General features: G+C 60.4%; 89 protein-coding genes and 1 tRNA gene (2 of these 90 cut by a window edge). 41 read left to right on the top strand and 49 right to left on the bottom strand.

The window, feature by feature from the left end:
• The 3 genes in view from IPM54_09585 to IPM54_09595 are tightly spaced (at most 56 nt apart) and all read right to left on the bottom strand, a layout consistent with a single transcriptional unit that may run on beyond the window.
• On the bottom strand, positions 1 to 81 hold the 5' end (the start) of the coding sequence (locus tag IPM54_09585; GenBank protein ID MBK9260073.1) for a hypothetical protein. It extends 171 nt beyond the left edge of the window; only the first 81 of its 252 coding nucleotides appear in the window; it begins with the start codon at positions 79 to 81; the stop codon falls past the left edge of the window.
• A 56-nt stretch (positions 82 to 137) separates the two neighbouring features.
• Entirely contained in the window at positions 138 to 1187 is a 1050-nt protein-coding gene (locus tag IPM54_09590; protein MBK9260074.1) for a carbon-nitrogen hydrolase family protein, read from the bottom strand.
• 43 nt (positions 1188 to 1230) lie between these two features.
• Positions 1231 to 2187: a hypothetical protein gene (locus IPM54_09595; protein ID MBK9260075.1), complete on the bottom strand. Its 957-nt coding sequence runs from the start codon at positions 2185 to 2187 to the stop codon at positions 1231 to 1233.
• Between the two features lie 128 nt (positions 2188 to 2315).
• On the opposite strand from IPM54_09595, the gene IPM54_09600 reads away from it, so the two are divergent.
• From IPM54_09600 to IPM54_09610, 3 genes are read left to right on the top strand one after another with little or no spacing between them, the layout of a single operon-like run.
• Positions 2316 to 3428 (top strand): zinc ABC transporter substrate-binding protein, encoded by a 1113-nt coding sequence (locus IPM54_09600; protein ID MBK9260076.1) that lies wholly within the window; start codon positions 2316 to 2318, stop codon positions 3426 to 3428.
• Positions 3425 to 4240: an ATP-binding cassette domain-containing protein gene (locus tag IPM54_09605; protein MBK9260077.1), complete on the top strand. Its 816-nt coding sequence runs from the start codon at positions 3425 to 3427 to the stop codon at positions 4238 to 4240. Before IPM54_09600 ends, IPM54_09605 begins: the two co-directional genes overlap by 4 nt.
• A 15-nt stretch (positions 4241 to 4255) precedes the next feature.
• Positions 4256 to 5068, top strand: coding sequence for a metal ABC transporter permease (locus tag IPM54_09610; GenBank protein MBK9260078.1), 813 nt, complete (start codon positions 4256 to 4258; stop codon positions 5066 to 5068).
• A 7-nt stretch (positions 5069 to 5075) separates the two neighbouring features.
• On the opposite strand, the gene IPM54_09615 is transcribed toward IPM54_09610, so the two are convergent.
• Entirely contained in the window at positions 5076 to 5993 is a 918-nt protein-coding gene (locus IPM54_09615) for a hypothetical protein (GenBank protein MBK9260079.1), read from the bottom strand.
• 106 nt (positions 5994 to 6099) lie between these two features.
• On the opposite strand from IPM54_09615, the gene IPM54_09620 reads away from it, so the two are divergent.
• On the top strand, positions 6100 to 10026 hold the full coding sequence (locus tag IPM54_09620) for a hypothetical protein (GenBank protein MBK9260080.1): 3927 nt from the start codon (positions 6100 to 6102) through the stop codon (positions 10024 to 10026).
• Positions 10023 to 11498: an outer membrane protein transport protein gene (locus IPM54_09625; protein ID MBK9260081.1), complete on the top strand. Its 1476-nt coding sequence runs from the start codon at positions 10023 to 10025 to the stop codon at positions 11496 to 11498. Before IPM54_09620 ends, IPM54_09625 begins: the two co-directional genes overlap by 4 nt.
• Before the next feature lie 288 nt (positions 11499 to 11786).
• Here the strand turns inward: IPM54_09625 and IPM54_09630 are convergent, their stop codons facing one another.
• From IPM54_09630 to IPM54_09670, 9 genes are all read right to left on the bottom strand, one after another.
• Entirely contained in the window at positions 11787 to 12284 is a 498-nt protein-coding gene (locus IPM54_09630) for a hypothetical protein (protein ID MBK9260082.1), read from the bottom strand.
• Positions 12281 to 14416, bottom strand: coding sequence for a hypothetical protein (locus tag IPM54_09635; protein MBK9260083.1), 2136 nt, complete (start codon positions 14414 to 14416; stop codon positions 12281 to 12283). The genes IPM54_09630 and IPM54_09635 overlap by 4 nt, the downstream gene beginning before the upstream one ends.
• A 121-nt stretch (positions 14417 to 14537) precedes the next feature.
• Positions 14538 to 16166: a serine/threonine protein kinase gene (locus IPM54_09640; protein MBK9260084.1), complete on the bottom strand. Its 1629-nt coding sequence runs from the start codon at positions 16164 to 16166 to the stop codon at positions 14538 to 14540.
• 303 nt (positions 16167 to 16469) lie between these two features.
• Positions 16470 to 17399, bottom strand: a complete 930-nt coding sequence (locus IPM54_09645; protein ID MBK9260085.1) for a fibro-slime domain-containing protein — start codon at positions 17397 to 17399, stop codon at positions 16470 to 16472.
• Between the two features lie 86 nt (positions 17400 to 17485).
• A complete protein-coding gene (locus tag IPM54_09650; GenBank protein ID MBK9260086.1) occupies positions 17486 to 18775 on the bottom strand; it encodes a histidine phosphatase family protein in 1290 nt (429 codons plus the stop codon).
• Positions 18772 to 19128, bottom strand: coding sequence for a hypothetical protein (locus IPM54_09655; GenBank protein MBK9260087.1), 357 nt, complete (start codon positions 19126 to 19128; stop codon positions 18772 to 18774). Before IPM54_09655 ends, IPM54_09650 begins: the two co-directional genes overlap by 4 nt.
• The gene (locus IPM54_09660; GenBank protein MBK9260088.1) at positions 19107 to 19406 is read right to left on the bottom strand and encodes a hypothetical protein; all 300 of its coding nucleotides are present in this window, start codon (positions 19404 to 19406) and stop codon (positions 19107 to 19109) included. Before IPM54_09660 ends, IPM54_09655 begins: the two co-directional genes overlap by 22 nt.
• Positions 19407 to 19424: 18 nt before the next feature.
• Positions 19425 to 20108, bottom strand: coding sequence for a hypothetical protein (locus tag IPM54_09665; GenBank protein ID MBK9260089.1), 684 nt, complete (start codon positions 20106 to 20108; stop codon positions 19425 to 19427).
• Positions 20093 to 20626 carry a radical SAM protein gene (locus IPM54_09670; protein MBK9260090.1) on the bottom strand — a complete coding sequence of 178 codons (534 nt, stop codon included), beginning with the start codon at positions 20624 to 20626 and terminating at the stop codon, positions 20093 to 20095. Before IPM54_09670 ends, IPM54_09665 begins: the two co-directional genes overlap by 16 nt.
• 245 nt (positions 20627 to 20871) lie before the next feature.
• Between IPM54_09670 and IPM54_09675 the strand changes: the two genes are divergently transcribed.
• From IPM54_09675 to IPM54_09690, 4 genes are read left to right on the top strand one after another with little or no spacing between them, the layout of a single operon-like run.
• Positions 20872 to 21963, top strand: a complete 1092-nt coding sequence (locus IPM54_09675) for an NAD(P)-binding protein (protein ID MBK9260091.1) — start codon at positions 20872 to 20874, stop codon at positions 21961 to 21963.
• Positions 21944 to 22489 (top strand): hypothetical protein, encoded by a 546-nt coding sequence (locus IPM54_09680; protein MBK9260092.1) that lies wholly within the window; start codon positions 21944 to 21946, stop codon positions 22487 to 22489. Before IPM54_09675 ends, IPM54_09680 begins: the two co-directional genes overlap by 20 nt.
• 28 nt (positions 22490 to 22517) lie before the next feature.
• Positions 22518 to 23009: an FAD-dependent oxidoreductase gene (locus IPM54_09685; GenBank protein MBK9260093.1), complete on the top strand. Its 492-nt coding sequence runs from the start codon at positions 22518 to 22520 to the stop codon at positions 23007 to 23009.
• A 50-nt stretch (positions 23010 to 23059) separates the two neighbouring features.
• Positions 23060 to 23791, top strand: a complete 732-nt coding sequence (locus IPM54_09690; protein ID MBK9260094.1) for a hypothetical protein — start codon at positions 23060 to 23062, stop codon at positions 23789 to 23791.
• 1 nt (position 23792) lies between these two features.
• Here IPM54_09690 and IPM54_09695 read toward each other — a convergent pair whose 3' ends face one another.
• Entirely contained in the window at positions 23793 to 24254 is a 462-nt protein-coding gene (locus tag IPM54_09695; GenBank protein ID MBK9260095.1) for a hypothetical protein, read from the bottom strand.
• A gap of 143 nt (positions 24255 to 24397) precedes the next feature.
• Here IPM54_09695 and IPM54_09700 point away from each other — a divergent pair, with 143 nt between their 5' ends.
• Positions 24398 to 24847: a hypothetical protein gene (locus IPM54_09700; GenBank protein ID MBK9260096.1), complete on the top strand. Its 450-nt coding sequence runs from the start codon at positions 24398 to 24400 to the stop codon at positions 24845 to 24847.
• 13 nt (positions 24848 to 24860) lie between these two features.
• Here IPM54_09700 and IPM54_09705 read toward each other — a convergent pair whose 3' ends face one another.
• Positions 24861 to 27677 (bottom strand): response regulator, encoded by a 2817-nt coding sequence (locus tag IPM54_09705; protein MBK9260097.1) that lies wholly within the window; start codon positions 27675 to 27677, stop codon positions 24861 to 24863.
• Between the two features lie 529 nt (positions 27678 to 28206).
• Complete coding sequence (locus IPM54_09710; GenBank protein MBK9260098.1) at positions 28207 to 28668, bottom strand: hypothetical protein; 462 nt, start codon at positions 28666 to 28668, stop codon at positions 28207 to 28209.
• A gap of 404 nt (positions 28669 to 29072) precedes the next feature.
• Between IPM54_09710 and IPM54_09715 the strand changes: the two genes are divergently transcribed.
• Positions 29073 to 31121, top strand: coding sequence for a hypothetical protein (locus IPM54_09715; protein MBK9260099.1), 2049 nt, complete (start codon positions 29073 to 29075; stop codon positions 31119 to 31121).
• Between the two features lie 47 nt (positions 31122 to 31168).
• On the top strand, positions 31169 to 31957 hold the full coding sequence (locus IPM54_09720; GenBank protein MBK9260100.1) for a hypothetical protein: 789 nt from the start codon (positions 31169 to 31171) through the stop codon (positions 31955 to 31957).
• Between the two features lie 345 nt (positions 31958 to 32302).
• On the opposite strand, the gene IPM54_09725 is transcribed toward IPM54_09720, so the two are convergent.
• The 7 genes from IPM54_09725 to IPM54_09755 are packed head-to-tail and all read right to left on the bottom strand — an operon-like array spanning position 32303 to position 38225.
• Positions 32303 to 32926 (bottom strand): Na+/H+ antiporter subunit G, encoded by a 624-nt coding sequence (locus IPM54_09725; protein ID MBK9260101.1) that lies wholly within the window; start codon positions 32924 to 32926, stop codon positions 32303 to 32305.
• Positions 32923 to 33189 (bottom strand): cation:proton antiporter, encoded by a 267-nt coding sequence (locus tag IPM54_09730; GenBank protein MBK9260102.1) that lies wholly within the window; start codon positions 33187 to 33189, stop codon positions 32923 to 32925. The genes IPM54_09725 and IPM54_09730 overlap by 4 nt, the downstream gene beginning before the upstream one ends.
• Positions 33186 to 33659 (bottom strand): Na+/H+ antiporter subunit E, encoded by a 474-nt coding sequence (locus IPM54_09735; GenBank protein ID MBK9260103.1) that lies wholly within the window; start codon positions 33657 to 33659, stop codon positions 33186 to 33188. The genes IPM54_09730 and IPM54_09735 overlap by 4 nt, the downstream gene beginning before the upstream one ends.
• Positions 33656 to 35170, bottom strand: coding sequence for a Na+/H+ antiporter subunit D (locus IPM54_09740; protein ID MBK9260104.1), 1515 nt, complete (start codon positions 35168 to 35170; stop codon positions 33656 to 33658). The genes IPM54_09735 and IPM54_09740 overlap by 4 nt, the downstream gene beginning before the upstream one ends.
• Positions 35167 to 35520 carry a Na+/H+ antiporter subunit C gene (locus tag IPM54_09745; GenBank protein ID MBK9260105.1) on the bottom strand — a complete coding sequence of 118 codons (354 nt, stop codon included), beginning with the start codon at positions 35518 to 35520 and terminating at the stop codon, positions 35167 to 35169. The genes IPM54_09740 and IPM54_09745 overlap by 4 nt, the downstream gene beginning before the upstream one ends.
• Positions 35517 to 35936, bottom strand: coding sequence for a Na(+)/H(+) antiporter subunit B (locus IPM54_09750; protein MBK9260106.1), 420 nt, complete (start codon positions 35934 to 35936; stop codon positions 35517 to 35519). The genes IPM54_09745 and IPM54_09750 overlap by 4 nt, the downstream gene beginning before the upstream one ends.
• Positions 35937 to 35939: 3 nt before the next feature.
• Entirely contained in the window at positions 35940 to 38225 is a 2286-nt protein-coding gene (locus IPM54_09755; GenBank protein MBK9260107.1) for a putative monovalent cation/H+ antiporter subunit A, read from the bottom strand.
• 480 nt (positions 38226 to 38705) lie between these two features.
• On the opposite strand from IPM54_09755, the gene IPM54_09760 reads away from it, so the two are divergent.
• On the top strand, positions 38706 to 39863 hold the full coding sequence (locus IPM54_09760) for a hypothetical protein (GenBank protein ID MBK9260108.1): 1158 nt from the start codon (positions 38706 to 38708) through the stop codon (positions 39861 to 39863).
• Between the two features lies 1 nt (position 39864).
• Entirely contained in the window at positions 39865 to 40650 is a 786-nt protein-coding gene (locus IPM54_09765) for a hypothetical protein (protein MBK9260109.1), read from the top strand.
• Positions 40651 to 40747: 97 nt separating this feature from the next.
• Here the strand turns inward: IPM54_09765 and IPM54_09770 are convergent, their stop codons facing one another.
• A complete protein-coding gene (locus IPM54_09770) occupies positions 40748 to 43513 on the bottom strand; it encodes a VCBS repeat-containing protein (GenBank protein MBK9260110.1) in 2766 nt (921 codons plus the stop codon).
• Between the two features lie 370 nt (positions 43514 to 43883).
• Positions 43884 to 44636, bottom strand: coding sequence for a hypothetical protein (locus tag IPM54_09775; GenBank protein MBK9260111.1), 753 nt, complete (start codon positions 44634 to 44636; stop codon positions 43884 to 43886).
• Between the two features lie 390 nt (positions 44637 to 45026).
• On the opposite strand from IPM54_09775, the gene IPM54_09780 reads away from it, so the two are divergent.
• Complete coding sequence (locus tag IPM54_09780) at positions 45027 to 45545, top strand: hypothetical protein (GenBank protein MBK9260112.1); 519 nt, start codon at positions 45027 to 45029, stop codon at positions 45543 to 45545.
• 59 nt (positions 45546 to 45604) lie between these two features.
• Here the strand turns inward: IPM54_09780 and IPM54_09785 are convergent, their stop codons facing one another.
• Both IPM54_09785 and IPM54_09790 read right to left on the bottom strand, forming a co-directional pair.
• On the bottom strand, positions 45605 to 46450 hold the full coding sequence (locus tag IPM54_09785) for a class I SAM-dependent methyltransferase (protein ID MBK9260113.1): 846 nt from the start codon (positions 46448 to 46450) through the stop codon (positions 45605 to 45607).
• A gap of 171 nt (positions 46451 to 46621) precedes the next feature.
• Positions 46622 to 48310, bottom strand: a complete 1689-nt coding sequence (locus tag IPM54_09790; protein ID MBK9260114.1) for an AIPR family protein — start codon at positions 48308 to 48310, stop codon at positions 46622 to 46624.
• A gap of 419 nt (positions 48311 to 48729) precedes the next feature.
• Between IPM54_09790 and IPM54_09795 the strand changes: the two genes are divergently transcribed.
• From IPM54_09795 to IPM54_09810, 4 genes are read left to right on the top strand one after another with little or no spacing between them, the layout of a single operon-like run.
• Positions 48730 to 51738 (top strand): radical SAM protein, encoded by a 3009-nt coding sequence (locus tag IPM54_09795; GenBank protein MBK9260115.1) that lies wholly within the window; start codon positions 48730 to 48732, stop codon positions 51736 to 51738.
• Between the two features lie 59 nt (positions 51739 to 51797).
• Positions 51798 to 55712, top strand: coding sequence for a protein kinase (locus tag IPM54_09800; protein ID MBK9260116.1), 3915 nt, complete (start codon positions 51798 to 51800; stop codon positions 55710 to 55712).
• Positions 55709 to 56437: a glutathione S-transferase family protein gene (locus tag IPM54_09805; protein MBK9260117.1), complete on the top strand. Its 729-nt coding sequence runs from the start codon at positions 55709 to 55711 to the stop codon at positions 56435 to 56437. The genes IPM54_09800 and IPM54_09805 overlap by 4 nt, the downstream gene beginning before the upstream one ends.
• Positions 56438 to 56481: 44 nt before the next feature.
• On the top strand, positions 56482 to 57552 hold the full coding sequence (locus IPM54_09810; GenBank protein MBK9260118.1) for a c-type cytochrome: 1071 nt from the start codon (positions 56482 to 56484) through the stop codon (positions 57550 to 57552).
• Positions 57553 to 57715: 163 nt separating this feature from the next.
• Here IPM54_09810 and IPM54_09815 read toward each other — a convergent pair whose 3' ends face one another.
• Complete coding sequence (locus IPM54_09815; protein ID MBK9260119.1) at positions 57716 to 58858, bottom strand: hypothetical protein; 1143 nt, start codon at positions 58856 to 58858, stop codon at positions 57716 to 57718.
• A 47-nt stretch (positions 58859 to 58905) separates the two neighbouring features.
• On the opposite strand from IPM54_09815, the gene IPM54_09820 reads away from it, so the two are divergent.
• The 4 genes from IPM54_09820 to IPM54_09835 all read left to right on the top strand — a co-directional run bounded on the left by IPM54_09820 (position 58906) and on the right by IPM54_09835 (position 64098).
• The gene (locus tag IPM54_09820) at positions 58906 to 60570 is read left to right on the top strand and encodes a 1-acyl-sn-glycerol-3-phosphate acyltransferase (GenBank protein ID MBK9260120.1); all 1665 of its coding nucleotides are present in this window, start codon (positions 58906 to 58908) and stop codon (positions 60568 to 60570) included.
• Positions 60567 to 61490, top strand: coding sequence for an NAD(P)-binding domain-containing protein (locus tag IPM54_09825; GenBank protein ID MBK9260121.1), 924 nt, complete (start codon positions 60567 to 60569; stop codon positions 61488 to 61490). Before IPM54_09820 ends, IPM54_09825 begins: the two co-directional genes overlap by 4 nt.
• A 189-nt stretch (positions 61491 to 61679) precedes the next feature.
• Complete coding sequence (locus IPM54_09830; GenBank protein ID MBK9260122.1) at positions 61680 to 63422, top strand: serine/threonine protein kinase; 1743 nt, start codon at positions 61680 to 61682, stop codon at positions 63420 to 63422.
• 28 nt (positions 63423 to 63450) lie between these two features.
• Positions 63451 to 64098: an HAD family phosphatase gene (locus IPM54_09835; protein MBK9260123.1), complete on the top strand. Its 648-nt coding sequence runs from the start codon at positions 63451 to 63453 to the stop codon at positions 64096 to 64098.
• A 10-nt stretch (positions 64099 to 64108) separates the two neighbouring features.
• Here IPM54_09835 and IPM54_09840 read toward each other — a convergent pair whose 3' ends face one another.
• From IPM54_09840 to IPM54_09875, 8 genes are all read right to left on the bottom strand, one after another.
• Positions 64109 to 66478, bottom strand: coding sequence for a hypothetical protein (locus IPM54_09840; GenBank protein MBK9260124.1), 2370 nt, complete (start codon positions 66476 to 66478; stop codon positions 64109 to 64111).
• A gap of 210 nt (positions 66479 to 66688) precedes the next feature.
• A tRNA-Leu gene (locus IPM54_09845) sits at positions 66689 to 66773 on the bottom strand.
• 158 nt (positions 66774 to 66931) lie between these two features.
• Positions 66932 to 68083: a response regulator gene (locus IPM54_09850; protein ID MBK9260125.1), complete on the bottom strand. Its 1152-nt coding sequence runs from the start codon at positions 68081 to 68083 to the stop codon at positions 66932 to 66934.
• A 97-nt stretch (positions 68084 to 68180) separates the two neighbouring features.
• The gene (locus IPM54_09855) at positions 68181 to 69944 is read right to left on the bottom strand and encodes a carboxypeptidase regulatory-like domain-containing protein (protein ID MBK9260126.1); all 1764 of its coding nucleotides are present in this window, start codon (positions 69942 to 69944) and stop codon (positions 68181 to 68183) included.
• 47 nt (positions 69945 to 69991) lie between these two features.
• Positions 69992 to 70501 (bottom strand): hypothetical protein, encoded by a 510-nt coding sequence (locus IPM54_09860; GenBank protein MBK9260127.1) that lies wholly within the window; start codon positions 70499 to 70501, stop codon positions 69992 to 69994.
• A gap of 308 nt (positions 70502 to 70809) precedes the next feature.
• Entirely contained in the window at positions 70810 to 77823 is a 7014-nt protein-coding gene (locus IPM54_09865) for a hypothetical protein (GenBank protein MBK9260128.1), read from the bottom strand.
• 92 nt (positions 77824 to 77915) lie between these two features.
• Positions 77916 to 79766, bottom strand: coding sequence for a signal peptide peptidase SppA (gene sppA, locus IPM54_09870; GenBank protein MBK9260129.1), 1851 nt, complete (start codon positions 79764 to 79766; stop codon positions 77916 to 77918).
• Positions 79767 to 79808: 42 nt separating this feature from the next.
• The gene (locus tag IPM54_09875; GenBank protein ID MBK9260130.1) at positions 79809 to 82235 is read right to left on the bottom strand and encodes a zinc-ribbon domain-containing protein; all 2427 of its coding nucleotides are present in this window, start codon (positions 82233 to 82235) and stop codon (positions 79809 to 79811) included.
• 368 nt (positions 82236 to 82603) lie between these two features.
• Between IPM54_09875 and IPM54_09880 the strand changes: the two genes are divergently transcribed.
• The 3 genes from IPM54_09880 (at position 82604) to IPM54_09890 (ending at position 85009) form a co-directional block, all read left to right on the top strand.
• Positions 82604 to 83743: a hypothetical protein gene (locus tag IPM54_09880; GenBank protein MBK9260131.1), complete on the top strand. Its 1140-nt coding sequence runs from the start codon at positions 82604 to 82606 to the stop codon at positions 83741 to 83743.
• A gap of 328 nt (positions 83744 to 84071) precedes the next feature.
• Positions 84072 to 84377: a YtxH domain-containing protein gene (locus IPM54_09885; protein MBK9260132.1), complete on the top strand. Its 306-nt coding sequence runs from the start codon at positions 84072 to 84074 to the stop codon at positions 84375 to 84377.
• 128 nt (positions 84378 to 84505) lie between these two features.
• A complete protein-coding gene (locus IPM54_09890; GenBank protein ID MBK9260133.1) occupies positions 84506 to 85009 on the top strand; it encodes a hypothetical protein in 504 nt (167 codons plus the stop codon).
• A 23-nt stretch (positions 85010 to 85032) separates the two neighbouring features.
• Here the strand turns inward: IPM54_09890 and IPM54_09895 are convergent, their stop codons facing one another.
• From IPM54_09895 to IPM54_09905, 3 genes are all read right to left on the bottom strand, one after another.
• A complete protein-coding gene (locus IPM54_09895; GenBank protein ID MBK9260134.1) occupies positions 85033 to 85329 on the bottom strand; it encodes a hypothetical protein in 297 nt (98 codons plus the stop codon).
• A 17-nt stretch (positions 85330 to 85346) separates the two neighbouring features.
• Positions 85347 to 85541, bottom strand: coding sequence for a hypothetical protein (locus tag IPM54_09900; protein MBK9260135.1), 195 nt, complete (start codon positions 85539 to 85541; stop codon positions 85347 to 85349).
• A 167-nt stretch (positions 85542 to 85708) separates the two neighbouring features.
• The gene (locus tag IPM54_09905) at positions 85709 to 86701 is read right to left on the bottom strand and encodes a hypothetical protein (protein MBK9260136.1); all 993 of its coding nucleotides are present in this window, start codon (positions 86699 to 86701) and stop codon (positions 85709 to 85711) included.
• A gap of 180 nt (positions 86702 to 86881) precedes the next feature.
• Between IPM54_09905 and IPM54_09910 the strand changes: the two genes are divergently transcribed.
• Positions 86882 to 87019, top strand: a complete 138-nt coding sequence (locus IPM54_09910; GenBank protein MBK9260137.1) for a hypothetical protein — start codon at positions 86882 to 86884, stop codon at positions 87017 to 87019.
• 66 nt (positions 87020 to 87085) lie between these two features.
• Here IPM54_09910 and IPM54_09915 read toward each other — a convergent pair whose 3' ends face one another.
• Positions 87086 to 87739, bottom strand: coding sequence for a hypothetical protein (locus tag IPM54_09915; GenBank protein MBK9260138.1), 654 nt, complete (start codon positions 87737 to 87739; stop codon positions 87086 to 87088).
• 456 nt (positions 87740 to 88195) lie between these two features.
• Positions 88196 to 89602 (bottom strand): hypothetical protein, encoded by a 1407-nt coding sequence (locus tag IPM54_09920; GenBank protein ID MBK9260139.1) that lies wholly within the window; start codon positions 89600 to 89602, stop codon positions 88196 to 88198.
• Positions 89603 to 89726: 124 nt separating this feature from the next.
• On the opposite strand from IPM54_09920, the gene IPM54_09925 reads away from it, so the two are divergent.
• Positions 89727 to 89867: a hypothetical protein gene (locus tag IPM54_09925; protein ID MBK9260140.1), complete on the top strand. Its 141-nt coding sequence runs from the start codon at positions 89727 to 89729 to the stop codon at positions 89865 to 89867.
• Between the two features lie 145 nt (positions 89868 to 90012).
• Here the strand turns inward: IPM54_09925 and IPM54_09930 are convergent, their stop codons facing one another.
• From IPM54_09930 to IPM54_09940, 3 genes are all read right to left on the bottom strand, one after another.
• A complete protein-coding gene (locus IPM54_09930) occupies positions 90013 to 90579 on the bottom strand; it encodes a hypothetical protein (protein MBK9260141.1) in 567 nt (188 codons plus the stop codon).
• Positions 90576 to 91505: a hypothetical protein gene (locus IPM54_09935; GenBank protein ID MBK9260142.1), complete on the bottom strand. Its 930-nt coding sequence runs from the start codon at positions 91503 to 91505 to the stop codon at positions 90576 to 90578. The genes IPM54_09930 and IPM54_09935 overlap by 4 nt, the downstream gene beginning before the upstream one ends.
• 782 nt (positions 91506 to 92287) lie before the next feature.
• Positions 92288 to 93373: a PAS domain-containing protein gene (locus tag IPM54_09940; GenBank protein ID MBK9260143.1), complete on the bottom strand. Its 1086-nt coding sequence runs from the start codon at positions 93371 to 93373 to the stop codon at positions 92288 to 92290.
• A 104-nt stretch (positions 93374 to 93477) separates the two neighbouring features.
• Between IPM54_09940 and IPM54_09945 the strand changes: the two genes are divergently transcribed.
• Complete coding sequence (locus tag IPM54_09945; GenBank protein ID MBK9260144.1) at positions 93478 to 93915, top strand: response regulator; 438 nt, start codon at positions 93478 to 93480, stop codon at positions 93913 to 93915.
• A 5-nt stretch (positions 93916 to 93920) separates the two neighbouring features.
• On the opposite strand, the gene IPM54_09950 is transcribed toward IPM54_09945, so the two are convergent.
• Together IPM54_09950 and IPM54_09955 are read right to left on the bottom strand one after the other, a co-directional pair.
• Entirely contained in the window at positions 93921 to 95084 is a 1164-nt protein-coding gene (locus IPM54_09950) for a hypothetical protein (GenBank protein MBK9260145.1), read from the bottom strand.
• A gap of 57 nt (positions 95085 to 95141) precedes the next feature.
• Complete coding sequence (locus IPM54_09955) at positions 95142 to 97079, bottom strand: serine/threonine protein kinase (GenBank protein MBK9260146.1); 1938 nt, start codon at positions 97077 to 97079, stop codon at positions 95142 to 95144.
• A gap of 105 nt (positions 97080 to 97184) precedes the next feature.
• Here IPM54_09955 and IPM54_09960 point away from each other — a divergent pair, with 105 nt between their 5' ends.
• Positions 97185 to 97400 carry a hypothetical protein gene (locus IPM54_09960; GenBank protein ID MBK9260147.1) on the top strand — a complete coding sequence of 72 codons (216 nt, stop codon included), beginning with the start codon at positions 97185 to 97187 and terminating at the stop codon, positions 97398 to 97400.
• Between the two features lie 172 nt (positions 97401 to 97572).
• Here IPM54_09960 and yhbY read toward each other — a convergent pair whose 3' ends face one another.
• Positions 97573 to 97872 carry a ribosome assembly RNA-binding protein YhbY gene (gene yhbY / locus IPM54_09965; protein ID MBK9260148.1) on the bottom strand — a complete coding sequence of 100 codons (300 nt, stop codon included), beginning with the start codon at positions 97870 to 97872 and terminating at the stop codon, positions 97573 to 97575.
• A 378-nt stretch (positions 97873 to 98250) separates the two neighbouring features.
• On the opposite strand from yhbY, the gene IPM54_09970 reads away from it, so the two are divergent.
• From IPM54_09970 to IPM54_10005, 8 genes are all read left to right on the top strand, one after another.
• Entirely contained in the window at positions 98251 to 98715 is a 465-nt protein-coding gene (locus tag IPM54_09970) for a host attachment protein (protein ID MBK9260149.1), read from the top strand.
• 75 nt (positions 98716 to 98790) lie between these two features.
• Positions 98791 to 99777 carry a hypothetical protein gene (locus IPM54_09975; GenBank protein MBK9260150.1) on the top strand — a complete coding sequence of 329 codons (987 nt, stop codon included), beginning with the start codon at positions 98791 to 98793 and terminating at the stop codon, positions 99775 to 99777.
• Positions 99764 to 100201 carry a hypothetical protein gene (locus IPM54_09980; GenBank protein MBK9260151.1) on the top strand — a complete coding sequence of 146 codons (438 nt, stop codon included), beginning with the start codon at positions 99764 to 99766 and terminating at the stop codon, positions 100199 to 100201. The genes IPM54_09975 and IPM54_09980 overlap by 14 nt, the downstream gene beginning before the upstream one ends.
• A 45-nt stretch (positions 100202 to 100246) precedes the next feature.
• Positions 100247 to 101272: an ankyrin repeat domain-containing protein gene (locus tag IPM54_09985; GenBank protein ID MBK9260152.1), complete on the top strand. Its 1026-nt coding sequence runs from the start codon at positions 100247 to 100249 to the stop codon at positions 101270 to 101272.
• 48 nt (positions 101273 to 101320) lie between these two features.
• On the top strand, positions 101321 to 102532 hold the full coding sequence (locus IPM54_09990; protein ID MBK9260153.1) for a hydroxyacid dehydrogenase: 1212 nt from the start codon (positions 101321 to 101323) through the stop codon (positions 102530 to 102532).
• Between the two features lie 74 nt (positions 102533 to 102606).
• On the top strand, positions 102607 to 103359 hold the full coding sequence (locus IPM54_09995; GenBank protein ID MBK9260154.1) for a hypothetical protein: 753 nt from the start codon (positions 102607 to 102609) through the stop codon (positions 103357 to 103359).
• Entirely contained in the window at positions 103356 to 103832 is a 477-nt protein-coding gene (locus IPM54_10000; protein MBK9260155.1) for a hypothetical protein, read from the top strand. The genes IPM54_09995 and IPM54_10000 overlap by 4 nt, the downstream gene beginning before the upstream one ends.
• A 123-nt stretch (positions 103833 to 103955) precedes the next feature.
• Complete coding sequence (locus IPM54_10005) at positions 103956 to 105911, top strand: DUF4215 domain-containing protein (protein MBK9260156.1); 1956 nt, start codon at positions 103956 to 103958, stop codon at positions 105909 to 105911.
• Between the two features lie 164 nt (positions 105912 to 106075).
• Here the strand turns inward: IPM54_10005 and IPM54_10010 are convergent, their stop codons facing one another.
• Together IPM54_10010 and IPM54_10015 are read right to left on the bottom strand one after the other, a co-directional pair.
• Positions 106076 to 106951 carry a hypothetical protein gene (locus IPM54_10010; protein ID MBK9260157.1) on the bottom strand — a complete coding sequence of 292 codons (876 nt, stop codon included), beginning with the start codon at positions 106949 to 106951 and terminating at the stop codon, positions 106076 to 106078.
• 18 nt (positions 106952 to 106969) lie between these two features.
• Positions 106970 to 108091: a hypothetical protein gene (locus IPM54_10015; GenBank protein MBK9260158.1), complete on the bottom strand. Its 1122-nt coding sequence runs from the start codon at positions 108089 to 108091 to the stop codon at positions 106970 to 106972.
• Positions 108092 to 108186: 95 nt separating this feature from the next.
• Here IPM54_10015 and IPM54_10020 point away from each other — a divergent pair, with 95 nt between their 5' ends.
• From IPM54_10020 to IPM54_10030, 3 genes are all read left to right on the top strand, one after another.
• Positions 108187 to 111237 (top strand): radical SAM protein, encoded by a 3051-nt coding sequence (locus IPM54_10020; GenBank protein ID MBK9260159.1) that lies wholly within the window; start codon positions 108187 to 108189, stop codon positions 111235 to 111237.
• A 122-nt stretch (positions 111238 to 111359) separates the two neighbouring features.
• Complete coding sequence (locus IPM54_10025) at positions 111360 to 113567, top strand: OmpA family protein (protein ID MBK9260160.1); 2208 nt, start codon at positions 111360 to 111362, stop codon at positions 113565 to 113567.
• A 183-nt stretch (positions 113568 to 113750) separates the two neighbouring features.
• Positions 113751 to 115343: the 5' portion of a hypothetical protein gene (locus IPM54_10030; GenBank protein MBK9260161.1), read on the top strand. 2247 nt of this gene lie beyond the right edge of the window; only the first 1593 of its 3840 coding nucleotides appear in the window; its start codon is at positions 113751 to 113753; the stop codon falls past the right edge of the window.

The following is a 115343-nucleotide window of genomic DNA, read 5'->3' on the forward strand; positions in this document are numbered from 1 at the left end:
TTTGATTCCGTACACCATAGCCGCGACCTGAAAAAGCATCAGGCCGCCCATGAACAAAATCCACGGATTGGGTTGTTGCATGAAGGCGTCGTCCTACAAGTTTGGGGGCCGGAATCTAATACCACAACCGGCTTCGTCTAGACCTCGACCACCCGAAACACGACAGTTTCTGCCTCCGGTGACACATCCCCGCGCGGCGCTTCCGCAAGAATGCGTGCTCCTTCGGACGTTCTCTCCAGAATGTGCGATCGGCCATCGAAGCGATTGTCGAATACTTCCCCGAGCAATTGCGCCGTCACCGCATACTTCAAAGATTGCAGCGGTACCTGATCCATCTGCGACAAAAGCCCTTCGTTCAGCCATTGTTCGTGACGTTTCATCGAACCTTGGACGCCTTGAAACGTCCACGTGTCGTCCCACGGCCAAAAATTCGCAGATGGTTGCGCCACGATGCGGCAACCATGATCGTCGTAATGCGTCAAGAGCGGGCAAAAGCGCGGTTCGTTCGGCGTGTGCGCAACGCGAAATCCATCGTAACAAATGAGCGTTCCAATCTGACCAAAAGGCGTCGTCACGGGCCATAAATCACCCTTGTGCCCCGGCGACAAACCCACGCTGTCTTCGACCGTCGGCACGAGATTCACTTTGCGAACAACACCGACGTGACGGCCCTTGGGATTGAAAATGTACGAAGTATTGTATATTCGGCCATCGGTGGGCGAAAAGTCGTCGGCGAGATCCCCATATGCGTTCCGCGGCAAAAATGCACTGCCCGCCACCGTCCACACGTTGTACCGCTGAGCAAACCGTGAAAACGCATTTCGATAAATGCGGCGTACCTCGGGGGCAACCGAAAGCAAAAATGCCACCGTCGGATGCAGGGTTTTTCCGCGAACCATGGCACGCGCAATACCCAAAGCCGATTTTCGTGCAATGCGCCCAAGCGCATCGTCCGTGGTTTTGGCATCACGCACGCCATCCAATCGATCCACGAGCGGCAAGAATGTTCCAATCGTTTCCGGAAAAACCGCAAGACACGGATATGCGTATTCGTGGCCGCGCGCCGTTCGCGCTTCTTCGAGCTTGCCGCCGATTCGATTGAGCATCGCATCGAAGCTCGTCTCCGATGCATACGTTTCCGGCGTGACGTGAACCTGGCACGCCGCAAGCTCCACCTTCGTAGACATGGCGCCGAGGGTATCGCGAGCGCTTTCGACGCGCAATCACACGTCAAGCTTTCACGATGCGTATCGCAGGCACGTTCTGCGGCACCAAGATCACGCTCGCTCCACGATAACCAGCCGCGACGTTGGGATCCGCCTCGCGATCGAAGTCGCCAAAGAGACGCACGCGATCACCAGGCTTCACGACGACCTCGTCCGCGACGTCGTACGGAAATGGATCGAGCCCTTCGTCTTCGGGATCGTCGAGCGGTGCGAGCGTCTGGACAAACTGCTCGAGATTCGTCGCATCACCGCGATCCACGCGCTTGTGTGGTCCTTCGAGACGAATGCGACCCGCGGGGATCCGCGCTGTGGTCCCGTCGTCGAGCTTCACGTCGAAGCCACACGTCTCTGCGTCTCGAAGCATCAAGTCTGTCCCGAGAAACCTCGAGCTGCGCAAGTCGAGCGCCCACGCGACGCATGACGAACCCGTTGCTGGTGCAAGCGTTTTCGCTTTGCCAACGATGACGCCGTAAGGACCCGGCTTGCGCCCGATGGATGCTGGACGCACGACGCCTCCATTCGGCTTCGGCCGATTGCGATACGCACGCACCCATTCGATGATCTTCATCATGAGCCACACGAGCAGCACGCCCGCGACTGCAACGAAGAGGATCACGCCAATGACGGCGAGCGCTTCTGCATCGAGAGCAACGCTTCCGCATCCGTCGCAGCCGCCGCTTCCGCATCCTTCGAAAAGCGATCCGATTCCAGCGCCTCCACCGCCTGCTTTCGCCAGTTGTTTGGCGCGGCGTCGGACCGACGGAGGTCCCCACACCTCGTTCAAGAGTTTGCTTCGACCGGCAGAATTGCCGAGCGCCGCGACGCGATGCTTGGGCCCTCCGTCGCACGCTTCTTTGGGGCCGAGCAGCGTGCGGCAGTCGATGCACACGTTCTCGCGTGGGAATGCAGCATGCGACGCGAGGTTCGAGTCGCTCGAGGAGACTTTTTGGATAGACGACACATGCGCATGATACGTGCGCAAACGTGCTCGGGAAACGCTTCGGCACATCCTGTGCGCCGCGCCGCTTGACAGCGCTGCGCCTTGTCTCTGAGATGCTGCGGACAAGCTCAGCTCAGAAAGAATTCCCGATGCATCAAAGGCGCGCTCATCTCCAATACCTCGCCGCGATCTTCGCCTCCACGATGATGTTTGGCTGCGATCGCAAGGGATCCGGAACGACTGCATCCGCGGACAAACCTCGCGTCGCCGTGTCGATCTTCCCGCTCTGGGACATCGCTCGTCGCGTCGCGGGCGATCGCCTCGACGTGGTGCTCGTGCTTCCGCCTGGGCGTTCCGAGCACAGCTACGATCCGACGCCGAAGGAAATGGCGCAGGTTGCGAAGAGCAAGCTGGGTTTGTCCGTGGGTTTGTCCATGGACGGGTGGCTCGAGAAAATCGTTCGCGGCGCTGCTGGAAACGACGTGCCCATCGTGCAGCTCGGTCCCAAGGCAAACCCGCGCAAGATGACCGCGGAAGAGGTCGGCGAAGCGGCGGTCGAGGAGGCCGAGGAGCACGAGGACAAACCCGCCAAGGATGACGATCACGATCACGACCACGGGAAAAAGGGCGACCATCACGACGAGAAGGCGCACGATGGTCGTGAGCACGACGATGGAGATCACGCGCCGAAGCCGGAACCGAAGGGCGCGGCGAAGGGCGGGCACGATCATCACGGGCATCATCACCATCACGGCGCCGAAGATCCGCATTTCTGGCTCGATCCGGTGCGCATGAAGGCGGTTGTCCCGACAATCGTGGAGGCCTTCGAAAAACTCGATGCAGCGGGTGCCGAAGGGTACAAGGCGCGAGGGAAAACCGTCGAGGGTGAGCTCGACAAACTGCACGCGGCCATTGAAGCGAAGTCGAAAGCGTGGACGAAAAAGACGATCGTCACGTTCCACGGATCGATGGGGTATTATGCCGAGCGATATGGTTTGCGCATTTCGGCCGTCATCGAGCCATTCCCGGGCAAGGAACCCACGGCCAGATACGTAAAGGACGTGCTCACGGCCATTGAAAAGAGCAAAGCGGCAGCGCTCTTCTCCGAACCGCAGCTCGATCGTCGTCCGGCGCAAGTGATCGCCGATCAAGCGAAATTGCCGCTCTTCGAATTGGATCCGATTGGCGGTAGCACCGGCGTCGAAACGTACGAAAAGCTTCTCGAGAAAAACACCGAAGTGCTCGACAAGGCGTTGAAATGACCGCAGCACCGCAAGAATTGCCCCATGGGCATTTTTCGCTTCCGGATCCGTCGCTTCCCAAGGTGCTCGAAATCGACAAGCTCGTGGTCGAAGTGCCCGGGCGGCGGCTCCTCGACGAAATCTCCTTTTGGGTGCCCAAAGGTGAATTCGTTTGTCTTTGCGGACCGAATGGCGCGGGAAAGAGCACCTTTTTGAAGGCAGTGCTGGGCCTCATGCCGCTCACGAGCGGCACCATTCGTATCATGGGCAAACCAGCGCAAAAGGCATTGCGCGAAGTGGGATACGTTCCGCAGCGAAAAACGAGCGACATGACGTTTCCGGCGCGATCGATCGATTTGATCGTGGCGGCGATGCGAGGAAGTTGGCCTTTGCGCATCACGGAAGCCGAAAGGGCGCGGGCCGTGGAAGTGTTGAAACACGTCGGCGGGGAAAAACTGCTCGAGAAACAATTGGCGCGTCTTTCGGGTGGAGAAACGCAGCGCGTATTTTTGGCGCGAGCGCTCGTGAACAAGCCGTCGCTCGTCATTTTGGACGAACCCACGGCGGGCGTCGACGTCAAGGGGCGCGCTGAGTTTTTGGATCTTTTGGCGGAAATATCGGCCAGCGACGAGCTTGCGGCCATTTTGGTGACGCACAACCTCGCGGCAATGGCGCGTTGTGCGGAGCGCGTGGTGTACATCGACGCGGGGAAGGTGGCGGCGTGGGGGCTGCCGAGCGAGCTGCTCGGGCAATCGTCATTTTCTGCAATATCGTCGGTTGCCGCGGGAGATCATCCTGCGCATTCGCATAAACACTTGCCGGACGAGGAGTAAATCGCTGTGGACGCGCTGCTCGAACCTTTGATGGTGCCATTCATGCAGCGGGCGATGATCGCCGGCGCGGTGGTGGGTGGTTTGTGTGCGATGATTGGCGTATTCGTGGTGCAGCGAGGCCTTTCGTTCATTGGTGACGGATTGGCTCACGCAGCATTCGGCGGCATTGCATTGGGCCTGCTCCTCGGCGTGACGCTCGAACGAATGACCTGGGTCGCTTTGCCATTCACGGTCATCGTGGCGGTGGGCATCGGGTACGTGCTTCGTCGAGGGAGTTTACGCGGCGATGTGGCGACGGGCGTGTTTTCGGCGGTATCGTTTGCGCTCGGTGTCCTGTTTTTGGGGCTGAGAACGGCCGAGGGACCGCAGGTGAACGTCGAAACGGTCTTGTTCGGGAGCATTTTGGCGATATCCGTCGAGGACCTCATTACGGTGGGCGTCGTTGCAGCGATTACGATCGTGCTCATGGCGTTTACATGGACGAAGCTCGCGTATGCCACGTTCGATGCGGAGCTTGCGGCGCTATCGGGCGTGCCCGTCGCGGCGCTCGATTACATGCTATTGGCACTCACCGCGGTGGTCATCGTCGTGGCGGTGAAGACGGTGGGCATTGCGCTCGTGAGCTCGTTCGTGGTGATTCCGGCGGCGACGGCGAAAATGCTGGGAAAAACCATTGGCCGCGTCGCGTGGATTTCCATTGCAATGGGCATGTTGGGGTCGGTCGTGGGGCTGCTTTTGTCGTATCACGCGAACGTGGCGAGCGGCGCGACGATCATATTGACGCTGGGGGCGATCTTCGGCGTGGTGCTTTTGACGAAGAGGAAGTGAGCGAGACTCACTCCCCCACGAACCACACCCGCGCAAAACAACGCGGCCGCGCAGCTTCTATCGCCCCAGCAGCGTCCTTGTCCGATACCAGCAAAAGCGACGCGCCCACGCGCTCGGCGCACGTGAATGCACGCAGCGCAACGTGCACTCGCTCGCCCGCAAAACTCGGCTTTCGGTACGCAATCTCCAATGCATTCGCGCGTAGTGGCGCGCGTTTGCCGAGGTCCCATAATCTTCGTAGCGCCGCATCGATGAAGAGCCGCAGATACACCAATGAGTTGACGTGATAGTTCGAATCCGTTCGATCGCTGCCGAAGACGATCGGTGCCGCATCGAATGCAAACGAATCATCCAGCCAAGACGCCCCTTCGGGCAATTGCATGAGCGTCTCGGGCGGCTGCCAATCGTGACGATCCGGCGGAATGCGCGGAAGACCTGGCATGTCGAGCTCGACGACTCGGCGCGACTCCGGCGGATCGAATGGTCGCGTCATCACATGCTCGGCAAAAACGCGCCCTGCCAATAGCAATGTGCCCGCGTTCGGCGGCCGAGGCCCGTGCGTTCGTCCAGCTTCGCCGACGATATTGCACCACATGTTCAGCACGAGCCTTTCGACCTGACCGTCCGGCCCGAGCGTATGCGCAAGCTGAATGGCTGATTCACTTTCGATGCGGGACGATACCGATAACGGTGCCGAACCTGCTTCGATGACGAAGCGACTCAAAATGGGCAAAATACGCGTTCGTCGAAACGTGTCGTCGGAGATGTACTTCGAGACGATCTTCCAGCCGCTGTCACTGAGCGCGACGGGGATCGCCGTCACGAGCATGTGGCCGGTTTGAGCGATGTCGTCATAACGCAGGGGAAACGGTGCGCGGGCTCGCTGTTGGTCGGGAACGACAGGTTCGGGCGGCAGGAGCGACATGGGGCGAGGGTGTAGCAATTTTTAACGAACCTGTCCGTCAAAATGAAAAACTCGGTGGTTCCAAAGCTCGCAAGATCGGTGTAAGATGCATGCAAGAGGGCTCTCCATGCGTGCACGCACTCGTCGTTCCTCCGTTTTGGGTCGCGTCGTTCGAGGTCTCGGTTTGGCTGCGGTCGTTATCACTGCGGCGTCTTGCCACGAAGGAATCGATACGACACGCATCGCGCCGCCAAAAGCAACGCTCGGTGACGACATGTTCGGCGTGCTTTGCGATCGCATCGGAGCCGGAGCGCTCACGGAAGACATCACCGGCGCGTCGTACCATTCGGTTTGCCACTACTCGAACACGGGCGTGTACGCGGACGAGGTGGACATAAGTTATCTGCCTCCGGTAAGTGGTGAAGAGCAGACGAAAGCGCGGGAGCTCGGGATTGCGAAGATCGAGGCGATGGCGCGGCGTCGCGGAGACTTGGTGCGTGCATTCAATGCCATTTTTCCCGACGCTGAAATCGAGGACGTGACGACCGAAGCATCGGGCGACACGGTGCGAATGCACGATGCATTATTGACGTTCAGTCAGCAGTTGTCCAAATTATACGAAACAAACCCTTACGAACCCCAAGGTGCTCCTGCGGCGCCCGCATCCACGCGTGCAATGGGTGGTATTTTTGCGTCGCTTTTGGAAAGTGAAAAGGCGCGGAATGCCATGTCGTCGATATGGGGACGCCAGGGGTATCGGCCGGTTCCCGTGGGGCTGGGCGTCACGCGTCCACTTTTGAGTTATCCTCGGCTCCGCCCGCTTTTGACATCGCTGCTCGATGTGCTCGCGCCCGATGGCCAAATTGCCCCGGAGCTCGTGCAGATTCTCCGTGTCGTCAGTCGTGATTTGGCGACGTTCAAATCGACGATTTCCCAGCTTTCGCCCATTGTCGTGGACGCGGCGAAGGCGCAACCGAGCCGCCCCATGGAGACGGGCGAATTCTTGGTGCGTGTTTTGCTCGATCAGCATCCGAGTTTTGCAAAAGATTCTGCGGCCGCGCCGACGTGGATTGGCAAACGAGACCGGCGCGGATTCGTGACGCCCTTCGGAAACGTTCCCGGACAAACAGGGACGGTGTCGGATCCATTTACGGATAGCAATGGCGACGGGTATGCCGATGTCGATGAATTCGGGCAATTCATTACGACGAACAACGTGCCCGTCCCGGTGCTCGCTCCGTTCGCCGTACAGGGAACGCCGGGCACCGATGGTTGGGGGCGCCCGGAGCCATTCGCGTATGAATACATCGACACGTCACGGACGCTGATTGGAGCGGTGGCGCAAGACTTGGGCAACCTCGTGGATGCCACGCAATATGCGCCCAATGCAGGGGATGACGCGTGGAAAGCAGAGCGCGAAACGTTGATGTATGCAGTGGCGGGCGCGAATCTTTTGCTCGGCGATCGCGAAGATGCCGTGTACGACCTCGAAACGGAAAAGGTTAGGCCCGCGGGTGATACGTGCGCGTCGTGTTTGCCGTACAAGCGGTTCCGAGGTGAAGATTCGCCGCTGCCGGACTTGGCGCATGCGCTCGGGCAGATTCTTGCGGACGAGGATTCGGATGCGCTCGTGCAGGGGCTCATCGATTTGGTGGAGAATCACGAAGACAAAGTGGCGCGGCTCTTGGGAGCGACGCTACGCATTCGCGAAATTGCGCTCGAACACGATAAGCTCGCTGCCGCGGGTAAAGAGAGGGTTGCACAAATCCCGTACAAGACGCCCATCTGGGACGAGGTTGCGCAAATCATGGCGCGCATTACGGCGCGGCCGGGTCTCACGGCAAAATTGATCGAATCGTTTGCGGATCCGGCGATGACGACACCTACAGGCGGCGTTGCGCACGTGGGCGAAGCGTTCGCGAAGCTCATGACGCATACGGATGAAATGACGTATTACGTCGAGGATATCAATGCACCCGCATGGAACGTCACGACGAACAATCCGCTCGATCCGTCGACACCCGTCGATCGAACGAAGCCGGTGACCGGTAACAATCGCTCGTGCTGGGAGCGGGCGATCGATATCATTCATTTGGCGAACAAAGTCAAAGCGTGCAACAAGCAGGGGGCCAAAGTCAAAGCATCGGTCGGAGGCCTCGACCTGACCTGGCCGATTTTCGGCAGCGGGTACGACGAATGCGAGCTATTGTCATTCGAGAACTTGGCTGTATTTTATCTCGATTCGGTTCTGCCGCTGAATCATCAAAAGCGCGCCGAATTCAAGATCAAGGCGGGTGAGCTCGAAGCGCTTCTGAACTTCCTCGGCATTTTCACGAGCAAGGATAAACTGTTCGAGGATTCGTCGGGCATCAATGGTTTGACGCTGAAGCCCGAACCGGCGGCGCTCAACCGTTTGGTATTTTTCGGAGCATCGTCCACGCAATTCCCGGTCATGCCGGACCTCGATCCCTATGTGAATGGGAAAAACCAGAAGACCAACGACTTCGTTTCGGCCTTGATCGAGCCGGTCGGAACTGCCGTGTGTACGATCACGCCCGTCGGCACGCGCAAATGCGACGTGAAAGAAGACGTGCTTCGCTTGCGCGGAAAGAACACACTGTTCTTGCTCGAACGATTCGGCTTCTACGATTACCTCCGTCCGCTCGTCGTGGCATTTGCGAATGCGACGTGCACGCCGAATTGCGAGGAGTACGCGCCGGGCAATTTCAAAGCCGATGGCGAAGAGATGTTGCTCGACTTGATCGACGTCTTGAAAAAGCATTGGCCAGGACCCGATCATGGGCCAGAATGCTCCGAAACGGGGGATGCGACGACGAATCCAGCGTATTGTTCGGGCGCGGGCCTGAATACGTACGAGCCGATCCTTGGGGAAGCATTCGTGACGGACGTCGTGCCGGCGCTCGCGGAGTTCGCCAAAGCGGCGCGCGACGTATCAAAAGTGACGATCGTTCGAGGTCCCAAGGCGGGGCAAGTTCTCACCGGTTCGCAGGTGCTCGAAAAGGCAGCGCGTATTCTTTTCGATCCAGCGTATGCATCGAGCGTTGGAATGGTCGATCGCAATGGCAATTCGTCGACCACGTGGACCGATGGAACGCCGCAAGCCCAGGTGACGGGATTTACGCTTTTCGCCGATGGTTTCCACGCGATGGACCTGCGGTTCGACAATGCGTGCGGATGCGATGGCAAGACGGGTCAAGAATTGGCTGATTGCCAAACGGCGTACGATGCTTGTCGCTTGGATGCGGAGCGGCGCAAAGGACAATGGAAACGAGCGCGTTCGCAGCTCGTGGATCAATTCTTGGGCATCGAAGGAACGGGGACGAGTGCAAAATTCTCCAATCCGGGGATTCCTCGAACGCTTTCGACGACGCTTCGTGCATTCCGCGAGCAAGTGAATGCGCATTGTCCGAATCGCGAGAATGGCGTCAAGTGCGAGTGGGCAAGGTCCGAAATGGGCCAAAACATGGCCGATGGTCTCAGCGGCCCGATGGTCGCTGCCACCATGGATTTGCTCGAAAAGATTCGCCAGCACGAACCAGCGCGGCGCGAACTCGAACGACTGCTCGAATACATGCTTTCGTCGAGCTCCCCAGGCCAAGCGCTCGAAGCGACGTTGTCGTCGATTGCGGATTCGCTGCAAGTGCTGCTTGCTGACAAGGAAATCGAATCCATTCTGAATGCGGTGAGCGCAGCGGCGGAGCCTGAAAACGCGGATGGCACGAAAGGGACGTTGCCGGCAACCTTGCAGCTATTGAAAGCGCTCACGACCGACGAATACGACAAGTATCACGTGATGGATCACGTGCTGCCGAATTTGGTGGAGCCCATGAATGGGGGCAAGGGACCGGCGCCACTCGAAGTCATCATGGACACCGTGGCGGAGGTGAGCCGCATTGACGCGACGGTGCCGACGGCGCCGCTGCTCCCGGCCGATTACGAAACGATTTTCCGCGCGACGCGGGACTTTTTGACGAGCGATACGCGCGGGCTCGAACAAATCTACACCATCGTACAGAAACGACCTCGCGAATGATTTGCTCTCGAACCGTTTTGGCACGCGCCACCGTGGGCGCGATGGCAGCATTCACCATTGCGTCGTTCGGCGCCCGAGCCGACGCCGCGGGGCTTTATCTATCCGAACGTGGCGTGCGGCCGCTCGGACGTGGAGGCGCATTCGTCGCCGGCGCAGATGACCTCGGCGCCATCGTCTACAATCCCGCGGGATTGGCAGATGTGGGCAAGTCGCTCTTGCTCGACGCGACGTACGTGCACTTTTCGAGCGATTACACGCGCAGAACGCTGGTGCGACAAACCGATCCGAATACGGGTGAAACGATATCCGAGCAAATCCAAACGCTCGACCCAGTGCAAGGAAGCGCGCCGTTCATTCCCATTCCGACGCTTGCTTTTTCCTTCGTTCCTGCGGACAAATGGACGGTGGCCTTCGGTTTGTGGGCGCCTTATGCGGGCATTGCGACGTACCCCGACACCGTAAACGGAAGGCCAGCGCCGCAACGATATTCGCTCCTGTCGCTCGAAGGCTCGATCCTTGGCGTGGGCGGGGCATATGCGTCGTACGAAGTGTCGCCGACGTTGCGTATTGGTGCGGGGCTTGAAATATTGGCCGGATCGTTCAACACCACGGTCGTCTTTTCCGGGTGCGTTCCGGACAAGTTTTTCTGTGCGCCGGAGCAACCGGAATGGGACGTTTTGGCAGAAATGTCGGTCGGCCCGATTGTCGCTCCATCGGGCAATGCGGGGGTGATTTGGCTCCCTCATCCGAAAGTGCGGGTGGGTTTGTCCGGGCATTTGCCATTTTGGGTTCGTTCGGGTGGAACGATTCGCACGAGGCTTCCATCGGCGGCGCCCTTTGCGACGGCGAAACAGGAAGGGGAAGATGCGAGCGTTGCATTCGAATTGCCGTGGAACTTGCGGGCGGGCGTGGAGGCTCGGCCCGTGGACAAACTGCGCCTGGAAGCAGCGCTTGCATACGATGGCTGGGGCGTGCACGACAGCATTCGCGTTGATCCCGAGGGGGTTGCGCTGAAAAACGTCGTGGGTTTCCCTGAAACCTATTACATCCCGCCGGTGAATCTCCAGCGGCAATTTCAAGGTGCGTTTTCAGTGCGCCTCGGTGGAGAATATCGGATTCCCGTGGGCAAAGCGCAAATTGACGTGCGAGCGGGTTTTGGCTTCGAAACGAGCGCGGTGCCGAACGAATACGTGTCGGTCTTGACGATCGATTCCAATAAAATCACGCCGTCGATAGGAGCGGGCTTGACGCTTGGAGCTCTTCGGCTCGACATGGTCGTTGCGCACGCGGTGATTTTTTCGCAGGACGTCGACCCTCGGCAAGCGAAGATTTCGCAGGTGAGCCCCGTCATTGCGAATCCTGCGCCGAATCCGAACATCATCAATGGCGGCACGTATTCGGCAAGTGCCACGATGATTGGGCTTGGAGCAATGTACAAGTTTGGCCAGCCAGAACCGAAGCCTGCGAAATGAAACCCCGGTAGAAGTCCTCATTTTCTGGCGTTCGTGGTTCCCCCAAACTCGCGCGCTTCGCGCGCTCGAACAGTGGGACCCACCACGAACGCCAGAAAATGAGGACTTCCACCTATGACAAGAATGGTCGACGTTCGTGCGGGCGTATTGGACGTAGCCGTTGGTTCGTGTTTTTTCCGGCGCTTGCGGGGGGGCCCTCTGTTCGAGCCCGCGAAGCGGGCGAGTTAGGGGGGAACCGCAAGTGCCGGAAAAAACACGAGCCGACGGCGGGCTCGCCATTACGATTGATCAAGCCGGTCGCTTTTCGAGCTGCCCCAAAATCGCCTCGAGTTTCGCCAAGATTGCCTTTTGAAGCTCGATCGATTCCGCTTGGGCCCGTGCCGCCGCTTCCGCTTCCGCCTTTTGCTCCGCGAGCGGTGGGTCGAATGCGCGTTCTGCTGCGCCCGGTCCAAATGTCATGATGAACGCTGCGAGCGATTTACCGGCGTTCGTTACGGCGAACTTTTCGTCGTATCCGAGGGATAAGCTCGATGCAACGAAGAGGATGGCGTCCACGAGCGTGCGGCATTGTGGATTGGCGTCTTTTTCCGCGAGCCAAAATAGATATCCGCCGCCAAGGACCGTCGCGAGCAGCGTGTCGATTGGATCACGCTGCACCAGCTCGCGAAAACCCGATCTCCAAGTATCATATCCGAGATCCCCGCCGCGCGCGCTCAAGAGACCCTCGGCAATCTGCGCCAGGGCCGTGAGCGCCGCGCGATCGGGATCGGTACGGGGCGTCGTCATCGAGCCTGCGCGCCCGGCGGAAGGGTCACCGGCTCGGCGTCACGCACCTCGATACCCTTTGCTCCGTCGCCGTTTGTCGTGTGCACACCGAGATCCTCGAGCTTTTTCGCGAATGTCGGGTCCTTTTCGAGCGTTTGGCGCAACTCTGCCGGCAATGTTCCAAGGAACGCGCGCGCCTTGTCCGCGAGAGCTTGCCCATCCACCTGCGAAAATGCCATCATTTCACGCAGCAACGGATATGCTGCACCCGCTTCGAGGATTGTTTTTAGAATCGGCGACGCGACATTGCCGAGCGGCGTTGCGCCATTTTCGCCATTCCCGCCTGCAGAACCGGGCCCGCCCTGGAGTTGCAGCACCTTGATTTCGCTGATCGCTCGCGCGGGCGTCATGAGCTCGCGCGTGACCGCAGGCAATACATCGAGCGCCTTGACGGCGACATCTCGCAAAAGGAATTTCGTCGAAACTGCATTTTCTGCCTCGATGAGCTTCCGTTTCGCTTCGGCTTCGGCATCACCACGCTTTTTCGTGGCTTCGGCGAGCGAAATCAATGCCTGCGCTTCTTGCGCTGCTGCCGTTGCTTTCGCTTCGGCGCCGAGTCTCAATACGTTCGCATTTGCCTGCGCATCGAGCTCACGGGCTTGCGCCAAACCTTGCGCCTTGGCAATTTCACCTTCCGCCGCTGCTCGTTTCGCCGCCGCTTCACCTTCCGCTTGCGCTTTCAATGTCGCCGCCCGCGCTTCCGCCTCGAGCTTCAACTTGAATGCTTCACGCTCGGCCGCAATTCGTGATTGCTGCGCTTCCTCTTCGGACTTGATGACCGCAATGGCCTTTTCGCGGTTTGCCTTTGCCGTTTCTTCGACCGTGATGATCGCTTGCATGGCCTGCTGCTGCTCGGCCTCGGCTTGCGCTTTCAATGCTGCTGCGCGAGCGGCCTGTTCTTCGCTTTGCGTCACCGCGATTTGTTTTGCAATACGCGCCGTTTCGACCGCTTGCTGCTTGACGATCTCGGCACTCTCGACGGCCTTCTGCTTGTCGATGGATGCCGTTTCGAGCGCCTTTTGGCGATCGACCTCGGCCGCTTGCACGGCTTTGTCTTTTTCGATCATTGCCGCTTCGATTTCGCGCTGCTTTGCGATTTCTGCGGCCTGCTGCGCCTTCTCCGCGGCAATCTGCGCTTCGCGTTGCCCTCGTTGCCGAGCTGCTTCGGCCACCGCAATGGCCTGCTCTTGCTGAATGCGCCCCGTCTCCGTTGCCTTGCGCTTTTCGAGTGCCGCGAGCTCTTGCGCTTGCTCCTGAATATAGACGGCCTTCGCCGTTTCCGCTTTTTGCGTTGCAGCGTATTCGGACACTTTACGCGCCTGATCCGCCTCCGCTTGCTTCTGATCCTGCTCGATCATCAATGCGCGCTTACGTGCATCTGCGTTCGTGAGCTGAATGGCCAGCTCCTTTTCGCGCTGGATCTTGTTCGTCTGATCCGCATTCGACTGCACGCTCTCGGTAATCGCCCGCAAACCCTCGGCATCGAATACGTCGTGCGGATCGAGCTCCTTCACTGGGACCATCGCCAGCGCCGTAATCGACACGTTTTCCAGCGTGAGCCCGTTCTTCTTCAGCTCGTCGGAAAGCACGCTTTGAATATGCTCGGCGAATTGTTTTCGCTGCCCGTGCAGCTCCATGAACGTCTGATTAGCCGACACGCTGCGCAACGCGTCCGTCAATTTACCTTCGATGAGGTCACCGATCGCTTGTTCGTCGAAGTTTCTTTCGCCAAACGACCGCGCGGCGGCGAGCACGTCATCGGAAATCGGCTCGACCTTGATGTAAAGCTCGGTCGTGACGTTGGCCTTGATCTTGTCCTTCGTCACGAGCGCGTTTTTGCCGCTGCGTTCGACGGAGAGTTTCATCGAGTGCAGCGAGACGCGCAGGAGTTGATGCAGGATCGGATAGACGAAGATGCCGCCCCCAATGACGACCTTGTTGCCGCCCGATCCTGTACGTACGAGCGCCTCATCGGCCCCACAGCGGCGATAGAATTTCGCCAGCGTGACGAAGAACGCAATGAGCAAGACGAGTGCGCCCACCGTAGCGAGCGCGAACAACTGAAACTCTGGTTTCTGCAGCAGTGTAGGCATGGCTGGATGCTCCGATCGGCGCGTCGTTGCACCGCGAGGGCAAGTCGAATGAGACATCCAGATCGACGTTAAAGCAAGAGAGAACAGACGAGCAGGCGCTGGATCTTTGCTGCGCTGCTCCTCACTTGGCTTCGGATTCGGCTGCGTTCACATTGCGCGCTCCGCTTCGCGGCACCATCCAAAGCGTCGTTCCGATTCCCAAGAGAAGGAAGAGCACTCCGGCAGCAAGAACCCATCGGTTTCGCAACGCGCGCTTGAGGCTGGATTTTTCTGTTTTGAAAGGCAATACTGGACGCGCAATGCGTTGAAATGCGATCGGCAACGTCGACACGCCCATTTCATTTCGTGCAGCCGTCTTTGGCGGAGCTGCTGCCTCTGCCGCCGCGCTGGCCGAAGATCCGCCGGCAAGCGATAACGGTGCAGCGGCGACCACTTGCACATTGTGAACCGGCGCCATCAGTGTCGTTCCTCGAGGTCCAGCGGGCCGCTTCAATGTCGGTGGGAACGATGGCGCGGGCATTCTCTCAGCGGACACCGAATGCACGACACTCGATTGGGCTTCGGTATCCGCATGGCGGTCCATTTCGCCTTCGCCATCCAATATTCGTGCAATGAGCGCCGATTGCGGGGCGTGTGCTAGATCCAAAATGGGTACGATGTTCGTCTTGTCATTCGCTGTATCGAAATGTTGCGCTGTCCGCTGGCCGGCTTGCGGCATCGTTGGCGTCGTGGACATTGCTGTCGTTTCAGTATGGGGCACTTTTTCGTGCGTACCACTCTTGCTCAATGCCGATCGGCGCAATTCCTCGAGCCTTCCGAGGTCTTCACGCGCCGTTTCACGCACGTAACGACTCACCTCTGCGACCGGCGCAATCATGTTTGCTGGTGCCGCAATCGCTTCGAGCGCTGCGCCGAGCGCCTGAGCTGTGCAAAAACGCGTCTCCGGTGCTTTCGAAAGCGCCATTTCCAGCACCGCATCGAGCTCGTCTCCGAGCTCCGGAACCATATGCCCAATGCGCGGAACCTCCACGCTCGTCACCCGCGAAAGCGTCTCGCCGTCGTTGCTTCCTCGAAATAGCCTTCGCCCTGCGAGTGCTTCCCATAACACGACGCCCAGCGCAAAGACATCCAAGCGCCGATCAGGCCGCTTTCCATTGATGTATTCCGGGGACATGTAGGCGAATTTGCCCTTGAGTAGCCCTGTGCTCGTGCGCAAACGATTGCTGCTTTCGTCACGAGCAACGCCGAAATCGGTAATGCGGGCAATACCGTCGACTCCGACGAGCACGTTCTGCGGCGATATGTCTCGGTGCACGAGCCCCAGCGGTTTTCCTGCGGCATCCTTCAGCTCGTGCGCCGCGTGCAGCCCCGCGCAAGCATCGAGCATGATCCGGATCACCACACTCGGCGGTATCTTGCTCTTGCGCTGCGTCGCCGTGACAATGAGGCTACCGAGCGACGCGCCCTCGATGTACGGCATGATGAGCTGCACGGTTTCGTCAATGATTTCAATGTCGCGCACGTCCACGACGTTGGCATGACGAATGCGCGCCGCCATACGCGCCTCCATCAGAAACGATTCTCGTGACGAAGGTTCGTCGAGCAAGTGCGGATGAAGCCGCTTGATTGCGACGAGTTGCTCGAAACCGTACGGCCCCTTCAGGACACCCAGATACACCGTCGCCATCCCCCCAGATGCGATTTTGGCGACGATTTCATATCGAGATTGCGTGAGTGGCTTGGGCAACATGGCGGCTACTTTCGTCTTACCCTCGAGGTGATGGCTGTGCGCGTCTAAAACCTGCCGTTCGCCGATTCATCCATTCAACCATGCAAACACCGGACAACCCCTTCGCCTACGAATCGAGTCTTCGTCGGTGACAAAGAGTCCACGTAAAACCATTGTAGACACATGGATCGCGCGACTTCAATACTGAAATGATGAAAAATCGTGCGCCTTGGTCCGCACGATATCGACGCGGCCGGGAAAAAGCGCCAAGCCTTTTCGTGAACGCAACGCACATCACCGGAAACGGTGCCAGCCGTGCGTGTCCTACTTCGGCGGGTCGACTGGCAACAAGCAAAAATTGCTCGTCTCGAATCGGTAATTCGAGCCCGAAAAATTACGCTCTGCGTGAAACACTTGCAGGTCGTAAACCTGACCAATGACCAAGCCTAGTTCGGCGGCACGCTGGTCGAGATCGACGCTGCCTTGCTCGGGCCCGTGAAGCCCGCCGAGGTCGATTGCGAGTTTGTGATTGATGAAGATCCAGATGTCGTCGTCCCCCCGGAACGTGAATACCTCGCCGCCCTGGTAGCGGAACGAGGCAATGGCTTCCGAGGTGAAGTGCCAATTGTTCGGCATGCCATTCAGCTCGAATCCTTCATTGCCAAAGCCGAACGTCGCGTCGATCGGGTGAAAATTCGCATCGTCGTACACGAGCGAAGTGCCGTCCGTGATGAGCGGCAGCTCGACGTTGGTGGCGAAATTGACGCCTGGCGTGTCGCGATACCACGTATCGAAATTGGCAGCTCCCGTAAATGGTGCATACGTCGGGCCATTGGGGCCGACTTCACCGCCGGCGACGTACACGGGCTTGTACGTGCCGTCCGGTTGCTGTGCCAAATCCTTGGCCACGATACCCGGCCGAACTCCCACGATTTGACCGAAATTGGGATGTCCACTCCACTGAAAGTCCGGATGCGCTTCGGAAAAATCCCGCACGCGCATCGTGAGTTTGTCCGAGCACGTCACCGCGCCGCCGCCCGCGCCGCCCGTGCCGCTCGACGACGTGAAGCTGACTCCTCCTTCGCCGCCATTGCCCCCAGCACCATTGGATGCCCCACCGGATCCGCCACCTCCGGATCCAGAGCTCGAACCAGAGGACGAGCCCGACGAGCTGGCCAAGCCAGTATTGTCATTGCTGGAGGAACAACCAAGGACGGCGATCAAGCTGAGGAGAGGTACGAGTCGAGTGCGCATTGGCGCATCATAACGCGCAACGCTCGAGCATGGAAGATGGTAAAGCGAGTGAATCTCACCCCGACGCGCAGCTCCTCGATGCCCTCTCAGCCGCCTGCTCCTTGGTCTTCCACGTGCGGTGCCAAGACAAACCGTTTTTCCTCGCAACCATACGCATTGGGCGTGAGTTGAATCACCGTGTGCAGCGGCATGCTGATGTTGGGGCATTTGCTCGGGGCAAGGTCCATCAAGTACGCGTAAATGGCCCGCAGGACCGCTTGATGCGCAATCACGAGCACGGGAGAGCGCTGCCGTTCGAGCTGGATGATGATCGGATCGAGCCTTTGGATGACGTCTTCATAAGATTCGCCGCGTGGATATCGATACCGAAATTTATCCGTCCCGCGCGCGGCCCAGACGTCGGGCAATTCGAGGCGAATTTGATCGTACGTCATGCCGTCGCAAACCCCGGCGTCGATTTCGTCGAGCCCGCGCCAAGACCTTGGCGTCCGCGTGATTGCCTGGGCCGTTTGAATCGTGCGCCGGAGCGTGCTCGTCCAAATGCTGACTTCCTGGTCGCGCGGAGCATGTTGTTTTACGAATTCTGCCAAGTGTTTCGCATATTCTTCGCCGGCCGGAGAAAGCTCCGGATCGCCGCCAATCTTTCCGAGCACGTTGTACATGCTCTGCCCGTGCCTCGTCAGCCAAATGGGACGCGGCGAAACGTGCATGTCGATGAGCAAAGGGGCGAGGCGCGCCGGCAAATACCCGTGAATGCGATTGAGGATGACTTGACGGCCGACATCGATGATTTTGATGTAGCTCTGCGAAGGGTCGTCGAGCGTTTCGTACATGCCTTCGTAATGGGCAATGCGCCGAAGGAAATCGTGCGCCGCGGCTTCGGGATCCATGCCCGCGTAATCGAGCGATTTCAGTTTCGTGTCGCGCACGTTCGCTTCGATGACGGCGGGATCATTGCAAAATGATTCGATGAAGACGAGCGGCACGCCGGCTTTGCGACATCGCGCTTCGACGATGCGCCGCCTGTCATTGGTGCTGTTCGTGGCATCGAATATGCCCACTTCTCCGCCCTCTTGCAGCCAATCGAGCATGTCTTCGAGCGCTTGCATGGCCAGATCGTTCAAGACCTTCCTGCCCGCTGCATTGGCGGGAGCAAAAAAGTCCGCCGGTTGACTCGCTCCCAAAATCTTGCGTCGATAATTGCCAACGTTGAAGACTCGCGTCGGATGCCCGAGCCAATTCAAATATCGGGCGACTCGCCGGGCAATGTAGGTTTTCCCTCGGGCGGGCAAACCCACCATGGATAACACCGTCGTGGTATCGTCTGGTTCGCCAAAAATTCGAGGGGTCCACGCGGAGGTTGCTTGCTCGTTCATACGGATTCGGTCAGTTTCCTGTGTTCTTCGGGTTCGGCGGAAAAAACGATGGGCGTCGGTTCGCTCGTACCATGCAATTCAGCATAACTTCGACGCAACCCAAAACAACGCGTCGATAGATCACATCGTCCGCATGCCTCGGTTCGGACGAATTCGCCACCATCGTGGCCATCGGGGATTTCGGCGAGCTCCAATTGAGCTCGCTTGTCCACGGGCGCCAAACACAGCGGCATTCCACACATGGATTCGAAGCCGATCACGGGCACGTTCGCTTCCCGCGCGATCTTCAATCCTTCTTCCAAGAGCGGCAAAACATCCACGTATCTTGGAATCAAGTCGGGCGTGCGAGGCACCAATCCGTAAATGCGGAAGCAATGGATACATTGATCTCCGCGCGCGGCCAGCGTGAAGCCACGAGACGCACGAAGTCCGGAAATTCTCGGCGGTTTGGCTCGCAAAACACGAAATTCAAGCGCACGTGCACCTTCGTCCGCGATAAAGCATCGATGCCGCGCAGCGTCTTGTCGAACGTGCCCGGCGCGCGGGTAATCCCATCGGAAACGGCCGCCCGTGCTCCGTGAAGCGACACGAACGCTACGTCGAGCCCCGCTTCTTCGAGCGACCTCGTCAATCGTTCGTCCGCGAGCCCTCACGGCATTCGTTTGCAATTCGACCGCCGCGGCTCCTCCGCTTTGCCCAGCTTCACGTATTCACTCACGCGCGGATTGAGTGTCGGTTCGCCCCCGGAGAGTTGCAACACGCCCCCTTGGCGCGAAATTTCCAAAATGGCGTTTCGCACGTCGGCATCGTCGGGGGCGGGAAGGTGCGTCGACACAAAACAAAAGTCGCACGCTTGATTGCAATGAAAATGAATGCGGACGATGTGCGACGGAATGCGCTCGCCCGTCGGGGACCGGTAGACGTCCCGCGTCACGAGCTCGCGCCGAATTTGTTCTTTCGTCGACGAAATCACCGTGAGCTTGCGCCGAATGCGATCTTCGGTAATCGGTTTTGCATCGAGGTTTGGCGAATGCAACCAAAGCGCCGAAGGCACGCCAGGACAACGATCCGCCGCCAAACATTCTTGGCATACAGCGACTCGGGAAAACCCAGCTCGAGCTCCCCCGCCCGGCGTCAGCGCATACAGATGCGCGACGCGATGAGGTTTGTCGAAAACGCACGGCGGCAATAGGCCGCCGGGGTCGAATTGTAGCGGAATGCCGTTTGTCCGGGCTGCTTCGTCGAGCCGCTCGATGGCGCGTGCGGCATCCGCCACGTTCGCGATGCCGCTTCGATCCGGTCCATCGACCACCGCCGTCACGACGATGCGCAAGACGTCGATGTTTGCAGCTCGAAGTCCGGGCGGGATGTTTGCGACGAGATGCAGGTTCGTCGAAACAATCGGCGTGGCGATTTCAGGGGCACGCCTGCATTGGCGAGCGCGCGTATGCCCGCGAGCGTGGCGACAAACCCTCCTTCGTCTCGCGTGATCGCATCCGCTTCGGGACCGAACGCGGGCAAGTGCACCCGCGCCATGTCGAGGCCCTCGCGAGCAAGTGCGCGTGCGGAATCGCCCGTCACGAGCGCCGCGTTGGTTTCGAGCACCACGCGCGCTGCGCCGCGCGATCGAGCGTATCGCACCAGATCCGCGAGGTCTCGACGCATCGTCGGTTCGCCGCCCGTCAAGATGATTTCGCGAGCGCCCGCGGAAAGGGCCGCGTCGATGCGTCGCACGACCGCCGGCGCAACGACGAAATCGCGGCGTTCCGCGGGCCTTCGTGCCGAGCAGAAGCCGCAAGCCTGGTTGCACGTCTCGTTGGTGAGCACTCGCGCCACGCGCATCGCAGGCATCTTATCGCAAAGCGGATGGCAAAGCGCCAGAGCATACGTTCATTCTTCTGAACGCGTGAACTTTCGCACGAGTACGATGGGATACGGGTCCGCTCCTTTGGCTCGATAGCCATTTCGAGTGGTTCGTGCGGGATGCGGGACGAAAAGAAGCCCAGCTTGCGCATTCACTCGAAAGGCATCGAATTCCGACAACTTTTTGCATGGTGTCCATACTTTACAAGCTCTTGGTATGATATGCTCGGTGCATGTCGACTTCACCGAAGGTTCGAGTTGCAGTGCTCGGTGGCGGAATGGGCGCGCTGACCGCTGCGTATGCGTTGACTTCGCCCGAAAATCCGCATGCCCAGGCGTATGAATTGACCGTTTATCAGCTTGGTTTCCGTCTGGGGGGCAAGGGTGCCAGCGGACGCAGTCTCGATCCGCATTGTTTTGGCCGTATTGAAGAGCACGGATTGCATAACCTGTTCGGTTTTTATGAAAACACGTTTCAGATGATGCGCAGCGTATACCGCGAGCTGCGCGATCGTCATGGGATTGAACGCGGGGATTTCATGGATGCGGTGAGTCCGGAGAATGCCGCCGTCTTCGTGGAAGAAGTCAATGGCAAACCGAGGCCTTGGCACATTTACAATCCGAGCAACGACCGAATGCCTGGTGATGGGGCCGAAGGGCTTTCCCTGGCGGAAACGGTTGAATTGATGATCGAATTTCTGGAGCTGAACGTTCGTTATCACGACCGCAGTGTGGCTCCGCCCATGGTCGGCACGAAACGCACCATGTCTGTGGGACGAAAGGCGGCGGTGCACATCGTCGTCAAAGCCATCGAAGGCTTGTTATCGTTCGCCCCTCGAGATTTGAAAGACAAACCATTTTGGGTGCGCTTGTCGGCCGTCGTTGGCCGCTTGCCGAGCGACGTCGTCGTCAACGCCTTGAAGGCGGCCCGTCGAGCTGCATTCGTTGCGCTCGGCCCCACGTTGCACGACGATGGGACGCGACGGCTGTGGATCGCAATTCATTTCGCCACTTCGATCGTGATTGGGCTCGCGACGGAAAACATCTTCGTCAAAGGGCTCGACGCGTTGAATTACATCGATTTTTCGGCACTGGCTACGGCGCTACGCCATGGACGATGGTGGAATTTTGGAGCGATCCGTGCTTTTGCGGGTGATGTACGACTCGTCGTTTGCTTATCGTGGTGGCAATACGTCACGCGAAGAGCAAAGTGGGTTTGCCGCGGGAGCCGATTACGAAGCGGGCACTTTGCTTGCCGGTCTCTTTCGCGCAGCGTTCACGTACAAAGGTGCGTTCGGCTGGAAGATGCGAGGAGGCACCGGTGACGTGCTCATTGCGCCGCTGTACGAGCTCTTGCGCGCACGTGGCGTGCATTTTCGATTTTTCCATCGCGTCGATGAAATCATTCCCGCTCAGGGTGATTTGCTCATCGGGCGCATTTCGATGACGGAGCAAGCGCGTACGAAGACGGGCGCGCCTTACGAACCTTTGTATCCATTCGACGACAAACCGTGCTGGCCGAACCGCCCGCTCTGGGAGCAACTCGAACATGGCGCCGAAATGGAACGGCTTGGATTGGATCTCGAGGATCCGCATGTAGATCCACCTCATGCCCGACGAATCTCGCTGGAGCATGGGCGCGATTTCGACAAGGTGATTTTGGGTATTTCGTTTGGCGCTTTGCCGGCGATTTGCCAGCAATTGGTCGCGCAATATGCAATGGCAGCGTGCCACCGAACATGTTGCGACGACCCGCACGCAATCGCTCCAGGTTTGGCTACGGTCGGGGGCACCGATTCCAGGTCACGGTCGAGATGCCGGGCAGCCCATTACAGGGTTTTGGTACGATGACGAAAGTCCGCTCAATGTGTGGGCCGACATGAGCCATCTTCTGCGGTACGAGGGTTGGTCCGGGACCCAGGCGCCGGGCCACGTTTCTTATTATGTCAGCCCCATGTCCGACGCTCCGGCAAGGCACACCGACGCTCGAGCCTCCGTGCGACGCCATGCCGAACGGGTGCTCGTGGGAGAAGGCGCAAAGCATCTGCGTGCGGCTCATGCAGGGCCCTTCGATTGGTCACACCTGGTCGATCATCGACCGGACGCGCCTCAGGGTATGGAGCGCCTCGATGCACAATACTGGCGCGCGAATACGTATCCATCCGAGCGTTACGTCTTGTCCGTCGCGGGAAGTACCGAGCATCGGCTATTGCCTCACGATCGCAATGGATATCGAAACTTGTACCTGGCAGGCGATTGGACGCGCAATGGAATGAATTGCGGTGCAATGGAATCCGCGGTCATGGGCGGGTTGCTTTGCGCGCGAGCGTTCGACGGGTTCCCCCGGAAAATCGTGGGGGCGAGCGAGTGACGCCCGCAGAGCGGCAATTGTTCGCGCGACTGGAACCTCACCCTCGTAGCGTGGAGCATCTGCGAGAACAGTTCATGCTCATTCACACGTGGGCAGGGCGCACGCACGACCTTCGAGGCACATTTGCCGCGGCTTACGTGATCGTCACACGCGCCATTGAATGGGGGATTCGAGCGAAAGCATTTGCAGAGCCCACATGGGTCACACAGGTGATGCTCGACTTTGGAAAGCGTTATCTCGAGGCATTGCAGAATCATCTCGGTGGTGCGAACGTGATAGCCGCATGGAATCACGCTTTCGAGCTACGCCGTGGGGGATCGGTCCAAGCCCTGGGTGCTCTGCTTTCCTCGATGGTGGCGCATATCCATTATGATCTGCCGCAGTCTTTGCACGCGGCTCGCCCGCTTTTGCCGCAGCGCATCGTTGATTATGGCCGAATTGGTGAGCTCATCGAAGGCTCGACCGGAGAAATTCAGGAGCTCGTCATTGACGCGTATGCCTGGGATCTCGCGCCGCTTCACCGACGAATGAATGGGCTGGACTTGCGACTGACGAATTCGGTCCTTCGAGCTTGGCGCAGGCGGGCGCTCACGGTGGCCAGCGAAATGGCGCGGCACCCCTCGGATGCCATTCGGTGGACCACACGTTTGGACGCCGAAAGTGCAGCGCTCGCGCGATGCTGCAGCCGCGCAGCACATTGGCTGCAAGAGATCCAGAAGCAGAACGACGGCACGGATGCTATCGAGGAGCCACGAGCTGACGAGTTGCTGTACGATACCTAGTTCAACGTGGCGACGAACCCGTCCCTCCCGCCTTCAGTTCATCCATCAGCTCTTCGATCGCCGAAAGCTCGGCGCTGCCCGGCGCGATGATCCAATCGCGGGACGCATCGCCGCATCTTATCGAAATCACGCCCGAAAGCATCGTCCGGTTCTGGATATGCGTTGCCTTCGCATCGATGGCAGCATTCATCGCATTCGCAATCTTGGCGTACGTCGGCGCGTCGATGGCGCGTTTGAACGGCTCCCCGCCGCTATACCTCCCACTCGAGCTTTCCTCCCGCTTCACGGGCCGATATTCCACGTTGCCCACGCTGAAGACATAGCCGTTGGCGCTCCCGTCAAAGAACGAGACGGTCATGTTGGGATTGTTCAATTCGTCGGGCCAGCGAGTCATATCGCACTTCGTGGCACAACCGTAGACGAAAGGAGCGGCAGCGAGCAACCATGAAGCGAAGCGACGCATCGCCGCAGGATACCATCGAAGCGCGCGGCGGTGCAATCTCGCCGAGGCGCCTGCGCAAATCCTGCTCCCGGGGACGTTGATCGCACGAATTCTTGACGTTTGCCGCCCTGGTCGTCCATACTCCAACAATGCGACTCCTATTCATGTCCTCCATCGTTGCTGTGCTTCCACTCCTCGTCGGCTGCGCCGGTCAGGAAAGCGCAGGCTCCTCATCGACGACGCCCGCGGCCGCAGGTGCCGACAACGCGTTCGCATTCGGCTCCGGTTCGCCTCTTTATCGGCGACAAGGCAAAGCCACCGGAACCGTCCAAGCTGGCGCCTGCAAGCTTTGGATCGCAGACAAGCCCGACTACATCATGACCTTGAACGATCAGCCCATGGGAGGTTTGCGTATCCGCGTCACCTCCGAAGGCGGCGCAAAGCCCATGGTGCGTTATCCGCGCGGAACCTTCTGTGCAAAGGAAATTGGCGGCGCGCCGCCCACCGTCACGCGTGGCGCCTGGTCCAAAGACAGCTACGAGCTCTACATCGGCGTACCCGAACAAGGCCAAACCATCGAATACACGCTCGAAGTCTTCGAAGAACCGTCCTGAAAACATCGCCCCGTCATTTCACCGCGCTTGCACCAAGCGAAAGCGATTCGAGCAATGCCATGAGCGCCTCCGGCTCGACGGGCTTCGTGAGATGATAAGCAAACCCCGCCTCTTTCGAACGCCGCCGGTCCTCCTCCTGCCCGTAACCGCTCAGCGCAATCAGCGGCGTTTGCTCGAATCCCGGCTGCGCATGCAACTTCGCTGCGACCTCGAAGCCGTTCATGACCGGCAAACCGATGTCGCACACCACCACCTGCGGCTTGAACGCATCGGCCACTGCGAGCCCCGACGCGCCATCATGTGCAATCCGAACTTCGTGCCCACCGAGCTCCAGCATGAACGACAGCGTCTCTGCCGCATCCACGTTGTCCTCGATGATCAGCACGCGCAAAGCGCCAGCTTCGATCCGCGCACGTTCCCATCGCGATTTCCCCACGTCCGACGCCTCTTTGGGCCCGACCTCTGGCAGCCGCACGATGAATTCGCTACCGAGGCCCGGCCCTTCACTCCTCGCTTCCACTTTCCCACCGTGCATTTCGACGAGCCTCCGGACCAGCGTCAATCCAATGCCCAAACCGCCCTGTGAGCGGTCGAGCGACCGATTCGATTGAGCAAAAAGATCGAATACATGCGGCAACATGTCCGCGCTCAATCCGATCCCGTCGTCTCGCACCCGAATGACCGCTTCGCCATTTTCATCGGCAGCCTCGAGCCATAAATGGCCCCCCTCGTCCGTGTATTTGGCGGCATTGTTGAGCAAGTTGCCAATGATTTGGACGAGACGAGTCAAATCACCGTCGACTCTCACCGAATGAGGCGGCCATGTGACGGTCAATTGGTGCCTGCGTGCATCGATCAGCGGCCGACTCGATTCCACCGCGCGGCTCACGATCGTCGCAAGCTCGAGCGTCTCGCGCTGCAGAGCAATCTTGCCGCGCGTAATGCGTGAAACGTCGAGCAAGTCGTCCACGAGTCGCGCCATGTACTGTATTTGCCGCTCGATCACCTCCAGCATGCGCTGCTGTTTGGCGTCGGAGCGCCCGATGAGCTTCAGTGCCTGCGTGGCATTGCGGATCGGCGCGAGCGGATTGCGAAGCTCGTGCGCGAGCATCGCCAAGAATTCGTCTTTCCGTCGGTCCGCTTCTCTGAGCGTCTCCTCGGCTCGTTTGATTTCGGTGATGTCCACGAGCGACACGAGCACGTGTTCGAGCGTTTCCTCATGGCCGGGAAGAGCAACGAAGTCGAATATGACATGGCACGTTTCTCCCGTGAAGCCTTTGAGGACCGATTCCCCGCGAAAATGGGTTTGCCCGGTGGCGATGGCCACTAGCAAATCGGCAATGACATGCCACGATTCTGGTGCGATTTGGCGATCGAGCTGCTTCAAAACGGCGTCCTTGTCGGGCGCATGAAGGAGCTCGACGCCTGCCTGATTGGTTTTCAAAAGACGCACGCGGCTCAGGCAAGTGCCGATGGCTCGCGGGTCCTCTTGTAGGTAATGGCGCAAGTCCGTGATCCCCGAGCGAGACCATTCGGCAAGCTGCGCTTTGACTTCGCTCCAGTCGTCCTCCCACAAGGGCAACGTCGAATTCTCGAAGAATGCTCGAAACCGCCCCTCGCTCTCGCGCAATTCTTCATCGGCGCGTTTGCGCGCAATGGCGAAAGCCAATTGACGGGCAATGGTCAAACTGAGCTCGATTTCCTCGTCGGTGAAAACATGAGGCGCATTGAAGTACGCCATGAACTTACCAATGAGCTTCCCATCGGAGATGACGGGGACGAACACGAGCGCGCCGATCCCTTCGCCCTTGATCGTCGATTTGAGCGAATCGCTCAAATCGGCGCGAGCCACGTCGTCGATGTGAATCGGTACCGCATTTTTCTCCGTGACCGACCATGGTGAATGGCCTTCGACGGCACGACGGTAGGCATCGGACAACCCACGCCAACCGACGAAACGCATCACGACGGCGTCGTCGATGAGCAAAATAGAAGCGCGATTGCATTGCAACGCATCGAGAATCGCATCGAGCGCTGCATTGTAGATGTCTGCAAAGGATCGAGCGCGATGCAATTGATCCGCCAATCGATAAAGCGCTTGCTGCTGACGCGCGCTTTCGGCCAAAGATTGTTCGATCAGCTTGCGTTTCGTGACGTCATTAAAAAGCACGGCGACCTGCCCGTCTCGAGGGTCTCCGTGCCTCCAGGCATACACGTCATACCAGCGACCCAATTGCGCAGCACGATGTTCGAAGCGGGTCGCTTGGCCCGTCCGCGCGACGCGGCCGTAGATCTCGAACCAATACGTTTCATGCGCCGGCAGCATTTCTCGAATGGTTTTTTCTCGAAAATCGCTCAAGCCGGTTTGCCGCTCGAATGCAGGGTTCACCTCGAGCCACCGGTAATCGACAGGATTGTCCTTTTCGTCGAAAATCACTTCGATGATGCAGAACCCTTCATCGATCGACTCGAGAAGAGAACGGTACTTCTGCTCGCTCGCGCGCAGCGCCGCTTCGTTTTGGTTGCGTTCGATGGCTGCGGCAATGAGGTTTCCGACGGACTGCAAAAACTGAGCGTCCGTCTGGCTGAATTCGCGTAGTCGCGTCGAGTGGCAGCCCAGCACGCCGAACGGATTGTGAGGATTGCCGATGATGACACTCATGCCGCTCACGACCCCATGCTCGCGCAAAAGCGGCGCCACCCCAAAACGCTTCTCGCTGTGCAGATCCGTAATGATGAGCGGCTCCTTGGCCCCATGCGGAGCGTGTAACCGGCTTGCGAATCGAGATCGGTGCTGATCGTGGCAACACCCACGACGCCCTCGCGCCAACCGACGCCAGCTCGCAGCAGCAATGCACGTCCGTCAGGCAGCAGTTCCAGGACTTTGGCATACTCCACGTCGAGCGTCCCGGCGACTCGGGTGACGGCTTCCCGCAGCACGGCATCGACATCGTGTTCGAGCAGCGCGAATTGACCGAGCTCGGCGATGGCCGCTTGTTGCCGCGCGCGGAGTTGGTCTCGCTCATGACGCCAGGATCTCACGAAGCGTCGAAAATGGCAGGCCGCACGAGCAGGGAGGTTGTGCATGGGCCCGGCCGTGCTCGTCTTTCAATGGGACGAGAAAGCTCATGGCCCCGGGCTGAGTTTGGCGTGTAGGCTCAATGAGCGCTTGGCCGTTCGGGGCTCGTGAGCGACCCTAACAAAGCGACGAGATCGTTCGTTCGGACATTGCTACCTACACGCTCGAGCAATGAGTCGGGCTTTCCCAATCGAGGCTCATGCGCCAGCGTGCGATAATGGTCGACGACGTCCTTTAGCGTTGCGAGCTGGCCAGCGTGCGGTTCATGAAAGGTGTCCGGCTACTTTGCGCTCTTCTTGCGCGTGTTCGACAAGAACTCTGCAAAGGGACGCACGGCAGCCTGCACTTCGGGGATACGGCTGCCCATGCTCTGCGCAATGCCATAAAACACATACGCGCCCTCGTTGGCTTCGCTGCTCGCTCGAGCAGAGGTGTCGTCGACGAGCTCGTTTGCCAACGTAAGTCGGTGCCGAATGGGATCCAATCGCTGCGTCAGCCGCAAATCGTTCAATACCTGATCGGGCGTCAAATCAGGCGCCTTCCAATCATATTTTTTCGCCGTTTCGGCGACCTGCGCAAGATACGGCTCCGCCCCGCGCCGACCGCGCGTCAAGCTCGCCCGCTCCTCGGGGGTCAAGTGTATGCAAAACTTCCTCAACCACTCCAATATGTCGTCGAGCTGCGCGACGCGCGCCGCAAACTCGTCATCATTCGGCAGATTGTCTCCGACCTTGTTGTCCATGATGGGACCCTCCTGTCGGCTCGCACGCTACCATGGCTCATCACGGCATCGCAACAAATTCCGTCGTCGATGCGGCACGACGCCAGCCTACCCTTGGCCCGAGCGATGCCGACGCTTGGCTTGCACGTCGACGGCTTTTGGCCTGGCGCACGGCGAACCTTGGCCAACCGCGAGCCCATGGTCGGCGTGCCCCATGGCCTACGGTTGGCATTGCGCAGGCCGAGCATCGGCATGGGGCCGTGCCAAGGTCTTGCTTGAACGAGGCCAAGGGTTGGCATGGGCGAGGCCAAGGGTTGGCCGAACGTGAGGCCAAGGGTTGGCATGCGCGAGGCCAAGGGTTGGCATGGGCGAGGCCGCCGAAGGTGCCGCTTGACACTCCGTTTCGGGCCTGATGGGCTCGATGGGTGAGCGCTTTCCTTTCGTTTGTCACGCGACATCTTCGCATCGTCGTGACTGTCCTGACGACCTTGGGGCTGGCAGGGACGATTCTTGGCTGTGGTCCCGGTGAAGTCCGCGTGGTGGCATCGAATGCGACTGCATTTCAGGCCATGTTGAGCGCGGAAATGGCGGCCGACGCGCGGCGTCCTGCGCATTGGATGCGCGACTATGTGAGCGGCGAGGCACCGGGGAAACCGCGCGTTTTGGAGCCGGAGCACCTTCCGGAAGCGTACACGCCAAACGGCGAGCCTGGGATCCGCCCATCCGAGTTCCATCTCGCTTACGCGGCTTTGAGATTGATTTGCGCACATTACGCAGCGACTCATCCGGGGTATCGCGGGCTCGAACGTGACGTCCTTGTGGAGGTGGTCGACGAAGCGGGTGGCAACACGCACATGGTCAATGAATTCGATCGTGAAAGGCGCCTCGATCTCGTGGACGTGGAGGATCGGTTTCTTTTCGAGGTCGTTCCGCCCGGACAAATGCATCAGGAAGCGGGCAAGAAAAAGGTTGATTGGCAGCTATTGCTCCTGAACAAAGCAATGCTCGGTGTGCCGGAGTTCAAGCTCGGGACGGGCTACGAGGGCGAGATTGGCGTGCGTTTCGCCGAGGGAGCTCCGGGGTGGAAATTGACGTTTGCGACGACGACGCCGGGGATCGTCCAGTACGAATGGCACGTGTTGAGCGTGGACGAGGCAACGGAGGAGGCGTATCGCGAAGCGTATTTGGACAATCGCTGGCACGCGCCGACGCCGGACGAAACGATGCGTTTTGCGCGTGCATTGCACGAAGTGGTGGAGAGGTTGGTGCAGGCGCGGGAGGCGCTGGGACGAACGCGTGCTGTGGCGGAAATGCCGATCTTGCCTGGCAACACGGTGGCCGACGACGAGCGGTCGGTGGCCTTGTGGAGCGCCCATGACGATCGGATTGCGCGCCTGTTGCCGATTGTTCGTCCCGGCGCACGTGGAGGCATGCGTGTCCCCGAGCCCGTGGCGAAGCGGCTCGGGAGCTGCCCGCGTCGTAGCGCCGCTCGGCTGAAGCCTGCGCGCTACAGCATGAGCATCAACGTGTACGTGACGGACGAAGGCCGGGCGGTTTCGGCGTTCGTGAAGCGGTCGACGCTGGGCGATGGTGCCACCGAGGCGTGTATGCTGGGCGTGCTTCGAGAGACGCAGTGGCCCGTGGAGGTGGGCCCCGAGGCCGCTGCGCCCACTTCGAGGGCGTTTGTCGCGCAGGCCGCTGAGCGGATCACGCCTTTGCCGGATCGGCCGTCGGGCATCTATCCGAAGCAGCCATCTCCGGGCACGCCGCCACAAGGGTTTCCCAATCCGTACTACGTCACCATTCCGCTCGGCCCCGTCATCGTGGGTGTCGGTGTGGGCGTCACGATATTCCTTCTGCCGCGCGCAACGGCGCCGGCCTGGGCGTCCGAGCTGAACCCCATCACGCGGCTCCCTTATACGAGCGCACAAGAATACGAAGAAGTGCGGCGCTTGTCTCCCGACGAGATCAAGCGACGACGGGCGCGAATCACGGGCTCGAAGCCGAACGGGCCGCCTGCGTCAACGCCGACGCCGAGCACACAAGCGGCGCGGGAGCAAGAGAAAAAGACTCAGCGATGCGCGAAGATCGCAAAGGACATCCATGACATCATCTACGCTGAGCGGAAGGCGACGCCCAAGGGCGGCTTCCCTCAAGGCAGGAAGGGCCTCGCAACGCGCTGGCGTGAGATTGCAGAGAACGAGGGGAACTGGGGAAGGAAGCCGGACGGTACGCTGATCAAGAAAGCGGAGAACCACTTGAAAGAATATGAAAAAGGTCAAAGGGAGGTCAAGCAAGAGCTGGAAAAGTGGAAGGGGTGTGATGACAAGGATCTGCCGCGCCTGGCTCGCGAATACGCCGAACAGAAGCCGGAGTTCGGCCCGGGAAAACCCCTAGAGCCCAAACCGCAGCCACTCTCGCCAAAGCCGGGAGTTTCCGTCGTCGTTCCCAAAGACAAGAAGCGCTCCGATTGACAGGTTGGCTTCAGCTTGGCTCACTTGATGCGACGGAGAGACAACCCATGATCGATTTCCCGCTGAATCTACGCGACGACAAAGAAAACTGGACATGGTTCAAAGGTAGTCTGTGGCTAAGCCTCGACCGGTTCGAGCGCTTCTGGCCAGATGTTGGGCTCACTCTTTCGAACGGCGAAGCGGTCAAATCCGCGGTACGCGGTGTACTCCGCGTCCAATACGCCATTGACGCTGCGAACCGTGCAAGATGGGCCGCCGACCCCGACGCGCCCGACGAACTCGATGAGACGGTCTCCATCGAAGAGCTCGCCAAGACCTGTTTTCGCACGCTCGCCGAGACGGCCGGGACGCAAGACACGGAATGCGTGGCGAGATGGCTTACGGGGCCTGTGCTCACGGCCTACAAGGAGGCCCCGTGGCACAATACATGGCGCAGCCTGCTTTATTGCATGGCGGAGGAAGATCCGAGCACACTCACGTCGGTCTATGGAATCCCCGGCGACACCGCTCGAAAGCTCGTCGAGATCGCCATGCGTTTCAAGAGCGAAGTCGATGGGAGCGAAGAGCGGGTTGAAGCGGCAGAGCAAGAGCCCTTGTCGGGTTGGGATGCGGTCGCCTACGCAGACTACCGGAACGATGATCCCGGGGTGAACCCCCTCACCGATCTCTGGTCGCTTCTCCAGTACCTCTGTTTTGATCGGGCCTTGGCGGAGGTCGTGCACTGCACGCGTCCGGCCGACATCAATGCTCTGATCCAGTGGGGCAACGCGTTTCTCAGAGCGCGCAATCGGCCTTATGATGCCATCATCCCCGACGACGTGCGCCGCGCATGGTGATGCGCCGCAGCGCGAAGCGGGACCGGATGGGGGCCGGGGGGGGGCGGACTGGTTTAGGACCCCAGCAAAACTCTGATGCTGTGCCGCTCACGGTTTGGTCTCGGGCTCGGCAACTCCACGAAGCAAGTGAGCGTCAGAACGGCTCGGTCCCGGGCACCCCACTACGAGCAGCCTCGGCACCGCAAGGTTTCCCCAATCCGTACTACGTCACCATTCCGCTCGGACCCCTCGATGTTGCTCCTGAACAAAGGCCAGGACTTCATTCTCGCGTGGGATTCGGACCCGCCCCCCGAAGCGCAGCCGAACGCGTGGACGTCCAAGCCCGCGTGACGGGCCACCCCTTCATTACACCGGACCCTCCTCATCCGAATCCTCCGCATCCGCCTTTTCAACCTGCGCCTCGAATATCTCGCGCACGTGGACGAACTCCGACGGCTCGGCGAGCACTTCCAGCCTATCGCCCGCTTCGAGAATGGTTTGCCCTCGAGGTACGATCGCCCCACCGTGACGGTGAATGACGCGGATGAGCACCCCCGGCGGCAAACCAAGCTCGACGATACGCTTGCCAAGGACGACTGCCCGCGGCGATAGCTCGAACGTGCGCGTCCGCGGCTCGGGCCCCGCGAGCGTATGCGTCGTCGGATCGTAATGCCCCGCGAGCTCGTTTACCACGGTCTCCGGCGAGAGGGGCACGTTGGTCGTGTATCCGGCGCGCGCCAGCAAATGCGTCGCGACAGGTATCGTCAGCACCACGAATGCAATGATGATGACGGCTCGCGCGGTGACGGCCGGCGCATCGAAATGAAGCGCCGCCGCGGAAAGAATGCACGTCATGCCGAAGACCGATGCCTTCGATGTGACTTGAAGACGCGTAAAAAGATCCGGCATGCGCAAAATGCCCACCGCCGCGAGCAAAATGAAAATGCTGCCAATGACCAGAAGCGCGCCCTCGATGATATCGCTGATCATGGCGTCTCCCCAAGCCTCTCGAGATAAAAAGCAAATGCAATCGTGCCGAGGAAAAAAATGAGCGACAGGACCATCACCGCATCCAAAAGAACGCTATGATCGGTCACCATCGCGTACAGAGCAATGCCCCCGCTGCCGACCGTCGCCATGAGGTCCATGGCAACCACGCGGTCGGGCAGACTCGGTCCAATCAACAAGCGAATGAGCGCAACGACGAATGCGAGCGTCACGGTGGCAATCGCAACCAACAAAAGCGGGGTCATCGGTATAGCTCCCTCACGCGGCGTTCGAATTCGTTCTTGATGGTCGCTCGAAGCGCGTCGGCGCTCTCCACGAACATCGCATGAATGAAGAGAATTCGACGGTCGCTCGAAATGTCGAGGCCAAAAGTACCAGGCGTCAGCGCAAGGAGAATCACGAGCGTCGTGATTTCTAGATCGGTCGCCAAATCCAAGGGGACCGCGATGATGCCCGGACGGCTCTGTCGCCTCTTCGACAATACATCCCGGGCAACCCTGAGGTTTGCCCGAAGCATTTCTTTTGCATAAAAGACCACGAACGACAGGACCGTGGGCACCTTCTCGAAATACGTCGTCGGGCCAATCAGGCGCCGGAGCCAGAGGAGCAGGAAATACCCGAGAACAAAGCCGACGGCAGCGGCACTCGCGGTCGCTCGACCCGTCAGCGTGACCCAGACGAACGCGAGGAATAGATTGAGGACGAAAGCTCTCATCGAGGGGTACCTTCCCCCAGCACGGTGTGCACGTATTCGGTCGGATCGGCAAGCTGCGCGGCAGCCCGCTGGACGACGCTGAGGAGCGGCTCGGGCACCATTCCAATCGCAAACCCGAGCGCTGTCATGAGGACGACCGGCACGTACAAAAGCGCGCGAGGTCGTTCGGGATTCGCATTCGGAGCCGTATTTTCAGCGGTAGGCGCGGGCTTCCAGAATGCCTCGTTCCAGATTTTGGTCATGGAAATGAGCGTGATCAGACCGACCGCAAGGCTCGTGGCGACGACGATTGCGGCGCCCGTCGAGCCGACTTCGAGGCCGGCGCGGACCAAACCGAGTTTGGCCCAGAATCCCGATAAGGGGGGCAAGCCGGCGAGGGACAAAGCGGTGAGAATGAAGCATACGGCGAGGGCAGGTTTGCGCGCGAGCAGGCCGCCTTGAAGGTCGAGCCGAACGTCTTTGCCATGGGGGGTCATGAGGCCGCTGATGAGAAAGAGGTTCGATTTGATGATGGCGTGGTGCAATACGAAGAAAATGGCGCCCGCAAGGGAGGACATCGTGAAGAGGCCGAGGCCCATGACCATGTAGCCGACCTGGCTGACGCTGTGAAACGCGAGGATCCGGCGGACTTCGCGATGGGAGACGGCGCCGAGGACGCCGACCATCATGGTGAATGCCGCAATGCCGAGGATGAGTGCGTAGGTCGATGTGCCGTCGCCTCGGAAAATGAGGGTGAAAACGCGGATGAGGGCGTAGACGCCGACCTTGGTCAAGAGGCCCGCGAAGAGCGCCGTGACCGTGACGGGAGGCGTGTGATACGAATCCGGGAGCCAGAAAAAGAGGGGGAAAACGGCAGCTTTGATGCCGAACGCGACGAGGAAGATCATCGCGAGGGTCATGCGTATGGGCGCATCGAGGCTCGGGAGCTTCAACGAAATGTCGGCCATGTTGAGGGCGTGGACGGAGCCATAAAGAATGCCAATGCCGGTGAGGAAAAAGGCACTCGAAATGAGATTCATCGCGACGTATTTGATGGCGCCCTGCATTTGCGGCCGTTCATTGCCGAGCACCAAGAGCACGAAGGACGCAATGAGCGTGACTTCGAACCAGACGTACATATTGAAAATGTCGCCGGTGATGAATACGCCGTTGGTCCCCATGAGGAGGACGTGCATGAGCGGGTAAAACCCGTGCGCTTGCCGGTCGCGGTCGATGTTCCCGAATGAATAAATGGATGTGACGAACGCAATGGTCCCCGATAACAAGACCATGAGGGCCGAGAAAAGGTCGACGACGAAGGTGATTCCGTACGGCGCGGGCCAAGCGCCGAGCTGGGTCGATTGAATGCCGAATCGGTGCACGGCTCGGAGCAAGAAGACGCCAACGACGAGCTGCACGATGCTGCCGACGAGGCCGAGCGCGCGCTGCGTCCGCTCGCGCCGGTAGGCAAGGAGCGAGAGGGCCGCGGTGGCCATGGGGACGAGGACGGGCAGGACGAGGAGCACCCTCATGCGTCGGCCGATTCCGATTCGAGAGAGTCGATATCGTCGCTGCCCATGGTGCGATGCACGCGATGAAGGAGGACGATGGTGAATGCGATGACCGCAAAGCTGATGACGATCGCCGTGAGGATCAGCGCTTGAGCGACCGGATCGGCTGGCGGTGCATCGAGGGCCGCTCCGCCTTTGGGAATGAGCGGCGGACGGCCGCGGACGACGCCGGCGACCGTGAGAAGGAGTAGGTTGGTCCCGTGACCGAGAAGCACCAAGCCAAACGCGAGCTTCACGATGCTGCGGCGAAGCATCATAAAGAGCCCCGAGGCATAAAGGCTGCCTACGATGATGGCGAGAAGCAGCGTCATGGATTCATCTCCGCGGTCAAAAAAATGATCATGAGCACCATGCCCATGACGCCGATATACACGCCGAGGTCGAAGAGCACGGGAGTGCCCAGTTCGACGGTGCCGAGCCCCGGAATGGGGACGGTCGTCCACATACCCTCCAAAAAGGCGCCGTCTGCACAGAGGCCAATGATGCCCGAAAAGAGAATGGTCGAAAGGCCGATTCCCAGGAGGGTATGGGGCGCAATGCGGAGCAGTCGCCGTGTCGAGGGGACATCGTGGGCGAGGACGTGCAGCGAAAACGCGGAGGCAATGAGGAGCCCGCCGACGAAGCCACCTCCAGGCTCGTTGTGCCCGCGAAAAAGCGCGTAAATCGAGACGATGATCAAAAGCAGAATCAGGACCGGCGTGGTCGCACGCAGAATGACCGAGGGCATGATTCAGGTTCCCTTCCGGGTGCGGGACTGGAGGAGGGCGTATACGCCGATTCCGGCGACGCACAGGACGGTCGTTTCGCCGAGCGTATCGATTGCACGAAAATCGACGAGGATGACGTTGACGATGTTGCGCCCGTGGGCTTCGGGGTAACCTTTGGCGACGAAGTATTCGCTGAGGGTAGGCTCCGGGGAGAGCGTCGACGTCATGATGATCAAAAGGGCGACCGTCGCGCCAAAGATCAGGGAGATAATGGCATCGGGCATCCAGACGCGCGCCGAGGACCGCCTGACGAAGCGCGGTAAGTGGTGCAGGACGAGGACGAAGATGACGACCGTGAGCGCCTCGACCATGATCTGCGTGAGCGCGAGATCGAGGGCGCTGAAAATGACGTAAATGAGCATGACCGAAATGCCAATGGCGCCGAGCGCGGCGACGACGGCGAGGCGTGAGAGCGTGCGCATCGTCATGGCCACGGTTGCCAGAATGACGCCGGCGAGGACGAGATCGGGAAACTCGATGCCGTCGGTGGAAATCGAAAAAGGAAGGCTCTGGCGCAATGGGACGCCGACGAGGACGACGGTCGTGAGAACGGTGACGAGCAGGTAATGGCGCAAGTGGCCGGTCTGGAGGCGTTTGGTTTGCCATTCGGCGAAGCGCATGAGGCCCGCGAAGGCGGCGTCGTACAAACGCGCAGGGCCCCAGGCTGCGAGACGCGTGGCCGTGTCAGAAAGGCGGTCTACGCGGCCGGAGAGGAATCGGAAGAGGGCGAGGCCGGCGAGGAGGGTGGCGGCGCTGAGGGCGAGCACGGGGGTGAAGCCGTGCCAAAGGTGGAGCTCGAGCGGGGCGGGGCGGCCGAGGATGGCGGTTGCCGCGGCGCTGGGGAGGCTACCGAGCAGGTGCGGTGCGAGGCCGAAGAGGAGGCTCGCGGCGGCGAGGAGGGCGGGGCCGAGCCACAAGGATGGGGGTGCCTCGTGGGGGAGCTGCGGCGCGGTCGGGGAACCACCGAAGAAGGGGCGATAGGCGACGACGACGCTGACGACGACGAGGAGGGCGCTGGCGGAGACGGCGGCGACGACGAGGGGGCCGGTCATCCAGGGTGATGCGAGGAGAGCGCCGTAGAAGAGCTCTTTCGACAGGAAGCCGAGCAGCGGGGGTGCGCCGGCGTTGGAGATGGCGGCGATGACGGCGGCGGTGGCGGTGATGGGCATGAGGCGCGCAAGGCCGCGCAGGCGGGTGACGTCGCGGGTGCCGGTTTCATGGTCCAAGGTGCCCGCGGTCATGAAGAGCGCGCCCTTGTAGAGTGAATGTGCGATCAGGTACACGACAGCGGCAGAAATGGCGGCCTGGGTGCCGATGCCGAGGAGCATGGTGAGGAGGCCGAGGACGCAGACGGTCGACTGGGCGAGGATTCGTTTGAGGTCTTTTTGCGTGACGGCGAGGACGGCGCCGGCGACCATGGTTATCGCGCCGATGGTGGTGACGACGGTGGTCCATTCGCGGGTTTCGCCCAGCGTGGGATGCAGGCGTGCGAGGAGATAAACGCCGGCTTTGACCATGGTGGCCGAATGCAGGTACGCGCTGACGGGCGTGGGGGCTTCCATCGCGCGAGGTAGCCAAAAGGAAAAGGGCAACTGCGCGGACTTGGTGAACGCGCCGGCGAGGACACAGAATAGAATGGGCAGGTAAAGGGGGCTTCCGCGGACGACGTCGCCCGAAAAGCGGGAGATGAGCGTTTCGCCGGTGGCGAGCGTGAGGAGGACGAAGCCTGCGAGCATGGCGAGGCCGCCGCCGCCGGTGACGAGCAGCGCGGTCAGCGCAGCTTTGCGCGCGTCGAGTCGTTCGTGGTCCCAAGCAATGAGGAGAAACGAGCTGATGCTGGTGAGCTCCCAGCATACGAAGAGGAACAAGATGTCATCGGCGAGGACGAGGCCGACCATGGAGCCGGTGAACAGGAGCAGGTACGCGTAAAACCGTCCGAGTCGCGGATCCGATTCGAGATACTTGCTTGCATAAATGAAAATGAGCGCGCCAATGCCGCAGATGAGCGCGAGGAACACGAGCGAAAGCGCATCCAAGCGGACGGCGAGCTCGACACCGAGCGAGGGGATCCACGGTAGCGACGCCTGATGGGCTTGCCCGGCGAGCAGCCTCGGGACGTGCGGCATTGCAGAAGCGAGCACGCCGAGGGGCAGGGCTGCGAAGAGCCAGACAGCCGGGCGGCCGAGCAACCGGTGGACGGGCGGCGCCAGCAGCGCCCCAATGAAAATGCTCAGGACAGCCCACAGCATCGCGGTTCCTCTTCGATGCCGGGAGGGGCCCGACGCTTTCGACGATGATCGCTGCCGGCGTCTTTCTTGGCTCTACAGATTACCTCCAAAGAGCGGTGCGCGCCTAGTCTCGGTTGTACAAGCCACATCACCCAAGGGCGTACCACTTTTTCTTGGTACTACCAAATTTCTGACAAATAGCGCTAAAGTTGTCCGGGCAACCTCCACGAACGAGGTTGGCAGCTTTCGAGTTGTTCAAATTACGCCGTGGCCCCGTCGCCCAGGATGCTCGCGCGCATTTTCATGTAGTATTCGCGTCCAATGCGCTTGCGATTTTCCTTGTGAATGACCCTTCGTGAATGATCGCTTGTAAGCGACGAGCGAACGGTGCGCGACACGCGCATTTCATGATGAAAAATATGTACATGCTGCGTGCTCCTCTGCTATAGCGTTTCGTTTATGAGTCATGTGCGGCGAAAGCCAATGAGGCTGCGCTTTTCGGTGTTTCGATGGGCTGCGACCGCGTTCTGTGCGACGGTCATGGTGGCCGCATCGGCAGAACAAAGCTTGGCTGGACCAGTGCCGACGCTTTCGGAGTCCTCGAAAACACCCTCGGAATCCTCGAAGTCGCCCGTCACGCCTACGCCGGCGCCCGCGGTGGAATCGCCAGCGCCCGTCACGCCTCCGCCGGAGCCCGCCACCGAGTCGCCGGCGCCCGCCACGCCTCCACCGGCGACTCCCGAGCCGATTGCGCCGAAGCCTCCCGTGATGGCGTCCGCCCCGCGAGAGAAGCTCTCGCCATTCAAGCTGCAATCGACCGCCTACGTGGGCCTGCGCTGGCCGAATTATACGCTTGGCGCCATCGTTCGAGGTGGCGGCGGACTTTACGGATCCTCGCTTGGCCAAGGCAATCCCATGGCCACGGGGTATCGGCTCACCGAGCGTGGTGGATTCGTTTCGGGCCTCGTCATCGGCGGCCTCGTGGGCCTAATCGGCGCTGCTGCCGTCGCATTACCGGATTCCACCAGCGTTACCCGGTCGTCGCATACGCGCACCAACGCGAGCGGGCAAAGGGAAGTCGTCACCACGGAAACGCGCACCGCCACCTATCGCGATGGCGCTGGACGGCAGCGCGCTGCCGAAGCCACCGAAAAGGCTGTCGCGGGCATCGCCGCGTATCGCCAGCAATCATTCGAGCTCGACATTTATACACGTGATTGGTTCGGTTCGGGGTATGGCGACGCGCGCGGATATCGATTGAATTTTTTGCTCACGGCCTACAGCGGCAAACACTTCGTCTTCGAGGCTGGTTTTGGTTTCGGGGATGTCAATGCAATCGTTCCTGGCAAAGATATCCTCGTCGAGGAAGCATACATTGGCGTTCCGCTCAGAATCCTCGTCCCCTGGGGTCCGTTCGTTGCACAGGCTGCAATCGATCTCAATGGCCGCGTCTTCGAGATGATTGGCGAGGACGACGATAGTTACGACACGCGCAACGTCGATGGCCGCATCCTGCGCATCGATCGCGTCCGCCCGACGCCGCTCACCATTTCCGTCACCGCCACGATATGGCGCCTCGCCGCCACGGTCGGCGTGGAGACCGTGCGCCCCTGGGACGGTCAATTCGGTTATGTCGCGTCGCTCGGCGGGAGGTTCTAACATGCGCCCCATTCTCACGATCTGCACCACGCTCGGCGCGCTCGCCGCCTTGTCGCTTGCTCCCACCGAGGCTTACGCGGAGGACATTTACGCCGAGTCCGTCAAGGCAACGTTCGACGCGGACGATTATGTCGAATACATCAAAGGGCTTGGCACGAATCACATCGTCGGCATGGGAATCGTGTATTTGCCTGGCTCCGTCATCGATTTCGAAGAGGATGCGCAAAACCCCCCGATTTCGGGGAGCGGCCTCTTTCAAGTGAGCGCTTCGCTTTTGCCGCTGCCCACATTATTCGGCTCCGTCGGTGGCCTGGAGCTCGACTTCACGTTCGGGTTCCCCGTCTTCAAGTCGTACTTTGGCGGCATTGGGGGAAGCGCGGGTATCGTCATGCAGCCGATTTCGTTCCGCCATTTTCGAGCCAGCTTGGCGCTCGGCGCGGGTTTCAACGCGCACGGTTTTGGTTACGCAAAGCCGCGCATTGCCTTTACGCTCATCCCCGATCGAGCCGACATGGAAGTGACGTATCGTTGGATCCCTCGATATGGCAGCAACGTTTTCGGCGGCCGCGGGGATGACCTGGAAGATCCGGGATTCGGCGAGCACCGCATACGCGGTATGCTCTTCATTCGTGTGGGGCAGCAGCCGAGCGGGAGGCGCAAAATCACCGGCGCGACCAATGTGTACGTTTCATTCGATTACACGCGCATCGATGGCAACAAGGACCTCGAGCGAGTACGCATGCGGCCAGGCGATTACATGGGCTTTGGGCTGGGAATGGCGCTCTGACGAGCTTCTTTTCCCCCCGCGGGGGGGAGGGGGGGGGAGAGGGGGTTAGGGGGTGAGGCGTGCCGGGATTTCGATCGTATTGGAGGGCAATGCGTGGTCAGGGAATGCAGGCGTTCAGCATCACCCGCACGGTGTTGTCTTTCTCGTTCACGACGGCAAGGTCCGGCTTGCCATCGCCATTCAAGTCCGCCGCAGCGACCGACCTCGGCTGCCCGCCCGTGGCATAGTCGACCCTCGGCGCAAATGTCCCATTGCCGTTGATGTTGCGCAGCACGCTCAACGTGTTGCGGTCCCGATTCGTCGCCACGATGTCACGATTGCCATCGCCGTCCATATCCGCCAATGCGACTGAGTAGTACGCAGTCCCGTTTTCATAAGCGACCTTGGGGGCGAATGTCCCATTGCCATTGTTGAGGAACACGACCACGCCGCCATCTCGGTGCGCTACGACAAGGTCTGGCTTGTTGTTGCCGTCCACATTGGCCGCCACGATCGATATGGGAAAACGATTATAACCATCCGTGGCATAATCGACTTTCGTGGCGAAGGTGCCATTGCCGTTGTTGATGAAGACGCTTATCGTGTGGCTGCCCTCGTTCGTCACGGCGAGATCCGGTTTGCCGTCACCATTGAAGTCTGCCGCCGCAACCGATGCGGGATTGATCCCGGCGCCATAAGTGACCGCTGTTGCAAAGGTCCCATCGCCGTTGTTGAGCAAGACAGCCACCGTACCCACTGGGAAGCCTTGGTTGTTGGCAGCGGCGAGATCAATGGCGCCGTCGCCATTGAAATCCGCGGCCGCCACCGAATTGGTGCCCAATGGATTGGGGTAAGGACCCGTGCGATAAGCAACCTTCGGCGCAAACGTGCCGTCGCCATTGTTGATGTGCACGGTCACGTCGTTGCTGGTGTAGTTCGCAACGGCAAGGTCGCTGTGACCATCGCCATTCACGTCCGCTGAAACGATTGAACGAGGGGCCGAGCCTGCGGAATAATCCACCTTGGGGGCGAACGTGTCGTTGCCATTGTTGAAGAGTACGCTCACGCTGGCGCCGCTTCCATTCGCGACCGCGAGGTCTTGCGTGCCATCGCCGTTGAAGTCCGCCGTAGCCACCGAATAGGGAACAGCGCCCGTGGCGTAATCGAGATTCTCCGCGAATGCACCATTGCCGTTGTTGAAGAGCATGCTCATGCCTCCACCCGTGGAGACGGCGAGGTCGAGCGCACCATTGCCGTTCAGATCCGCCATTGCGATCGAACCTGGACTCGTCGGTGTGGTGTACGTGGTTCTGCTGAAGGCAGTCCCATTGCCGTTGTTGAGATATACCCACACGCTGGTGTAGCTGGGTTGTATGACGGCGAAATCGGTTTTGCCATCGCCGTTCATATCACCCGCTACGACCCAATCCGTGAGCGAAAGCGTAGGGGTCGACAGGTATGCGGCAAAGGTGCCGTCGCCATTGTTGAACAATACGCCACCTCCGATGACGATGTCGGGCTTGCCGTCGCCATTCATATCCGCCATCACGACCGATCTGCGGTTACTCCCCCCGATGTAATCGACTTTGGGGGCGACAGTGCCATTGCCGTTGTTGATGAACACGCTCACGGTGTTGGTGCCGGAGTTCGGAACGACGAGGTCCATATGGCCATCGGCGTTCAAATCCGCCGCCGCAATTGCCTTGGGACTCGTGCCCGTAGCATACGAGAGATGGGCATAGAAGGTGCCAGCGCCCGTATTGAGCAGGATGCTCACGGTGTTGTTTGCCATGGGGAGCGCAAGATCGACCTTGCCGTCGCCATTCATGTCGGCCGCAGTGACCGCCTGAGGAGCTATGGAGCCAAAGGAGTGATCAAGCTCGAGGCCAAACGTACCGTCGCCGTTGTTGAGCACCACGCTCACGCCATTGCTGCTACCGCTTGCATCCATGACGACGAGGTCGAGTTTTCCGTCGCCATTCATGTCTGCTGTAATGACCGATTTGGGGGCGGGAGCCACAGGATAATCGACCGCGGCGCCATAGGTACCGTTGCCATTGCCCAGCAGCACGCTCACGCTATTCGCCGCCTTCGCGACGGCAAAATCAATGATTCCATCGCCGTTCAGATCGGCCGCCGCGACGGAGCCGCCCGTGGGAATCAAGGGCGGTCCGGATAGCGAAATCGTCCCGGTGCACGGCCCACTGCTGCTACAACTGCCGCCTCCGTCGCATGTGCCGCTCACGCATTCGCCATCCGGATTGGTTCCTGCCGCAATGAAGCCGCAAACTCCATCCGCCCCGCTGCCTTTCTTGGCCGCCGAACACGCCAGGCACGTCCCGGTGCATGCCAAATCGCAGCAGAACCCATCCGCGCAATGGCCCGACGCGCATTCTGCACCCGCGCTGCACGCGCTCCCGTTCGGCAGCAGCGCCGGCGTCGAGCACGTGCCGGACCCATTGCATTCACTCGCCGCGCATTCGTCGTCCGGATCGGTGTTCGCAGCAATCGGCCCGCATTGTCCATTGAACCCGCCGCCCCGCTTGGCCGCCGAGCACGCAAAGCAGGTCCCCGTGCACGCATTGCCACAGCAGAACCCATCCACGCAATAGCTCGATATGCATTCGGCTGACTCCGTGCACGCCGCGCCATTGTACTTGATGCACCCGCCCGTACCATTACACACGCCAGCCGCGCATTCATTGTCCGGGTCCGTGCTGCTCGCAATCAGCCCGCATACGCCATTGTCGCCGCTGCCCTTTTTCGCCGCTGAACACGCTTCACACGTGCCCGTGCAGGCGCTGTCGCAACAGAATCCGTCGATGCATTGGCCCGACACGCATTCTGCCCCTGCGCTGCATGCGCTCCCGTTGGGTAGTAGCATCGAAGCCGTGCATGCGCCCGATCCATTGCATTCACCGGCCGCACATTCGTCGTCCGGGTCCGTGTTCGCTGCAATGAGCCCGCATTGCCCATTGAATCCGCCGCCCTTCTTCGCCGCCGAACACGAAGAGCAGGTCCCCGTACATGCATTTCCACAGCAGAATCCATCGACGCAATACGTCGACATGCACTCGGCTCCCGTCGTGCACGCCGCGCCGTTGTACCTGATGCATCCGCCCGAGCCGTTGCAATTCCCGTCGGCGCATTCATTGTCCGGGTCGACGTTTGCTGCAATGGGTCCGCATGTGCCATCGGCGCCGCTGCCCTTTTTCGCCGCCGAACACGCTTCACATGTCCCCGTACATGCCGTGTCACAGCAGAATCCATCGACGCAAAAGCCCGTAGCGCATTCCGGAGCTCAGGCTGCACGTCGTCCCGCTGCCGGCCATTTCACATGCCGACGCGCCATTGCACGAGCCGCCGCTACATTCGTTGTCGGGGTCGCCTCCTGCCGCAATCGGCCCGCATTGCCCATTGTATCCACCGCCCCGTTTTTCGATCGAACACGCTCGACACGTCCCGTCGCACGCATTCCCACAGCAGAACCCATCCACGCAATGCCCCGACAAGCATTCGCCCGCCGCTCCGCACGCATTGCCATTGTAAAGCTTGCACGCGCCTGCGCCGTCACACGAGCCCGCTGCGCATTCATTGTCCGGATCGCCATAGAGCGCAATCGTTCCACACGTCCCGTCGTCGCCGCTTCCCTTTTTCGCCGCCGTGCACGCTTGACACGTCCCCGTGCACGCGCTGTCACAACATACCCCGTCGACGCAAAATCCACTCGCGCATTCCCCGCCCGTCGAACACGCCTGCGCATTGGCCGGCGACGGCTGCAATGCATATGCCGCCCCTTCTTCCAATGACCCCCAATTCCGAGGGTCATCGCCTTCGTCGACGTGAACCGCGCCGCTATGACCGCCGATCCCGCCGGCTCCACCAGCCCCCATTTCACCGATCCCATCGGAACCACAGCCCCCCAGCATCGTCAACAGCACGAGCCCCATTGCGAACCGCCATTCACGACCGGCTCCCAATGGTTCGCCCAATAGGATAGACTTCATGTTCATGCCTCCTGCTTCATTGCATCATGGCTCATCTGGCCACACAGAATATTTACTTTAGGTTGAATTTGTTGCCATGACCAGCATTTTCTGATGCCCACGACCCCCTTCAATCGGAGCTTATCACCCCCCATTTCACCCCGATGGACCGCTCCTCAGATGCCTCCTCACCCCTCCACGAGTGCCCTCCGGGGTGCTTCCAGTGCCTGCCGACCCCTTCACGAGTGCCATTGGACCCCCCCATCCCAGGGGGTCACGAATGACCTCGAAAAAACTGAGTATTTTTCAATGGTTATAAAATCGACCTGGTGCGCTTTCAAAAAATTTGAACGATTTTTCGTGCCGCACAACGAAAGTCACCACGCGACGGATGCGTCGCTGGAGGTGACCATGGCCAAGACCAAACAAAAGGCTCCAAAGCAAACGCAAAAGGCATCCGCGAAGTCGTCCAAGGCTTCGAAAACCTCATCGTCGCGCAGCGCGGCGAAAAAAACTCCCTCCAAATTGCTCTCCGCCGACGAAAAACTACGCCTCATCAAACCGATCGACGGCTTCACCGAGATTGCGGAACGTTTCGCTGCCACATGGAAGGGTCGCCCGACGTTCAAGGTGGCCGGTATGTCGCCCCCCAAGCTGCTCCGGGCCATTGAATCTGCCAAAAAAGCTGCCGCTCGCGAAAACGCCTTGCGCGCAAAGCTCGAAGAAAAACTCCGACCGCTCACCGACGCTCGATTGCTCGCCGAACACGCCGCATGGAAAATGGTCTTGGATGCCTACGCCGTCGCGAAAGCATTGGCGCGTATCAATCCCGAAGTCGGACATGCATTCACGTTCGTCGGCGAGGCGATGACGAACAAGCCCAAGAAAAAGGCCAAGCAAGCGCAAGAAGCAGCACCGAGCTCGATGTAATCACTGGCAGCTCTGCTTTTCGTGCAGGTCAATTGTCCCTCGTACTCGAAGACCGCCCGTCAATCGGAGGGCTTCTCCCAAACGAAAACGCCGTAACGCATCGCGCCTGTTCGTAGCGCAACGATCAAACGCGGCAGGCTGTAGATGAAGCTGCGATTGCGGGTGGCAGAGCTCGAGGCCAACCTGCGGATCGCCTTGTCCGTCAGAAGCTTTCCCGCGAACCGATACATGCAAATGGACCAGGTTCGGCGAACTTTGCTGCTGATATCCAAATAGCTGCAAGCCTCGAGTCCAGCCGCGGCAGCGAGCGCTTCGTAATCGGCCCGGCTCCCCATGCTGGGCAGTTGCCCTTCGCTGCAGATTTTTTCGAGTAGGTGCTGCACTTGCCATTGGCGAAGATTTTCGCCTTCCAACCACGCGCAGACGACGAGACGTCCTCCAGGCCGCAGCACCCGCGATACCTCGGCAAAAAAGCCCCCCTTGTCGGCCATGTGCTCGGAGCTCTCGATTGCATAGGCATGGTCGAAGCTGGCATCGGCCATGCCATTGTCGAAAAAATCGCGCTCGAGACACGTGAAATCGGCCAAGCCCCGAGCCTGAGCAAGCTTCGCTTGTGCCGATGAAAGGGTAAATCCGGTGACCTGCACGCCGTGATGCTTTACGAAATGAGCGGCGGTCGCTCCATAGCCACAACCAATATCGCAGAGATTTTGTCCAGGTTTGGGGCTCAGTCGCTCGGCGACCAGGTGCACGAGCGCGTCCGTCGCTTCGGACGGACTTTCGCGGCCAGTTTCCCAATAGCCATGGTGGACATGCTCTCCCCAAATGCGCCGATACGCGATGTCGAGCTCATCATAATGGAATGCCACGGCCGCTGGAGACGGTGAACAGTCGGGAATGATCATGGATGGAACATGCGTAGCTGTGTGACCAACCACAACTGATCTGCACGAGAACTCGGCATGGGCGCTGCCTTGTGCGGCTTTCGTGCCAGGGCGTTCGAGGACAAATTTTGCATGCCGAGCATTGGGAGACGCCTTGCACCGGGCATGTGCGCACCGCTCATCGTGCGGGTATCAATTGCCTTTGGGAAGGTATTGCATGAGATCGCCGCGGCGGAAGGTTGCTGCTAGCCGTTGCAGGCTTACGGGTTGGTTACCGTAGAGCTGTTTGATGGCATCTTCGAGCTGTTGAATGGCTTTGACATAATACTCTTCCCCCTTCTTCTCCACAAGCGACCTTGCTTTGTCGAAGACCCGGTGATCGAGCTTGTCCAGCGTGATGCCCAGATCTGCTAGCAACGCTTGCCCCATGAGCATTGCTGCGAAGCAGGAGGCATATCGAACGAGCTCCGGCGCCCCTTGCACCGGACGTTTGCGCCGGTTCTCCGCGATGCGGAACAGTAGCACCGCGATGACCGTCTGCGCCCCATTCAAGTCTTTGCTGAAGATTTCATCATAAAGCTTGCCGAAGTGTTCGCTCGACGAATACTTGGCTTGCTGCGGACGTTTTCGCCAAACCGAAAGCACAGCCTCTGCGGCGCTTCCGCTCGTAATTTCCGTGGGCCGAGGAGCTGCGTCGCCACGCTGTCGACGGTAATCATAACCCAACTGCTGAATGGCCAGCTCGAGGTTTTTCTGAATGGGATCATTTGAACGTAGATCACGCAGATCAACAGGGTTTTGGCTATTCGTAGCATAGGTAATCGTGCGGACGAGGTTCGTGGCGTCTTCCCCGCCCACCTGGTACAGTCGCACGAGCACGAATGCGGAGTCCAAATTCGTCTGGTCCATTGAGTTGCTCAGCGCGGCGTGGATCGTTTTACATGTTTGACCGCCATTGATGATCTGTAGGCCTTCGACGCGAACGTTATAATTTTCCTTCTGCAAGGCATTGTAATCGAACTTCTGGCAAATGAGCGTGATGCCATTGTTGTAAAAGAAAAAATTCGGGCGCTCCTGTGGATTGATCAACGTTTGGTGGATACCGATGTTCACACGGTTCCCCATGAGTCCCAAATATCGCCGAATATTACGCTCTAGAAGTCGATCGCCATGAGATTCCATGAGGCGATAGATTTCAGTTACGGCTACCTTGCCGAGAAATACGCGGCTGAAGTTGAAGTCCTCCACGACGGACCGACCCGCAAACTGAATCGTATCTTTGACCGGTTGTGTCGCTTGAAGTATTCGGACGAGTGTGTCGTGATTCGCATGCTCGAATTGAACCCGCTCCGGTGGAAAGTTCTCCCTGTCGATGATTGCTTGTGCTTCGGGCCGCTTCCAAGACAGCCCGTTGTTGCACAGAATGAAGCGCACGCGCGGAATCAGCCCATCGACGATCAGCGAGCGGATCTCCTCGATCCGAGCCTTCAGCCTGGGATTTACATGTAGATCAGCGCTGGGATCGAACAAATAGCGAACAGCTTGCACTGCCTTGATGATGCCAGTCTCCTCGAAATGGGAATTGCCCTCGAGGTTCTGATGCTTGTATTTGCCTTGAAATAAGGTGACTGTAAATTCGCCTTCAACAATATCGGATAGATCCATGGCATCTATCCCGAAATCATTGCCCCCCTCCATCAAACACTCGAGCGCCTCATCATCGTTCAGCTCGAGCAGCGTCTTGACGCACAAGACGACGAATGCGACAGACCGAGCCTTTGTCTCGTCCAGGTTGGACTCGAGCACTTCCTCAATACGAGGCTGCAAGCGCTGTACGAGCCCGCGAACGTGCTGATCGATGATGCTTACGTTGATGTTCATGGTCGATCTATCCATTCAACTGGGCGATGTGTCTCAGACGGGTGCACGTACGCAATGGATCTTGCCGCTGGCAACCTTACCGACGCGGACCGTCGTGTCAACCCCCAAGCCATGCCGCCGTTCTCGCCAATTCAAACGATTCTATCTCTCTCCTACGCGTCACTCGGCCAAACATACGAACGCCCTCTTGCCTCGAGCATATCCACGCCAATGGTCAATTTCCGCGAATGCTTCGTGAAACCTGTGCGGCGCATTCGATTGTGATGCAAACGAATTGGTACGACGTAACTCCATCGTTTTATCGGTCCACGCGCGGCCGCCGCCTTAGCCGATCATCGTCGTGCGCCATACGACACAGCCTACCCCCAGCACAGCAAGCCTTGCATCCGCTGCCCGGGCGCGTGAACAATGGCCCTCGCATGACCTCTCGCGCCGGCACGACCGATACGAGTCTGCTCCTCGCCGCCGGCTGCAACCTCGCGTGCCCCGTCTGCGATTGCCGCGCAAAAGTCCCCGCGCCGGCTGCCATTCAGCGCGAGCTTCATCGCGGCGGCGGCGTGCTCGAACTGCGCGGGGAAGCCGCCTCGCACGTAGCACTCGCCGAAACCGTACGCACCGCGCGCGACGCCGGTTGGCATCACGTGCTCGTCCGGACAAACGGCGTCGGTTTTTCCTCCGCAGCTCGGGCCGAACAGCTTCGAGCCACCGGCATCGATGGCGTCGTCTTCTTCCTCGCGAGCGAACGCGCAGCCGTGCACGACGCGATCGCGCGCGTTCGAGGCGCCCACGCAGCAGCACTCGCGGGCCTGCGTAACCTCGCAGGGGCCGGCCTGGACATTCGTTTCGAGCTGCCCGTGCTCGACCCTTCGCTGCAAAACCTCGCGGCGATGATCCAGCTTCTGCACGGCATCGTCCCTGCGGCGCGTCGAGCGCGTCTTTATGCGCCGGATGCGATGCGATCCGTGGATGGGCGCGTTCCGCGCGAGCTTGCGCCGCCGCGCTGGGATGTCGTGCGCAGAGCGCTGCTCGAAGCGATTCGCGTTGCCCGTGAACGGCAAATCGACATTACGTTGACCGAACGCGACGGCATCCCGCTCTGCGCCGTCGCGTCCGTGGGCGACGACGGATCCGTCACCGTTCCTGAGCGACTCTTCGCCGACCGCGGAGGCCGCCCCATGCCCCGCCGATCGACATCGTCGCTCGCGCCCATCTGCTCCTCGTGCGCCGCGGAACGCGTTTGTCCTGGCACGACGAGCCTCGTTCTGTCCACGCACGGCAGCCAAGGTTTGTCCCCGCTTTCTCGCGCGCCGATGTCGCCGCGTCGCGACCGTTGGGACGAGCAGCGCAAAAATGCCGCGAAATCGGCTTTTTTCGTCGTGCTGCGACCGACCGTGCACTGCAACCAGGATTGTTGGTTCTGCAGCGCCAACGAGACTTCGCACAACGTCGAAGACAACCCCGGTCGTATGATGCGCCGCATCGCGCGGCTCGCTCGTACGGGCGTCGAACAGATCTCGTTCAGCGGCGGCGAACCCACGCTTTCCCGGCACCTCGTCGATTACGTCTCCGTCGCCAAACGCATGGGCGTGAACGCGATCGAGCTCGTTACGAACGCTGTTTTGCTCGACAAACGCGAGAAGGTCGATGCGCTCGTTTCAGCGGGTCTCACGAACGTGTTCGTGTCGCTTCATGGCCACGAGGAATCGCTTGCGCGGCTCGAAACGCGAAAGATGGGCGATCACGCGCGCACCGTCGCGGCCTTGCGGCACTTCGTTCGTCACGATCACCTGCGCATCGACGTGAACCATGTCGTTTCCGGGCACAATTTTCGGCACCTCGTGCGCTTCGTCGAATGGCTGCACGGCGAGTTCGGTACGAAGATCGGCATTTCGTTTGCGTACGTAACACCTCAGTACAAGGCCCTCGAACGCCTGGGAGACCTCGTCCCGCGTTATCGCGACGTGATGCCGTACCTGAAGCGCGCGATCGCCCGTGCAAGCGAGCTCGGCATCGAAGTCGTCGTTGGATCGCGGCAAGGCGTTCCGCCCTGTCAGCTCGAGGAATTCATGTACTGGAGCGACGTGCTCGTGTCGCTCAGCGGAGCGCTCACCGAAGACGCTCCGCAAAAGCAAAAAGGCCCGGTGTGCGCGGAATGTCGCTTTGATCTCGTGTGCACCGGCGTGTGGAAGCCGTACGCAGCGCTTCATGGAACGGGCGAGCTACGTGCGGTGCCGGGCGACAAGATCACGCCCGAGCGAGCTTTCGCCGATGCACGGATCGCGCGCTTTCGCCCCGGAACCGATCGCATCGACGAGCTTCGTTTCAGCGACGGCCGAGTGCCTCGAAGTAACGAAATCGCGCTTCCCGCTTTGCCTCCCGCGCGCGTGCAATTGCCCGTCGTGACGGCACCATCCGAAGCTCCTCCCTTGCGCGTGGCGCTCGTGGGTACGGGTCCGCGCGCGCTCGCGTTTGTCTCGACCCTACGGCGTTTGGAAGGGTTTGTCCTGGCAGCGGTCGTGTCGCCTCACGCACCGGACAAGGACTTGCCCGAGATCCCGGCTGATGTCGCGCGCGCTCGAACGCTCGACGAGGTCCTTTCACGAGGCGCCGTCGACGCGGTGATCGTCGCGTGTGGTACGCGGCATCATGCGGAGATCGCGCGTAGCGCAATGGAAAAGGGATTGCCCTGCCTCGTGGAAAAACCGCTGGCGTTGTCGATTGCCGAAGCAGAATCGCTTGGTACACAAGCGAACGGCTTGATCACCGTTGCGCAGCAGCTTCGCGCGGCGGGCGGTGTAGAGGAGCTGCTTTCGCTTCTGGGCGAACGCACGGGAGCGGACAAGCCGGTCGAGGTCGAGGTTTTTCATCGAGCGACGCCGCATTCGCCCGCGAGCCTTCACGCGTGGTCGCGCACGGCATTTTACGAGCTTTTCATTCATCTTGGGGATCTTGCGCGCGTGATTGCAGGCGAGCCGCTCGTCATTCGTCGAGCGTCGGCGCGAGGTGGAGGGCGACCGGAGCGCGTCACCGTGCGAGCGCGCGGAGCGGGATCGATGGCGCCGAGCGTGTCGATCGAGCTGTTGCTTACCGAGCCTTCGGATGCGCTCGAAGTGCGTATACGTCTCGCAGACGGTCGCGTACTCTCGTGGGTGCGAGGCGCAGGCGTGGACGCGGTGGAAGTTGCGGACGCAGGCGGCAAGCGAACGCGTACGCCGCCGCGAGGTGGGGATTTGGAGCGGCTCTTGCGGGCGTTTGGAAAGACAATCCGCGAAGGAGCGGCGCCCGTTGCATCGGCGGCCGATGGCGTTTCTGCGATGCGTTTTGCGGCAGATGCGGTGACGGCGCTCGAGGCTTCGGGGGCGCCATTCGAGCGATCCGCCGAACCCAAGCGCGTGGCATCCGTGCTACTCCGCGAGCGGATTGGGTGATTGATTTGGCATACGCATGAACGTGCATCACACTGCGCGCCGCGATGCTCGAGGGAGGCGTGGTCGACAATCGGTTCGAGGTGCAAGCGTGTGCCGGCATTGGCGGCATGAGCACCGTATATCGAGCGCGTGATCGTCATACGGATCGACTTGTTGCGCTGAAGGTTTTACGCGACGGCAGCGACAATACGATTGCGCGTTTTGGCCATGAAGCTCGCGTACTTGCAGGGCTCGATCATCCTCACATCGTGCGTTATGTCGCGCACGGGTTGGCTTCGTCCGGCGAGCCGTATCTGGTGATGGAATGGCTCGAAGGTGAGGAGCTTGGTGAAAGCCTGCGCCGTGAGCGAATGAAGCTCTCGGAAGCGATTGCATTGGGGCTGCGAATATCGCATGCGCTGGGAGCCGCGCACCTTCGGGGGGTGGTACATCGCGATATCAAGCCGAGCAATATTTTCCTTGTGGATCGAGCCGTCGATCAGGTGAAAGTCCTCGATTTTGGCATTGCGCGGGTGCATGGCCATTCGATGATGACGCAAACGGGCAGCGTATTGGGCACGCCTGGATACATGGCGCCCGAGCAAGCTCGAGGAGAACGTGGGCGAGTGGATGCGCGGGCCGACGTATTTTCTCTTGGATGCGTCCTTTACGAATGTATCACGGGACAAGCGGCATTCACGGGTGGGCACCTGATGGCCGTGCTGGCGAAGGTGCTTTTCGAGGAAGTGCGCAGGCCGCGGGAGATTTGTCCAGAATTGCCCGAGGATCTCGATGCGTTGCTCGTGAAGATGTTGTCGAAAGGTCCCGAAGAGCGCCCTGCTGATGCATCCGAGGTGATGCGAGCGCTCGAGCAGATTGCATTACACGAGCAAAGTGATGCGCTTCTCGTTTCCACGGCTACGTCATTGATGACGACGGACGAGAGCCGGCTCGTGTCGCTGGTGGCCATTTTGCCTGCAATCAATTCGCTCGAGAAGGATGGTGCGACGAAACAAATGCCGCCGCTGGATGTTTTGGAGATCGTGCGGCGCACGGTAAAACCATTCAAAGCGACGGTGGAACCTCTCGCAGGTGTGGGCGTGATGGCGATGTTCGAAGGGCTCGGCAATGCGGGTGATCAGGTGACGATTGCGGCGCGTTGTGCATTGCGTATCAAAGAGCTCGTGCCGTCCGAAATCGTGGCACTTTATACTGGGCGCAGCAGCCGGCGTGATCGTTTGCACGTCGGTGAGCTCATCGATCGCACGTCGGAATTGGTGCATACGACGTCCGAGATAGGTTCGATGGGGCGGTTTGGGTCGGGCATTTTGATTGACGACACGACACGGTCATTGCTGGGTGATCGGTTCGTCATCGTGGAAGAAGGAATGCAGCCGCTTCTTCGGCAGGAGCGGGTGCAGGAAGACGTGGGGCGGATGGTGCTGGGCAAGCCCATTCCGTGTGTAGGTCGTGAGCGGGATTTGCGATCGCTGCTCGATTTTGCCGAAGAAGGGTTCGAGGAGTCGTCGGCGCGTGCCATTTTGGTTTCGGCGTCGGCGGGCATGGGGAAGTCGCGTTTGCGTCTCGAGCTCATGGATCGATTGCAGGAAAATGGTCGTGATTTGTTCGTCATTTCCGGCCGAGGGGATTGGCTGGGGGTGAGCTCCGCGTTTGGTCTCGTGGGTGGGGCATTACGTGCGGCGCTGAACATCGAATCGTCGTTGCCGCACGAAGAACAACGGCAGCAATTGTTGAAGGCGGCGGAGGCGTGTGGCGCTGGAGCGCGTGTGCGCGTGGCGGCGTTTTTGGGTGAAATGCTGGGCGTCCCATTTCCAGACGATGACCATCCGCGGCTGCATGCAGCGCGGCAAAATGCATCGATCATGGCCGATGGCATTCAGCAAGCGTTCGTCGATTTCATGCGTGTCAAGGCATCGGCATCACCCGTGTTGCTCGTGCTCGAAGATTTACATTGGGGGGATACGCCATCGATGCGCCTGGTCAATGCGGCATTGCGAGAACTTGGCGACTTGCCGCTCGTCGTGCTCGGCCTTGGACGATTGGAAGTGCACGACGTTTTTCCCGGATTGTGGCAGGGTCGAATGTTTCATTCGCTCAGGCTCGGTCGGTTGTCTCGCAAGGGCGCCGAAAGTCTCGTGCGTGCCATTTTGGGCGATGGTGTGGATCCGTCACGAATGGATGCCATCGTGGAGCGTGCCGATGGGAATGCGCTGTTCATTCAGGAGTTATCGCGCGCGGTGGCCGAAGGGCATTCCGAAGATTTGCCGGACACCATTGCCGGGATGGTGGAAGCTCGAATCATGGCGCTTCCGGCGTCGTCGCGGCTGCTTCTGCGAGCGGCCAGCATTTATGGGCGAAGGTTTCGACCCGAAGGGATTGCGGCATTGATCGATCAAGCTCTCACGAGCACGTCGCTCAGCGCGCTCCTCGACGAGCTCGTCAATCGCGAGTTTCTCGCACGTAAACCTGGTAGCCGACTCGCAGCGAATGAAGAGCTGACATTTCGCCAAGCGCTCATTCAGCAAGCGGCATATGCCATGCTCACGGATCGCGATCGCACGCTCGGGCACAAACTGGCTGCCGAATGGCTCGAATCGAATGGCGAGCAGGATCCGATGATATTGGCCGAGCATTTTGCGCGCGGAGGCGAACCTGGGCGCGCCGTGGGTCATTATTTGCGAGCTGCGCGCCAGGCTTTCCATGGTGGAGATTCGCATGCCGCGCGCGAACGTGCCGAGCGGGGCATGGCTAGCGGTGCGACAGGTGAAACAGAAGCGGCCTTGTGGGCCATTATGGCCGACTCGTTCCTCTCCGACGGCGAATACAAGCGGGGCATCGAGTGCGCCGACCGGGCGCTGCAAAAGGCGACGCTTGGCACATCGACCTATTGCCACGCGCTCGGCTGCGCATTGGGCGGAGCGCTCATGACGAACAATCTGGAGATCATTCGGCGTTTGGGTCCGTCATTGAACGAGTTCGTTCCGCCAAGTGATGCCATGGGAACGGCGTCGCGGGCCTATGCCCAAGCGATTACGCTCCTCGTCCTTCATGGTGCCACGGAAGAAGCGCGAGGATACCTGAACCGGATGGCGGAAGTCATCGGCCCGGCGTGTCCGGCGGATTCGTATGCGACGGCGTGGTGGGAATCTGCGCAGGCATTTTGGTCTAGGTTTGTCGAAAAAGAACCTTGGCGAGCGCTCGTTCACGACCTTGCGAGCGTGGCCCATCTCGAGACGGTCGCTGATCGTAATCTCCTCACCACCGCGCGCGGCCACGTGGGCCTTGATTACCTGCTGTTGGGTGCGCATGGTGCGGCCGAGGCCATGCTCGATCGCGCGCTCGCCGACGCTCCGATGGGATCGATGCCCTGGGATCTGGCGGCGCATTGCAAGTCGCGTCTCTTGCTGGAAACACGGCGGCTGGACGATGCACAGCGATTGGCGGCAGTGATTCAATCGAGTGCAGCCGAGCGAAACAGCCGCGTGATCGGGATGAACGCGACGCTCACGATCGTCGAGGCAAAAATATTGCAAGGTGACTTCGAGGGTGCCGAACGCGACTTGGGAGCCCTGGGGGATCCGGCGAAAATTGCGTTGTCGTTCCGTCCGTCGATTTTGTCGCTGCTCGGCGAAATTCGTCTTCGTCAAAGGCGAGCCGATGAAGCCGTGCAATTGGCGGAAGATGCTCGAGCGGCCTGTGACGCGGCTGGAGGCACCGCTGGCGTGCGTCAAGACACGCTCGCGTTGCTTTGGGCGGAAGCGCTTTTTGCATCGGGTCGCGTGACTGATGCGAAGGAGGTGATGGGGCGACTCATTGCCGAACTTCTTGCGCGCGCCGACGCAATCGGCGATTCCGAGCTGCGCCGATCGTTTTTGGAGAATGTACCCACGCGTGCGCGCGCATTCGAAGAAGCGAGGGCGTGGGGGTTGGAAATACCTTCATTGGATCGACGTACACAAAGGAGCATAGAATGATCAAACTATTTCAATTGCCGCGCGTTTGGGGGTTGCCCAGCATCAGTCCCCCCTGCATGCGGCTCGAAACATGGATGCGAATGATGGATGTATCCTATGAAGCGCGGGTCATGGATCCGGTGAATTATCCGATTCCAAAAGGAAAAATTCCCTACATCGAAGAAAATGGAATGATCATGGGGGATTCCACCCTGATCATCGACTACTTGCGGAGGACGCGAAACGTCGATCCGGATGCTCGTCTGACGCCAACCGAACGAGCGATTTCGACAGCATTCTCGCGGATGCTGACGGAAAACACGTATTGGATCACGGTCCATGATCGTTATGTGTACGAGCCCGGTTGGGCCGTTTATCGAGAGCTCATTCGGCCCATGATCACGATCGGCGCTCCGATCGAGCAACACGAGGACATCATTGCTGGGTTCAAGCAAACAATTCTCGCGGGTTATCATGGCCACGGGCTCGGTCGGCACACGAGCGAAGAAGTGATTCAGATCATGAAAGCGGACCTTGAAGCCGTGTCGACGTTCCTTGGTGACAAACCATTTTTCTTTGGAGACAAACCCTCGGGCGTGGACGCGACCGCGTACGCGGTGGTTGCCAATGTCATCAACGTCCCACTGGACACGCAGCTTGCGCGTTTCGGTCGTGAGCAGCCGAATCTGGTAGCGTACTGCAAGCGAATGCAGGACCGGATTTTCCCGGACCTGGTTGCAGGCTGACGATCGAACTTGCCCGGAGCAAGCTTCTGGCGTAGCGTGCGGCCGTGGTTGCTCAGCGCCTTCTTTCTTTCGCTACGTTCTCGGTCGTGCTCGCCGCGTCTTCCAGCGCGCTGGCGGATGGAGATCCCGAGGTAGGCAAGAAGCTCTTTTTCGAGCGTGGATGCGCCGTGTGCCATTCTTTCGACGGCACGGCGAAGCAGGGGCCGACCCTCATTGGGATCGTGGGGAAGAAGCGACAGGTCATTACTTCGGAAAAACCTCGCGAAATCATAGCGGACGAGGAATACATTCGCCGGAGCGTTCTCCAGCCGAATCACGATATCGTGCAAGGTTACGTTCCGGGGGCCATGCCGGGTTTGCCCATTACGCCGGACGAAGCGCGGCACCTTGCGTCGGCGATCGTGAAATTGAGCGGGTCGGCGACGCCCGAAGAGAAGCCGCGGGGCAGCATCGGCGCGCTCGTGGCGTCGACCCTCCTGTTTGTCTTGGGACACTTGGTGCTATCGAGCATTCCGGTGCGAGGAATTTTCGAACGGCGCATTGGCGTCAAGTGGTTCCAGACGATCTATTCGATATTGGCGATTGCGAGCGCCATCTGGATGGAAATGTCGTACCGAGCGGCGCCGTATGTCGAGCTGTTCCGAGCGCCTCCGTGGACACGTTGGATTCCCCTCGCGGTCATGCCCATTGCGCTCTTGTTTTTCGTGTGCAGCGTATCGACGAAGAGCCCTACGATGGCCGGGATGGAAAAAACCGTCGCATTCGAGCCTCGAGGGATCCTGCGCATTACCCGCCATCCCATGCTCTGGTCGTTTGCGCTTTGGGGCTTTGCGCATATCGCGGCCAATGGTGACATCGCGTCGCTCATTCTTTTTGCAGGGATAACAATGCTCGCCATTCTAGGCATGATGCACATCGACAGCCGGCGTCGCGTGACACTCGGAGATGCATGGACGCCATTCGTGGAAAAAACGTCGCTCGTGCCGTTTGCCCGCGGGAACGTGGGCAAAGCGTTCGCTGAAATCGGCGCCATTCGCATTCTCGTGTCGCTCGTCGTGTTCGGAGCATTTTTGCATTTTCACAAGGCGGTCATCGGCGTCTCGCCGCTACCGTGACGACATCTGCGTAGGTTGAGCTTCGGGAGCTGCTTGATTTCTCGGCACATGCGGCACCCCGAACTCGCTGCCTTCGGCGGCTCGAACAGCGGGGCCCGCGCCGCACGCGCCGAGAAATCAATCAGCTCCCCAAGCTTTCCTGTTACGAGTTGGCGGAGTCCCTCTAGCACACGGGCACCAAATCCACGCCGCCAAAAAATTCGTCGACAATCAACTTCCAAGCCTCGGCATTTTCTTTCGGCCCGCACTTGAATGCGCGGCCCGCGAGCTTTTCCCCGCGAAAGATCGCCCGATGCTCACGATAATACCGAGTCCCGAGCTCCGCTCCGTATTCGTGCACCGCTTGGCCATTGTTCGGCTGAAAAGCATAATACGTTCCGCCTCGTACCATCGTCGGCATCGGTGCATAAGGCGTGAGACAGGCAATGCGCGTGCCGCATTTCACCAAAATCGCCTCGTGAATCGCTCCCAGCGCTTTCGCCGACCAATTCATCGATCCGACGGCATGCTCGGAATCGTTCAAATGAAAAATTTCATGAAATAGAGTTTCTCGCACCGCATCCACCGAAGCATGCAGCGATCCGGATACGTTGTACCCAATGCTCCATTCCGATGCATACGCCGACGGCGTCGTCCGATTGACGCTCCGCATGAACTTGAATGCAATGGCGCGATGCCGATAACGAAAAGGCTTTCCGGTTTTGTCGCCAAGTTTGTCAAAAAATACATTAAAATCGTCCGCCGATGCGACCACCCACTTCAGGTGTTTTTCGTATTTGCCAAATGGCCATTCGGGAACGATGCGGATGGTCCCACGATACCCGCCATCCATCATGTATTCGCCCTCGACGCCGGCCACGTGCCCCGAGCTGTCGAAAAGCGAAAGAGCGAGCGCCTTCGCCTTGGCCTCGCCTTCATATCGCCTTTCAATCAAACACCGAATCGCAGTTTTTTCGTCCGCGTTTTCGCACGTCCCCGCAGGCACGCCTTCAGCAAACAAAATCCTCGTCGCCGTTGCCTTTGGCACGGATGGCAGCGTTTGCGTCGTGGGCGGAACTTCGGGCGCAGGCGCCGCCGCCGAGACGCTTGGCGGCGGAGTCGATGCGGCTACTTGCGTGTGGAGCGAGGTTGCTGATGCAACCGGCATCGTTGGCGTGGGATCTGCGGGCGCGGGCGGCGACGAGCAGGCGGCGAGCGACCCGAACAGAAGCAAACCAAGGACTGGGCGGGTGTTTTCCTTGCCGATGCGCATCTCGAACCTGTGGGGCGTCGGGTCGTCTTCGGCGCTTTTCGCTCCAAACCCCATCTCGATATGATAGCGCCCTTGCCGAAAATTCTCTACACCTCGGAATCATGCTCCATGACGCTCCGATCTTCGGGTTCAACGCCGCACGCGAAGACATCGTGCGCGCGGTCGTGTCGCGCGTCGTTTTGACGACCAAAGATCCGCTGCTCGCGCTGAACGATGCGGCGTATCACGAGGTCAAACGGCTCGAAACGAGTCGCAACCCCGAGGAACGCAAAGAGTTTGCCGAGTGGCAGAAGATCGCGCGGACCCTGTCGCGCATGGCCGACGGAGAACGCCGCGACAAACTTTCGCACGTCGTCGAGCAGATCGCGTGGGACATCGCAGGCAACTTCGACGAGCGCGTCTACAGCGTCTCGACAAAACTTTTGCCGCCGATCGTCACGTACTTGCTCGCGCCCCGGACGCTCGTGCGCCTCGCTGGCAATCCGCAGAAGCTCGTGAGCCTCGAGGCGCTCGACGACAAAGTCCGCGTCGAAGGGCCGATCGCGGAGCTGCGCGAGCTGTCTCGACGAGGCACGGCGGTGTATGTCCCGACGCACCTTTCGAACATGGATTCCATCGTCTTCGGTTATGCGCTGGAACGCGCAGGTTTGCCGCCGGCGACCTATGGTGCAGGGAAAAACCTCTTCACGAATCCCGTGCTTTCGTACTTCATGCGTAACCTCGGCGCGTACCGCGTGGACCGGCGCGTGAAGCACTTTCTATACAAGGACATCCTGAAAACGTACTCGTCGGTGCTGCTCGAGCGGGGGTACCATTCGCTGTTTTTCCCGGGAGGCACGCGATCGCGCTCGGGCGGGGTCGAACGGCGATTGAAGCTCGGGCTCATGGGAACGGCCATCGAAGCGTACGCGCGGACGCTGCTCGAGGGTCGCGAGCGGCGCATTTACTTCGTGCCCGCGACGATCAACTACTTGATCACGCTCGAAGCTGAAACGTTGATCGCGGACTTTTTGGCGGAGGCGGGCAAGGGTCGATTCATCATCGAGGACGACGAGTCGACGCGGATAGGGCGCGTTGCGGCATTCATTCGCAAGCTCTTCGACATGCAAGGATCGGTCGTGATCCGCTTCGGATCGCCGATTGATCCTTTTGGCAATCGGGTCGACGAAGCAGGGCGTAGCTTCGACAAACGGGGGCGCGAAGTGGATCCGTCGACCTACGTGCGGGACACGGGCGGAAACGTGACGATGGATCCCGTGCGTGACGCGCAGTACACGCGCGAGCTTGCGGACGAGATCTGCAAGTCGTACCTGACGAACACGGTGATCATGTCGACGCACGTCGTGGCGGCGGCGAGTTTCGAGCGTCTGAGGCGTGCGGCGCACGTGTCGGATTTGTTCGTGGTGTTGCGTCAGCGTGACGCCGTGGTGGTGCCTCGCGACGATCTTGCGGCGGACGTGGTTCGTCTTCGCGATCGCTTGGTCGAATTGGACAAACGGGGAAAGATCGTGATGAGTGATTTTCTCAAGCGTGCGTCGGGTGGGGACATGGTCGAGCGAGCGCTTGCGGCATTTGCGGGATATCACGCGCAGCCGGTCTTGCAGTCGCGTCACGACGGCATTGCGATCGTCGATCCAAACCTTCTGTTTTATTATCAAAACCGACTGGCGGCGCATGGCATGGCGTGGGACGTGATTGCGCCGCCGGGCATGCCGCCGGCGAGGCCGCCGTCGTTCGAGAGCGACAGTGCGGGAGGTGCGTCGTGACGAATCCGAACGTCGGTGTCGTAGGGGGCGGGCCGTGGGGCAGGGCGCTCGCGAAAGCGGCTCGGCGCGCGGGATCGTCCGTCGTGCTGCATACGCGGCGCGATCAGGATCGGCAGGACGAGGGCGTGGCCATGACGGTCGATTATGCGGCGGTGGCGAAAGCGCCGCTCGTCATTTTGGCCGTGCCATCGTCGGTGGTTCGTCCGGTCCTCGCAGCGCTCGGGGATCATTTGACGGGCCAGCACCTCGTGGTGCATGGCATTCGCGGGTTTGGCACGGAACGTCTCGAGACGGTGAGTGACATCGTGCGGGATGAGACGGCGGTGCGTCGAATCGGCGCGCTTGGAGGGCCGGTGCAAGCGGCGGAGCTGCTTCGGGCGCGACCTTCGGCGATGATGATCGGGTCGCGATATCCCGAAGTGGTTGCTGCGGTGACGAAGAGTTTTCAGAGCCCGCATTTGCGGGTTTGGTCGACGCCGGATCTAAAGGGTTTGGAATGGGCGTCGGCGCTTGTGGGGTGCTTGTCGATAGGGGTAGGGTTTGTCGAGGAAGCGGGGGCGGGCCCGGGGCTCGTGGCGGCGCTCATCTCGCGGAGCGTCGATGAAGCGGCGCGAATCATGGTTGCAGCGGGAGGTGAAGAGCGAACGATGCTGGGCCTCGGTGGTTATGGGGATCTGTTGGCATCGATTGCGCTCGACGATCGGCCGGAAGTCGTGTTGGGCAAGGCACTTGCGCAGGGGGTATCGCTGGATGAGGCGCTTTCGCGGGCGCAGCTACGGATCGAGGCGGTGCCGCTGATACCGCGTATTGTGCGATTTGCGGAGGAGCGGCGCGTTCAGGCCACCACATTTCGTGCGTTGTGCGATGTTTTGCACGGCGCGCGGCCCGAAATTCTCCTCGAACGCGTCTTTGCTGCCTGAACGCGCGCCGACTGGATCCAGCGTTCTTGTTCAGTGGGTCGGTCTTTGATTGACGCTCGAAGCAAATGTCGAGCATGAAATAAACTTGCTTTCGAAGGCGCATCAAGCGATCATCACTACCGGCTTTTTATCTGCATGAATCGCTCGCTGCCGGATCGGCAAGCGAGACTAGGAATATACGAAACCAATATGTCCGAAACTGCACCTCCGTCCGGCCAACCGCTCAGTGTTGGGAAGTTCAGGCTGATTGCCAGTCTTGGGCAAGGCGGCATGGCGGACGTGTATTTGGCAGTCGCGTCCGGTGTTGGGGGTTTCAACAAGCTGCAGGTGCTGAAGCGTCTTCGGCCCGATCGTGCGGAGGAGCAAGGCATCGTCGAGATGTTTCTCGACGAAGCGCGGCTTGCGGCGCAGCTCAATCATCCGAACGTCGTTTCGACGCTCGAAGTGTGCGAGGACGGCCAAGATTTTTTCATGGTGATGGAGTATCTCGATGGTGCGCCATTCAATCGAATGCTTTCGAAGGCGAAGAACACGCCTGCACCTCCCGGCGTACTTTTGAAGGTCATTGCTGAAGCATTGATGGGGCTTCATTACGCGCACGAATTGAACAATTACGATGGCAAACCGCTGAACATCGTGCATCGCGACGTGAGCCCGCACAATGTTTTCGTGACGTTCGACGGGCATACGAAGGTGTTGGATTTTGGCATTGCCAAAGCAGCGAGTCACATGGTGCAGACCGCTGCTGGCATGGTCAAAGGCAAAATCAGCTACATGTCGCCCGAGCAGGTGCGGCTCGAGCCGGTCGACAGGCGGGCGGATGTTTTTGCAATGGGCTTGGTCTTGGCCGAAGCGCTGAGCGGAAAGCGATTTTGGGAAGGCATGCCGGACCTCGAGATCCTCGACCAATTGAATTCGGGGAACATCGAAAGGCTCGATGAAGTAAGGAAATTGATTCCCGCGGGGCAACTCACGAAAATCGTCGAAAAGTCGTTGGCGAGCAGCCCTGCCGATCGTTATCCGACCGCTCTCGCCATGTGTGCCGATATCGAGGATTATCTGCGTTCGTCGAAGATTCGCGTGACGAGCGAAGACATCTCGAAATACATGCATCAATTGTTCGGGGAAAAACGCGCGCAGATGCGGAAATTGATCGAGCGTCAGATTGCGAAGCTGCGCGAAGAGACGGACGGGCCGGTTTCGGTGGATTCGCGTGCTCCCATCAGCTTGCGCTCGGGCTTGCCGCGTATTGGTCTGGAAATGACCGTGAAGATCGACAAGTCCGCGCTGTTGGGGGAAACGGATGCGAATACCACAGCGGCGCCTCTATCGAATGAAACGCGGAGTATGGTCGCGTCGCAAACCGTTCCGGACATGCGCACGCCGCGGTCACTTTCATTTTATGCGATTCTCGCGGCCGGATGCATTGCAGCAGGCATTGGCACGTTCGTCATTTTGGGTCATCGTCAAAATGGGCAAACGCCAAACGTGCAGGCAACGCAGCCCCAAGGCGAAACGCCGAAACCGGGTGCAGTTCCGCCGGGAGAAACGAAGCCTGCTGCGGTCCCCACGCAAGCGCCCTCGGCTGCTCCAGTGCTGCCGGCAGCAAGTGCCAGCGCCGCGCCGGCGCAGGCAATGATGGAGCTGCAAATTACGGCAGTTCCGCAGACGGCCACCATTTTCGTCGATGGGGCTCGTATTCCAACCAATCCATGGACCGGCAAAGTTCCCATGGACGGCATGGGACATCGCGTGCACGCTGAAGCGCGCGGATTCAAATCGGCGGGCGAAATCGTGCTTTTCTCGAAGGATACGTCGATTACGCTCCAGCTCGCTCCGCTCAGCGGCGGCGCCGCTCCCGTCGCGCCTACGGATACCGCCAAACCGCCGTCGCCTGGCCAAAGAACGCTCGACGATACGAATCCGTATTGACCTTTCGTTCTGGAACGCCAAGTTTGTCGTGATGCGTTTTACCCCGCACGCGCTGGTCTTCGACATGGACGGCCTGCTCGTGGATTCAGAACCATTGTGGCACGAAGTCGAAATTGCGTTCGCCGCATCGCGCGGCGGCGTGTGGACGCACGAAATGGCGCTCGAATGCACGGGCATGGGGATTGGCCAGGTCGTGCACGTCATGGGTCGAAAAGGCGGCTTCGAAGTGGACGAAGCGACAGACGTTGCGGAGATAGAAAATCACTTCGTCTCGCGCGTGGATGGTTTGTCGCTGAAGCCGTTTGCCATGGCGATATTGAATGACGTTCGCGGGCGGCTGCCGGTGGGGCTCGCATCGTCTTCGGCTCGGATGCTCATCGACGCAATTCTAAAGCATTTTGATTTGCGGGATTATTTCGATGTCACGGTGTCTGGGAGGGAGGTTGCTCATGCCAAACCGTTTCCCGACGTGTATTTGCGTGCGGCCGATCTGCTCGGGGTGTCGCCACCAGAATGTTTGGCCATCGAGGATTCGCGAAATGGGGCGAAAGCTGCGCGCGCTGCGGGCATGAAGGTGATCGCGGTGCCGGAGGTCGACCCCGCGGGATTCGAGCTATTGGCGGATGCGGTGGTGGGGAATCTCGACGAAGCGAGGGCGCTGTTGGAATTGCCGTGACAAACCTATTTCAGCTTCGGCGGCGGCGTCCGAAGAGCAAACCGAGCGCGGCGAGAGACGCGAGCGAGAAGCCGATCGGAGCATTGGAAGAGCCGGGAACGACGCATCCGCAGGAGCTGTCGTCGGAAATGACGGGTCCTATGGGGTTCGCGCCGCTTCCGCCACCGCCGCCGACGCCGGCGCCAGCTTGTCCGCCGGCACCACCGACGCCTGCCGATTGCGTCATGGTGAAGGCGAGGTCGGTAAACGCGCCTTCGGCATCGGCCGTATTGACGATCATGACGTAGGCCACCTTCGCGCCGGGCATGATGTCGGCTTTGGCCGAATACATGGTGAAGCCTTGATTGTCTTCGCCACCTGATTCGGGGTCGATCTTCACGACATCGGGGGTCGTGGCGAAGGGCGAATACGTGAACGTAATGGGTTCTTCCGACACGCGCACGAGCACGCTCGGCGTAAAGTCGCCCATGGGACCGCCCAGCCCGCCCTGGCTGCTGACCGTTCGGCCGCGGAAATCCACCGTCACCGATTCCGTGTTGTCGGGTATGGGCACGCGCACCTGAATGATGCCGGGCGCATATCCAAGCGAATTGTTACCCAGGCTCGCTGCCGATTTGCTGAGACCCCACCACACGCTAACACCAGCGCCAACGGGGAGCGGCCCCTGCATCACTTCGCCCTTGTAATCGAGAATGCGAGCGCATTCGGGCAAGATGCCTCGTGCCGTGAATGCCGCTTCGAGCTGCGTGGCAATCGCGCTACCGAGCGCTGGGGCCTTTTGGACTTCCGCCACGATGAGTTTGGCGAAGTCTTCATAACCGAGGTCGCCCGAAGGCGCGGCAACCATGGCTGCATAGACCGCAAGGTCGAGATCGGATTGACTGGCCGGGGGCAACGTTATCCGCAGGTCCCATAGGCCCGCGGAAAAGAGCGGCGCGTCGTTATGGACTTGGCCGCCAATGTGCGACGGACAGGCGTCCGGGCCGGCGAGGCTTCGAATGGCCTTGCCGGAGGGGTCGTAGTCCAAAACCGCGTATTCGCCGACGTCTGGATCGCCCGTGATGGCGGCGGCGAAATAATCGGAAATGCCTTCGTTCATGGCGCCAGGCGACATGCTGATGCCATACTTGTCACGGTGAGCCGTACCGACGAACGCCACGGTTGCGTTGACCGCAGCGTGCGTGAACTCGTGGTAAATGACGTCCGCGTCGTAGGCGTAATCCTTGTTCGGACCCTGGCCGAACATCATCGCGGCACCCGTGATGCCGAAAATCGATTGCAGCGAGAAACCTCCACCAGGTGAAGCAGGCGCGAAAAACGCATTTTGGAATGGCTCGAACGGAACGTTCGGATCACCCGCTTTCGCAATATCGCCTTCCATGATTCCCGCGGGAAGCATGAGGTTCGCCACGGCGTCGATGGGGCCGTCCTGCACCTTGAAGCTGGGATCGAATGCCCGGAAGTAATCGTACGCCGCGCGCGTGTGATGATAAATGTGCAGCTCGGCGAAGGCATCCTCGGGCGCGGTGTCTGCGGCGGGTTTGTCGCCGAAATCGAGGGTTACCGCGTCGGCAATGGCCTTCTGTTGCAATTCGCAGACGTGAATGTTGAGCGGAATCGGCACGCCCGGAATCATGAGCTGCTTCGTCATTTTCGTGTCGATGCAGTTCTTGGCCGTGACGAGCTCGTCCGTGAGCATGGTGGCTCCGTCGGGAAGCGGTAGTTTTACGCTCGTCAACTGAGGCGACTTGACCGGGTTGGAAGGAAAAACCTCGGCTTGGTGCAGGCTGACCGCGGCATTGTAATGAGCGATGACGCCGCCCGTTTTCGCATCGACCACCGTCACCGGGGCATAAGGCAAACCGAAGGACGGCGTGTAGAAGTGCCACGCGAGGCGATCTCCATCGCCCGACGGCCAGATGACGAGCTGCGCCGATTTCGGATCGGCAACGACGCCCGCGCGCTGCGTTGCCGCGGCTGCAGCCGTCACCACATCCACCGACGGCGTGACGTCCGAAGGAAGACCCTCCGCGAGCTTTGCGGCAACGATGTTCGCTACGCCATCCGGACCGAACGTGACCGTGGCGCTGCGATTCATGACGGGAAGTCCCGCATGCATCTGCGGCAACTTGACGATGCGACGACCATCGCGGAGCGACGCCGTGTGCGACGGGCCAAACGACAGCGCGTTCGTCGAAGGCGCGCGCTGCGCCAAGACAACCCGAGCCGCCGTATCGATGGCCTTGGCATCAGCGCCGGGCGCAATCATCGCCGACGAGAACGATCCGACATCCAGGACCGCAGTTGGAGATGCGGCAAAGGCCGAACCACCGAGGAAAGAAAGCAACGTGCCAGCCGACAAACCGAGGAGTAAGCGCATCGTGAACCCCTTCATGTACGAAGTCCGAGGTCGAGCGCGAGCGCGCTCGGAAGCCGATCGTAAAGAGTTCGCCCGACCGAAGAAATGGCTGAAATCCTGCGCCAACAGCGGACGCGGAACCGCGCGGCAAAATGAAAAAAGCCGGCACGCCTTTTGGCTGCCGGCCTCGTTCTCCGAGCTTTTCGCTCGCGTTGTGTTCCCGTATTCGGGTGGTGCGAAGGGGGGGACTTGAACCCCCACGGTGTTACCCGCTAGCACCTCAAGCTAGTGCGTCTGCCAATTCCGCCACCTTCGCGTTGGGCGCCGCGGACAGTAGTTGCTCCAGGGCGGATGTCAAGAAATTTTCTTCGGCCACTCAAAAAAACGGACCGCGAAAGGCACCAACACGTATGTAAAAGTTTATTATATTACCAATAACAAGGCACCAACCACTTTTCCACGGCTTCGCCGCCCCTATTTTGTGATTTCTGCCACAACCTCATGAATTTCAAAAGGCTTGCGAACGTAGCTCACGTTCCACTCCGCGGGCAAACCCGCGACGACATTGGAGCTTCCCGAGATGACGATGACGCGACTGTGCGCGCTTGCTTCGCGGATTTTTCCAAGTGCACCGACGACGTCGTCGCGAATCGGCGACAAGTCACATAGTACGGCGTCGAAACGTTGGCTCGCGACAACCGCTTCGATCTCGGGCCTCGTGCGTGCGCGCATGAGCTCGGCGCCGCGGTTGCCAAGCGTTGCGTCGAGAAGATCGTAGACCGCATCGTCATCTTCGACGACGAGGATGCGTTTGCCCGACAAGCCCACACCAGGCCGGCGACTCGAGCGCGGTGGCGTCGGCATCAAGCTCGCGCGCTTCGGCCAACGCAGCTCGAAACGCGCTCCAGGCTCGGCCCTGACCAAATGCAACGAACCCCCAAGCTCGCGCGCAAGCCCCGCTGCGTAACGTAAACCGATGCCCGCTCCACCAGCGCGCGTCGTGACGCCTGCATCGAGCAAGTTGGCGCGACGTTCGACAGGTATGCCCGGACCTTCATCGGCCACTCCGAACACGACCTGTCCCAACGCGTCGCTTGTTACATCGAGAAAAACCATGCCTTGCGCGGGAGACACGGCGATGGCGTTGAGCAACAGGTTGGTCAGGATTTGCAAGATGATCGACCCGCCCAGGAGCTGCGTATCCCCGAGCGCCGGATCGATCGTCATGTGCAGCTTTACACCTGCTCGCGTCGCTTCGGGTTCGCATCCCGTGCTCGCGTCGCGCAAAAGCGCCTCGGCCGTACACGGTGCGTCGTCGGGAACGTCTGCACCAATGGCACGTCGAACGATCTGACGCGCATGACGCGCTCGCACGGCCGCGATGCTGAGCGCATGTTCGACCGACGGCGCCTCGTCGATCTCGTCACGAGCTCGGTCGATCCATCCAAGCACCACGGTGAGCGCGTTCGAAACTTCGTGCAGCACACCAGCAAGGTCGCGGTCGCTCTGCCGTCGCGATTCCCCATCGATTTTCGAAGCGTCGTGGATGGGTACGTCGCTTTGAAATAGCAGCGCCGCGCGCGAGCCGATCGCCTGGTCATTGCCGCCCGTGTCGGACTCCGCCACGTCTCCAGCCTATCCCAACTCGGCGACTTTCGGATACCCCCGGGACGCAAAGAATGCAGTGCAACCTTGCGATGCCGCCGCGGCTGGAATCAACGGGTCATTTCGAGAGCGAAGGGGCCAGCGGCAAGATGAAGCGGCCATCGGCGCCTGTCATCGTTTCACCAATCTGTATGACTACCGTGCTATCGAAACCGACCGCAGTCACGGGCATCCAGGCCCGTACGGTACCGCTCGTGATGATGGCTTTGTCAGGGCTTCGAACGACGCCGCGCAGGATGGCGGGATACGCAAGCACGAGCGACGGGAGGTTGAACATTTCGGAGCCGTCGGCATTGGGCTGAACATCGAGCTGCGAGCGGATGAGCCACGGATAAAGCGAGCCTGGTGGCGGGACGACGAGCAGGTCGACGAGGCCGGGATCGGCGAGGAGCGAAAAGTTTCCCGAAGGTCCTAGCGATGCGGAAGCAATTTGGGATATCGAAGCGTCGGCCACGAGGTGGCTCGACAGATACGGGCGCGCGGGTGAGCGCGACGGGTAGACGCTAGCAGCGCCGGCGACGAGCGGCACGCCGTTTGGCAAGACAACCTCGCCCGAAATGGTGGACTTGTCGCGAATGACGAGGCCTTTGCCGCAGATGCAATCATCGTTCGTCTTGATTTCCCAATCGTCCGTGGTGACGGCCTTGGTGGTGTCGAACGTCGGATGAGCGATGACTTTGTACTTGCCAGGGGGCAATTTCGTCGAAAATCTCCCATCCTGATCGGTATCGACGACGATGTTGTATTGGGCGTTGCTCGAAGCATTGCCGGATAGCTCGAGACTTTTGAAGGTGATGGTCGAAACGACCGGAAGGCCATGCGTATCGACGACGAAGGCGTCCACGTCGCGTCCGACGGCATCGAGGTCGACGAGCACGAGGTTGGCTTCGATGTTTTCGGCGTTGGGATTGAGGGGACTCAGCGCTGCGGTTTCCCAAAAGAGCCGTGGGGCCTTGACGCCTTGAGGGGGACGAAGGCGGAGCACGGGCGATGAATCGGGGGCGCCATTCCAGAAGTATTCGAGGCTGTACGAAGCGTACAAATTGAGCGGCTCGACTTCGAGGGTTTGCGTCGCGGAAATGGGCTTGCCCCGTTTGGGCTCGACGACTTGAATGGTCCAACCGGTCAAGTCTTGCCCCTTGGGAAAACCCACGGTACCGCTGATGACGTGTGGCGGCGCCGTGAGGTGCAAGTCGAGCTTGCCACCTTGAGAAACGTCGAGCTCGCGATGAAACGTCGGCGGCGGAGGCGGGGATACGCAACCATCGGGCGCGCGCGGAATCACGTGCATGTCGTAAACGCCCTGGGGCAAGTCGACGATGTAAGAATCCGTTTCCGTTTCCAAGGAAATCGCTTTGGCTTCGTGTTCGGGCAGGCCGTCGTGCATCGAATTGCGAAAGAAAACGAAATCAGCGGCGAGCTTGCGGCTGGGAGGCAAGGGGCAACCCTTGTAGTCGTAATCGATGTAGAGCTCGATCGGTGACACCACCGACTGCGGAAGAACGATGTCTTGATCGATGACGATTCCCGAATCCGACTTTGCGGCGAGGCCGCCTCCACCGAATGGGATCAAAAACGACGTGCCCGCGCCGTATGGTGCTTCCGTCGAAGGCTGGACTTCCAGAATCAGCCCAGGGAGATCGGCGCGCGTGGTTACGCAGGCCGGCGTGCCGCTGATGTCGACACAAACACCACCCTCACAATCGGAATCCGAAGCGCACGTATTCGTTACGGATTCCGCTTCGCCGCCAAGGATCACGCAGCCGGAAAGTGCAACCAATGCCGTGAGATGGAAAGCTACTTTTGCCAAGCTATGTTTCATAGGACTTCTCCGTCGTTACATCGCTACATCATAACACTCGTTTTCACTCATGGCTCGAGGGGACAGGTTGCGTCGGTGGCCGGGCAATCCTCCAATGCGGCCGGGCACTCTCCCACGTCGCATTGTTGAAAATGCCACGTGACTTGACTCGAATCGTTGAGATGTTTTGGACAGCCGGTCGCCGTATCGAATTCGTGTGTCGCGACGAGGGTCAACCGATGACAGCCGGGTTGAATCGGGAATGCGCCGTCGACCCATCGTACACCGACGAGCGGACGGGGGCCATCGGCCAGTGTCGCAGGTGGCAATTCGGGAAAGGTCTGTAAAGCGAATCGGAAAGGCTGACCCAATGCATTGGTAAGGCCATAATCCACGTACAGCGCAACTTTGACGTCTTCTCCTGCATCTTCCGATAAGATCGACGCCGTAATGCCGAATTCAGTCGCGCCTTCGTCTCCACCGACGAGCAATATTCCGCGGGGATCGGGACTCAAGCCCGATGCGACGATGATCGGTGGCGATTGCGTTGGTTCGTACGTGATCGGAGGGGTCGGCACGAGGCAACCCGATGCAAGCGAGGCCAAGACGAGCGCAGACGAGCGAAAAACGCAAACCAAAGGCTGCCTCCTCATGTCACGACGAAACGTAAAGCGATCTTCGGGCCATGCAAACGAGCGAAGGAAATGGCCGAAAACCATCGTAGAGGAATCGGCTCACCGTGACAATGCTGTCAGACTTGCATCCGGGCCAGAATTTGTACGCTCGCTTTGCGCGCGTGGGACGCGCGCAAAGCGAGGGTTTTGTTTACGATGGGGGGGCGGCGAGGCTCGGCCCCCCATACCCCCCGATTTTACCTTATTCCCCTCTAGTTGACGCGAAATGGTCGCGGAGTTCGGTCTCTTCGTGAATCGAGCGCAGGAGACGCATTCCAACGCGCTTCGGCGTATTCGCTTCGCGTGGCGAGTCGCACGATTTCGGCAATTTCCGGATGCTTCGTGCACGCTCGCTCGAGACCGTCGGGTGCGGTGAGCGGAACGTCGAGTGAAATGCCCAGCTCTGCAACGAGCAAACGCAGCGCCGTCGGCAAATCCCCGCAGGCAAAGAGGCCCGCGCGCCGGGCTGCGCGCCGCGCGCCATCGAGCGCCACGTCGTGCGTGGTCGCAGCGCCATCGGAAAAGATTTCACGCAATCGACGATCGGCGCGCGGATTGACGAGTTGCCACAGGTCTTGTCCAAGACGGGCAACGGCGGCATCGGTCTTCACATTCGCATTGACGGGACCAAATGCCGCCTGGAGCGCTGAAACGAGCGTCCGGAAATGCTCCTCGGGTAGCCCTCGAGCCAATACGTGCTCGGGTAGCGTACCGGCGATTCCCGTTCCGAGCAGGTAATGAAGCTCCGCCGGATCTTTGAGCACGTCGCCGACGATGATCATGGCTGGGGGCGTCAAAAGCGCTATCTGCATCGATAACGGCGCGCCAACGCCCCCTTGATTGGGCGCCAATCGGCGATGGAAAAGCGGCGTGCGCGTCGCGCCGAATACGCGAACCACACTCCCATAAGCTTCCCCGAGCGCCGTTGCGGCGCCGGGCTGGACGCGAATGGCGCCCGAAAGCCCATAATGACTCGGCTCGCGCCGATAACGTCCCGTTTCCCACGTAATCGTGAGCGCCTCGTCGAGCGGTCCTTCGATGGGCCGAAACAAGAGCGCCAGCACGAGCTCGGCAGACGTCATCATCGACGACAGCGGGGGCGGGGGCACGGGCGTGGCGGATGAATCGAAACCTCGCAGAACATGCTCGATGGCCCGCGCATACGCCTCGTTGCGATCCGCGACGGCAGCCGCAAGCAAATTCTCGAGCGTCAACCGATCACCGGGACGCAGCGATGCTTGTTGCTTGCGCACTGCGAGCACGTCACGCGAACGCTCGTGCGCGCTCGGGCCGTACAGCTCGACGAGCCGATCGCCGGCTTCGTACGAACCTGCCGCAAGTTGCGTGAAAAGCGACGTTTCATCCGCAGGCTCGCCGCCGGATGCTTTGGGTGGAATCGAAGGCGTCGAAGCGACCGGGAGAATGTCGTCCGATGGCTCGGGCCGCTTCGAGCTTCCCGGAAACGTTTCGACGGGTTTGTCGTCCGTGGAAAAAGGCGTGATCGTTGGCGGATCCAGGCGTTTTTCGGCAGGTTTGTCCGGTACGGCAAAAGGCGTGATCGTTGGTGGATCCAGGCGTTTTTCGGCGGGTTTGTCCGGTACGGCGAAAGGCGTGATCGTTGGCGGATCCAGGCGTTTTTCGGCGGGTTTGTCCGGTTTGGCAGGAGCCAGAACCGCAGGCGCCGGCTGCACGGGCTTCGTGCGAATGGCGGGCGTGGCGAGCGGAATTGGAATCTCGTCGAGATCCTCGTCGTCGTCCCATGACACGTCCAAGCTGGGAGCTTCCTCGGCCACCTTCTTCGGCCGGAGCCTCGCGAGCTCGTCGTCGATGTGCGCGGCCAAAGCGCGGTCGGATGCTGCAAGCGGAGCCGCTTCGGTGAAGAAACGAATGGCATCTTGCGGATCGGTGGCCGCGAGCAATCGGCCAAGCTGAAGCAGAAAACGGGCCCGATCCAGGCCGTTCGATTGGCGAATGAGCTCGTCGAGGGCACTGCGTGCCGCATCGGGCTCGCCGTGTTTCGCGACAAACTCGAGCTTGCGGCGAATCGCAATCGGGCGCGTATCGGTTTCGGCCGCTGCACGGTCGAGCATGCGAGACGCAACTTCGAGCTGTCCGGCATTCATTGCCGCATGAGCTGCCGCGAGAGCAACGCGACCTTTCGTGCGTACACCGCGCAAGTTTCCGCTGACTGCCCGTTCGAAGAGCGGTATGGCCGCATCGAAATTCTTGTTGCGTACGAGCCTTTCGGCCATTCCGAGAGCAATTAGCGGTGCATTTCCAAGCTCCGCATGACGCTTGTTGAGCTCGCGCATGCCCGCCCCGCGACCCTGCACCACGTCGAGCTCCTCGGCCAGGAGAAACGCTTGGAGCTCGAGCTGCTCACGCGACAAATCCGATGCAATGCGGGTGAGCTCTTCAATGGCAAACTGAGCTTCACGCGGCGTGCCCGCTCCATGAACGCGATATTCGAGCCGTCGCACTTCCAGCACGGCATCGGCCGAATGCGGCGCGAGATTGACGGCGCGACGTGCCCGGTCGAGTGCCAGGTTGTCCTCACCGTGCGACGATGCCAAATGGGCCGCTTCGAGGAAAAACGCTGCGCGCTTGTTGGCCGGTTGCGTGACGATGCTGGCCAATTGCTCGAGCGCCTCGGCTTGGGCATGCACGTCGCCCTGCTCGCGTGCGATCGCCGCGCGGAATTCAATGGCCATTTCACGCTGCACGACGGAGCCCACGCTGTCGAGCATGGCTTGGGCCGATGCAGCGTCATGTCCCTCGATGTACGCACGAATCGCGCGAATTCCCGCTTCGGCCCGGATGTGCTTTGCCGGTGACGATTCTCGAATTTGCTTCCAAAGATTCGCGGCCAATAGCGGCTTGCCAAGCCGTTCATGAAGCTCGGCGAGCTGCTGCATCACGTCGACGTCACCGGGCGTCTCGGCGAGGAGTGCAACGAGCTCGTCCCGCGCATCTTCGTAGCGTCCGAGGTGCTGTTCGAGGATGTTGGCGCGATTCTTTCGCAGCATGTGTTTACGCTGCGGATCCGTCGTCGCGTGGATGCGTCTGGCGAGGATGTTGACAACCGCTCCGTGGTCACCTCGTTCGAGCGCTCGAGCCTGCTGTTCCTCGAGCGAAACGGCGCCTTCTGCGGCCGCAGGGATGCCCGCGGGGGTCATCCTCCTAATGGCTCCTGGCGTCGACTGCCTGGGTTGCGGTGTCGGCCTCGTCGGCACCTTGTCGCCAATTCCGCGTGCGGTCGCGGTAGCGGCGCTCGCGGGCGTAATGCCTTCAGCCGGACGCTTTGGCGCTGCTGCCGCATTGGGACGCGCAGGTTCGGCGAGACCCGGTTTGATCGAAGGATCGGCAATCCCTGGCTTGGTCGGCAGAGACGCGCCCTGTTCTCCGAGCTGCTCGCGCAGGCGCGCCATTTCGCGCAGCACGGTTTTTCGCGCCGCATCGCCCGGCGTCATGTCCACGAGTCGCTCGAGCAGCGTCAACTGCAAGCGTTTGTCCCCCGTTCGTCGAGCCAAACGCAACGTCGCGACCATCAAATCCTTGTCGTCGTGCGCCAGCGGGGCCACTCGCTTCAGCGTTTCGAGCGCCGCGAGGTCATCACCACGATTGCCGAGCAGCGCCGCAAGATCGAGCGCGACACGTACCCTCGTCGCCGCTTCCAGCTCCTTACGTTCGAGCTCCGTCGATAGGAGAGCTTCGACTTCCGCGGTTTTTCCGGACAATAGCAAGAGCCGCCGCATGCTCGAAAGCACGGGTTCTCGCTGCGTCGGTGGGAGCAGGTTCGAATCGAGCGCGCGTCCTAGAGCATCGAGCGCATCACTCCACGCTCCATCACGTTCTTTCACCTCGGCCAAACGCACGAATGCGGCCATCCGTTCGTCTGGCGCAACCGCTTTGTCGAGGTCGCTCTCGAGCGCCGGATCACCCGTTTTTCGTACGGCAACGTCGGCCTCGCAAACGAGTTTGTCATCTTCCGGGGCACGACGTGCGGCTTGCACGAGGAGCAGCGCCGTCGTGTGTGCATCGCCAAGCGCCGCGGCGAGCTTGCTGCCAAACGCAAGCAGGGCGCTTCCGACGCTTGCGTACGGGCGATTCACGAAGGTGAGCAATGCGTCGACGAACGCTTGCGCCGCGGTCGAATCGGCATGCGTGATGCCGGGCGCAAACTCGACGACCGACGCGTATTCGTCGACGTCACCATCGGCCGCGATGGCCTTTTGCAATAGGTGCAGACCGAGCTTGTGTGCGGTGAACGCACTGAAGGCGACGCGCGCAAGAGCGATGGCTGCGCGCGCTCCATCGGGGCCATCGGTCTTCTTGAGCGCCGCAAGCGCTCCCCGCTCGAAGCGCATCGAAAGGATGTCCGCATCGTCGCCGTGCGAGAGTAATTGCCGCACGACCGTGCCCACCTGATCGATCGTCGACACGTCCGGTCGTGCCGTGATGGCGCGCAAAAGCAGGTCGAACCGCATGCGAGCGCCTTCTTCTCCCGGGCCCGCCATCGACGCTGCGCGCAGAAGCCATGTCGCACGAGCTCCCGGCTGCGCTGCTTCGGCGACGCGTTGAATGGCCGCGATGGCCTCCGTCGGATCGCCCGATCGTTCGGACAAACGCGCCATCAGCACGTATGCCGTGCCTTCGGATGGAACCGCCTCGAACGCCGCAACGGCATGGCGCATGGCCAAAGCGACCGCGCCTCGCCGTTCGAGCTGCCGGGCCCCGCGATAATGCGCAGCGCGCCGCCCATAACAACCAAGCGCCGCGTTCGCGAGCACGTCGTAGATGCGATCGAGCGTTTCGACTCCACCGGCGCCTTCCGACGCTTTCTCCACGATCGCCACGGCATCGGCACGCGACGGATCGATCTGGATCGCACTGGCGGCAATCTCCATCGCGCGCTTGGACAAACGATGCGCGTACGCAAGGTTTGCCGCATCGATGAGCAGCGCCGCATGACGCCGCGAATCATCGAGACGTGCTGCTCGACGAATGACTGCATCGAGACCCGGCTCGGGCCCCGCGAACGTCATCAGATCGTGCGCATAACGCACCATCCCACCTTGCGGTGCCGCCTGAGCTGCCTTGAAAAACGCTTGCTCCGCGCCCAGCCCATCATGCGCCAAGTCCCACTTCACGCTGCCGAGCTCGCGCCAGGCCATCGCCAAGTTTTCGAGCTGCGATTGCTCGGGGCCATCGAGCAACGCACCGAGCGCATACACGCGCGCTTCGACGAACGAAACGAGTCCGTCGGAACCAAGCGACGCTCGAGCCGCCTGCATCTGTGCATCGAGCACGTCGAGGTGCTCGTTCAACGTGCGCGACGGCGCGCCGCGCGCCGCTGCTCGCGCAAGCTCGGCCGCTGCACCATCCCAATCCCGCGCCGCAGCTCGCCGCTGAGCAAGGTCGAACAATCGCTCGACCGCGCGTCCATCCTTCACCTTCGAAGACACCAATCGTTCGAGAAGCGTGACCGCCAACGACGCATCTCCCGCACGATCGCTCAGCGCCAAGAGGCGTCCGCGCAGCCCAGGCACACGCGGCCCGTACATGTCGAGCGCCCTGCGCGCGAGGTCGATCGCGCGATCTTGATCGATCTCGGCGAGCAGCTCGAGCGCCTCGCCATACACGGCTGCCATGTCGTCGAGTGGACGCGGCTGCGCAAGTACCCAACGAAGCGCTTCTTCGAGACGATCCGGATCGTACGCCTTGGAAGCCCGACGCACGAGCTCGTGCATCGCTTCTGGATGACCCGGTTGCAGCGCGAGCCAGCGCTGCGTCCACGTCAAGGCAAGCGCATCTTCACCAACCGCTTCGAACGCACGCGCCATCCCATCGCAGATCGTTGCCCGAATCAGCATCGTCGACGCGCCAGCTTCGACGGCACCGGCTGCATCCTGGTGCGGCGCGGCAATCGTTGCCCGTGCGAGCGCAGAGAACGCGCGCGCACACGCTGGATCCGCCAAACATGCGTCTTCGGCCGTGCGCCGCGCATGCTGACTGAGCCCGAGACTCATGTAACTCTCGGCCGCCACGGCGAGCAGCACGGCCGATACTTCGCCCACCGTCGATGCTGCGAGCTGCACCAGCGCGTCGGCTCGTTCCCGGCTGTTCGATGCATGCAACGTCGCTTGAAGCAGCGTCGCCGCGGCACCTTCCACGCCGCGTGCTTGCGACACGATCGTCGCAATCGTACCCACTTTTTGTTGCAGCTTGCGCCGCACCGACGCGACCGCATCGAGCCGCGAAAGGTCGACCACGCGATCCGCGATGACGCCGAGATCCGTGTCGATTTCTGCAATCACGCCCGCATCGAGAAGCGCTCCAAGCGCCCGCGATGCGTGGTCTTCGTCGATCGCCTGCGTCACGCGGCGCAGGTGAACTTGACGCGCGCGGTAACGGTTTGTCTCGGCCAGCGCGTTGGCATGTTCACGCAGCGCTTCATCGGCGGCGTCGAGCGCTCCGCGCATCGCGAGCGCTTGGAAAACCGCATCCGCAACGGTCTCGTCGTGCGGCGCGATCTCGAACGCGCGCAGCCGATCTTCGACCCCGCTCTCCGTGTCCCCCAGCGAGTCGTGTCGTTCTGCAGCGGCCAGATACGCGTGCGCCGCAATCTCCGAAGGAACGGCGTTCACGGCCCATGCGCCGATGGACCCGAGCAATTCGAACGCCACGGGCTGCGACGGATCGAGCGCTGCGGATTGTTCGAGCGCTGCCGCAGCTCCCGCGGGATCGCCTCCTCGCGCCAAGAGGACCGCAATCTGTTCGAGCGTTTGCGCCGTTCCAATCGGGTCCGCCGAACTGCACGACGCACGAAGCAGCGCCGCTGCCGCTGCAGGCTCACCCAGCCCCGCGTACCAATCCGCAAGGTCCGCCCGCAGATCCGCGTCCTCTGCAATTTCCAGCGCCCGCTCGGCCATCGCGATCGCCGTATCGAGCTCCGTTTCGCGTGACACGAGCAGCCGCGCCAAAGCAATCGCCGCTTCGCGTTCGCCCGCGGCATCACCGTCTTCATGACATTGCGAAACGCGCGCGCGCAGGTGCGCAACCTCCGCGCGTGCCCCGCGATGCCGCGTGATCGCCTCTTCCGCCCGGAGAGCTTCGAGCACGAGTGCACCCGCCGAGTCCGGTGCGGACCGATCGAGCAGCTCCGGCGGCGGCATCGTCCGCCGCTCCGTGGCCTCGTGTCCCTGATCGTAGCTCGTCGCGCCCATGAAAAACCCTGTCAGACTATCAGAGCCGGTTCGTCCCGGGTGAGTTCGATTGGCTGCTCATTGATTTCATGCGTCGAGTCCTCGCGGGTTCGTCAGTGCACCTCGAGCCCGAAGGGCATCGCCACGAGCATTCGTTCGCCTGCAAGAAGTGGCGTCATCGAATGCAAAAAATTCGTGAGCGCCGGGGGCGCAACGCCCGAGATATCCGGCAGCATCACATTCATCGTGGTTTGTCGTGCCGTTTTCATGGCGGCATTTCGACGAGCATCTGCATCGGCTTCCACGTCGAGCAATTCGAAGAGCCCCGGCGGACCTCCGAGAATGTCGATCGGCACGTCATCGGGCAGTGACGCGAGCTTGCGAGCGAGCGCGATGGAATCGGACAAACCCCCCAAATCATCGATCATTCCCCGCTCTTTGGCCTCGACGCCGCTGAAAATCCGCCCCTCGGCGCTTTCGCTCACCTTTTTTACATCCGCCCCGCGTCCTTCCGAAATACGACGCACGAAAAGATCGTAAATCGAATTCATCGAAGCGAGCACTTTTTGACGAGTCGGATCATCCCAGCTCGTAAATGGCGACATGTACGTCGCTCGAGCTGCTTTTTCAGGGTCTTTTGCCGCAGCGACCGTTTCCGTGCTCACGCCAATTTCATCCAGCGTCTTACCCACCGCCAGTTTGCCCGTGACCACCCCAATCGATCCCACGATGCTCGTCGGCTCCGCGACGATTTTCGATCCCGCGCATGCAAGGTAATACCCGCCGCTCGCAGCCATGCCTCCAATGGACACGACGAGCGGTTTTTCGTCGCGCAACTTCATCAGCTTCTTCCAGAGCAAGTCGGAAGCCAGCGCCGATCCGCCAGGCGAATCGATCCTCAATACGACCGCTTTCACGGATTCGTCCTCGGACAAACGCGTAATGGTTTTACCAAGCTCGCGTTCACTGATGCCGTCGCTTCCACCGAGCGGTGATTGCGGCGCTGCGCCCATGGATATGGCGCCCGCGGCGACCGCTACGACAATCCGAGGTTCCCCGGCGGCGCCTGGCCCCGCGAGCGCTCGAAGCACGCCCACGAGCCCCCGCGATACCGGCTCGCCCGCCGGTCCCGAACCGAAACGCACGTTCACGCGTTCCGCACTGGAAAGCTTTTTGGCTTCGTCGCGCGCTTCGTCCACATAACCCACGGCATCGATGAGCCCTTTTTCTTTGGCGGCTTCCGGAGAAAACGGCCCGTCTTCCACCACGCTCGAAAGCTCGGGATTGCCTCGACCCTCCGCAATCGCTCCGAGCCACGCCGACCGCATTCCACGCAGCGTACCTTCGAGCGATTCGCGCGCTTCGGGACTTGGGCCGTCGTTCGTAAAAGGCTCCTTGGCGCCTTTGTATTTGCCGACTTGCAAAAAGTCGACATCCACGTGCAGCTTTTCGAGCAGCCGCTTGCCGTACATCATGTCCGCGGCCAGGCCAATCGAATTGACGCTCCCCGCAGGGCTCAGCCATACGCGATCGCATCCTACCGACGCGAGAAGCAACGTGCCATTGCCAAGATCATCGGCATGACAAACCACGGGTTTCTTCGATTTGCGAATGTCGTTCAAAAGCCGCCCGATTTCGTGCGCCCGTGACAAACCAAATCCAGCCGTGCCGAGACGCACGAAAAAACCTTTGGTCGTTTCGCGCTTTTGCGCCGAATCGATCGTTTGTACGAGGTCCGCAAACGCGCGGCCCCGCGCCGCAGCGAAGAGCCCCGACGAAACGATCTCCGGTGCGCCTTGCGCAAGGTCCAGCTCGACGACGGCCGGAGCGTCGAAACCCGGCCGCGTTTTCGCCCCCGACGTCGTCTTCGGCCGGCCTTGACACGCCATGACACCCAATCCTGCAGCCAGGACGACAACGAAAGGTGGCAGCACGAAATGCAGTTTGTCCGAAGGATGTTTCATTTTTCGTGACAATGCCTCGGGTTCGTCATGATCGTTTCGGCTTTACTCGGCTTCGGCCCAGTCGCCATCGGCGAATGCTGCAAACCGCTGTTTGGCCTGCGTCATATGCGGATTGTCCGGCGCCGCCCGTTCAATGATTTGACGATAAAGAATGCTGGCTCCTTGCTTTTCGCCACTCTCCCACTTGATGCCCGCAAGCGCAGCCATTGCATCGAAGTGATTTTTGTCCGCGGCAAGCGCCTTTTCGAAATACTTCACCGCTCCTGTGCGATCACGCTTTTTCAGCGCCAGTTGCCCCGCCGTCGCGAGCACGTTCGCATCGCTCGGCAAACGCGTTTCAAGGTCCTGCAAGAGTCCGGATGCTTTTTCGAGGTCTCCGCTCGCCATCGCTTCGATGGCCGCTCGAAGCGATGCTTTGTCATCCACGACGGCTCCCGCATCGCCCGCCGAAGGCGCCGCCGCACCCTTTTCAGCTTGCGCGATGAACGATCGAAACGACCCAATCAGCGGATGCGGCCGAGGCAGCGCGACGAGCTGATCCAGCTCGGCTTTCGCGCGCGTGATGTCCCCGGATCGCACGAGCGCATAGATCAGCATCGAACGTGCCCGCCCAAGGCTCTGCTCGCTTCGCGCTGCGTTCGACAATCGCTCGACGACCGTCGTCCATGTCGGGGGCGATTCGGCAAGGTCGAGCAGCGCAAAGAGCATTTCGTCGTGGGGAACGCCTGCGGACTTCGGCAACGACGCGACGAGCTTGCGCGCTTCGGCCACGTTTCCAAGCTGTCGCAACGTATCGATGCGGGCTCGCGTCACGTCCGGATCGTTCGGCGACGCCTCTTGCGCCCGGTCGGCAGCTTGTTTCGCGCGCGACGCTGCAAGCTCGAGCTCGCGACGAGCGCTCGGCAAATCCGGATCCGATTCCGGCAAAAGGCGCACCTTGAGCCACGGAATATCGGCTCGCACGATGGCAAGCTGCACGAGACGCAGGTTCACGCGAGGATCCGTGTCCGCGAGCGCGCTCGCTTTGACGTACGCCTCGTTTGCCGCATCGAGGTCGCCATCGTTCATCGCTCGGTCGCCTTCTTCGACGAGCGCGGCAACGCGTGCGTCGGATGGAGCTGCGACGGGCGTGGGTTTGGCGACGAGCTTGGGCACGATCGTCAAGGCGGCGAGCGCCGTGCATCCGAGAAGGACAAACGCAACGATCCAACGCGCAGCGCCCGCACGTCGCGATGGGATGGGCATGGAATGGTGCGGCTCGGAATACGGCTCGCTTTGGCGCGACGACGGGATCGCCGCAGACCCTGGATCGAACGGACTTTCGGGTGCGGATGCCGTCATCGCCGGTTCGGCCGCGCGGGGCTTCGCCGAGCTGCTTGGTTCCGGCGAGGCGAAGGCAGGTTCATGGGGCAAAGCCGCTTCACGCGCCGTCGTCGATTCGGGTTTGGCCGCGGATGGTTTGTCTTGACTGATCGGAGGCGTCGATGTTCGTTCGGGTGATGCCGAGCTCGCTGGCGAGGCCGGCGGCTCGGGGGCTCTGGGCGTCTTTGGCGGCGGAGGCGCGGGTGCTTTCGAGATCTTGGTCGACTCGGGATCCGGGAACATCGGCGATGTTTTTCCGGTCTCCGCGAGCGGCGGAGGCGGTTCTACCGGGGGAAACATCGGCGGCGGAGGAGGCACGCTCCGCCTCGGCGGAGGCGGTGGAGGCGGCAGCGCGCTGATTCGCTCGATCCCCGTGCTCGACCATTCCTCTTCGTACGAATCCGGATCGTTTGGATCGCCAAACCTCACACCAACGCCTATCGGACGACCCGATGGAGACCGTCGCACGTTTGGAGATGCGGGAGGCGGGATGGATCCGCGTCGATGGGGCGGCGGAGAGATTTCCCGGCCGCTTTGGGGCGGCGGCGGCGGGATGGATCCACGGCGTTGTCCGCTGCTCGGTAGGACGGGTGGAGGAGGCGGAAGCGTGCTGCGACGGGCCGATGGAGGAGGTCCGTCGTGGTCGACGCCTCCGCCGCGCATCACGTTGGGCAACGAAAACACGACGGACGTTTCGCTGCGTTGTGAAGATACGGCGGGGAACGTGGTCGACGCAGGACCGGCACCGGCCAGCGTGCGAGCGCGACGCTGTGGGGTTGGTGCGTTCATCCCCATGCGATTGAAAAACGGCTCCAGCTCCGCAATCGACCCGAGACGTCTTGGGCGACTGCTGCCCTTGACGAGCACGTCTTCGCGCGTGATGCGCGTGTCGTAGATGGCCGCTTGCAAGTCGCGCAGGGCAGCAAATTCGATCTCGCGCCCATCGACGGTGCGGACGATCCAGACATCCGGACCGGTGGTCGGCGCGGTGCGTCGCACCTTGAACTGATGGCTGCACGTCGTGCATTTGACCGTGGTGCCGCGCTCGGATACGAGCGCGTCATCGAAGTCGTAGACAGTGCTGCAGCGCTCGCAGGTGACTTCCATGAGGCGAGCGAGAGCTTTCCTCGTCGCGGCGCCAAAGGCAACAATTGCGCTGGGATTTACCGTTCAGCGACGGCCATGGATCTCGGATGCATTGCACGCGCGATTCGTGCTTCTTTCGATGGGTCCCGGGTGCCACAAGCCAGCGTGAACGTAGCTTCACGATCGCGGACGCCCTTCCTTGGGAGTGGCTTCCAATTGCGGGTCCCAAGTCGTTCCTGACCGTATTTCCGTCGTCGCGATGAACCTTGGATCGCGTTTGCTTCACGAACGCTTTGCCCTTGCCTTGTCCGAGGCATGCTGCTTGCTAACCTCGAAACGAGCTTCGGCGGGCCGCTGGCCGCGTGGCCGAGCGCTTATTGGAGACGCGTATGAAGCGACTTGCTCTGTTGGGCTTCATCGGAATCGTACTGCTTGCGGGTTGCCCCATCTACGACGACGAGGACGGCCCGTTCAACAATCCGCCGCCGTGTCGAGGCTCCGACTGCAACGACCCCGGCGCGTGTTTAGACCCTTCCGATTGCGGCATCAACGAGACGTGTGGCCAAGACAATTTCTGTCACACCGGTGACTGCACCATCTGGGGATGCACCGCTGGTTTTTCCTGCGTCGTCGAATCGGATCTCACCGCGACCTGCAAACCGGGCACGTCGGGCAGCAGCTCGAGCAGCTCATCGAGCAGCTCCAGTAGCTCGAGCTCCAGCAGCTCCAGTAGCTCCAGCAGCGGCATGCCTCCTCCGACGGTTTATTGCGGCAACCCGGACGATTGCGCAGTCGGCGAAACATGCGCGCCCGATGGCACGTGCCAAGTCGGAGAGTGTGCCATCATCGGCTGCATCTACGGCTTCGCGTGCCAACCCATGGGGTGCGTCCGGGCAAACCCGTCGGGATGCGGTGACGATCTCGATTGCTCGAGCCTTGGCACGGGCTGGGCATGCGTGAGCGGTTTCTGCGCCGATCCCGTCGACCAATGCTCGGATCAGACGCAGTGCGCGACAGGCAAGTGCGCAGAAGGCAAGTGCACTCCAGCCTGCGCGACCGACGCCGACTGCAAAGGCGGCTACGGCTGCGACACCATGATCGGCCTGTGCACCGTGCCGCTCAAGCCGTGCACGATCACCAACGATTGCGGCAGCGCGGTCGACGTTTGCGTCGATGGGACGTGCGTACCTCGAAGCGTGCTCGGCACGTGCCCGTCGGGTGAAGTGTGGGTCGACAACGGCTGCATATCCGACCAGTCGGCTACCTTCGTGTGCGACGTGGATGGCATGCAGGACAACTGCGCCATGGGCTCCATCTGCTTGCATCACAACTGCTACATCTCGTGCGCTCCGCCCAACGCAAACGCCTGCGACGTCTCCCCTTCGTTCAACATCTGCAAGACCGTCACGACGTCGTCGGGCATGCACGAGGTGTGTGGTTCCAACGAGAACCTCGGCAACGAATGTGACCCCACCCAGGGGATCAATTGCGCGCCGGGCAAGATCTGCATCGACGGCTTCTGCAAGTAGGCAGTCGCTTTTTGAATCCGGGCCAGATTTGCTCGCTCGCTTCGCGCGCGTGGGACGCGCGCTGCGCGAGGCTAGTTCACGATGGGGGGGCCGAGGCTCGCCTCGGTGTTTTTGCGCTTCACAAAACGGGGGGGGCGCCGCCCCCCCCGGGGGGGGATCGGATTGCCAGTCTGGACGCGCGCTTCGCTGTTGACCTCTCCAGCTCGCCTTAGTGCGCGCCTCTTGCCCATGTTCTTCGTGGCATGCGCACTGCCATGCCTTGAGCCGCGACGAGCCCGACCACGGATGAACGCGGTCGGGCGTCCATTGCCGACGGAGAGTTCAAACGATGAACACAAACCTATTTTTTCGGCGGTTGACCAGCGCGTTCCCCTACGGCTACCAGCGCACCAGCTACTTCTGGCCCGTGTCGTTGGGGATCGGCGTCGGTCTCCTCGCCGGAGTTGGCGTGGGCATGCTCTACGCGCCGCGTTCGGGCGTGGAAACTCGACAGCGACTGCGTGAACGTGCCGAACAAGCGAAGGAGCGAGCACGCGTTACGGCAACCCGCGTTCGCGGTGAGCTCGAGTCGTCCGTGTCGGAGCTACGCGAACAAGCTCGGGGCATGGGCTCCGAGATCGGACACGGGGCGTGACCACCGAAATCGGACACGCGCAATAGTTTGTCTCGGTCCACTTCGCGATGGCGCGCGTCTTTCGTGCGTGGCTGAACGTGGACCGAGCGATCTCGATCCCACCACGACCCCATCGCCCCGAGGCACGCATGTTCGTTCTTACCGCGTTCTTTACCGGCCACGCTCAGGCTGAAAGCGCCACGAGCGCTTTGGCTGCGCTCGGCGTACCTCCGGAGGACATCAGCGTTTTTCCGCGGCGCGTCGCGCATGCACGGGACATCGGCGTTCGTGCGACGAACAAAGCTTTCGTGGGCGCGAGTGCGGGGGCCGTACTCGGCAGCGCTCTCGCTGCAGTCATCGGCTCCATCGCGGGCGCTGGTGCGCTCGTGGTACCCGCCTTCGAATCCGTGATGACCGGTTCCGTGGTCGCGGCGTTTGCATTTGCGGGCGCAGGCGGCGGCCTCGGCTTGCTCGTGGGCTCGATCATCGGCGCGCGCTTCCGCGAGCTCGAAGTACGCATTTTCGCCGATGCGTTCCGCACGGGTGGCGTGCTCGTCGCCGTGCGGTGTCCGCCCACGATCATGGCTGCGGCGACGCGGGTCCTCGAAGTGCGTGGAGCTTCGTTGGTGTACAAATCAAACGCGCCGCGCTGAAGCGACGTGCACGGCGATGCCGCTCAGAGCTCGGGCGTGCCTTGTTTTTCGAGCGTGGCTTGCACGTTGGCGAGCGACTCTTCGATGGTCGCGCGCAAGTAGCGCCGAGCGGCGAACATGGCGACGGCGCCCAAGAGCTTCGGCGTAACGCCTCCTCCCAGGACAAACCCCACGGCGAAGGCGCCTGCGAGCGCCGCGTGAGGGTTTTCCTTCGTTGCCTTCGTGACGACTTCGATGGCGTGGTTTGGATCGAACCCAAGCGGCAAAAGATCTTGCGGCTCGTGCTGAGCCTCGTCGCGTCCGTACCTTGCTTGAACCATGGTCTTCCCCTTTTCGTCTAACCGTGGCGCGTCATGATGCGTCCGAGCACATAGCCACACGCGAGTGCGATGCCGAGAGCGGCCAGTGGGTTTTGCGACACGATTGCAACGAGTTTGTCGTCGGCGTGTTTGACTTGACGCACCACACGGACGGTCGAGTGACCATTGGCTTGTCCGTTGGTCGTTTCGGGCTTACGAGAATCTTCGATCATCGCCGCGTCTACGAGCAACGTGCGGGCCAGGACGAGTGGGCAAGGGCTGCGCGGTGGGGAGCGATTGGATGCAAAGGTTTGCCCTGCCGAGCACGCTTGCCTGGTTTACGTTCTCATGAATGAGATTGGGACGCCGCGCTTTGCAGGTGCACGGCATGTTTCAGCGCTCACGTCGTCAATTTCGCTTTGATGGCTGCAATGCGCGCCGCCGCTTCCGCCGCCGTCTTCTCCGCCTCGGCCAATTCCAATTGCAATGCAGTGGCTTCGGTGTGAGCACGCGCGGCCGCTTCTTCTTTGGCGAGCACGTCGGCCAATTGAGCATTGAGTGCAGTCAAGACTTGCTCTTGCTCGGCAATGCGCGCTTTCAATTCGGCGGACGTGACCTCTTTGGCGGCGGTTTTTCCACGTCGCGGACTGCGCTTGAAAAACCGCGCAGCATAATCTGCGGGCAGGTGTTTTTCGGGATGTTTGTGGGGCATCTCCGACAATGCGCCCGCCGTGGATTTTCGCAATGCATTCAATTCATCGATGCCTGCTTTGCGTGCACCGATCGCCCGAAACGTTTTTATGGCTTCCGCAGCCGCGCTTTGGCGTGCCACTGCATCGTCCGCCTTGCTCACCAGCTCTTCGAGACGGTGTCCCAATGCAGACAACTCGGCATCGGTTGATGTCTTCAAGGGCTTGATGAACGTGCGCATGGTTTCGAGCTGCCCGGCAAGGACGGGTCGCTTCAGCTCATGCGGGCGTTTTTTACCAAAATAATAGGCGTAAAGCGGCGCCGAACGATCTTTCGCCACGAGGCGCAGAAGCACGGTGTCCAATTCGTCGACGAAATCGTCGAGCGCATTGTCGGCAACGTCGATGATGGCATCGGCGCGATAGGCTTCCACGAGCAGCGCAGATTCTTGCGCTGCGAGTGGCAGCCATTTTTGGTTGTAAAAGGTGTCGAATGCGGGTGCGAGGTGCGCGACCAATGGGTCTGCTTCGAGCAGCACCAAGGTAACGATGATCTCCTGCTGAACGCCACTCGACGGTGCATCGGTATCGATGATCGGTGCGGTCATGATGCGTGGCACGATACGTTCGTAGCGCACGCGGGCGCAACAAATTTCATGCGCGGAGGTGACATTGTCGTCCGGCTTGGCGTCACCACGGAGCAAGGTCGCATCGTCAGCGGCCGACAAGGCACAGTGATCTTGCACTCGACATGCGTCGGTGAGCGATGGGGGTGATGGAGACTCACAGGACGAGTGCGTCGGTGACGAAGCGGGTGAGGTGCACGTGCAGGATGGGTGCGTCGGTGACCGACGCGGGTGAGGTGCACGTGCAGGAGAGGTGCGTTGGCGACCGACGCGGGCGAGGTGCGCATGCAGGATGGGTGCGTCGGCGAGCGACAAGGACAGGTGCGCATGCGGGATGGGTGCGTCGGTGGCCGCGATGGTGGAATGGACGTGCAGGATGGGTGCGTCGGCGGCTGACGATGGGGAGGGGGAGGTGCAGGAGGGGCGCGTCGGTGGCTGACGAGGGCGAGGTGCGCGTCGGGGTTATGCTGCCTTGGGCCGAATACCGAGCAGGTCCAATGCATCGGCCCAGAGGGGCCAGAGGGTGCGATCGGGGTGGGCGTACAGAATGAGCGCTCCGTTATCGAGGTGCGTGACGTAGGCCGGTGAGGTGTCCTCGATGAGTTTGATGTGCTCCTCGGTGACGAGGGCCGCTTCTCTTTCGCGATCGGATTCGTCGGTCAGGGCTTGGAGGTACGAAGCAAACCCCACTTCCATCATGGAGTCCCATGTCGGGTGAAACTTCTTTGCTGCAGCATCGAGCGTTTCCACGAGTGTTTTTCCCGGTACATCCAAAGCATCGAGGATTTGTTCGCGCGATACGCGGTCTTCGTCGACGATCCAAATGCTGCTCTTGGGCGGCGCGGCTTCCACGCGTTCGCGTAATGCGTCCATGGGTAAACCCACGGCCAGATCAAGGGGGTCCTTGTCGTGCAGATGGATCCACGACAGGGCAAGATCGCGACCAGGGTATCCATCCGCATGATAACTTGCCGCTCCGGTCAGCGGCGCGCTCCACTCTGGTCCCTCCAGGCAGCAGCCCATTGTAATGGCGGGATGCGACGTGCAGAAGCGCTTCAGGATGTGCAACATGTCGTTGATGGCCATGAACCAGGCCACGCCGGCATCGAATTCCATCGGGGTCTCGATCCCTTTGAATCGCGAAATGGCGGGCGGAAGGAGCGCACCTTCGACAAAGGGTTCGTCTCATGAAGGCGACGAAGAGCGATGCATACCCGGGAAGGTTATCAAAGTTCCGCTCACGCGTTGCACTCACCTCGAGACGAAGCTCGCGACCGGAGGATGCCTGGAAGTTCCAAACGTCCGCCTCATGGTTTCCGCATCTTTCATAGTCCGGACGGATCAACTCGACCGCTTCGCGGGCGGGCACGAAGTACTGCGGTTGCCGGCCGTAGACGTAGCCCGGGTCCTTCGGGTTACCTGGAGGATGAAGCCTGACAAAGCAGGTTCCCTCTTCTCCCGCCAAGGCGACCAGAGTCGACGCGAGCGCTTCGAACCGTTGGTTTTCGGGACACCAGACCATGAAGTTCGGCCAGGACTCCGGCTCGACCGCTTTGGGTTTGCGTTTGCGTTTCATAGCTCCACCACCTGCACGATCAGATCCGGCCTATCTTGATTCTTCAGGGTCACGAACTTGTTCGTATTGTTATCAAAGAGCTTCACGCCTTCCTTGATAACGAACTCGCCGTTGAATTTCGACTCCGAACCCTTCGGGACGAAGATTTGCACGCGCTCCACGCCATTGCCAAGCTCTTTCTTGTTCAACGCCTTCACCACATTTTTGAGCTGCTCGAGGGCATGCTTCACGTCGACTGTTCCGTCAACGATTCCCTTGACCTCGCTCAGGACGAGCGTGTCGTTTTTCGTCACGGTGATCATATCGCACGCGATGTCGGTGCCCGGCCCAGTATTTTTAATGCCCAGGAGAACCTTGGCGGCTTTATCGCTCGGGGCGAGTATTTGGTGGCCTTCTTTCTCCACCAGCATCTGCAGCACTTGGCGTTCGTAGGTCTTGGCGGCTTCGTGAAGCTTGTCGAGATCCACATGTTTTGCATAGTTCAGCCCGCGCCATCCCGGAAGTTGTTTCAGCCTCAGGAGTTTGCTCAGGTCGTCGCCCAAGCCCACGATGCCTGCCGCAACCGCTTTACCTTCGCTCGAAATCGCCGCCGTCTTGACGCCTTTCCAAACCTTGACGGCCTTGCCGATGCCAAACCCGATGCCCGACCAAATGCGTTCACCCGTCGTCAACGGTCGCCCTGACGGCATGCACCATTCTTTGCCCGTGACCGCTTCGCATAGATCCAACGCCGTTCCGACGAACGGCACGAATCCAATCGCCACGCGCGACGCGCCGTGCACGATGGTCCGCATGGTCCCGCGGTATTGCTCGGCAAGCTCGTCGCCGGCCTGCATGCCCGCCGAAAACGCACGCAGCGTGTCGAAAAAGAGATTCGCTTCGGGAGGATTCATCGACGCCTCCCATTCATTGAGCCGGTCTTTCAGCTCCTCGGCGAGCTCCCCATACAGGTTTTTTAGCGTGCCATCGATATCCGCTCGCACGTCCTGCGGAATGGGCGCGTCGTGAAACCAGCCTGACCCATTCATGAATTGTTGCAAGTACGTCGTCACCTTGTTCTGCGCATTCAGAAACGCATTCACCTCCGCCTGCGACACGCTCATGCGCGCCTTTATCGCTTTTTCCAATGCCGCTTGGTTCGACCGCCACGCGCGCACTTCCGCCACGAAGTTTGCTCGCCCAGTGACGACGCCTCCGGTGACGTAGTCTTTCAGCGATGCAATCACCGCGTCGGCATAATCCGCATAAGGATCCTTGCCCGCTTCCCACGCGCCCGGCACATCCGAAATGTCGGGCACGTCGACCCACGGAATGTCGTTCGGCCCGAGCCCGTAATTCGAAGGATCGTCGGGGCTGAAGCCACTTTGCCGCGCATCCCCCGTCAAGAAAATCCGATGCCGCATTCGCTTGGTCGCCGAAGTTCGAAATGAGGCTCGCGAGCTCCTTCTGCAAATCGATGATGCTTTGCTTCAAGTCCGCCAGGACCTGCTTCAATGCTTCGCGGGTGGCTTCGTCGAGGATGTACGAATGTCGCCAAAAGATCTCGTCCAGGTCTTCGGCGGTGATTTCGTCGAGCGGCCGCGTGAGCAAATCGCCAATCTCGGTTTCGAGCGACTGGAGTACATTGAGTCGGGCGAGTCATTCGGACGCATGCAGTCAGCGCCGTAGGACAAGCGCGGGCATTGCGCTGGTTCTCGGATGAACGATGTTATGGTGGAAGCAGGTGGACAGTACGTGTCGACATGGAGTGTGCGTATGAATTAGAGAGCCGTGCAAAAGACACGCGGCCACACGCGTGACGACGAACCAATCGCTACACCGGAACGACCCAAGTCCAGACTTCCGAAAAGAGACAGATGTAGATCGTCGCCTCGCCCATCAACACGCCGTCCATGGCCACATCCGGAACCACCTCATTGCCGATCTCGGGCGGGATTGTCCGATATCCGGGGTATGTCGCTTCGATCTCTGTTGCGATCGCCGCCGGCTTCTCGTCAGGGTCGCCCCTGTCGTGGATCCCATAATAGGGTCCGAGGAGGCTCACGTGGAAGCTGAGCGAAGCCCTGCTACTGAATGAGGGGACGGGCTCCAAATCCTTGGGGCGATAGATGCGAGCCGAATAGGCTGGAGTGACCCCCCCAGCGAACAAGAAAACCGACTCATTTTGCACACCGTATCGATCATCGAGGCGATCGATCATAGCCTTCCACGTTGGGTATTCGGCTCGGCCGCGGTTTGCGGCTTCCACCAGGCGGCGGTGCTCCTCCGTGTCGTCGTAGACGGGCTCACCAGGAGGCACGTGCATGCGCGAGAAGTTGTGCACGCCCCGCGGGTAAAATCGGTAGATGAGGTCGAGTAGTTCGGAGCGAGTCATGATTATTTTATTACCGCCGCGCCAAGCAGCGGGTAGGTGGATTTGAACGCGGCGCGGGTCCCAACGATAAACTTTTCGCAGAAGATTCCCGGGGGAAGTTTGTAGTCCATGGTGGCAGCGGCGCCATTGGCAACCGTGGCGCTCAGGGTCGCCGCGCGACTCGCATCGACTTTCCCCATGAACTCAGTTCGGAGCGGCATTTGGATGGTGAAGAAACAGTACCATTTGATGGCCGGCTTGGGGATCACGATTCGGATGAACTCGAGGTTGACCTTGGCCACTTGCCAACCGCCAGCTTTGCCCGTGCCGTCATCCTGTACGGTGATGATGAAGGGAAACTCTGAAGGCTTAAAGGTCGAAAGCCTGATCCCCGCAGGTGCTGCGGGGGCTGAGGCTATCGCCGACGGTGAGTAAAGCATGGGGGACATGAATGCGCTAGCGGTCGACGCGTCGACGCCTGCACCGTTCGGGATTGGTTCGCCGCCATGGAAGCCGGCTGAAGCGAGTTCCAGGACGCCCAGGCTCATCAAAGTAGTAAGGTACATCGTGATAACCTCTTTCGGACCATATGGTTCCGCATCGACCTTCGTCTTGTCAATCATGGCCTGCACGTCGCCCATCGTTTGCTTGTCAGCCGCGATTTCGGCTTTCAATGGATCCTTTTCTTTGGCACCCTTGTCGAGCAGCATCTTTTGAATGCGCGTTTTCGGGTCGGCCGATTGGTCGGCGATGATCTTTTCTTGCAATCGCCTCGCCCGCTCCAAATCTCGACCCAACTTGCCCGCCAAGCTTGCATGATACGATTCCGCATTACGTTGCGTGACCCGTAAGTAATCCAGGACCTCCTGGACCACGTCGAGATACCCGTCCACAGCACCGGGACGCGATACCCACTCGTCGAGCGCCGTACCATTCGCACGCTCGACCCACATTTCAATGGGTTCGGTGCCATTCGTAGCGGCTTGCTCCCACGCAGCGGCTGGCCCGGACGTGGATGACACGCAATGCGTACGCGATTCGATGGACGAGGCGCAAAATTCCCACCTCACTTCGTCATCATTCGCGCCAAACAAGAAACATCCCGGCACGGCCGTTCCCATGATGACCAAGCTCACGGCTCCCCATGTATACGTTCGTTTCATGTTTTACCCCTCGCGTGATTGATTGCCGTCCCCAAGCCATATCGTAACGGAACCATTGCAAAGGAGGTGAATGCCAGGCAATACCTTGCCAATCCTTTCGTTCGAAAGGCGCGCGTTCCTTTGCCCCTGCTTCGATAATATGCGGGTCGGACAACCCAACCGTGAACGCTTATGCGCGCCTCGAAATGCGCCGGCAAGAAAAACCATCCACGCGCACGGACGGGCTATGTCCTACCTTGGATATCGTCCGTCGAGGGTGAACGTCGAAGGCTGTCGGCTGTGGTTCGCTTCACCGATCGCAGACAATTCGCGTCGGATTACTGCTTATGGCTTTCGCGATGGACGCGAGTGTGTCTAGCGACGCGAAGGAGGACGCACGCGCGTCGAACGATGGTTTCGCGATCGTTCGAGCTCCGAGATTTCGCGAAGTTTCGATGAGGCGCGGATCGTGCGAGCGAGTTGCGCGGGCGGTGAGCACGCGGGCATGAGCGCTGAAACCATTCCGGGAAGGCCGGTACTGTCAACATCATCGGCAATCGCCGCTCTGCCTTGCCAATGGCAGCAACCCCGTACTAACAACCCTCTGTCTCGGCATTCTCATCCGACCCATTCCCTTGCCATTCCTTCGGCAATACCAGTGAAAACGCGCTGCCGCGCCCCACTTCGCTCTCCAACGTCAAACTGCCATGCAGCCGTTCGGCGAGCCCGCGCGCCATATAAAGACCCACGCCAAGCCCGCTCGATGCCACGGGCACGTTCGAGCCTCGGGTATATTTACCAAATACCCCGCCTTGCTCGGCCAAAGGAATGCCAATTCCCGCATCGATCACCCGCACCACGACCTTGCCGTCCAAGCTGCTCAATACCACGTTCACGGGGTTTTGACGTGCCGAATACTTCATCGCGTTTTCGATGAGGTTGTTCAAGATTTGATGCACGCGACCCGAATCCGACGTTATCAGCACGCCATTCGCCGGCCCATGATAATCGATGCGATGCTCGGGCGAAGCCATTCGAAAGTCCTCCACGATGTCGACCGCGAGCGCTGCAATGTCGAATTCTTCGATTTTTACTTTCAAGGCTCCGCGTTCCATGGCCGCGGCATCGCTCAGGATTGCATCCACGAGCCTTCCCAAGCGCACGGCTTGGCGAATGGCGCGCGGAATCGTATCCGGAGGCGGCGGGTTACCGCTCGCCAATGCCAATTCGACCGTGCGCAATGACGTCAAAATGGGCTGGATGGGCCCGCGCATCTGATGCGCTGCCGTGGCCAAAAAAGTTTCTCGTCCAATGTCGCGCCCAGCCGAATTCGTTCGATCGCATCGGGATAGCTCACGCAATACGGCCGAAGTCACCCGGCCCCAGGGCATTTCGTGATCCGCGAGCGATACTTCGAGCGCCACCAAGCTTCCGTCTTTGCGTCTGCCATTCGTTCGCGTCGGCGCCGCTTGACCAATGGCGCTCATGGTTTTGCGCAAATGCCGCACGTCGATGAGGTCGGCCAAAGGCTTGCCCAAAAGCTCTCCCGGCTCCCGTCCAAGCATCCGTTCGGCCGCTCGATTCGCAATGAACACACGACCGCGTTCGTCTGTACAGACAAACCCGTCGGGAACATTGGCAACCAGTCGGCCCCAATCGATTGCTTTTTGCTGTGGCACGGCGCGGCCCCCTTGCGTTTGTCAATGTGGGCTTCATGAGTTCAAGGGCGAGCCATTGCCAGTGGGGGGATGACGAGTTGAGCAAACATTTACGACGGCGTACCGTGCTCATCGTCGACGACGACGACGATATCCGCTATTCGATGCGGAATCTGCTCGTCGTGTCCAATTTCAACGTGGTGCTCGCAGCCGACGGTGTCGAGGCACTCAAGGTGCTCGAAAGGCAACCGGTCGACGCGCTCGTCATCGATTTGATGATGCCCAGGCTCGACGGTGTCGGTGTCGTTCGCGCGCTTCATTCGATGGAGCCCGAACACCGTCCGGGCATCGTCATCGTGATATCGGCCCATTGCGAATTGCACACGCGGCTCATGGGTTTGCCCGTGCGACGGGTGCTGCCGAAACCCTTCGACGCCATCCGGCTCCTCGACGAACTTCAAGCCGCATTCGGCGAGGTCGACCATTCCAAGTCTTCGGAGTCGAGCGACGAGGACGACGCTTCATGGCCGGCATCCTCGAGTACCCACGGTTTGTCCAGCTAAGAAGCTCAGCCCTTTTCGTCGATCGTTCCAATTCGTTTTCGAATCGTGTCTTCGACCATGTCTTTGACCACTTGCCAAAGCGCTTCTTGATTCGGACAACTCGCGAGCGGCCCGAGCGGAATTTGAAAACCGCCTTTGCCGCGTCTTCCGCCTCCATAAGGCATACCGAGTGGCCCGATGCCGAATGCATCCCGAAGCCACGTCGCCGGATCGAGCGAGGGATCGGTCGTGCGCAAAGAACCGTCGATCCATCCTTCGACCAAGCCGAACGTAATGGCTGTTCGAATGCCTTCACGGCGCACCAAAAAGTCCGCAGCTTGACCGATTGCATCGCGGTCCTGCGAGCGAACTTGACCCACGCCCGCAAAGACCCACGTCCCCTCGACATGCATGGCCTCGAGCGCGCGGCGCATGATTCGCATCGAGCTTGCAGGAATGCCATATCGCGAAAGCGCGGCGAGCACGTCCGAATCCACCAAATCGATGATGTTCGCGAGTGCATGCAAATCGTCGCTCGTGGCATGCAGCAAATCGTCCGTATCGCTACGAATGCCATACGCGAGCGCCGTCGCCAGCCTCGTCGCAATGGATGCGTTGTCGAGCACCCGAGTTGGTGCTTCCAAAATATATTCTGCGTAAATGGTGCTGGCAGCACCGACACCGAGCCGAATATCCAAAAAATCCGCAACCGGCTTCGTGGCCATCGCATGGTGATCCACGATGGACACACAAGGCAGTCCCGTGGTTCGCGGCAATTCTATCGAATTGGCATCCACCAGACTCAGCGCTTGATAGCGATCCAAATCTTCCGGCGCCGTGACGCGAACGAGCGGCAAGTCCAGCAAATTGACCATCGCTCGATTTTCCGCGCGACTGACGAGCGGCAAATGCGCAATGTCACACTCGATTCCGACACTCGCCGCCAAGCGCGAATGCGCCCAAGCGCTCGCGAGGCTGTCGGGATCGGGATATCCCCGAATCACGACGACATGCCGGCCTTCGTATTTGCGCAAAGCCTCGAGTAGCTCGGCAACGCGGCTTGGCGCCGCGTCCGCCTTCGTCTGAGTGCGTATCACGGATGAAGCCGGGGCTGCTCGATCGACGTCGATCCGTGCGGTTTCTAGATTGTTCACGGCAGTCGATGGTTCCAGCGGGACAGCTCGATTCATGCTCCGCCTGAAGCGGTCATCAAGCAAAGTCCGCGCCTGCGCGTGGTGATGGGCTCGTCACTGCTTGAACATCGCCATGGCCGTTTCTCCGGACTTTACGACCACGGCCTTGGATTTCGCTCCGCTCTTCGATTTGCACGTCACGGTGTACGCTCCCGGTTTCAGCGATACGCGCACCGACGACGACGTGCCCTTCGACGCACCGTTGACCGCGAATGCACACGGGCCACCCACGGACACGGCGACGAGCGTCCCATTTTTGTTGCCCGGTGGCGGCGGAGGTGGCGGAGGTGGCGGCGGTGGCGGCGAAGATCCGGATTTGCTCTCGCCCGTGGACGGTGGAGCGGCACTGTCGGCCGTGGCCACGGCACTCGAAGCCGCCGATGCGCTTGGAGCGGCCGATGCGGTCGGCTCGGCTGCGGAAGCGCTTGGTGCGGCCGCTGCAGCGCTCGGTGCGGGAGGCTCCGACGTCGTTGCGGCTGCGGGCGGAGTCGTCGGTGCTGCGATGACGATCGGCGCGCTCGGCGAGAGTTGCGATTCGTTTGTCGTAGCCACCTCGGACGAACCCTGCTTCAGGAGAAGCAGGACACCGAGCACGATGGCTGCGGTGATGCCAAGCGCGCAAAATGCGAGCAGAATGCGCAGGAGCCGGTTCTGTTCGGTTTGAGGTGCAACGTCCGGCGGTCGCGCAACGACCGTTGGAGCAGGCTCGCGCGGCGGAGGTGCGGCGGAAGGTAGCGGGGCCGTCGACGGTTCGGCAACAGGCACCGGAGCATGCGCCGGACCGATGGGTGACGATGGCCGCGGCACCGGAATCGGGTACTGCGACTTCATCATCGCGAGTGGGTTGACCGATCCCGGAATGATGCTCGTTTCGGCATCGTCGTCGACGGGCAAACTCGCAAACTCCGCGGGGACTCGCGGGGCGGAAGGCATGGGCGGAGGGTTTGGCGCGGGCATCCACGCGCCCGGGGACGAACCCGGCGACGAACCCGTTCTCGGCGGCGGAGCAGCCATCGGCACGGATCCGTGCACGGGAGGCATCGCTGGAGGCGGCACGGAACCGGTGGCTTTTTTCTCCTTGGCCGTCGCAGTGATTTGACCAATCCGCTCGACGAGGAGCTGCCCCTCTGGCGGGGCAAACGGCAAGAGCGCATGCGCAAACGCGTAGACGTTGCGGAAGCGAGCATCGGGATCCTTCGCCAGCGCCCAACCGATCGCGTTGTCGAGCTCCACCGGTACATCCGAACGCAGATGCGAAAGAGGTTGCGGCGCTTCACGCGTGATCTGAAGCATCAGCGCGGCAGCTTCACCTTGGAACGGAGGTTTGCCCGCGAGCAGCTCGTAGAGGATCGTGCCGAGCGACCACACGTCCGTGCGCGCATCGACGTCACGCGCTTTGCGGATGAGCTCGGGTGATGCGTACGGCGTCAGGCCGAACATCGCGGTGCCGGTGATCTCGACGGATCCGCCGCCTTCTGGAGCTGCCGCGACGAGTTTCGCGGTGCCGAAGTCGGCGAGCTTGATGAGCGGAGCGCCGCCCGTGCGCTGCGTGAGGAACAGATGTGACGGTTCGAGATCACGCACGACGATGTTGTTTGCATGCGCTTCGGCGACGGCCTCGGATGCTTGGAGCACATACAAAATGGCTTCGTTCAGGGGCAGTGGGCCCACGCGCCGCACGTGTTTTTCGAGGTCCGTGCCTTCGATGTACTGGCGGATGATGTAGACCGATCCGTCGGGTTCGCTGCCTGCATCGAGGATTCGGGCGACGTGTTCGGAGGCGAGTTTCGACAGCGCGCGCGATTCGCGCCGGAAGCGTTCGACCTCTTGCACGGCCGCTTGGTTTGGCAAGAGCAGCTTGATGATCGCTCGCTGATCGAACGACGTGTGAAAGGCGTCGATCGTCAGACCGTGGTTTCGCCCCAAGATCGCGCGGACGCGGTACTTTCCAGCTACTATCGCGCCGGGATGGATGTCGTTGGCAGATCGCATGAATCGTCGTTCGTCGGGGTCGAGCGCGAGCACATTCTTGCATGCTCACGGTCCCAGGGGTAGCAACGTACACCCTGGTCGGCGTTCGCCCAAGAGATCGGCACGATGCGCAAGAGTCCTCCATCCTACGATCGCCTGCCCGATGTACGCGATGGCCTCACGCGCGTGGAACGCGTCATCCTTTACGTTCTTCGGCAAACCGAGGAAGAGCTGGGAGGGCGCAATGTTCCCACTGCGATGCTCTACGGTCGTGTCGTCGAACACGTGAACATCAGCGTGGACGAGTTTCAACGGACGCTGGTGCGCCTGATTGGTCGCTAGCCCGTGCAGGGTTGAATAAGGCCAAATCGGGGGGTATGGGGGGGCCGAGCCTCGCCGTGCTTTTGCGCAGCAAAAGCACCGGGAGGCGAGCCTCGGCCCCCCCATCGTGAACAAAACCCTCGCGAGCGCGTGTCCCACACGCGCGAAGCGAGCGTCCAGATCTGGCCCGGTTTCAAGCTTTCGGGAGTGAAATCTTCGGTTCTTTGGGGTGGCGTCGATAGAGCAGCAGCGTTCGACCGAGCACTTGGCCCAATTCCGCGCGAACGAGCGGCGGTAGACGTTCGGCCACGTCGTGACGATCTTCGGGACACTCCGTTCCGATGCGTACTTTGACGAGCTCGTGTTGTTCGAGGGCTGCATCGACGGCAGCGATGATTCCGTCGGTCAGGCCGAGTTTGCCAAGTTGAACGAGCGGATCGAGGTGATGTCCGAGCGCTCGCAAGTGTCGTCGTTGTTTTCCGGTCAGGTTCATGTGCACCCGCGCGCGATCGCGATGGTTGAAAGGGTTTGGCCAGCGCCGTCTAATCGTCTGCACGAAGCACGTCAAGTCGCTCGATGCCGTGACGACGGTGCGCATGCGTCACGCGCGCGCACATACGAGTGCAATCCATGCACGTCCGCACGGTGTCGATTGGCGTGATGAGGCAAAAGCAAGAATGACGCCGCTCGCTATGCGCGTTGACGCCGGTGTGTTTGCGTTTGGCACGGTAATAAAACCGTCGCGCAAGAGTTTGTCCGCGCATTGTGCCGCAGAGGCGCAGACGATCGATGCACCGTCTTCCCCGTTGCAGCTTTGCCCATTCGCACCACATGTTCGTTGCAAGAGCGTGCATGCACGAGGAGGTCGTTTGTGGACAAACCTCGAAAAACGTTTGTCTTGGTCGCTGATGCCAGCCGAGCGAGGCTTTACGAAAAACCCGACAGCACGAGCAAGCTCGTGCTTCTCGAGGAGTTCGAACATCCCGAAGCGCGAGCGAAGAACCTCGACCTCATGGCGGACAAACCTGGTCGGAGGTCAGCGCCGGCGGGGACGGGCCCCGGGCGTTCGGCGCAAGAATATCGAACCGAGCCGAAGGAGGTCGAGGCCGAAAAGTTTGCCCGCGAGCTTGCCCAGCGCATCGCCGATCACTTCGATGCCCACGTATTCGATGACCTCGTGATCGCCGCTCCGCCCAAGTTTTTGGGCCTTTTGCGCGCGACACTCGGTACGCACCACGACCACGTCTATGATCGCGTCGTGGCGTGGCACGAGAAAGACTACACGACCGTGACCGACGTCAAGGAGCTATCCGAACGGCTCAGCCTGGCCGCGTAGCACAATTCGAACGCGAATAGATACGACGGAACCACTGGCGCGACCCCATGTAGAAGCGCTATAGCGCTCGGCTTCATGGGTACGTCGGAGTCGACATTATCGTTCAACGGGGATACCGAAAAGGTAGCCTCGACGTTCGGCGAAGAGCTGCGTGCGCTCGTGCGTCTTGGTTTGCCCATCGTGCTCAGCAATGCCGGCGCTCAAGTGCTCGGCTTTGTCGACACGGCCATGGTGGGGCGTCTCGATGCCGTGGCGCTCGCGGCCGTCGGTATCGGGAATGCCGTCTATTTCACCATTTCAATCGTGGCGATGGGTCTCGTGCTGGGCATGGACCCGCTCGTGTCGCAAGCCATCGGAGCGGGTGATCGCGCGGGCGCTCGAGCTGTTCTGTGGCAAGCCGTGCGTATCTCACTCATTGGATCCATTCCGGCCATCATTCTCGCGTTTTTTGCAAGTGCATTCGTTGGCAAAATCGGCATCGATGCCGAGACGTCGAAGTCTGTCTTTCATTATGTATCCGGCCGACTTTTCAATGTGGTTCCGTTTCTCATTGCCACCGCGGGAAGGACGTATCTTCAGGCGATTGGGCAGCCTGGGCCGGCGGTATGGGCCTACGTGTGGACCAACGTGGCCAACGTCGTTGGTAACTATTTGTTGATTTATGGCGATCCGGGGCTCGTGAAGCTCGGTTTGCCCGCCATTGGGATTCCGACGCTCGGGGGTATTTGGCGCGGGTCTTTCGTCGACGTTGTCTTCATTCGTGACCGTCGCAATCATTTTTCGCGCCATCGCCAAACACGGCGGCAGCCCTCGACCCGGGGACTTTCGCAAAGACAAGGTCATCACCGGGCGCATTTATCAAATTGGTTGGCCCATTTCGATGCATCTATTGGCGGAGGTCGGCGCATTCGGGCTGGCGGGTATTTTTGCCGGATGGCTTGGTCCGAAGGCCGTCGCGGGGCATCAGGTGGCGCTCGGCTTGGCCAGCATGTCCTTCGTATTCGCGCTTGGTGTATCGAGCGCTACGGCGGTGCGCGTTGGATATGCCGTGGGTCGAAATGATTCGGTTGGCGCGCGTCGAGCGGGTTATGTAGGGTGGTTTGCCGGTACGCTGATGATGAGCGTGTCCATTTTGCTTTTCGCGTTCGCGCCTGGGCTGTGCGCGCGCATCTTGTCCGACAAACCGGACATCATCGAAGCGGCCATTCCGCTTTTGCGTATCGCGGCCATTTTTCAGCTCGCCGATGCGACGCAGGTCATCATGGCTGGCGCGCTCCGCGGCACGGGCGATACGCGCACGACGCAAATCGTCAACATGATTGGGTATTACATCGTGGGCTTGCCGCTCGCGCTGGTCCTCTGCTTCGTCTTCAAGATGGGAGCGCCCGGCATTTGGTGGGGACTCACCGCGGCGCTCTTCGGAGTCGCCATCACGCTCGTCGTCAAGTTCGTTCGATTGAGCCGCCAGGAAATTCAGCGGATCTGATTTGTTACGTGGTACGCTCGTCGGGTCTTCCGAGCTCGTGAAGCCATGACGAACCTTGCACGTCTCGTCTGTTCGGCAATCGTTCTGCTCGCCGCATGCACTGCGCGCGAGTCTTCCGTTCGGACAAACCCCGATCACCCCTCCACATTTGCAAGCGCTGCAGCATCCTCACCGCTTCCAGCGGCATCCGCGAGCAGCGCGGCGCCGGTGGTTTTGGCAGAGCCTCCTTCGGATGAACCGCTGATACGCGAATATCAAGATTTGGCGCGCAAACCCGCGACGAAGTCGGAGCTCGAAGCGTTTGTTGCGGCGCATCCGAAGCTGCTTTCGGCGAGCGCGCGTCCTTATGGTCCGAGCGTCATGTGGGTGCTCGAATTCGAATACGAAGAAGCGGCGATCGTGCTTTACGATGCTGGTGCGACGACGCCTTCGAATGCGCTGGCCTTGGCCGCTCGCGGGGGACTCGATGCATTCGTAGGCGCGATGCTGGCCAAAGGAGCAGACCTGAATGGTGCTGACGATTGGGGGTATACGCCACTGCATATGGCCGCGAAGTATGGGCATGCGAGCACCATGCGAAAATTGATCGCGGCAAAGGCAAATCCGAATGCGCGAGCGAGCAATGATGGGTTTACGCCGCTTCATTTGGCCGTCATCGACCGGCACGAAGAAGCCATCGCCGTGCTCATTGCGGCAAAAGCGGACCTCGAGGTGCGTGACGATCATGGGCGAACGCCGCTACATTGGGGGCCCTTTGCGTATACACCTCAACCCAAGCACATTTATCGACGCATGGGCGAACCTCACGACACCGTATTCGTCGATCCGGGGCCGGCCAAGGGCATTCGGTTGCTGCTCGATGCGGGCGCGAAAATCGATGCGGTGGACGACGAAGGTGACACGCCGCTTCACGAAGCTGCGCGGCTTGGGTCGGTGCGCGCCGCCGAGCTGCTCGTGGCACGCGGTGCGAAGGCGAACGTGAAGAACAAAGCGGGCGAGACGCCGGTTTCGATCGCTAAAGAGAGCGAACATCGCCGGGGTGTCCTGGACCTCCTCACGCGGCAGCGCTGAACGAATTCGTATCGACAAACGGCTCGACTTGCGCAAACATGTGCGCCCATGCGCGTCCTCATTGCCGATGCTTTTCCGGAACGTTACCTGGATGACCTTCGATCCCTTGGCATCGAGGTCGCCTATGATCCCGGTGCGACCACCGAATCGTTGCCTGACAAGGCGAAGGATGTACACATTCTCGTCGTTCGCAGCACCAAGGTGGATCGAAAGACGATTTCGGCTGCCAAAGACCTCGGCCTGATACTCCGAGCGGGGGCAGGATACGACACCATCGACGTTGCTGCGGCCAGCGAGCGCGGCATCTACGTGGCGAATTGTCCCGGGAAAAATGCGGTGGCCGTGGCCGAGCTAGCGTTTGGGCTGATGCTTGCAATCGACCGACGGATACCCGATGGAACTGCGGATTTGCGCCGAGGTGCGTGGAACAAAAAAGAATACTCCAAGGCCGATGGTTTGAAGGGTCGAACGCTTGGTGTCGTGGGTCTCGGATCGATTGGTCTTTCCGTGGTTTCGCGGGCCCAAGCTTTCGAGATGAACGTCATTGCGTATTCGCGATCGCTCACCGAAGCTCGCGCGGAAGAGCTTGGCGTCGGCTTTTGCAAGACGCTCGTCGAGCTTGCGGAGAAGTCCGATATCGTGTCCGTCCATTTGGCGCAAACGAAGGAAACGAAGGGGCTCTTCAATGCGGAGTTTTTCGCGCACATGAAGCCTCGAGCGATGTTCATCAATACGAGCCGCGGGGGGCTTCACGACGAAGCGGCTTTGATTGCGGCGATGAAGGAGAGGGGCATTCGAGCGGGTCTCGATGTTTTTGCCAACGAACCCGCGGGCGGTACGGCGCAGGGTTTGAAGGACGAAATCTATTCGCTGCCGGGGCTCGTCGGGACGCACCATATTGGAGCGAGCACGGAGCAGGCGCAAGATGCGATTGCTGCCGAAGCCATTCGCATTTGTCGCGAATACGTGGCGACGGGTCGTCCTCCGAACGTGGTCAACATCGAAGCGCACGCGCCTGCCATGTGCGAGCTTGTCGTGCGTCATTACGACAAGGTTGGAGTGCTTGCGCAAGTGCTCGGTATCATTCGCAAATACGGCATCAACGTGGCCGACATGACGAATACGATTTTCCAAGGTTCCAAGGCGGCCGTGGCGGCGATTCGTATTGCTGACCAGCCTTCGGCCGAGCTTTTGGCGGAGATCGCGGCGCTCGAGGATATGGTGATTCAGGTCGAGGCGAAGAAATTGCAGGCTACATGACATTCTAAATCATTGAGGGGCCAGTTTTCGACGCTGGCAGATGCACCTCGACGCTCGACGTCCGAGATGAAACGGTGTTATCTTTTGCCCTACTCGTGAAACCGCCCGTCCTTGTTGCACTTGCAACCGCTGTCCTGCTCTTGGGCTCGGTTTCCGTTCGATTGCTCCGTCTTGCGGCTCGTACGCGCCGAGTTCCGGAGCTGCTTCTGGGGCTCTCGGTGGCGTTTCCTCTCGTTGGATTTTCGTGCGCAGTGACGAGTGCCGTTGTCGGCGGAGGAATTCCGGCGAAGTGGATGACCGAGGCGGCCGGGGCATTTTGCGACTTGGGATTCATCGCGACGATTGGATTCGTATGGCGGGTTTTTCGGCGGGATGAAATCTGGGCCAAAGCGTTGTCGGTCATCATTACGCTCGCATTCGTGGCGATGCCATTCGTCAATCATATTGTTCCCTGGGACAATGGCGTTCCGTCGGCGCTCGTGGCGCGAGGTGTGCTGCGTACGATTTGTTATGCGTGGGCGGCCATTGAATCGCTTCATTATGCTCGATTGATGCGTCGGCGCGTGCGCTTTGGGCTTGCCGAGCCGCTCGTTGCAGATCGCTTCAGTCTGTGGGGACTTGCGCACGTGTGTCTCGCGCTCATGCTGCTGCTCGTCATGGCGGGCGTGAGATTGCATTTGAGCGGTGCCGATTTCGCGCGTCAATGTACTCTTGCGGGTTTCTTTTTCGGCGTCGTTGCCGGCATACCGCTCACGCTCAGCTTTTTCCCACCCAAAACGTATGTGTATTACATCGAGCGGCGACTGCGCGCCGAGGAGGCGGTGTGAGCGACGAGTCGCCTGTATTCGAGCGAGCGGCGGACGAGCTCGAGCAGCTCTCGCGTATGACTCGCCTCGAGGCGCGGGGTACGTTGCGTCTTGCGCTCAAAGGTGCCGGGCTCCTTCCAAAAACGGTGAATGTCAAAGCGATGCTCGTGGTGTTGGAACGCATTCTGCCGAGTCTTTTGATAAGGCGAGGAGTCCAGCAAGGTCCAGAAATCTGTAAATCGATTGCGAGTGTCGTTCGAGCTTTGACGTCGGAGACGAGTTTCGACGTCGATACGCCCGAAAAAGTATTTGCACGGATTGGGCGGAGCTCGAGGTCATCGGCGACCGACACGAAACCGCCCTCCTCGCGGCCGCCTCCGCCCTCCTCCAAAGGTTCGGCGAACATGCCGCCCATGCCACCGAGCGGGAAAACTCCGTCCGGTTCTGGGTGGTCGTTGTTCAAATCCCACAACCCGAAGCCGTCGAGCGAATGAATGCTCGATAGAAGACGTTGGGATCTTCAGGTCCGACTGCGTTCCCTGCTGCATCATCCGATTCGAATAGGAATGAAAATGACGAAGAAAAACGCTTGGATTGCTTTGTGTCTCGGTTTCTCCGTGCTACCCGTAATCTCGTGCAGTGACGGCGCGCCGACGACGAGCACGGGCACGAGCGGCACGGGTCAAGGTGGCGCTGGTGGAATGGGCGAGGGCGGCGGCGGTTCGGGTGGAATGGGGCAGGGCGGCGCTGCTGGAATGGGACAGGGCGGCGCTGCTGGAATGGGACAGGGCGGCGCTGGTGGAATGGGACAGGGCGGCGCTGCTGGAATGGGACAAGGCGGCGCTGGTGGAATGGGACAAGGCGGCGCTGGTGGAATGGGACAAGGCGGCGCTGGTGGAATGGGACAGGGCGGCGCTGGTGGAATGGGGCAGGGCGGGGCGGGCGGCGGCATGGCCGGCATTTGTGGCAATGGGTTGCTCGAAGCGGGCGAAGCGTGCGACGACGGCAATTTGGAAATCGGCGACGGTTGCAATGAAGCCTGCATGATCGATAGCGTTTGCGGCAATGGGAAAAAGGAATCCGGCGAAGCGTGCGACGACGGCGGCGTCATGCCCGGCGATGGCTGCAGTGCAGTGTGCACGCTCGAAATGGGGACCGCGTGCGGCGATGCCATTGATCTGACGAATCCGATGGTCGCGACCAGAGACGGCGAGGTCACGACGTACGACGGGACGACGAGCGGTTCGTCGCTCGTCAATTTCAGCAATCCCAGTTGTTCGGCAGGGACCACGGGCATTGCCACGAAGCTGCATCATTACCGCACGAGTCCCACGTTATCGCGATTGATCGCGAAAACCATGCCCAAGGGTGGGCCTCTTGCCGATCCCGTGCTGTGGATGTTCGCCGATTGCCTGAATACGACGATGGAAACGGCGTGCGACGACGATTCCGGTTCCGGCAAGCATCCGCGGTTGCGATCGCCGGTGTTGCCTCCGTCCACCGACGTGACGTTTGTCCTGGCAGGCCACGGGATGAACGACGTAGGTCCGTATCAGTTTGTCCTTACGGAACAACCTCTCGTGCCGCTCGTCGGTTCGGGCGCGTGCGCAATGCCTCATGCGGTCACGAAAGGGCATTACCTCGTTACGACGGGCGGCGCGGGCGCGCAGCAAGGAACGTGTACGGGTGCGGGAGCGCCCGAGGCGGTGCTGTCGCTGTCGCTCACTCAGGTGTCCGACGTGCACTTGACCGTGACGCCCGAATCGTCTGCGGTTGACGTGGGCGTATATGTTCGAGCGTTTCCGTGCGCGGGTGGCAATGAAATGGGCTGCGCGGAAGCGACTGCGTCCGGACAAACGGAGACGCTATCGCTGCGTGATCTGCCTGCGGGGGATTATGCAATCATCGTCGATGGATTCACCGCTCAGGATGCGGGGCTTTGCCAAGTGGACATCGACGTGAAGCCGGTGCTTTCGGCTGGAATGCCGTGCGATCCGACGAGGCGCGAAAACCGCTGCGATGCGAGCAGTTCGTGCGTGGGTTTGCCAGGAGCGACCACGTGCAAGATGCATACGGTGCTCTTCGAAGAGACATTCGATATGGATCTCGGTGCGATGACGGTCATCGACGCATTTTCGGATGGCAATGGCTGGGGTTATTGCGATCCGGTTCTCGGATGCACGCAGGACAACACGACCGAGAGTTTGTCCGGGGGTGGGTTTGCTCTGGTCAAGGACAAAGCAAATGCGCCGCTCGACGGGGAGATTTTGCGGACGCCCGTGGTGAGTACGGCCGGGGTTGGCACGGTACTGCTCGCTTTCCATCATGACTTCGACCATTGGGATGCTGCGACGGACGCGGGTCGCGTCGAGGTATCCACGGACGGTGTCAACTGGTCGCTCGCGTCGTTGTTCAACTACGATGCAACGGGTTCCGTTTTGGTGAACGTGTCGCCCTTTGTGGCCAATGCTTCGATGCAAGCGCGATTCGTTTACGATGACCAAACGGCGGGAGGCGATTCGTTTGCCGAAGAATGGCGCATCGACGACGTGCGGATTGTAGGAATTCCATAAGCAATATCGAATTCTGTCACCCGCCCCGAGAGAAGTGTGATTTCTCGGCGCCCGCGGTGCCCCCCGAACTCGCCTGCTTCGCAGGCTCGAACAGCGGGACCCCCCGCGAACGCCGAGAAATCACACGTCTCCCGGAGCTATGTCATCGCAGCTCGGGGAATAATTTATTTTCCCATGATTTCATCCACGGTCAGACTGCGTTGAAACAGCTCTTCGACAGTCCGTATGGGGATGCCGCAAGGGGGGCGAATGTAGCGCGCATTTTGATGATCGTCGGCGGAAACGGTCCAGGTCTTGCGGTGCTCTTGGGCAAATTCGAGAAATCGCTTCGCCACGTCACCTCGATGGCGTGACGTGTACACTTCGATCCCTCGGGCATAATGCAACGCACGTTCGGTTCGCTGTTTGTCGCGGTACCGACCTGGGTGCGCGATGACGTCGAATGCACCATCGGCGCGAATGTATTCCATGGCTTCTTCCGGGGTCCAGCCGAAGAGCTCGCGGTCCTTTTCCCAAAACGATACGTGGTGAATGCGAAACGCATCGAAAAGGTCCGGGCGCCTATTCGAAATGCGATCGATCATCGATTGAAGCGCCGGGAAATCTTCATTGGGCAGCGCCTCGAGCGTCGTGTCTGGATCGATGGCCAAGCGGTCGTTTTCGGGTAGCGACGACAGCCATTCCAAGACAAACGTCTTCCATCGGTTTTGTACGCGTAACCCCCGCGCGTAGAGCGCCGTGCGAAAGAGGCGTGATGGCTGGACGAACGCCGGTGGAAAATACGCGAGGACGTGGAATTGTTCCGCTTCCGCCGTCCCAAAGTGTAGAAAACTCGTGACTTCCACAGCCGGTAGAAACCACATTCCAGCGCGTCTTGCCGCCATTGCTGCGATGGGAACGCCGGTGAGCACGTCGTGGTCCGCGACGGCGCACAGGCGCATGCCAATGCTGCGTCGGTAGTCGACATATTCCTCGGGCGTGGCGCGACCATCCGAAAATCGAGTGTGCCCGTGCAGATCCGCGGCGATGTCCACATCCATGGCGGCTCGGGACCTCGATTACCTGTTGTCGATGCCGAATTCGTAATTGGCGAAAGGTTGTCCGCCCGGATTGTCGTATTTATCGGCCTTGAGGACCTTCTCTCCGTCGGCATACCACTTGGTTACATTGGGCACCGCGGGATAATTGGCCACGACGTAGGTACGCACGTGGACGTACAGCGCCATGCGCATGGCTTTTGCGGGAATTTCGAGGTTCGATTCGTAGGAGGTGCGGCCCGCGCCCAGCACGCGGGAATTTTTATTGGCTGTCAAAGGTGCTTCGGGGCGCCAATCTTGTCCGTCATCGAAATACACCGCGATCCCGACGTCGTGTTCGATGGTTCCGTACACCGGCACATCGAGTTGGCCAAACCGCCCGCTCGTCAACTGCGTTCCAATTTGTCGATCGATGGTGGAAGCATCCACGAGCCAATCGGCGCGCCAATCGCTGTATGCAAAAAGAATGGACGAACCTGCGACCGGGTCGTCGCCTTCGATCACGCGCTGCCGGAACGCGAGGGCCGTGTCGAAAAGGACGGTCTTCGTGGGCAATTCGCCGCCAAAAACCGGCTGGGAAACGAATTGATTTTGCTCGAGCGTGAGCATGCTATTGTCCATTGAATCGACGATCGTCATGGCAAACTGCAGCTCGTCCGCCTTGTCCGGCATCGTCGCGACGGTCGTCAAAGCGCGCAGCGAAAAAACATCGGAGCCTTTCCAGGAAACCGTTTCCACATCGAATGTCGAAAATGGTTTGCCCTTGTCGATGGCCGTCATTGAAATGGTTGCTTTCAGCGCCTGAAGCTGCTCGAGCGTCGGCGTAGGACTTCCGGGATGCAGCCAATCCCAGAGCGTGAGTGCAGGAATGTCGAAAGAAAGCTTCTGGCCGACGCGAAGAAATTCGTCCGTCGTGGAGCTCGCAATGACGAAATCGATCGATTGACCAGCCCCGGGCCACCCCGAAATGTCAAAGGTCACATCGCCGCCCTTGAAGGCCGGCTGCATCCCTTGAATGTCGTCCGTTTCAATGGGCAATTCGGGAGCCGCTTCCCCGCAACCCGCCCCAAGGGCCGCGGCTGCGGTCATGCCACCCATCACCGCAATTTGCGTTCCTACGCGCTGCACTCGCACCTTGAACATCTCGCACCCTCGTGTCATGAGCCGAAAAGCAGACCCGACATCGAAGATGCCCGATACGTTCGGGGATGCAAGAAAATATGTTACCGCCCCGCCCAATGAAATCCCACCGCCCCGTCGAGCTGCGTGTGAGCGCCAAGGGGCCGTTCGGAAAAGTGCCGAACATTGCCGTGGCAGGGGAAATCAGCGCGTGGGACATGCCGCTCGACGTAGCCGTGAAGCTCGACGACGATGGTATCGCGCGCGGTTCGCTCACGTTGATGCTGCCTCCGGGAATGTATGCATACAAACTTCTCGTCGATGGCGAGTGGACCATTGACGACGAGGCTCTGCGAACGCGTTCCGAAAACAAGCGACGCAATCATGTGCTGTCGGTGGAAGGCACGCCCGAGCCCATTCTGTTTGCACCCGGAGCGCCTTGGATTGCCGCAATGGACCGTGGAGGCGTGCGCGTCGTGGCTGCATTGCGATTTGGGCACGGGGATTCGGTTTCGGTATTGTGGCAGGAACCAGCGGACAATGGTGAGCATTCGACGGAAATGGTGCGCGTTGCCGAAGAGGACGAACATTGCATTTTCGAGGCGCGCTTGCCGATTTCGTCGGGAAAAGTGCGATTGCGATTCGAGCTGGATGATGGGCGCCTGATTGGCGATGAACAAGGCGGGCCCATTCATTGGGAAGCTCCGCCCGATACGACGCCAGCGTGGTGGCACAATGCCGTCGTGTATACCATTTTCGTCGATCGTTTTCGGCCGCGCGTATTGCATTCGAAATGGGCGCGCGATCCAGGGCCGCAAAAATATGCCGGCGGGCACCTCGATGGAGTGACCCACGCGCTCCACATGCTTGCTGAAATGGGCGTGAACGTCGTTTACTTGACGCCCATTCACGAGGGAGCGAATTGTCATCGTTACGATATCGTGGATCCGTTTCGAGTCGATCCGCGGCTCGGCGGAGAACCAGCTCTGCAGCGATTGCTCGAAGCAGCGCATGCATTGGGAATGCGAATCGCGCTCGATTTTACGTGTTCCCATGCAGGTACGGGGTTTCCTCCGTACGAGGATGTCAAGCAAAACGGCCCTGCGTCACGATATGCGTCGTGGTTTTTGTGGACGAACGACAGGACGACGCTTCGTCATTACGGAACACGTTCGGACGCTCCACTTTTCAATTTATACGATCCCGAAGTGCGTGCATATTTTATTGAATTGGTTCGGCGATCCGCCGAACGCGGTGTCGATGCGCTGCGTTTGGATGCGGCGGCCGACGTGCCTTTCGATCTGGCCCGCGAATTTCGCCGAGTTTTCCGCGAGCTGCGCCCCGATGGTGTGGTATTCGGCGAATTCGTCCATTTGCATGCGTATCGTTTCATCGCCGAAGAAGCCGGCGATGCTGCAACAGAATTCGGCTTTTTCGACGCCGTCACGCCTTTTCTTGCATATGGCGCCGTGGACGGCGCCGAGGTCGCTCGGCGATTGCGCGTGATCGAACGGGAACGAGGTGCCCCCGCATTTCGTGCGCTTCGTTTTTTGTGCACGCACGACCATCCGCGTCTGGCAACGCTCGCGCGATTACGCGGCCGAATGCACGTCGTGCCGCTCGGTTTTTTGATGCTTTTTACATTGCCGGGCATCCCCGTGCTGCTTTACGGCGAAGAGCTGGGGCTTTATGCGGATCGGCCGGAACAAACCATTGAACACGTTTGGCCGGATCGCATGCCCATGCCATGGCCTGCCGATGAAGCGATATCGGAAACGCCACTGCGGGACGTCATTACGACGCTCGAGGCTCTTCGCCGAACGACCCCGGCGCTTCTCGAAGGTGAATTGTCGTTCGTTCATGGGGAAGGTGGCGTGCTCGTATATCGTCGCGAGGCTTCTGGCGACGTGATTGACATTGCGCTGAACACGGGGCCCGATGAGCTCGACGTGATGCTCGACGATGAAGCTTTTCCCGAAACGGAATTGCTTTTCCGTGTGGGCCGAGCGTCGCTCGACGGAATGCGAGCGCGTCTTGGAATGGGTGCGGGTGTCGTCGTACGTCGCCGGGTTGCGCAGGCTCGGCACAAACTGCACATTGCGGGCAATGCGGTCTTGCGTGATCGCGACTTCGTATCGAGTGCGCAGCAGGTTCAATCGCGACCGAGCCGTCTCGATTTGGCCATTACCGAGCGATGCAATTTGCGTTGCGCGCATTGCATCACGCATGCGCCCGCGCGTACCGCGTTGCGCGAGGCACGTGAATGGTCACCGTGGCTGCTCGATCGTATTCGCGACGATCTCGCATTTGCGGAACATTTTGCATTCGTGCATGGTGGTGAGAGCCTCGTGTCCCCGATGCTCGTCCCGGTGCTCGATGCCATTCGAAAGGCGCGCTCGGGGCTTTCGACGATGGTGCATTTGTTGACCAATGGCGTGCTTTTGTCGGCAAAAATCGCGGAGGATCTCGCTTTGCGCGGCGTGCGATCGATATCGGTGTCGCTCGATGGCGCGACCGCCGGTGTGAACGATGCCATTCGAGAAGGAGGGCGATTTCATCAAGTCGTGGAGAACGTGCGGGAAGTCGTCAAATTGCGCAATGAAAAGCAGCTCGATTTGCGTCTGGGCATTTCCACCGTGGTATTGTCGCAAAACGTCTCCGAGCTCGAAACGCTGGTCGATTTGTGTGTGGAATTGGGCATCGACTGGCTGAAGCTGGAAGAAGTGGTCCCGGTGAATGCATTTGCAGCCAAGTCGCTCGTGCGGTTGGACGGTGGGTTTGCCGCGGACGCGGTTCGCGCGGCGTGCGCGCGCGGCATTTCGCGAGGTCTCGTCATGGTGGATCACTCGATCGAGCGCCCGATATGGCGGTGCCGGTTGGAGGGTGATCCAGCGGGACGAATGTTTCTCGAAGCGGATGGTTTTGCAAACCGCGCGGTCATTCATTCATGTCGAGCGCCCTGGGAAATCGCGTGTATCGAAGCGAATGGCGATGTTCGTATGGGGCACTTTTTTGGTCCCATGCTTGGAAACGTGGTCGAAGCGCCCTTGATGACGTTGTGGAATGGCCCGGCAGCCGTCGATGCACGTCGAGCAGCCATGGCAAGCCGATTGTGCAAGGAGGGACCGGTCATTTGCTCGACCATGGATGGCTCAGGGCTGTCGAGGTGAGAAAGTGGAACGTGACGGCGAAAAAATCCCGACTGCAATCCTCGATATTTGGTGCGCGCGTTTGTACATCGTCGTATCATCGGTGACCGCCCGTTCCGCTCGTCCTTCGAGGTGACCACGCCATGCTTCCCATTCGACAGCTTGTTCAAACGGCAATTTGTGCGGCGTTCGTTGCTGGTTGTGGGGCGCCTCTATCAAAGGGCCCGTCGCCTAGCCTGCGCCTGCGGCACATCGTGCTCTACCAAAATGGCCTCGGCTATTTCGAGCGCACCGGAAGCTTGACGTCCGATAGGCTTGCGCTGCGGTTTCGTGAGCGTGAAGTGGACGATGTGCTCAAAAGCGTCGTCGTCGTCGAGCAAGGGCTTGGTCCGAACGACACGCCGTCGACCGTGAGTGCAATGCTGCCGCGGTCGGGCAGGGCCGAGGGCCTCGAAGAACCGACCGAGCTCGAGCTCGTGTTTTCGCCGCGGCCGAGCCGTCCCGTTTCCATTGCGTATGCCGTTCCCACGGCGGCGTGGAAAGCGACCTATCGAATCATATTGCCTGCAAAAGATCAGAAAGAACGTCGTGCACTTCTCCAAGCGTGGGCACTCATTGATAATGTCGGTGATGAAGATTGGGAAGATGTCCGCGTCACGCTTGCGACGGGCGCGCCTCTGTCGTATGCGTCCGACCTGCGTTCTCCGACGATGATGCAGCGTCCGGAGCTGAAGGGCATTTACGGTCCGCAAACGGGAGCGACGGGTCCGGTGTATGCGGAGCACGTTGCGCAAAAGGATACCGATGCCGATGGCATTCTCGATCAATACGACGCATGTCCGAACGAAGGTGGTGCGGCGAATTTCGATCCCCGACAAACCGGTTGTCCGCGTTTGGTTCGGGTGACGGAGAGCAGCATTCAAATCATTCAGCATGTGGAGTTCGATAAGGGATCGGATGTGGTTCAGGCGGCGAGCAGGCCCATCGTCGACCAAGTTGCCCAGGTGCTTTTGGACCACCCAGAGATTGCGGTGCTCGAATTGCAAGGGCACACGTCGTCGGATGAGCCATTGGCGGCGGATTTGGGAATGCGGCGCGCGCGGGCCGTGCAGACGCTATTGAGGGGGCGTGGGGTTTCTTCGGCGAGGCTCACGGTGCGCACGTATGGTGCCGACATGCCCATTGCAGCGAATACGACGGACGAGGGACGGCGCAAGAACCGACGGGTTTCTTTCGTGATCGCCGAGCGCGTGAGCGGTAAGGACAAATCTCGCGAATCGGCTGTCGTTACGCCTGAAGGGCTTGCGCGTGTGCCCGAAGCGACGAGCACGGTGGATGCATCGAGTGGCACGTATCGATACGAAATTGCCAATGCCGTCACGCTTCCAAAGAAATCGTCGGCGCTGATTACGCTCATCAATCGCCCGATGGATGGCGACGACGTGCTTCTTTTTCGTCCCGACCCGGCAGCTCCGCAGAGTGCGAAGCACCCATTTCGAGCAGCAGAAATCCTGAACAATAGCGACATTGGGCTTCAGCCTGGATCGGTGTCGATCTTTTCCGGCGGGACGTTCGTGGGTGAAGGCGTGATTACGCGGCTTCTGCCCGGTGAACGGTCGACGATTCCTTATGCGGTGGATACTTCGACGAGCGTTCGCGTGACGGGTATTTCCTTGGACGAACCGGTGCGTATCGTGGCGCTTGCGCGTGGACTGCTCAGGGTGACCGATCGAAGTAGGTTCGTCACGTCCTACGATATCACGCCTGGCCATAACGTGCCGAATACACTCGTGATTCGGCATCCGAGGCGGTTGGGGTACGAGGCATTCAAGCTGCCGGAGGGGACCGAAACGACGCCGGAAGCGTATTTCATTCGTTTACCCGTGGCTGCGCAGAAGCCATTGCGCATCGATATTGAAGAGGCACGACCCGTCGAGCGGCAATGGGTGCTGCTGACGGCTGATGGCGAAAAGCTTTCGCTTTATGTGCGTGGGTCGCAGTTGTCTCCGGAGCTTCAAAAGAAGATGGATCGCATCGTGGCATTGCGTAAGCTTCTCGGGACGACGGAAGATGCGCTCGCGCGGATTCGTGAAAAGCGTTCCGATTCGGCGGAGCGTGCGGCAGAGCTGCGTGAAAGTATCAAAACGATCGAGAAAACGGCGGGGGCGGCGACGCTTCGCAAATTGCTCTTGGATCGGCTCGCCGATGTCACGAAGCAGCTCGACGACATGGCCGTGGAAATCGCCAAAAAGGGTGACGAAGCGGCGCTTGCGCGCGCGGAGCTCGACGATGCCGTGCGAGATCTCGTCATTGAAGAACAGGTGGCGCCAGCGCCTGCAGCGTCCAAGTAAAACAGGCCCCGGCCGTTGATGAGTGAAGCAATATTTCGACGCTCGTCGTGTAGGTCGATGTGTTGGGTATTGCCGGTGACGCTGCGGTGGGCGTGGAATCGATCGCCCTGGCTGATTTTTGATCGCTCCGCTTGGCCGCTGTGGTAGAGGCGCGACCCGGACGTAAGCAGAGGTTCAGGACAAATGCGCAGGACAACCAGATTTTTCTTTGCAGCCGCAGCGCTCTCGCTGAGCGGCATGGGCTGTGAGCTGATCGCAACGGTCGACCGATCGCAGATCGATCAAGGGGCGGGTGGCGACGCCGGAAAAGGTGGCGACGCGGTTAGCAGCTCGAGCAGCTCGAGCAGCTCGAGCGGCGGCGGCATGGGCGGCGGCGGTGGCATGGGCGGAGGCGGCATGGGCGGCGGCGGCATGGGCGGCGGCGGCATGGGTGGCGGCGGCATGGGTGGCGCCGGTGGCGGCGGCATGGGTGGCGGCGGCATGGGTGGCGGCGGCATGGGCGGCGCCGGTGGCGGCGGCATGGGCGGCGGCGGCATGGGTGGCGCCGGTGGCGGCGGCATGGGTGGCGGCGGCATGGGTGGCGGCGGAATGCCGTGCCAAATGCCCACGGATTGCCCTGCGACGGGGAGCGAATGCATCACGGCGACGTGTGACGCTGGCACGTGCGGCACGACGTTCGTCGCCGACGGCACTGCGGTTTCTTCGCAAACGGCAGGGAATTGCAAAGTCGATCAATGCGATGGCGCAGGTAACGTCGTGACGGTCGACGACGACACGGATGTGCCCGATGATCAAAACGATTGCACGGCCGATAGCTGCAAGACCGGCGCTCCGCAACATGATCCGCTCGTGGCGGGGACGATGTGCGGCGCCGCAATGGACCTCGTTTGTGACGGTATGGGCAATTGCGTCGGCTGTAACATGCCGACGGATTGTCCCGGCGATGATACGGAATGCCAAACGCGCACGTGCGACGCTGGCGTTTGCGGCGTATCGAACGCAGCGCAAGGCACCGTGCTGCAAGCTCAAACGCCGAATGATTGCAAGACGGCGACGTGCAACGGCGACGGCGGCGTGACGGATACGTTCGACGGGACGGACTTGCCCGCGGATGACACCGATGCATGCACTGTCGCGGCATGCGATGAGCAAAACGGGCCCGTGCAGAACCCGATTTCCATCGACGACAACGATGCATGTACGGCGGACGCGTGTGATCCGATGACGGGCGTGTCGCATACGCCAGTCAATGTCGACGACAACAATGCATGTACGGCGGATGCGTGCGATCCGATGACGGGCGTGTCGCATACGCCAGTCAATGTCGACGACAACAATGCATGTACGGCGGATGCGTGCGATCCGATGACGGGCGTGTCGCATACGCCGATAAGCCCGGACGACAACAACGCGTGCACGACGGATAGCTGCGATCCGATGACGGGCGTGTCGCATACGCCAGTCAATGTCGACGACAACAATGCATGTACGGCGGATGCGTGCGATCCGATGACGGGCGTGTCGCATACGCCGGTCAACATCGACGACGGCAATCAATGCACCACCGATGCGTGCGATCCAATGACGGGCGTGTCGCATACGAATTTGCCCTCGGGCACGATGTGCACTCAAAATGGCGGCACGGAGTGCGACGGTAACGGCAACTGCATCACGCCAGCTCAGTGCATGCTGCCGAGCGATTGTCCTGGCATGGATACGGAATGCCAAACACGAACGTGTAACGGCGGAATGTGCGGCTTCGACTACGCGCCTGCC

It is taken from the genome of Polyangiaceae bacterium (assembly GCA_016715885.1).
Classification (GTDB): domain Bacteria; phylum Myxococcota_A; class Polyangia; order Polyangiales; family Polyangiaceae; genus Polyangium.

Coding starts and splice junctions, on each gene's coding strand:
- IPM54_09680 (MBK9260092.1), top strand. CDS start 21,944: ATGCGAGGAGGCACCGGTGACGTGCTCATTGCGCCGCTGTACGAGCTC.
- IPM54_09790 (MBK9260114.1), bottom strand. CDS start 48,310: ATGAACATCAACGTAAGCATCATCGATCAGCACGTTCGCGGGCTCGTA.
- IPM54_09645 (MBK9260085.1), bottom strand. CDS start 17,399: ATGCGCACTCGACTCGTACCTCTCCTCAGCTTGATCGCCGTCCTTGGT.
- IPM54_09775 (MBK9260111.1), bottom strand. CDS start 44,636: ATGAAGTCTATCCTATTGGGCGAACCATTGGGAGCCGGTCGTGAATGG.
- IPM54_09975 (MBK9260150.1), top strand. CDS start 98,791: ATGGGTACGTCGGAGTCGACATTATCGTTCAACGGGGATACCGAAAAG.
- IPM54_09770 (MBK9260110.1), bottom strand. CDS start 43,513: ATGCTACTACCCAACGGGAGCGCATGCAGCGCAGGGGCAGAATGCGTG.
- IPM54_10015 (MBK9260158.1), bottom strand. CDS start 108,091: ATGTTCAAGGTGCGAGTGCAGCGCGTAGGAACGCAAATTGCGGTGATG.
- IPM54_09900 (MBK9260135.1), bottom strand. CDS start 85,541: ATGATCGAAGATTCTCGTAAGCCCGAAACGACCAACGGACAAGCCAAT.
- IPM54_09735 (MBK9260103.1), bottom strand. CDS start 33,659: ATGAGAGCTTTCGTCCTCAATCTATTCCTCGCGTTCGTCTGGGTCACG.
- IPM54_09915 (MBK9260138.1), bottom strand. CDS start 87,739: ATGGAATTCGATGCCGGCGTGGCCTGGTTCATGGCCATCAACGACATG.
- IPM54_09880 (MBK9260131.1), top strand. CDS start 82,604: ATGAAGCGACTTGCTCTGTTGGGCTTCATCGGAATCGTACTGCTTGCG.
- IPM54_09725 (MBK9260101.1), bottom strand. CDS start 32,926: ATGATCAGCGATATCATCGAGGGCGCGCTTCTGGTCATTGGCAGCATT.
- IPM54_09685 (MBK9260093.1), top strand. CDS start 22,518: ATGAGCCATCTTCTGCGGTACGAGGGTTGGTCCGGGACCCAGGCGCCG.
- IPM54_09750 (MBK9260106.1), bottom strand. CDS start 35,936: ATGCCCTCGGTCATTCTGCGTGCGACCACGCCGGTCCTGATTCTGCTT.
- IPM54_09830 (MBK9260122.1), top strand. CDS start 61,680: ATGTCCGAAACTGCACCTCCGTCCGGCCAACCGCTCAGTGTTGGGAAG.
- IPM54_09700 (MBK9260096.1), top strand. CDS start 24,398: ATGTCCTCCATCGTTGCTGTGCTTCCACTCCTCGTCGGCTGCGCCGGT.
- IPM54_09820 (MBK9260120.1), top strand. CDS start 58,906: ATGCTCCATGACGCTCCGATCTTCGGGTTCAACGCCGCACGCGAAGAC.
- IPM54_09765 (MBK9260109.1), top strand. CDS start 39,865: ATGCGCCCCATTCTCACGATCTGCACCACGCTCGGCGCGCTCGCCGCC.
- IPM54_09755 (MBK9260107.1), bottom strand. CDS start 38,225: ATGCTGTGGGCTGTCCTGAGCATTTTCATTGGGGCGCTGCTGGCGCCG.
- IPM54_09615 (MBK9260079.1), bottom strand. CDS start 5,993: ATGTCGCTCCTGCCGCCCGAACCTGTCGTTCCCGACCAACAGCGAGCC.
- sppA (MBK9260129.1), bottom strand. CDS start 79,766: ATGAAACATCCTTCGGACAAACTGCATTTCGTGCTGCCACCTTTCGTT.
- IPM54_09710 (MBK9260098.1), bottom strand. CDS start 28,668: ATGGACAACAAGGTCGGAGACAATCTGCCGAATGATGACGAGTTTGCG.
- IPM54_09805 (MBK9260117.1), top strand. CDS start 55,709: ATGATCAAACTATTTCAATTGCCGCGCGTTTGGGGGTTGCCCAGCATC.
- IPM54_09925 (MBK9260140.1), top strand. CDS start 89,727: ATGTCGCCAAAAGATCTCGTCCAGGTCTTCGGCGGTGATTTCGTCGAG.
- IPM54_09730 (MBK9260102.1), bottom strand. CDS start 33,189: ATGACCCCGCTTTTGTTGGTTGCGATTGCCACCGTGACGCTCGCATTC.
- IPM54_09605 (MBK9260077.1), top strand. CDS start 3,425: ATGACCGCAGCACCGCAAGAATTGCCCCATGGGCATTTTTCGCTTCCG.
- IPM54_09815 (MBK9260119.1), bottom strand. CDS start 58,858: ATGGGGTTTGGAGCGAAAAGCGCCGAAGACGACCCGACGCCCCACAGG.
- IPM54_09720 (MBK9260100.1), top strand. CDS start 31,169: ATGATCGATTTCCCGCTGAATCTACGCGACGACAAAGAAAACTGGACA.
- IPM54_09785 (MBK9260113.1), bottom strand. CDS start 46,450: ATGATCATTCCCGACTGTTCACCGTCTCCAGCGGCCGTGGCATTCCAT.
- IPM54_09635 (MBK9260083.1), bottom strand. CDS start 14,416: ATGCCTACACTGCTGCAGAAACCAGAGTTTCAGTTGTTCGCGCTCGCT.
- IPM54_09935 (MBK9260142.1), bottom strand. CDS start 91,505: ATGTGGGTCGAGCGTGCGAATGGTACGGCGCTCGACGAGTGGGTATCG.
- IPM54_09990 (MBK9260153.1), top strand. CDS start 101,321: ATGCGCGTCCTCATTGCCGATGCTTTTCCGGAACGTTACCTGGATGAC.
- IPM54_09865 (MBK9260128.1), bottom strand. CDS start 77,823: ATGGGCGCGACGAGCTACGATCAGGGACACGAGGCCACGGAGCGGCGG.
- IPM54_09920 (MBK9260139.1), bottom strand. CDS start 89,602: ATGCGGCATCGGATTTTCTTGACGGGGGATGCGCGGCAAAGTGGCTTC.
- IPM54_09630 (MBK9260082.1), bottom strand. CDS start 12,284: ATGACGACGCCCCGTACCGATCCCGATCGCGCGGCGCTCACGGCCCTG.
- IPM54_09670 (MBK9260090.1), bottom strand. CDS start 20,626: ATGCCTGCGATGCGCGTGGCGCGAGTGCTCACCAACGAGACGTGCAAC.
- IPM54_10010 (MBK9260157.1), bottom strand. CDS start 106,951: ATGGATGTGGACATCGCCGCGGATCTGCACGGGCACACTCGATTTTCG.
- IPM54_09885 (MBK9260132.1), top strand. CDS start 84,072: ATGAACACAAACCTATTTTTTCGGCGGTTGACCAGCGCGTTCCCCTAC.
- IPM54_09960 (MBK9260147.1), top strand. CDS start 97,185: ATGCGCAAGAGTCCTCCATCCTACGATCGCCTGCCCGATGTACGCGAT.
- IPM54_09955 (MBK9260146.1), bottom strand. CDS start 97,079: ATGCGATCTGCCAACGACATCCATCCCGGCGCGATAGTAGCTGGAAAG.
- IPM54_09600 (MBK9260076.1), top strand. CDS start 2,316: ATGCATCAAAGGCGCGCTCATCTCCAATACCTCGCCGCGATCTTCGCC.
- IPM54_09675 (MBK9260091.1), top strand. CDS start 20,872: ATGTCGACTTCACCGAAGGTTCGAGTTGCAGTGCTCGGTGGCGGAATG.
- IPM54_09625 (MBK9260081.1), top strand. CDS start 10,023: ATGATTTGCTCTCGAACCGTTTTGGCACGCGCCACCGTGGGCGCGATG.
- IPM54_09640 (MBK9260084.1), bottom strand. CDS start 16,166: ATGTTGCCCAAGCCACTCACGCAATCTCGATATGAAATCGTCGCCAAA.
- IPM54_09795 (MBK9260115.1), top strand. CDS start 48,730: ATGACCTCTCGCGCCGGCACGACCGATACGAGTCTGCTCCTCGCCGCC.
- IPM54_09745 (MBK9260105.1), bottom strand. CDS start 35,520: ATGACGCTGCTTCTCGCCATCATCGTAGGCAGCCTTTATGCCTCGGGG.
- IPM54_09875 (MBK9260130.1), bottom strand. CDS start 82,235: ATGGAAGTCACCTGCGAGCGCTGCAGCACTGTCTACGACTTCGATGAC.
- IPM54_10020 (MBK9260159.1), top strand. CDS start 108,187: ATGAAATCCCACCGCCCCGTCGAGCTGCGTGTGAGCGCCAAGGGGCCG.
- IPM54_09840 (MBK9260124.1), bottom strand. CDS start 66,478: ATGCGCTTACTCCTCGGTTTGTCGGCTGGCACGTTGCTTTCTTTCCTC.
- IPM54_09890 (MBK9260133.1), top strand. CDS start 84,506: ATGTTCGTTCTTACCGCGTTCTTTACCGGCCACGCTCAGGCTGAAAGC.
- IPM54_09895 (MBK9260134.1), bottom strand. CDS start 85,329: ATGGTTCAAGCAAGGTACGGACGCGACGAGGCTCAGCACGAGCCGCAA.
- IPM54_09855 (MBK9260126.1), bottom strand. CDS start 69,944: ATGAAACATAGCTTGGCAAAAGTAGCTTTCCATCTCACGGCATTGGTT.
- IPM54_09695 (MBK9260095.1), bottom strand. CDS start 24,254: ATGCGTCGCTTCGCTTCATGGTTGCTCGCTGCCGCTCCTTTCGTCTAC.
- IPM54_09780 (MBK9260112.1), top strand. CDS start 45,027: ATGGCCAAGACCAAACAAAAGGCTCCAAAGCAAACGCAAAAGGCATCC.
- IPM54_09620 (MBK9260080.1), top strand. CDS start 6,100: ATGCGTGCACGCACTCGTCGTTCCTCCGTTTTGGGTCGCGTCGTTCGA.
- IPM54_09740 (MBK9260104.1), bottom strand. CDS start 35,170: ATGAGGGTGCTCCTCGTCCTGCCCGTCCTCGTCCCCATGGCCACCGCG.
- IPM54_09985 (MBK9260152.1), top strand. CDS start 100,247: ATGACGAACCTTGCACGTCTCGTCTGTTCGGCAATCGTTCTGCTCGCC.
- IPM54_09950 (MBK9260145.1), bottom strand. CDS start 95,084: ATGAATCGAGCTGTCCCGCTGGAACCATCGACTGCCGTGAACAATCTA.
- yhbY (MBK9260148.1), bottom strand. CDS start 97,872: ATGAACCTGACCGGAAAACAACGACGACACTTGCGAGCGCTCGGACAT.
- IPM54_09650 (MBK9260086.1), bottom strand. CDS start 18,775: ATGAACGAGCAAGCAACCTCCGCGTGGACCCCTCGAATTTTTGGCGAA.
- IPM54_09590 (MBK9260074.1), bottom strand. CDS start 1,187: ATGTCTACGAAGGTGGAGCTTGCGGCGTGCCAGGTTCACGTCACGCCG.
- IPM54_10025 (MBK9260160.1), top strand. CDS start 111,360: ATGCTTCCCATTCGACAGCTTGTTCAAACGGCAATTTGTGCGGCGTTC.